Source organism: Marivita sp., assembly GCF_020055635.1.
GTDB lineage: Bacteria > Pseudomonadota > Alphaproteobacteria > Rhodobacterales > Rhodobacteraceae > Marivita.
In genome coordinates, this window is record NZ_JAIPUT010000016.1 from 1 (window position 1) to 82,075 (window position 82,075).

An 82,075-nucleotide genomic window follows, 5' to 3' on the forward strand; every position below is an offset into this window, starting at 1 on the left:
CCGTTGGACAGCAGCGCCACCAGTGCAAAGGCGGCAAAGGCTCCGGCAAAGGCGCCAAGCGACAGCGACAGGCTGCCCGCGCCGATGCCCAGCACGATCACGCAGACCGCCCCGGTCGACGCACCTGCAGAAACGCCCAGCACGAACGGCTCGGCCAGTGCGTTGCGCAACAGCGCCTGCAGGATCGCCCCGCAGATCGCCAGTCCGGCCCCGGCGAGTGCCGCCACAAGCGCCCGGCTCAGGCGCAGGTTCCAGACGACGCTCTGTTCGATCGGCGCGATTTCGGCGCCGGTCAGACCCAGTTCGTTGGTGACCGACAGGAACACCGTCCCCAAGCCGATGTTGTAATCGCCAATCGCTGTTGCGGCGGCGACGGCGAAGGCAAGGACGATCAGCGACAGGAACAGAAAGAGGGCAAGGCGACCCGCCCCGCCCTCAGAAGCATCAGTCGTCATCACGGAAGATCAAGCGCTTTCAGCTGTTCGGCCACCTGCTCGGCACCGTAAAGCGTGCGGATGCTCGGGTTCATGGCCGCGCCGCTCATGACCACGATGCGCCCGTTGCGAACCGCCTCCATCTGGCTGACGGTCGGATCGGATTGCAGGAATTCGATCTTGTTGTCCGCAGTGTCCAGGTCCCAGCGATTGCGGTCGACCTGTGCCGCAACAAAAACCGTCGGATTGGCGGCCATGATTCCCTCCCAGCCAACGGCCGGCCAGTCCGCCTCGGTGGTGATGGCGTTCGAGCCTCCAAGAATGTCCGCGATGTAACCCGATGGCCCGTTGCCGCCGCCCAAATAGGCGTCGTCGGCGGGCGACGGGCTGGAGAACCAGAACAGGAAGGTCAGGTCTTCGTTTTCGGCAAACTGGGCGCGCAGGGTTGCCTCACGGGCCTTGAAATCCTCGATCAGCGCGTCACCACGGTCGGCCACGTCAAAGATCCGCGACAGATCCTCGATCTCCTTGTAGAGCAGATCCATGCTCCACAGCGCGTCGCGCGAACCGTAGGCATCGCTTGCATCCAGCGTGGTCGAGCAGGCGCTCGGCGAAAGATATGTCGGGATCCCAAGATCCTCGAAATCCGACCGCTTGGCGACCTTGCTGTCGGGTCCAAGCAGCGTCGTCAGCATGGCGGCCACGAAATCGGGCTGCTTCGAAAGCACGGATTCCAGCGTCGGAAATTCGACGGTGAGAACCTCGACCTCGCTGTTGGCCTCCGACACTTCGGGCAGCACCGCATTGGGCCAGAAGGCGGTTGCGGCCATCTGGTCTTCGAGCCCGAGAAGCAACATGATTTCCGCGCTGTTCTGGCCCAGGGCCACGGCGTTCTGCGGGGCTTGTTCGAAAGTGACGGTCTGACCGCAGTTTTCGATCGTCAGGGGGTAGTTCGTTTCGGCATGGGCAGCCGCGCCGGAAAACGCCAGCGCAGCGCTTCCCAGTGCCAGGATCGACCTGATTGGCATCGATGGAATCCTATACTTGAGTGGTTCAGTCGGAAATCGGCTAAAGACATCTGAAACCAAGTTCAAGACTGTTTTTGTCAGGAATAGGGGAATGAGACGTTTGGTCAGGCACGTCGCACTCCGGAAACGAGTTCCGTTTACGGTGCGTCCTCATTTGTGCTTTTGGTCGCGGTCCATTTCAAAGCCCTTTTGGCGCCGGCCCGATCGACCGCAACCACCGGTATCCTCGCGCCGCCATTTACAGACCTGGAGCTTGGATGGTGCCGGTTCAGGCCACCGACAAGATCGCTGTCCCGGTAAGGCTCTCTCCAGGAGTCAGCAAGCGCGGGCCGGTATTGGTGCCGGCGTTTGCCCGCATTGCCTCAAAGGCGCCGGCAACATGCGATACGGGTTCAAGGCACAGGTAGTCGCTCTTGTGCAGGGCGGCGAGGCAGGTCAGTTCACGATCACCCATGAGCGTGATGTTGATGCCTTCGCCGATCGACGCTGTCGCCTGCGTCCAGCCGGAAAAATGCCGGGTCTCGCCATCGGGCAACGCGACCTTCGCGGTGGGACTGCCTTCGAGGTTCGTTTCCAATGGCCCGCCTTGGGCAAACGGCTCCAATTGCCGCACGGCTGCAAGGCCGATCTGTCCATCGAGAGAAGGTCTGAAATAAGGGTGCCAACCGATTCCACCAGGCATCACGGTGCGCCCTGTATTGGTCAGGGCAAGCCTGACCTTGACGCTGCTTCCATGCAGTTCGAACCTCTGCGTCGCCATGAAGTCGAAAGGCCAGTCTGTGTCGGCCCTGTATTCGAGTGCCATCTCGATGTATTCAGCCGCCTGATCGGAGACGTGCCATGGGCGCCGGTGTGCGGGGCCATGCATCACGTCCTTGCCGTTCGTCGTGTTGGGGTTCAGCTTGATCGTGCGCCCCTCGTGTCGAAAGGCCGCGTTCCGCAACCTGTTGTGAAACGGAAACAGCGGAAACGCACCAGCTTTCGGCCATCTGTCGAGATCAATGAACTCGTCGTCAAGCGGTACCAGCAGATCGCCATGATCCATGTGGCGCAGCCGCAGGAGGCGTCCTCCGGCCAGCGGCTGGAAAACCGCCTCTAAAGCGTCGTTGCAGATCACCTGGGGCCGGACGCGCGGGTCCTGCAAGGTTCCAGGGAGTGACGCTTCGAGAGGCGTCACCTCAGGCGACCCCGAAGCGTTCCGTCATGGTCGATGACGCAAAACCGCCCGCCTTGAAAAAATTCCGCGATATGTGGCAGGGGCGAAGGCCGCTCCTGTGCATTATCCGGGCCGGCCAGAGACTGAGCGCTGTCAGCCGGGATGTAACCCAGCGCCGCCGCCGTGCTGTTGTCCAGCCAGCCTGCTTCAACCTGGGATACGCCGAAAACGGTTGTGCAGGTGATGTCCGGATGCTCGAGCCCGATCAGGACCAATTGAGCAAGGTCCCGTGGGCTAACCCAAATCCTGAGCGCGCGCGCGTCCGTGGGCCGGTCCCCGGCATTGCCGATGCGGATGTTCAATGTGCGGATCCCGAACTTGTCGAAATAGAGACCAGCTTCCAGCTCGCCCCAGCATTTGCTCAGTCCGTAAAGCGTATCCGGGCGCATCGGGTCGGCATCGGACACGCGTGTCTCGCGCGGGTAAAAGCCGACCGCATGATTCGAAGAGCCGAAGACGACGCGATCGATTCCATTGCGCCGAGCGGCATCAAGCACGTTATGCGTGCCCAGGACGTTGACGCGCAGGATGTCTTCGATACCCCGTTCGTTCGGATAGCCGGCCAGATGCACGATGGCATCTACATCTGTCAGACACGCGGCCAGGGCCTCGCCTTCGGATATGTCGACCTGATCCCAGGTTTCATTGGCGGCGAGCGGTCCCGGATCCGCGGTATCCACGATCTTGATCGCCGCCACCTTTTCGGTGAGGATCCGGCGTAGTGCCGTTCCGACCCGACCGGATCCGCCGGTGAGCGCGATCCGCTTTCCCGTCCGATGGATGGCGTGGGACACCTTTTCCGACGGCTTGCGTGGGGATGGATTCGAATTCGTCATGAACCGGCGCCTTCGAAAGCATCCAGCCCGATGGCCGGGTCACGGTCGAACATCGTCAACACGGGCTTCTGTTCCGAAATAATGTACGATACGCTCTTTCGCATTCTGTGTGTTTCTACGCCGCTGACCATTCTCGTTTTTTCCACCATTTCTTGTAGTTCTGAGTTCCCTGACGGAGCGCGTCAGACAGGCTAACAATCTCGACCCTCAAAATAATGTACAATCTATATTGAAAAGTGTAAATGTCTGTAATACGGTTTTCATGGGCGCAGCGAGAAGGCGGGTGGAGCCGTCGGCTGAAGCAGCGCAAACAGGGAGGAAGAGAATGAGACAAGATACTGCATCTGATACGTTCACGCCAAAGGGGCGCGGATTGGCCCGCCTGATGCTGGGCGCGGCGATCCTGCCGTTGATGGCCTTTTCCACGGCGGCGCAGGACGCCACCGGCCAGGCACCGTCGCTTGCGGCAATGGTGGACGCGGGCAACCTGCCGCCGGTCGCCGAACGCGTTGGCGACGAGCCCGAGGTTGTGAATCCGCTGAACGAGGTCGGCGCCTATGGAGGTGATCTCCGGATCTATCTTCGCGGCAGCTCGGACCACAATCATATCCTGCGTGTCGTCGGCCCCCAGGGTCTGGTTCGCTGGGATCCGCAATATACCGAGATTGTGCCCAACGTGGCAGAGCGCGTCGAGGTCACCGAAGGTGGTCGCGTGTTCACGTTCCATCTGCGCGACGGGATGAAGTGGTCGGACGGCGCGCCGTTCACGGCCGATGACGTGATGTTCAACGTCGAAGACCTGGTGCTGAACGAAGAATTCGCGCCGACACCGCCGCGCTACACGTCGGGCGGCGAGCCGATGCAGGTCGAAAAGCTGGACGATTATACCGTGCGCTTCACCTTCAAGGAACCTTACGGCGACTTCCTTGCCGAGCTTGCCAGCCCGTTGGGGCAGCATCCGGTGCTGTATGCCAAGCATTACTGCTCGCAGTTCCTGCCCGCCTACAACAGTGACGGTCTGGCCGCGCTCATCGAAGAGAACGGTGCAACGGACTGGCAGAACCTGTTCCTGCAGAAATGTGGCGATCTGGAGATTCCTGCGCGTTGGGGCAACCCGGAGCGCCCGACGCTGGACCCCTGGGTCATCAGTGAACCCTATGTCGGCGGGGCCACCCGTGTCGTGATGACGCGCAACCCCTATTTCTGGCAGATCGACACCGAGGGCAACCAACTGCCCTATATCGATCAGGTCGTGGCGCCGATCGACCAGGATGTCGAAAGCCTGATACTTTCCGTGATGGGCGGCAATGTCGATTTCGGCCTGCGCCACATCGACCCGCCAGCGAACCGTCCGGTGCTGGCACAGAACCGCGAAAAGGGCGACTACGACTTCTTCGAAGCCAAGTCCACCGGCGGCACCGACATGTCCATCAGCCTCAACCTGACGCATAAAGACCCTGAAAAGCGGGCTTTGTTCAGGGAAAAGGATTTCCGGGTTGCGCTTTCTCTCGGCATGGACCGGCAGGAGATCATCGACACGGTCATGCTGGGTCAGGGCGAACCTTGGCAGCAGGGGCCGTTCGAGGATCATCCCTACCACCACGAGCAGATCGCAACTCAGTTCCTCGAACATGATCCCGAGCAGGCGAACGCGTTGCTGGACGGGCTTGGGCTGGAACGTGGCGAAGACGGTATCCGCAGGATGGCCAACGGCGATCCCGTGCGCTTCCAGGTTGACGTCATCCCGACATTCGATCCGACCTGGGTGGACTCGCTTCAGTTGATCGAGCAGCAATGGGCCGAGATCGGCGTCGACATGGAGATCAATCCCATGGAGCGGACGTTCTTCTACGAGCGGACCTCCAACAGCAACGATCATGACGCCGCGGTCTGGCGCGCCACGCAAAGCTGGGTTGCTGGCCAAATCCCGCAGATGCTGGTTCCGGTGCACCACGACAGCCGCTACGGCATCGCGTGGAAGGATTGGTACCTGAGCGGTGGTGAGAAGGGCGAAGAGCCGCCCGCGTCCATCAAGAAGCGTCTTGAGCTTTATGATGCGGCGCGGGGGATGACCGATGCCGAAGAGCGTCGCCAGGCCATGCTCGAGATTGCACAGATCGCGGCGGACGAGTTCGAAACGATCGGTGTGTCACAGGCGCTCCCGACCTACGGCATCGTCAAGAACGACCTGATGAACGTGCCCGAGAGCATGCCGAGCTCCTGGTACTACCCGACGCCTTCGCCGACCTTGCCACAGACGTGGTTCTGGAAAAGCGAATAACGTCGACCTGAGCGGTGCCGCCCCAAGGGTGGCACCGCTCCTCCCTCACCAGTTCAAGTATGCACGAGACAGGCTGCGTGAGCAGCAATGGCATGACTTTTCGAGTTGCTGCCGTGCCTTTCGTGCGCAACCAGTTTGCAGTGCCATTTTCCTTCCCCCTGCCATGCTTGGCAGGTGATCTGACAACGCTGGCTCAATCCGACCAAAGAGCAAGCAAACAGGGGTCTCTTGATGTTACTTGTCTACATCGCGCGTCGCATTCTCTGGGCAATCCCGCTCTTGTTCGCGGTGTCGCTCATCGCCTTCGCGCTGATCACCGCACCACCCGGCGATTACCTGACCACCTTCGCTGCCACGCTGGCGCAATCCGGTGACGTGGTTGACGAAGCCCGGCTGGACGCGCTTCGCGAACGCTACGGCTTCGACCAACCGTTCATCATCCAGTATTTCCGGTGGATCGGGGGCGTGCTTCAGGGCGACTTCGGGATTTCCTTCGAATGGCAGCAGCCGGTGAGCCAACTGATCTGGGAGCGCATGGCGCTGTCGGTCACGCTCGCGCTGGCGACACTGATGTTCACCTGGGCGATGGCCCTTCCGATCGGAATTTACTCGGCCGTCCGAAAGTATTCGATCGGGGATTATTTCTTCACCACCATCGGTTTCATCGGGCTGGCAACGCCGAACTTCCTGTTTGCGCTCGTGCTGATGTACGTTGCCGTGGTGCATTTCGGATCGGACGTCTCCGGGCTCTTCTCTGAACAATATCAGGATGCGCCGTGGTCCCTGGCCAAGATGGGTGACCTAGCCGCACATATCTGGATCCCGGTCATCATCCTTGGCACAAGCGCGACGGCGAGCCTCGTGCGCATCATGCGCGCCAACCTGCTGGATGAACTGCACCGCCCCTATGTGACGACCGCCCGCGCCAAGGGTCTGTCGGAATGGCGGCTGATCCTGAAATACCCGGTGCGCATCGCCATCAACCCCTTCATCTCGACCATTGGCTGGGCCTTCCCGCAGCTGATCTCCGGCGCCGTCATCACTGCCTTCGTGCTGTCGCTGCCGACCTCCGGTCCTCTGATGCTGCAAGCGCTGCTGGCGCAGGACATGTATCTCGCGGGGGCCTTCATCCTTCTGCTCTGCTGTCTGTCGATCGTGGGCATGCTCGTCTCCGACATCCTGCTCGCGGTGATCGACCCGCGCATCCGCTTCCGGTGATCCAAATGACCACGAAATCCGAAATAGACCCCCGTGCCCTCGAACAATCGCCCGAGGATTTTGCATCCCAGTGGCGGCTGATCTGGCTGGCCTTCCGCCGCCACAAGCTGGCCATGACAGGCGCGATCATCATCCTTTTGCTCTATGTCATCGGCCTTTTCGCCGAGTTCCTGGCACCCTTTGATCCAAACGCGACGTCGTCGTCCGACATCTTTCATCCCCCGCAGATGATCCGTTTCATCGACCGGGATGCCGAGGGCGGCTGGTCGTTCAGTCCCCATGTGATCGCCATGACGATGGAACGGGACTCCTTTACACTGGAGACCAGTTACGCGCTGGACCCGGACAAGAAGATCTATCTGGACTTTTTCGCCAAGGGCGATCCCTACGAACTCTGGGGCCTGTTCCCGATGGAGCGTCACTTGCTGACCACCGAAAACCCTGACGAGCATTTCTTTCTTTTCGGCGCGGATCGCCTGGGGCGCGACATGCTCAGCCGGACGATCTTCGGGACCCGCGTTTCCATGTCCATCGGCCTGATCGGTGTGAGCCTGAGCCTTGTCCTGGGTCTGATCCTGGGCGGCATCTCCGGGTTCTACGGCGGCAGGGTCGACATGTTCATCCAGCGGGTCGTCGAGCTTGTGATCTCCTTGCCGACGATTCCCATCTGGCTGGGCCTCAGCGCGGCATTGCCGCAGGACTGGTCGCCGCTGGCGCGTTATTTCGCGATCACCGTCATCCTGTCGCTTGTCGCGTGGACGGAACTTGCCCGGGTCGTCCGGGGCCGGTTCCTCGCGCTCAGGACCGAGGATTTCGTCACCGCTGCCCGGCTGGATGGAGGCTCGCGCAAGCGTGTGATCTTCCGGCACATGATGCCCTCGATGGTCAGCCACATCATCGCCTCGGTCACGCTGGCGATCCCGGTGATGATCATCGCCGAAACGTCGCTGTCCTTCCTTGGCCTCGGCCTGACCCCGCCGATCATCTCCTGGGGCGTATTGCTGAAAGAGGCGCAGAACATCCGCTCCATTTCCGAGGCGCCGTGGCTGTTCGTGCCGGGCGGTGCGGTTGTCATTGCGGTTCTGGCGCTGAACTTCCTGGGCGATGGCCTGCGCGACGCGGCTGACCCCTATTCGCAGGACAATCACTGATGAAACAGACAGCCATGAAACCCGACGCTGAAACGACGGTGCTGGAACTGAAGAACCTGACCACCGAATTCATCACCAAGAAGGGCGCTTTCCGCGCGGTGGATGACGTCTCGCTTGAACTGCACGCCGGCAAGACGCTCTGTGTCGTCGGGGAAAGCGGTTCCGGCAAGAGCGTGATGTCGCGCTCGATCCTGCAGATCGTCGATCCGCCCGGACAGGTAACCGGCGGAGAGGCGCTGCTGCATCGGCACCGCACGGCGCGCACCGGTGGCTTTGAGGAAACCATCGATCTGCTGCAGCTCGATCCCAAGTCCAAGGCCATCCGCAACCTGCGCGGTCGCGATATCGCCATGATCTTTCAGGAACCGATGAGTTCGCTGTCACCGGTCCACCGGATCGGCGATCAGGTCGGCGAGGCGATCCGCCTGCACGAGGCCGTTTCCAAAAAGGAGGCACGCGAACGAACCCTTGAACTGCTGCGCAAGGTGGAAATTCCGGATCCGGGCAAGGCCATCGACCAGTTTCCGTTCGAATTCTCCGGCGGCATGCGGCAGCGGGCGATGATCGCAATGGCGCTGTCGTGCAATCCGACGGTGCTGATCGCGGACGAACCGACGACGGCGCTGGATGTCACCATTCAGGCCGAGATCCTCGACCTGATCCGCTCGATCCAGGACGAGAGCGACATGGCGGTCATGTTCATCACGCACGACATGGGCGTTGTGGCGGAGATTGCAGACGAGATTGCCGTGATGCGGTTCGGAAAGGTCGTGGAGACGGGTGATGTCTACGAAATCTTCGAAAATCCGCAGCACCACTACACGCAGCGACTGCTCAATTCCGTTCGCGAACTCGATCACCCCTCGGAGCGGCGGCTGGCCATGCGCGAGACCCGTCCGGTCGGGGCGCCTATTCTCGTGTCAGACAAGGTCAGCAAGGTCTTTGGCGCGAGCAAGAAATGGTGGGGCAAGGAGAACCGTGGCCTGACGGCGGTCAACGAGGCCAAGCTGGAACTGCGCAAAGGCGAAAACCTCGGAATCGTGGGCGAAAGTGGCTCGGGCAAGACGACGCTGGGGCGGTGCCTGCAACGCGTTCACGAAGTGACCGACGGGCGGATCCTTTATACCAACGACACCGGGCAGGAACGTGACCTGGCCAGCCTGACCGAAGACCAGTTGGCGCAGCCGTGGCGCGACATCCGGACGGTGTTTCAGGATCCGTTCTCCTCGCTCAACCCGCGAATGACCATCGGCCAGATCATCGCCGAACCGCTGATTGTCGAAGGCAAGCTGACCGGTCCGCAGATCCGCGACCGGGTCCATGAACTGCTCGAACTCGTCGGTCTGCCGGTCACCGCCTACATGCGTTATCCGCACGCCTTTTCGGGCGGGCAGCGGCAGCGCGTGTCGATCGCCCGCGCGATTGCGCCGAACCCGCGCATCATCATCGCGGACGAGGCGACCTCGGCGCTGGACGTGAGCCTGCGGACGCAGATCCTCGACCTGCTTCTGGACCTTCAGGAACGGCTGGATCTCAGCTTCATCCTGATCAGCCACGACATCGCGGTGATCCGCTATTTCTGTGACCGCATCGCGGTGATGTATCGCGGGCAGATCGTCGAAACCGGCGACACCGAGACCGTCTGTCAAAACCCGCAACACGCCTACACGCAATCGCTGCTGTCCGCCGTGCCGGTAGCCGACCCGCGCGTGCGAGGCCAGAAACAACGCGTGCGCTACAGCGAGAGCAGCCAAAGGACCTGACATGAAAATAACAGACATCAAGACATTCCTGATGCAGGTCGGGTCGCGCCCGGGCATGCCTGCCGGTGCCGGGTCGTTCCGCGGTTCGCGCAACTGGCTGTTCCTCAAGATCGAGACCGATGAAGGTGTCTACGGCATCGGCGAATGTTCCGGCTGGCCGCGTGTCATTGAACGGGCGGTGCAGGATCTTTCCACGATCCTGATCGGCGAAGACCCGCGTGACATCGACCGCCTTTGGCAAAGGCTCTACGTCGGGATCATGGGGCATGGCATGACCGGCACCGTCGGTGGCGGTGCCCTGACCGGCCTCGAAATGGCGCTCTGGGATATCAAGGGCAAGGTGCTGGGCCAGCCGGTCTGGAACCTTCTGGGCGGCAAGTTTCGGGACACGATCCCCGTCTATGGCCATGCCAAGTCGACCGAGCGGGCACAGGAACTGATGGCCCGGGGCTACAGCGCGGTGAAGGTCGGCTTTACCGGCGCCGTGAACCTCGATCTCGTGGCGGCGATCCGTGACACGGTCGGACCGGACGTGGACGTGATGGTCGATGCGCACGGGCCGTCCTGGATGACCGCCGCAGACGCCATTGCCGTCGGGCGCGAACTGGAACAGCTGGACCTGCTGTTCTACGAGGATCCGGTCGCGCCGGAAAATCTCGACGCGCTGCAACGGGTGCGCGACGCGGTGGACATCCCGCTGGCGGCAGGCGAACGGGTCAGCACGATCTTTGGCATCCGTCCCTATATCGAGCGCGATCTTGTGGACGTCATCCAACCCGACACCGGGCGCGCCGGGGGCATCACCCAGATGCGCAAGATGGCGGCCATGGCCGAGTCCCACTACATCACCATGGCGCCACATTCTGGCTCGCTTGGACCGGTCGCGGAATTCGCGGCCCTGCATGTCATGGCGACGATCCCCAACATCCTGATGCTTGAACGCGTCGAGTTTGATTGGGAAGGCCGTTACGACGTGGTGACGCCGGTGCTGAAGTCCGAGAACGGCACCCTGCGGGTGCCCGACGCGCCGGGGCTGGGTGTGGAACTTGTCGAGGAAGAGATCGAAAAGTACCCCAGCAGCCGCAACGTGGCGGACATGCCCGAAAACGAAGGAGCCTACGAGCCGGGCACTTTTGGCGAATGCGTCTATTTTCAACCCCGCCTGCGCCGCGGCTCACGCCTCCGGCTCAAGCGGTCCGACCAGACGTAGGTTCAGATGGCGCAAGCAGACGACAGCGCAAGCGCGACGACGGGCGACCTCATGGTCGTCGCGCTTGCCGGCGAGGCGGCGCTGGCGCTTTGCGCGCTGGACCGGGAAACCGGCGCGCTCTCGATCCTTGACAAGCAGCCGCTTCCAGAAGCCGAGGGCGAGTGCCGCGGTGTGCCCATGGTTGCCAGTGCGGATGCAAGCCGGATCTACGTGGCTTGGCGCGGCGATGCCTTCCGGCTTTATAGCTTTGCTTTCGACCGAGATGCGTGCCGTTTGACCTGCCTTGGCCAAGCGAGCCTGCCGGCCAGCATGTGCTACGTGGCGATGTCGGCCGATGATCGACGGGTGCTGACCTCGTCCAACACCGGCAGCACCATAGCTGTCTCCCCGCTCGACAGCGCCGGGTGCGCCGACGATCCGATCCTGACCATAGACGCCCACAAGGCCCATTGCGTGGTCGCGGCGCCCAACGGCTTGACCTACGCGACCAGCCTGCGGGGCGACTTCGTGCAATGTTATGCGTACGACGTCGAAAGCGGGGGCCTCAGCCCGATCTCCCGGCTCGACCTGCCCGAAGGGTCGGGGCCGCGGCATATCCTTTTCACGGCAGACGGATCCCGGGCCTACCTGCTGTCGGAATTCGCAGGTACGCTGACCTGTCTCGATGTGGACGCGCACAGCGGTGCCCTGTCTGTCCGGGGCCGCGTTGATCTGTTGCCGGGCGCGGACAAGGCCTGTGCTGCCGAACTCCGCCTTGGATCGCGAGAGGACATCCTTTACGCGTCCGAGCGCAGCACCTCGCAGATATTTGCCTACCGCCTTGGTGCGTCGGGTGAGATCGATCTTATCGGTGCTGTTCCTGCGCCAGAGTGCCCGACCGCCTTTGACCTCAGCGCCGCGGGACGTTTCCTCGTCGCCCTCGGCGAGAAGAGCGGAGAGGCATGGACCTATCGCATAAAACCCGACGGGATGCCGGAGCTTGCCGACCGTGTCGATATCGGCGCAGTGCCCAGTTGGGTTCTGACGCTTTGATAAACCCTGACATATCAAGGATCTGACGATGAAAGAAAGCACCCGTGACAAATTTCAACATATGTCGGTCGCGACAATTGCCACGGCCCTCTACAAGCGCGGGCTGCGTCATCAGGTGATCCAAGGCGTGCACCCGGTGGGCTGGAAGGGGCGCAATATGGTCGGTCCCGCCTTTACTCTGCGCTACATGCCCGCCCGCGAGGACCGAAACGGGATCGAGGTCTTTCGTGACCCCGAGCACAAGCAGCGCGTTGCCATCGAAACCTGTCCCGAGGGCCATGTTCTGGTCATGGACAGCCGCAAGCAGGCCGATGCGGCCTCGGCTGGCGATATCCTCATCACCCGGCTGATGAAACGCGGCGCGGCAGGGGTGGTGACCGATGGCGGGTTCCGCGACGCGATGAATATCGCCAGACTCGACATGCCCGCCTACCACACGCGACCGTCGAGTCCGACCAACCTGACCACCAACGAAGCCATCGCCATCAACGAACCCATCGGATGCGGTGACGCCCCGGTCTTTCCGGGCGACATCATCGTCGGCGATGCGGATTGCGTGATCGTGGTTCCTGCTGAAATCGCCGACGAGCTTGCCGACGAGTGTATCGAGATGACGGCCTTCGAAGACTTCGTGGCCGAGCGGGTGGCGGCGGGGGATACCATCATCGGCCTCTATCCCTGCACGAAGGAAGAAAACCGGGCGGCTTACGAGACGTGGCTCGCGTCCAGGGACCGGACGTATTTCTATCACCGGATCAAGCAAGATGAGCAGTGATGCCGCCTCGCAGCCTGGCGGATCGATGCTTCATCATTTCCGCTGGGCCTTTATCGTAACGGCCATTGGTTTGCTCCTTGGGGCGGTCGTGGGTTGGAATTCAACCGGGACCGCCTCCGGCACGCTGTCGATCTTCTTCATTTGTGCCGTGCTCGCGGTGCTCGAGATCAGCCTGTCTTTCGACAATGCGATCGTGAACGCCAACAAGCTCAAGACCATGTCGCCCAAGTGGCAACGCCGTTTCCTCACCTGGGGTATTCTTATCGCGGTCTTTGGTATGCGGATCGTCTTTCCGCTCGCCATCGTTGCCATCGCCGCAAAGGTCGGGCCCTGGCAGGCGCTGGTGCTGGCCGTGGCGCAGCCGGGCGAATATGCCCGCATCATGCAAGATGCTCACTTGTCCATCGCGGCCTTCGGCGGCACCTTCCTGATGATGGTCGGCCTGTGCTTTTTCTTCGACAAGGAAAAAGACGAACATTGGGTGCGCTGGATCGAAACGAAGATGGCGCGTGCTGCCGGTATCCGCGGCTTCGAGATCATGCTGGTTCTGGTTTTGATCCTTGGCTTTTCCTCGTTGCAGGCGAATGCAGACGCTGCCGATGCGTTCTTTGGCGCAGCGATCTGGGGCCTGCTCACCTTTCTGGGCGTCGAAGCTCTCGGGGCCATGCTGGACAGTTCGCAGGAGGTGCTCGAAGGCGCAGCCAAGGGAGGGGTGGGGGCCTTTCTTTATCTCGAAGTCCTGGATGCGTCGTTTTCCTTCGACGGGGTGATCGGGGCCTTTGCCCTGTCACAGAACCTGCTGGTCATCGCGATCGGCCTGGGGATCGGGGCCATGTATGTGCGTTCGATGACGATCATGCTGGTCGAACGCGGCACCTTGAAACAGTATTGCTACCTAGAACACGGAGCGTTCTACGCGATCATAGTCCTGTCGATCATCATGTTCGCGCAGTCTGTTGTCCATATCCCCGAGGTCGTGACCGGTCTGGGGGGCGTGGCGATGATCGGACTTGCGCTGTGGTCTTCTATCCGCCGCAACAGTGCGGCAGCCATTTGATGGCACCTGCGCTTTTCGGGGAACTATATGTGTGAATATGTTCATGATACTATACTAGACCTATCTGCCGTGGGCAAAATTGGATCGCGAGGACCAACACGCCCCGACGGATCAGCGCAGCCCGCGGCCCCGGACAGTGTCAGGGCCACGCTTTGAAACGGTGAGTTTGCGGAACAGAGGAAGACCATGGATCAGATAGCCAAGAATTTGCAGCGCAACTCCACTGTCCGGCAGATCAACAAGAAAGCTCGTGAACCCGGATACAGCCGCATTGCGCATCTGATCCGGGAAGAGATATTTGACGGCCGGGTTACGGCCGGCGCCCGTTTGAAAGTGTCGGAGATTGCCAAGCGATACGGCACCAGCACAAATCCTGCCCGAGAGGCGCTTCAGATGCTCGAGGGCGAAGGTCTGGTCACCATCATGCCCAATCGCGGTGCCAGTGTGCGCAAGATCAACGAGGACATGCTGCAAAACGTCTTCGACCTGAAGATCGTTCTTTGGGCCTATATCGTCAAATCCTTCGTCCAGTCCGCCACTCCAGACGAAATCGCCGAATTGCGGCGGCGCCAGGAGGTTTGCGAGACCGCGGTGCAGAACGGCGATTATCCTGCCTATCACAAGGCCAACCTGGCGTTTCACGACTTCATCGTGGATCACCATTTCAACAGTGAAGCCGTCGCGATCATCCGGAAACACGACAGGTGGCTCCAGGCCCTGTCCAGGTCGGACCCGCTGAACCTTGCCCAGATGCGCCGCTCGATTGCCGAGCATTGGCGCATCGTCGAAGCGGTGGAAAACGGAGAGCCGGAAGAAGCCGCGAGCGCGATCGAGGAACATCTGTTGAATACCCAGACCGCCTTTCTCGACCGTCTGCGCAGGAAGCGTCTCAAGAAAGCCGACTAGAGGAACGATCCTGCGTTTCCCGGCCGGGGCGATGATTTGATCCGCTACTGCTCTGATCCAGGAGCCAAGGCCGGTGTCTGATAGGACGCCGCAGAAATTCCATAATCCATTGTAATTCAATGGCTTGGATGCAATTTACCTGATCGGGCGACTTGGTTTGTGCTTGATAGAAGCACATTATACGTAGTAGATAATGTGTGAAATATATCCACCGTCGGAAACGAAGCGCGCGCAACTCAGCGGCCTGGTTGACGGGCGGTTTCCTCGAAATAGCCGCATCCACTGGGCGCGGAGCAAGACAGGACAGCGCGGCAGATGACAGACACAGTAACCATTCTTTCCAGCGATCTTCCTTTCGACGCAGACCAATGGGCCCGACTGGAGGCGGCTTTGCCGCCGGGACGGATCATCAAGGTCGACACCAGTGACGATGCGGAAGTCGCCGCGGCGCTGGAGGTCGCGGAGATTGCAATTCTGAAAGGCGATCTGGACGCCCGTTTTGTAGCGGCACCGTGTCTGAAATGGGTCCATTGCGACCATGCCGGATTGACCAAGTCCGCGCGCCCCGAGGTCTTTGAGCGAGGCCTGATCGTGACCGGATCCGCGGGACGGTCCGGCCCGGCACTGGCGGAGCATGTCATGATGTTCTCGCTCCTTTTGTGTTCCGGCTACACGGATTTCTACGAGGCGCAAAAGCGGCACGAATGGCGGCGCGTGCCCGAAATGGCGAACCTGCGTGCGCTTTCGGGGCGCACGATGGGCATCATCGGGATGGGCCACACCGGCAAGGCGTTGGCCCTGCGGGCAAAGGCCTTTGACATGAAGGTTCTTGGCTACCGGCGCCGTGACGAACCGACGCCCGAAGGTGTGGACCGCATGTATGCCAGCGATCTTGGCGAAGGCATCGACGACATACTGAAACAGGCCGATATTGTCGCCCTCGTCATCAACCTGTCAGACGCCACGCATCACATGATCGGTGCCGAACAATTCGCGCAGATGAAACGGTCCGCCGTGCTTGTGAACCTGGCGCGCGGCCCCGTCGTCGATCAGGACGCACTGATCGCGGCCCTCAGGGAAGGTCGCATCGCGGGTGCCGGTCTGGACGTGACGACGCCGGAACCGCTGCCTGAAGATCATCCGTTGTGGGACACGCCCAATGTGTTGATCACCCCGCATTTCACTGCGTCGCTGCCGGATCGGTCCGAGAGATCCTTATCGATGATCATCGAAAACGTGCACCGTTTCCGGACTGGGCAGCCATTGCTCAACCAGATCAGCGAAGAGGACACTTGGTCGAAGACATGAGCAAACGGCCGTTTTGCGACTGTTGCGGACCCGACGTTGAATGGACAGCTTGCTTTGCTCACAACCCCGACAAACGGTTTTCGTCATCCACGACTTCCAGATGACAGCTATCGCCTGTCCACTGCCATAACACGATGTTGAAATCGGCCGCGGATGCGCCTTTTGCATAGCTTCGGATCAGAAGGCCCGCAAAGCCGTCAGCGATGAGGCTGGCAGCAAAAACCTGCGTCGGAACGGTTTGGCCATCGAGCATCTTTGCGCGCCAACTCGGATCTGCGAGAGCACGCTCCGACATACCGTAATGCTCAAGCTTTCTTGCATCCCGCGTGTCGAAGATCGGCCCCAGATCGGCCTTGTAGCAAACCAGGATCGTCGGTTGCAGGCTGCCCACCTGGTTGGCTTCACGCAACGCTCCCGTTGGGTCCAGCGCGGTGTAAAGCGTCGGCGTTCCCTTGGCGTTGAAGCGCCCGCCATAGAGGTCTGCACCGCGACCGGACAACGGCGTGCGTGCATAGACCGGGTTGAGGGCCCGGTAAAGCGACCCGACAAAGCGCCCGCCTGTCAGGGGCATCAGGTAAAGATGCCAGCGTCAACCGCGTCTATGTATTCGAGAACCTGCTGCGCCTTGCCTTCTTGCACAAGCTGCATCGCGGTCCGGCCATCAAAGCCGGGCAGGGGCTCTGAGCGGTACCACGCATAAGCCATCAGGTCCGACCCGAACCGCGGTTCGACCTTGTTCAGTACCTCGACCAGTTCGCGCAAACGACGCTGCGTCTTGTCCGAGCTGATCCGCGTCCGCCGCTGCAAGGCGTCCTTGCCAAGACCGACCGTCATTGCGATCTCCTCCGCCGAGGTACGCAGCGCGGTCGCGATCTTTCGCGGCTCAAACTGTCCGTCTTCAGCAAAGTTCGCGATGTGCATGACGTAGATCCATACGGTTATTGTGACGGTATATAGCGGCAATATCGCTGAATATCAAGTTGGGCTTTGGCCGCTGTGTGGCGGCTTTGGGCATCAGGTGGCGCTGGACGCATCCAACACATGTCCGATGACAACCACACGCACGAAAAGACGCGTGCTAAAAAGATGTCCCATCTGCCAGAGGAGACCTATGTCGAGCAAAGTTTGGTAAAGTTGCATGCAAGGTGTATACCATTTTGAATCACCGGCACTCAAAGGCGTCTCGCAACCGCTGATGATCTGAGCAAATCGAGGGGAATGGTCGTGACAGAGGTCACCGAAACATTGGGCGGTTCCGCCTTCAAGCGGCTCAAGGCCATGATTCTCGACGGCACGTTGGAGCCCGGTATGCGGTTGAGCGAAAAGAAATTCGCCGACCTGCTTGGTGTCTCCCGCACGCCCGTCCGCGAAGCGATCAGCCAGTTGATCAGCGAGGGCCTTGCCGTCCGGTCGCCCGGCGGCACGCCGGTCGTGAACCGGATTTCACTGAACGATCTCATGGAGATCCTGCATGTGCGCAGCCTTCTTGAATGCGAAGCAGCGCGCAAGGCGGCCTTGGCCGGGGACGTATCTGATGACGAATTAAAGGCCATTCGTCAGCGGGTTGAGCGGTTCCTGCAAGGCCAGAGGCCATCTGCCACCGAACATTCGGAATTGGACATCGACCTGCATAACCTGATCGCGCGCATGGGAGGCTCCAAGCTTCTGACCGAGTTGATCGACCGGCTCAAGCTCAAGACCCGCATGTACGATCAGGGCTCTATCCCGGACCGCTTTGTTCCGGGCTGTCACGAACATATCGCAATCATCGACGCCATTCTCGACCGCGATGCCGAGGCGGCGTCGGATGCGATGAAGCTGCATCTCAAGAACGTCCGCGAATCGATCATTTCGCACATTTACCACCCGTTTTAAGGGCACTGTGCTGCTGAGATCGACTTTTCTCAACGCGGGCGTTGACTCGGTATTTTTTCTGTATACCGTCTGAACACAAATCGGACAATCGAGGGCACCACATGACCTCCACACCCGCGCAGCGGCCCACTGATGGGTTCGTTCTTGCCATCACGTTTCAATACTATCGCGACCTTCCGGCAGCGATGCGCTTTTACGAAACGGTGCTGGGCCTGACCCTTGCCATCGATCAGGGCTGGTCGAAGATCTACAACATCGACGGCCAGGCGCATGTCGGTCTTGTTGAGGAATCGCGCGGCATGCAGAACTGGGCCGAAGCGAAGACAAGCCAGTTGTGCCTGCGCGTTCCGGATGTCGATGCGTGGTACGCGTGGGCCAAGGAGAATGACGTGGACGGCTTGTCCCAGATGTTCGACAGCGCGGAGCTGGGTATCCGCGCGTTCGTCATGAACGATCCCGAAGGTTACCAGATCGAGGTGCAGACCGCGAAACCCGGCCACTGACACTGACGCAGTGGACCGAACAACAATCCAGAGGGTCGGAAAACCGACCCCGACACCCCCAACACGGAGTTCCTTTCATGAAGCATACCCCCAAAGCCGCATTGCGCACCGGCGTGCTGAGCGCGACCGTTCTTGCCTTGACCGCCGGTCTGGCCGTCGCGCAGGAAAAATCGGTGACGATCGGCCTGACCGCTGATCCAAGCCATCTATACCCGCTGGCGGGCGAAGAACTGTCCTCGAACATCATGTATTACCACCTCTACGACCCGCTGGTAAAGCGCAGCCCCGATCTGACCTTCGGGCCTGGCCTTGCCGAAAGCTGGGAGAACGTCGACGAGACCACATGGCGTTTCAAACTGCGGGAAGGCGTGACCTTCCACAATGGCAACGCATTCACTGCTGATGATGTCGTGTTCACCGTCGAAAAGGCGCGTGAGTCGATCCGCCCTGATCTCGTGGCAAACATCGCGTCGATCACCGCTGTCGATGACCTGACGGTCGAGATCACCACGCCGGCGCCTTACGCGGTTCTGCCCAACGATCTGGCTGAACTGTTGATCCTCGACGAGGACTACACGACCGAGACCGGCGACGAGCAGATGGACCTTCAGCCGATGGGCACCGGACCTTACATGCTCGAAGAATGGATCAAGGAAGAGCGTCTGGTCCTGACCGCTTTCGACGATTACTGGGCCGGCGAGCCGACCATCGACCAGGTCACGTTTCGCCCGATCACCAACCCCGCGACCCGGACTGCGGCGTTGCTGACTGGCGAAGTGGACGTGATCCAGGATCTGTCGGTGCGCGATGTGGAGCGTGTGAAATCCGAAGAGGGCTTCAAGGTTCTGACCCGTCCCAGCCTTCTCAACGTCGTCTTGGCGATGGACACACGCGCGGAATCGCCGACCATCGAAGGCGAGAACCCGATGACCGACCAGCGTGTGCGTGAAGCCATTGCGCGGGCGATTGACGTCGATGCGATCAACCAGATCGTGATGAACGGGCTTGCGACCCCCAGCGACCAGTTCGTTCCGTCCTCGCATATCGGCTACGTCGACGGGATGAACTTCCGCGAGATGTATCCGCTCGATATCGAGAAGGCGCAGGAATTGATGGCCGAAGCAGGCTATGCCGACGGCTTCACCATGACGCTTGACGCCACCAATGACCGCTATGTCAACGATGCGCAGATCGCACAGGCGCTGGCGTCGATGCTGGCCAAGATCAACATCGACCTTCAATTGAACATCATGCCCAAGTCGAACTTCTGGGGCTACATCCGTGTGCCCACAGAACAGTCCAGCTTCATCATGAGCGGATGGGATGTGCCTGCGGGCGATGCCGGGTCGATGTATGGCGCGCTGTTCTACACCCGCGACAAGAAAGAGGGTTACGGTCAGGTGAACCGGGGATCGTATTCCAACCCCGAGGTCGATGCGCTTGTCGATCAGGCCGACGCGACGCCCAGCATCGAAGAGCGTGACCGCATTTTGCAGGAGGCCACCAGGTTGCTGCTGGCGGACATCCCGATGATCCCCGTGCATTACGAACAGGACATCTACGCCGCCCGCGAGGGTGTGAGCCTGACCCCGCGCGTGGACAAGTTCATCTGGGCCTATGACATGGATGTCGAATAAGCTCCGAAGCCTCGAAGTCCCCGGCGGTCTTGACCTGCCGGGGATCCCCTTTCTGACACCCTCCCGCGAAAGACCGTAGCCAGCCGATGCTTGGATACCTGCTCAAACGTCTGATCCAGATGACGCTGGTGCTCTGGGTCGTGTCGGTCATCGTGTTCCTCATGATGAGCTTTACAGGCGATCCGGTTTTCATGGTGGTGCCAATTGACGCCTCCGACGCCGAGATTGCACAGGCGCGGCGGCTTCTTGGCCTCGATGACTCGTTGCCGGTGCAATACTGGAAATTCCTGACCAGCCTGCTTCAAGGCGATTTCGGCCGGTCCTATGTGTTTCGCCAACCGGCGATGACGCTGATCCTTGAACGGATGCCCGCCACGGTGGAACTCGTGCTTGTGGCGATGGCGCTGGCGATTGCGGTTGCAATCCCGCTTGGTGTCTATGCCGGGGCCAACCCGCAGAGCCGGATAAGCCGGGTCATCATGGCGGGTTCGCTTCTGGGAATCTCCCTGCCGGGTTTCTGGATCGGCATGGTCCTGATCTACCTGTTCGCCGTACACTGGGGGATATTCCCGTCTTCGGGACGGGGCGACACGGTCGAGATATTCGGTATCCGCCTCAGTATCCTGACATGGGACGGCTGGACCCATATCGTCCTGCCTGCCGTCACCCTGTCGCTTGCCACAATGGCGATCATCCTGCGCATCACCCGTGCCGGCATGATGGAGGTCGGGCGTCAGGACTTCATGAAGTTCGCCCGTGCCAAGGGGGCGACGCGGGGCGACGTGCTTTACAAACACGGGCTGAAGAATGCGCTCATCCCGGTGGTCACGATCTTCGGCCTGCAACTGGGCGACCTGATCGCGTTCGCCACCATCACCGAGACGATTTTCTCTTGGCCCGGCATGGGCAAGCTCCTGATCGATAGCATCTATCGTGCCGACCGTCCGGTGATCGTGGTCTACCTGATGCTGGTCGCACTGATCTTCGTTGTCATCAATTTCCTCGTGGACGTGATCTATATGCTGATCGACCCACGCATCCGGCTGAAATGAGGGGCGTGTGATGACCGGTTTCCTGGCCTCCGAATTCTTTCACAACTACCGCCGCAGCGCGTCCGCGATCATCGGCAGCGCGCTGATGGCGGCCTTCGCCTTTGCCGTTCTCGCCGGGCCGTTCCTCGTGGCCCAGGACCCCTACGACATCGCCTCGCTGAACCTGATGGACAGCTACAAGCCGCCCGTCTGGCTGCCCGGCGGTGACCCGCAATTCTGGCTGGGTACGGACGGGCAGGGGCGCGATGTCTGGGCGTCGATCCTCTATGGCGCGCGCATCTCGCTGTTCATCGGTCTGGTGGCGATGGTCGCGTCCTGCACCATCGGCACGTTGCTGGGGCTGATCGCCGGGTTCTACGGCGGGATCGTGGATTCCGTGATCATGCGGATTGCGGACATTCAGCTGTCCTTTCCCTCCATCCTGATCGCGCTGTTCCTGATGTCGGCTGTCGGTACTGGCGTCGACAAGGTGCTGATCGCGCTGACGGCGGTGGGCTGGGTCGTCTATGCCCGCACGGTCCGTGGATCGACCCTGTCGGAGATCGAAAAGGAGTACGTGCAGGCGGCCAAGGTCGCGGGTCTTCCCAACCACAAGATCATCCGCAAGCACGTGCTGCCCAACGTGCTGACGCCGCTCATCGTGATCGCGACGATCCAGGTCGGCACCTTCGTTTTGATCGAAGCGTCGCTGAGTTTCCTCGGCGTCGGTGTGCCGATCACCCAGCCGTCGCTGGGGCTGCTGATCAAGAACGGCTTTGACGTGCTGTTCAGTGGCCTCTGGTGGACGTCGGTGTTCCCCGGCGTGGCGATCATGATGCTGGTCTTCGGCATCAACCTTTTCGGTGATTTTCTGCGCGACGAACTGAATCCGAGGCTGAAATGACCGATCAACCGCTTCTGGCCGTGCGTGACCTGCGCACCCATTTTCACACTTTTTCCGGAACGGTAAAGGCGGTGGACGGCGTGAGTTTCGAGATCGGGCAAGGCGAGGTGATGGGCCTCGTGGGCGAGTCCGGTGGCGGCAAGTCGGTGGTCGGATTTTCGATCCTCGGGCTGATCGACAGCCCGGGAAAGATCGAAGCAGGCGAAATCCTGCTCGATGGCAAGAACCTTGTCGCTGCCAGTGAAGCCGAGCTGCGCAAGGTGCGCGGGCGCGAAATTTCGATGGTGTTTCAGGACCCCATGACCTCGCTCAACCCGCTTCATTCCGTGGGTCGGCAGATGGACGAGGTGCTGCGCCTGCACACCGATCTGGACGCCAAGGCGCGGCAGGCGGCCTGTGTCGAAATGCTCGAAAGCGTCGGTATCAGCCGCGCGGCGGAGCGGCTCAAGGCCTATCCGCACCAGTTTTCCGGCGGCATGCGGCAGCGGGTGGTGATTGCGATTGCCTTGCTGGCGCGCCCCCGCCTGATCATCGCGGACGAGCCGACAACCGCTCTCGACGTGACGATCCAGAGCCAGATCCTGAAACTTATGCGCGCCCAGATCGCCGAGAAGGGCGCGTCGATGATCCTGATCACGCACGATCTGGCCGTGGTGTCGGAAATGGCGGACCACATCACGGTTCTCTACTGCGGCAAGGTGGTAGAGCGGGGCCGCACCCGCGACCTGATCAACGCGCCGTCGCACCCGTATACGCGCGGGTTGATCGACAGCATCCCGGACACGGTAAACCGGCATGACCGGCTGAGCCAGATCCCTGGCACGGTGCCGGATATCCGCAATCTGCCCAAGGGCTGCAATTTCCGCGACCGCTGCCCACGCGCCCAGGCGCTCTGCGCCGAGGTGGAGCCGCAGCTTGAGCCGCAGCACGGAACCCTGTCGTCCGCCTGCCATTTCCCCCTCAAGCCCGGAGAGGCCGCATGACCGACACACCCATGCTCGACGTGCGCGACCTCCAGATGCACTTTCCCATCGGTGGCGGCTTCCTTGACCGGCTGCGCGTCGGGGCTGGCGGCGTACGGCTCGACAACCCGGTGGTGCACGCCGTCAACGGCGTCAGCTTCAAGATCGCGCGTGGAGAGATCATGGCGCTCGTGGGCGAGTCCGGGTGTGGCAAGTCCACGGTCGCCAAGACCATTGCGCGCATCTACACCCCCACCGCCGGAGAAGTGCGCATCGAGGGCGAGGATATCGCAAGCTACGGGTTTGCCGAATTGCTGCCCGTGCGCGCCCGAATGCAGATGATCTTCCAGGATCCCTATGCCTCGCTCAACCCGCGCCAGAGGGTGCGTGATATCGTGGCCGAACCGCTGCTGGAACAGACCAAGGGCGCGGATGATCGGAAGGACGTGCCCCGCCGGATCACCGAGCTTTTGGCCAAGGTCGGGCTGAATGCCGAACACGCAAACCGCTATCCGCACCAGTTCTCGGGAGGACAGCGACAGCGGATCGGCATTGCGCGCGCCTTGTCGGTGACGCCGGGGCTGATCATCGCGGATGAGCCGGTCTCGGCCCTGGACGTGTCCATTCAGGCGCAGATCCTGAACCTTATGAAAGACCTGCGCGACGAATTCGGGCTGGCCTATTTGTTCATCAGCCATGACCTTTCGGTGGTGAACCACATCGCGGATCAGGTCGGTGTGATGTATCTGGGCTTTTTGGTCGAACACGCGCCGCGCGACGTTTTGTTTGCGCGGCCGCGCCATCCTTACACCCGCGCGTTGCTGTCGGCTGCCCCCAGCATCAAGGAAAAGCGCGAGACCGATGAGATCGTGCTCTCGGGCGAGGTGCCATCCGCGCTGGATCTGCCGTCTGGCTGCTGTTTCCGAACACGCTGTCCGTTCGCGTGGGAGCGGTGCGCCAGGGAACGTCCGGCGTTGCAGGATGTGGGCGACGGGCAGACGGTGGCCTGCCACCTGATCGACGAGCCGGAAAGGGACAGGCCATGACCATCATCGCACAGGCCCGGCTGGGCATTCACGATCCGCACGACTGCACCGATGCCAGCGACGAGCTACCAATCCTGCACGCGGTCTATGACACGCTGGTCCGACGCGTCGGGCAGGGCTTCGTGCCGCATCTGGCGCGGCGCTGGGAGGTGTCGGACGACGCGCGGGTCTGGACGTTTCACCTGAACCCCGATGTGCGGTTTCACGATGGCAGTCCCTGTGACGCGCGGTCAGTCAAGGCATCGCTCGAACGTATGGCGCGCGAGGACAAGGGGTATACGCTGGGAGCCCCGGCAGTCTGGCGGCAGTATCTTGGCGGAGCGCAGATAGACGTGATTGATGCGGTGACGCTGCGCGTGACACTGTCAGACCCGATGGCGGATTTGCTGGATGTCTTGGAGCAAGGCTTCATCGTTGCCCCCTCGGCCTTTGAAGCGCTGGATGCGGGCGACCTTACCGCACAGGTCGGATCGGGGCCGTATCGGATTACCACGATCGGTGAGACCGAGATCAGCGCGGCACGCGTGGACGGGCATTTCGCCGGTGAGCCTGCCAACGCAGAGATCACATGGCGGCTGGTTCCCGATCCCGCCGACAGGCTTGCGCTGCTCGAGAGTGGCGACGTTCAGGTGGCCAACGGACTCGATTTCGAGGCGTCGCGGAAGCTGGGGATCAAGCGTCACGAATACCTGTCTCCTGTGGCGATCATCTACCTTTTGAACGCCGCCAAGGGTCCGCTGGCCGATGCTCGGATCCGTCGCGCTCTGAGCGTCGCCGTGGATCGCGACGCGCTGGTCGACACCGTCATGCACGGCGCGGCGCGGCCTTTGCGTGGCTTCGTCAGCCCTAATCACTTTGGCGCGGGCGACGGGCAGGGCGCGCAATGCGACCGTGATCTTGCGCGGGCGCTTCTGGCCGAGGCCGGGTATGCGGATGGCCTGATGCTCGAGGTCGATTGCCCGACACGGTTGCCGGACGAGGCGGAGCGGTTGACCGCGGCCTTGGGTGAGCAACTGGCGGACGTGGGCATCAGGCTCAACGTGCATGTTCATCCGGAGCGCGAGGACTACGCGCACATGGTCCGGCGCAAGGAAATCCGGGATCTCTGCGTGTTCGATTCCAGCCCGATGAGCACCTATCGCGTGCTGTATGAAAAGATCGACTCGCGCCTCAAAGGGTCATGGTGGCAAGGCTATGCCAACCCCGAGGTCGAAGCGGTGATCGACCAAGGCCGCGTTACACCGGACCGCGCCGAGCGTGCCGCGATCTGGCGCGAGGCCTATGCGCTGTTGCAGGATGACCCGGCGTGGCTCACGCTCTACAACCCGATCCGGGTGATCGGGCTGGCGGGGGAGCATCCGGATTTCGCGATGCCCGCTGACGGCGTGATCGACGTGGCCCGCCTTCCGTATTTGCCGGAGGGTGGCGCATGAGGGCCGACACGCTTCTGACCGGCGGGTGCGTCGTCACGATGGATCCGGACCGCCAGGTGATCGACAATGGCGCGGTTGCCGTCGCTGACGGCAGGATCCTCGCCGTGGGTGCTGCGGACAGTCTCGACATACAGGCCGAACGCGTCATCGACACCACCGGCCATATCGTCTTTCCCGGCCTGATCGACGTGCACGCCCATGCCGGTCACGGGCTGGTCAAATCCATCGGAATGCATGAAGGCGACCGGTGGGAAGAGATTTGCGGCGAGGTCTACACTCAGGCCTCTCCACCCGGGTTCTGGTATGCCGAAGCGCGGCTGGCGGCGCTTGAACGTCTTCGGTTCGGGGTGACCACCGGTGTGTCCCTGCTGGGCGGTGGCGACACGATCATGCGCACCGACGATCCGGCTTATGCCGCCGCTCATTGCCGGGGTGTGGTCGAGGTCGGCACCCGCAGCGTTGTCGCCGTGGGTCCAACCCGCGCGCCGCATCCGCTGACCTATGCCGACTGGCAGGACGGTACACGAAACACATACCCCGTGTCGTTCGAACGGCAGATGCAGACGTTGCAGGATGTCGTTGCGGACTGGCACGACACGCACGAGGGTCGCATCCGCATCGCGGCGCTGTATCCGGTGCTGCGCGATGAGCATGAGCGCGATATGTCGCCCGAAGATTACCAAACGGCCTGCGGGCAAGCAAAAGTCGTGCGGGCATATGCCCGGGAAAAGGGGTTGATCTTCACGCAGGACGGCCACTGGCGCGGGTCGATCCGGCGGGCAGAGAAACTTGGCCTGCTGGGGCCGGACAGTCTCTTGTCACATTGCATCGACTTGCATGAGGACGAGATCGCGCTGCTGGCCGATACGCGCACCAAGGTCGCGCACAACCCCTCGGCAAACGCCTCGATTGCGGGCCGCTGCCCGGCGACCGAACTCATGGACGCGGGGGCCTGTGTCGCGCTTGGCTCGGACGCCACCGCGCCGGATCGGTCGGCAGATATGTTCCGGCACATGCAACAGGCCATGCACTATCACCGCCGCCATTTCCAGGATGCTTCGGTCCTGCCGATCGGCAAAGTTCTGGAGATGTGCACCATCGGCGGCGCGCGAGCGCTGGGGCTGGAGGACCGGATCGGGTCGCTGGAACCGGGCAAGCTGGCGGACATCGTCACGATGGACCTGCGCCGCCCGCATCTTTGCCCGCCGAACATGCCGCTGCATCGGCTTGTTTGCTTCGCCAATGGCAATGACGTGACCAACGTGATGGTCGGTGGCGAGATGGTGCTGGAGCAGCGAAGGTCTACCCGTGTGGAGGAAGCGGATGTCCTGTCCGATGCCGTGCGCCAGACGGGGGTGATGATCGACAGGATCGGTGGGGCGGCCGATCTTGAATTGCCTTCGGATTTCTGGGGCCACCAACGGCCGTGACGCTCTCTTCACCTCATCCGGACAGACCGCAACAAAGACGGAAAAGCGCTATGACACTCCTTACAACAGAAGCCGCAGGCGTTTACGTCATCGCCGTGACACCGTTCCATCCGGATGGACGGATCGACATGGACAGCTGTGACCGCATGGTGGATTTCTATCTCGACGCAGGCGCGACGGGTCTCACGGTGCTGGGCATGATGGGCGAGGCGCCCAAGCTGACGGTCGAGGAATCGCGGGACGTGGTCGCGCGGATCCTCGCGCGGGTCGATGGCCGGGTGCCCGTGGTCGTCGGCGTGTCTGCGCCGGGCTTTGCCCAGATCGATGCGCTGACGCGGATGGTGATGGATTTGGGAGCGGCCGGGGTGATGGTCGCGCCGCCGGGCAGCCTTCGTACGGATGATCAGATCGTGACGTACTATACGCAAGTGGCCGAAGTGCTGGGGGATGTGCCCTTCGTTCTGCAGGATTTTCCACTGGCCACCGGCGTCCAGATCGCGCCCAAGGTGATCGCGCGGATTTTCAACGATCTTCCGACCTGCGTGTGCCTCAAGCACGAGGATTGGCCGGGGCTTGAGAAGATCACCGCGCTGCGTGCGCCGGGAATGATTGACAGGCGCATCTCAATTCTCTGCGGCAATGGCGGGCTGTATTTGCCCGAGGAAATGGGCCGTGGGGCGGACGGTGCGATGACGGGTTTTGCCTATCCGGAGATGATGGTCAGCGTGGTTGACCTCATGACCAAGGGCGAGGTCGATCGTGCGCAGGATCTTTTTGATGCTTACTTGCCTCTCGCGCGTTTTGAACAGCAGCCAGGGCTCGGCCTTGCCATTCGCAAATACACGCTCGCCAAGCGGGGAATTATTGCGCATGACGCTTTGCGCAAACCCGGTGCGATGCTGAGCAACACGGCGCGTGCGGAGGTCGATCGCCTGATGACGCGACAGGAGCGGCGGCTGGGTGCGCTTTGAGACTTGGGAACGCCCCACCGCTTTTTGAATGATGACGTCAATAATATCTCAAGGCTGATCCTGGCCGAAATACCGGAATGACCGCTGTGAACCACATCGCGGGACCTCAGAGTTTTCATGGAATCGAGGTCGAATTAGCTTCTTTTCGCCACATTCACCGCCGATCATGCGCGTTAAGAACAAAATCGAGGAAATTCCCATGAACCGTTATATGGTTTCGGCAAGTGTTCTGGTGCTTGGTGTGGCTGGTGTGAAGACGGCGTTGATGGCAAGTCTGGTATTGCCCTCTGAAAACTTCAGTCTGGCGATGATTTCGGGTCTTTTCGCGCTCTTTACCGTTCTGACGGCAGGTGTGGCGTATATCGCCTACAAACGCATTTCGAGCTTTTTGGAAGGTCAGCGCAAGTCAAAGCTGGCGCCCGGGGGAGGAGATACGGCCTCGAAAGACACCGTGATGCATCACTACGCGGCAGAGTGGGGGTTGTCCAAAGCCGAGGCCGAAGTTGCTCTGTTTGCGGCCAAGGGATTTTCGAACAACGAAATTGCCGTAATGCGCGGCTCTTCGGTACCAACCGTGAAATCGCAATTGAGCAATATCTATCAGAAATCGAAACTGGATTCCCGCTACCAGTTGATCGCATTCGTCACGGACGAGGTCTGTGAGATGGCGACCGACGCGGCCGAACCGGCTGCTGATCTGGTACCCCAGCGGGACAATGTCACGCCCTTGGTCAAGAAAGCGTCCCGAGCGGTTTCTTCGACCAAAGAAAAGCCGTTCAAAACGGTCGCGGCAGGGCACTGATGTTTCACTGCACCAACCGAGCGCGTTCGCAATGCAGCGCGTTCACGGTGAGCTCACCTGTGCCCAGTTCAATTCCGAGCGAAGCGAAGGTCGAATCCAACAGCGCATCGACCGGGCCTGACAGCGATTGAGCAAGCTGCACAGGCAAATTGTTCAGCACTGTGTTCAACACCCCGGACGTGAGGCCTGAGAGCAGGTCGGTTTGACCCGGTTTGATCCGGATCTCGGTGGTGTCAGACGATAGCAGGTTGCTGACCCCCGATGTCAGCAGATTTTCAGAGCCGAAACTCTGGGTATTTCGGCCCTCGTTGATGTCCCTGCGGGTGAAGCGCAAACGCTCGGTGTTGGACCGGCCGATCGTCGCGAGCGACCGCACCTGTAGCTTGATTGGGCCGACGGTGAGATCCGGCAAGAGCGGAACCGGCACCGTGATTTGCAAGCTGAGGAAGTCGGCGAATCCCAAGTCAGATGGATTAACGGCCGCACCACCGGAGTTCGGCAGTTCGCCAAGGTAGATCGCCGCAACCGACGTGCCATTCGCGGGATGGAGCGGCGAGGGGCTGGTTATGAAATCCGCGGCAATTGCATTGGGGTCTTCTGAGCAGGACATCTGGTCGAGCGTCGCCGTGGCCCCTGCAAGCTCAAGATAAAGCGGCAGATGAAGGCGGGTTGCTGCAACGCCAGACACCAGCGGGTCCAGAAGGGTCGGCGACAGCTCGGTGTCAAGGTCAAGGCGGATGGCCGCGCGGTGCAGGGTCACGCCCGCTTCGCCCATGGCGACCCATCCTGACTGCGCTGGTCTTTCGCCTTGGACCAGCGACACGGTCTGTGCCAGCACCCCGGGAACCTGTGCTGCCAGGGCCAGCGCGACGGGTTGATCCGAAGCGGTTGACGTCGCAACGGACATCAAGACATCCATCGCGGAAATTTGCGCTTCATCCAGAAAATCGATCACGGTCAGGCCAAGGTCGGTATCTATCCCACCGACAATGCGGGAAATGGGGAAAGATGCGTTTCCGGTAGCGGACAGCAGCGACACAACATTTGCCATGTTGGGCGACGAGAGGCTCTGCAATGCAGCCAGAACCTGTTCCGGTGTGACACGTTCGTTCAGGATGTCCGCCGGATTGGCGCCGTCGAAACCGATCCGAGAGGCCAATGCCCGAACAAGGTCTCCGGCAGAAACGGAGGCTTCGGCAAGGACATGTACATCATTCGCATCAAGCGAGACGGAAGTGGAAAAAGCTGAATTCAGGACCTTCGCCAAGGCTGCGCCATCCAGCTGGGCAATTGCGCTGTTGAGCGAAAAACGCACTGCTCCGGTGCGAGCCGCCAGTGACCTGCCGTTGACTGTCACGTGGTCGTCTTCGGTGAAAATCTGGGCAAACGACAACGGCGCGTCGTCCCGCAACTGGACCTGCACGGCATTGATGCCGGTGGCTCCGTCCGGGAGCGGCGAAAACCGGGCTTCGGGCGGTATGGCGGGATTTCTCAGGTAACGACCTTTGGTTAGCCTGTCTGTCACGGCATTCGCAACACCGTTTTCTGCCTTCGCGGCGCTGACCCGGCTGTCTGCAGCGGCAGGTTCCGGCACGGCACTCAATGCCGCAAGATCGGTGATGGATTGAAGTTTGTGTTGCTCACGATAGAGCGACGCGACATCGACCCCGAGCGCGAGAAACCCCATCAGCATGACAAAGGTCAGGGCGACAATCACGGCTACCGCTCCATCGGTGTCTGAGCGAAACCGCGCCAGAAAGGTTCGATCAATACGCAAGATACGCTCCTGTTTCCAAAGACGTCAGATCAAGGTTCAGGAATCCGGTTGCCAGATCGAGCATCGAACCAGCCAAAGCGTAGTTCACCGTTACGGTGATCGACGAGGCGGCGCCTTCTGACACTGCGATCGTGCTGATGATCGCGGATGTGTCCAGTAACGGATACCGTGCGCTGGCCTGGGCAAGATGGGATTCGGCGAAGGCCTGACGTTCCTCGGTGGTGATTCCGGCAAGACTTGCGCGTGCGGTTGACGTGGCAAGGCCCTGTATGGAATGGCTCAGCGCCATGAAATATCCAAGGCAGACGATGCCGAACAGCATTGCAAACAGAAGCGGGGCCAGCAAAGCGAACTCAACCGCGACGGCCCCGTCCTCGGACCGTTTGAAACGGTCAAATCTGTCTCGGATGCGTGCGAACATGGGTCAGCCTCCTGCGATGATGTTGTCGAAAACGCTAAGCACCGCTGGTCCGACAAGGACGACGAACACCGCAGGCATGATGCAGAAAATCAGCGGTACTGTCATGATGACAGGCAAGCGTGCGGCCTTCTCTTCCACGCGCAACAAGCGGTCGGCGCGTTGATCGGTGATCAGGGTGCGCATCGCGCGCGAAAACGGCGTGCCATAGGTGTCCGATTGTTCCAGTGTCTGTGTGAAGACGGCGATTTCCGGCAAGGGCACTCGGATGTTCAGCCTCTCATAGGCTGCCCGGCGATTGTTCGTCATGCGCATTTCGGACACGAATTGCAGCGTTTCTTTCGCCAGTTCCGGATGCGCGGTTTGCAGTTCGTTTGCGACGCGGTGCAACGCGGGCTGAGGGCCAAGACCGGCTTCGCTGCTGATCACCAGCAGTTCCAGCATGTCGGGAAACGCGTTCCGGATGCGGGCCAACCGGGCTCGGCGTTTGGCATCGACCACGAAGTCGACCGCCTTCGAAATGGCGAGGGCAAGTGCAAGGACCATTGCCGAAGGGAGGATCATTCCAGTTCCGACAGGAACCGAGATAACCACCATGAGGACGCCCAAGATCAGCGTTGCGACGGGAAGAACCGTTTTCAGAAACGCATAGACAAGTAAGGCGTCCCGCCCCGAAAACCCGGCGCTGGAGAGTTCCTCCTGCGTCGCTTTTGCTTCGCCGCCCAGAATGACTGAAGCGCGATCCCCGGCTTTGACGACCGCGCCGCGAAGGGTCGTCGCCAGGTGCTTCAACCCGCCATGCGATGACGTTCTTTTGGCGGTTTTCACACCGGCCGCGCGCTGGATGCGGTACCGTGTCTGCATTGCGCTGCGTTCATGCAGCAGGACAGCCGCAAGCCCGACGAAAATCGCGGTCATGCCGATGAACAGGATCAAGGACATCTGGGTAAACGGATCAGACATTCAGCTTCCCCATCCGGATCATCAAGAAAATCCCGAGCAGGATGCATATCAGCGCGGCGACCGACATCACTTGCCCGCGCGGATCGGAATAAAGCGCGCTGAGGTAACTTGGGTTGAGGAAGGCAATTGCGACAGCCACGGTAAACGGCAAGGCAGCAAGGATGGCAGCGCTTGCGCGCGCTTCGGACGACAGGGCGCGCGCCTTTTTCTTGAGATTCCGACGGTCGCGCAGTTGAACGGCAAGGTTTTCCATCGTCTCGACGAGGTTTCCGCCGGTCTGGTTTTGCAAAGACGTGGCGACGCTGAAAAAGCGGACTTCAGCTGTCGGCATTCTTCGGCACAACCGTTCCAGGCTGTCCGAAAGGCTGGTGCCCAGGCGCAATTCGTCCTGGCATCGTGCGAATTCCGATTTGATGGGGTCGGCTGAATTTTCCACCACGACGGCAATGGACTCTGCCACCGGCCGACCCGCCTTCAATCCGCGTGCGAACACATCCAAAGCCTCTGGAAGTCCGTTGCTGAACGCCGCCACCCGGCGGGTTGTTGCGATCTTGAGTGCCAAGAAAGCGCATCCCAACGGTACGAGAACCGAGATGAGCGCGGTCGCGGCTGGAGACATCTTCAGGATGAGAATTCCGATCGCGTAGAAAGCGAACACCGAAATTGCGATCTGAACAATCAATTCGATCGGCGTGATCCGCAATCCGGCCCGCACGATACGACTTTCCAGCTTCTGGAATATTTTGTGCGTTTCTTGCTGTTGGCGGGGGCGGTTCGGCGCGGCTGGCACCTGTTCCTCGAAAGCGATGCCCTGCGCGCCCAGATTGCCAGAGCAAGCCCGTGAGAGCCGTGAGCGCCGACGGCGCGTTTCACGATCAACCTGTATCAAACCTATGAGCGCCACTACAGACAGGGTGAAGGCGACAAAGACGGCGATGAAGATAAATTCGGTCATCCCGCTACCCCTTGAGAACGTGGTTCAGTTCGGCCTCGAGCCCGTAATCGGCAGCGCGGCTCGTGAAGTTTGGGCGATACCCGGTCGAAACAAACCGCCCGCGCACATCAGACCGGGTGCTGCTGGGATCAACGTCAAAGCGAAAGATGTCCTGAAGCGTGATGGCATCACCGGCAAGGCCGGCGATTTCCGAGATCGCGTTGATCCGGCGGCGACCATCGCGCATGCGACTGACCTGAATGACGAGGTGCACCGCATCGACAAGCTGACGCCGGACAACGCCGACCCCCGGCACAAACCCAGCCAGGGCGGCCATGTTTTCAACGCGGGTCAAGGCTTCTCGTGTCGAGTTGGCGTGAAGTGTACTCATCGACCCGTCGTGACCCGTATTCATCGCCTGTAGCAGGTCGAGCACTTCGTCGCCCCGGATTTCACCGATGATAATTCGATCCGGCCGCATCCGAAGGGCATTGCGCATCAAGGTGCGCATGGTCACCTCGCCGGTGCCCTCGACATTCGGCGGGCGCGTCTCAAAGCGCACAACATGGGGCTGCTGAAAGCGCAGTTCCGCGGCGTCTTCGATGGTCACGATGCGTTCGGACTCCGGAATGAATTGCGACATCGCGTTCATCAAGGTTGTCTTGCCCGAACCCGTACCGCCGGACACAAGGACATTCAGCCGTAGCTCTGCCACAAGGCGCAGAAACGCTGCCATCTGCGCCGATAGGCTTCCGTTGTCGACCAAAGCATCCAATCTGACGGGCTTGGAGGGGAATTTCCGAATGGTGATGGTCGTCCCGTCAATCGCCAGCGGTGGGACGGCCACGTTCACGCGGCTTCCATCCTGCAGACGGGCGTCCACCATGGGTTGCGCTTCATCAATGCGCCGGCCGACGGCACCGACAATGCGGCTGGCAACGCCAAACACATGGTCGTTGTCGCGAAACCGGATATTGGTCTGCTCAAGCTTGCCGTTGCGTTCCACAAACACCTGATGCGGGCCGTTGACCATGATGTCCGTGACGGTTTCGTCCGCAAGGAGAGTTTCCAGCGGGCCAAGGCCAAGCATGTCAGCAAGGACCATACTCACGAGCGCCGCAACCTCTTGTCCATTCAGATGGAGTTTGCGCTGTGTCCCTATCTTCGAGATGCCTGCGCGGATGGTGGCCTGCTGATCTTCGCTCTCTTGCGCCGCCAGCTTTGTATAATCCAGAGTGTCCGTCAGGTCGCGAATGACGTCATTGGCAAGCGCCAGCATCGGTCCGACAGCCCCTTCGTTCACAGTGCTGCCTACTCCTGCCGTTCGAGGTGACGTTTCATGATGCTCGACGGATTTTGCAACCTTGGACAGCCGGTCTCGGCGAAGTTCAGGCGTCAGTGTCCCGGAGCTTTCGGGCGCGCGCGGCGTCTGCGAGTCCAGGCCTCGCGATTTCAGGAGTATGCTTTGCAAGGTCTGAGGGTGGGTTGGTTTGGGGGGCATGCCGGTCATTTGGCCACCTTCCGGAAAAGGCCTTTCCGAGACGTTTTCGAGCCGCGATCCGGTGCGATGGAGGACAGTATTTCTTGGCACGCCTTTGCGTAAGGGGCGCGCGGATAGAGTTCAGCCACCGTTTTGCCTTTGCGTTGGGCGCGCAAGACCTGCGTGTCACAGCGCGGCAGAACCGTGCTCAATTCCAGTCTGAGGGCCTGGGCAATGTCTTTGCATGACAGCTGTGCGTCCTTGCGCACTTCGCTCAGGGCAAGGCTCAGCTGTGTGTCGGGGGTGACCGATCTGATATATGCGACAAGCCGCACGGCAGCACTGACGCCTGCATAGCCAGCTGGAACAACAAGGATTGCCGCATCAAGGGCATGGAGCACCTTTGGGTCTTGCATGATCAGACTGCGAGGCAGATCGACGACCGTGGTGGCGAATTCCATTTTTGCCCGTTCGAGCATGGCGAGCCATCCCGACTGAACTTCGGCAGCGTCATTCTGCAAATCGGATGAGTGCGAGTAGATCGACAGTGTTTCGGTAACCTGATCCATCGTCGCCTGAAGGAATGTGCCATCGATCCGGTCCGGGGCCCTGAGGGCGTCAAGCAATCCCGGTGTCCCAAGCCGATCGAGATCGAGCGCGATCGTCCCGAATTGCAAATCGGCATCGATCAGTGCGGTCCGGCTTGCACCGTCGCTGCCCGAGGCCAAGAGATGCCCAAGGCTTGCCGCCAGCGCGCTTGCGCCGACCCCACCGTTCGTGCTGATCACCCCAATCGTACGGTGATGCGTCGTGACGGGTCTGGACAGGTTTGCAGGATCGGACGGGATGATTTCAGTAGACAGGATGTCCTGCGCCGTGACGGGCATGTGAAAGTATTCCAAAGCCCCGGCTTTGCGCAAAGCCCGATATGTGTTGATGTTCTGGTCCTGTCCAAAAACGATCACTTCTGCACCTCTCTTGCGCAGTTCTGAGACATTCTCGCAGGCGGCGTCGACTGGCAACTCACCGAGTTCGGTCAAGAGCATCTGGCCCCCGACGAGCCCTCCTGCCGCACGGGCCGCTCCGCTCAACCCGCCGCCCATCAATGACCCGCTCGGGGCGCCCGACGCTCCGATGACTTCACGCGCGAGCGCGGCTCCGGGCTCGGTGCAAACATAGGCTGAAAACGCGTGGGCATTCTGTGAATCCACTTGAGAAAGGGACATGGCGACTCTCCTGATGAATGATCGCGGGGATAAGGCGGGTCGCACGGCCCAGATCCAAAGAGCCGTGCGATCCAGGTCCGCGCATCACTCCGGCGCTTCGATACCTGCATCGGAAAGTGCGGTGCTGACAGTTGTGAACCCCGCGTTCGTCTGGCCGCCAAGGGTCACGACTGTTCCGACGATCACGGCGCCGATCAGCGCTGCGAAAAGGCCGTATTCGATTGCTGTGGCGCCACTCTCGTCTTTTCCAAAGCGGACGAGTTGGGGGGTGATTTTCTTGAGTGTGAAAGTCTTCATCGTTCAGGCTCCTTCGCCAGATATGTGTTCAAGCAAAGCTGGTCGAAGCGACCGCTCATGAAGCTCAATCTGACGAGGTCCGCATCTTAGCGATATCGGTCAACGGTATGATCGACACCCGTCTGGAACCGAGGTCGGACGGGCATCATACCGAAGTATGACAAGGGCCATCCAGTTTAAGTAATTGTTTTATCTTAATTATATGTGATTATTTGGGAATAACGTCGGTTTCCTGCTTTTCGGCAATGTTCCGAGAAAAGCTGAAACCAACTGAATTCTTTCGGACTTCCAAACGCTTGGCGAGGTGGTTTTCGAGGGCGATGCCATGCACGTCAGCCCGAGCGGCAAAGTGCTCGGACATGCGGAAATGGAACGCGTCGGACCAATGCGCCGGCAGGGCCTCTGCCGGCGCGGCGGATCAGAAACCTGTCGGGCGTAAGGGCAAGCCGGCCATCTCCCAAGCCTGAATGCCGCCGCGATACCAGTAGACATTGGTAAAACCGGCGGCCACCGCGCGCAGGGCGGCGTTATAGCTGAGCCAGCACATCGGGTCTGAGCAGTAAATCACGATGGGCATATTCCTGTTCGAGCCCGTGATCTGATTCAGCCACTGGCTGCCTTGTTGTTGAGTCCGATCGTCGAATGATCCCGGTGAGGAAAGAGGCGCTGCGACATAAGCATTGGGCAAGCCATAGCCCGAGCCCAACACATCGATAACGACCATCTGCATGCCGGAATTCATGGCCTGCAAAAGATTCGCTGTCGTGACCAGTTGCGCTCCTGGGACCGAGGTTGGCGTATGCGCGTGGAACTGATCTTGTCGAAGATGTTGCTGCGGCGGAACGCCGAAGTCACGTGTCTCGAACGCCGTTATCTGCGGGTCGATCTGCGGGCCCTGGTCGGGTGTCACGGGCGGATTAAACTCTGACTGGCCGCCATTGTTGTCCGGTGGTGGGGGCGTGGGTCTGGGTGGGGGTGGCGGAGGAGGGGGAACAAGCCCGCCGTTATTGTCGACCGGTGGGGGAGGGGGCGGCGTAACCCCCTCGTTGTTACTCGGTGGCGGAGGAGGTGGCACGACAGTGCCACCCTGGTTGTCAGTTGGAGGCGGCGGTGGCGCCAGCCCCGATCCGCCGCCTCCATTGCCTGGGCCGAACGACCCTTGGTCGACAAAACCATCGTTTGCTGCCGGTGGCGGCGGCGGTGCATCAGCCCCACCCTCCAGATCAGTGAAGCTGCCGGTTTCAAACCCTTGGCCCGTTGCAGCCAAAGGTGCCAGCGGGACAAGAGCCAGAGTGAAGGCCAGGTGTTTCAGTAAATATTGTGTCATGTCCCCAAACCTCAATTCGTACGAATGGTGTTGCCAATCCAGTCGAAGTAATTCGACACGCGCGTGTACACTCCGTACAACGATGGCAGTCCGCAGGCCGTCTGTGCACCCAAAGGCATCTTGCCCCAGCTCACGATACCGACCTGCATCCAGCCGCCGTCAGCACGCCGCACCATCAGCGGGCCGCCGCTGTCGCCATTGCAGCTGTCCTTGCCGCCCGACGGCACACCGGCGCAGATCATGTTGTCGGTCAGCGCGTCGCCTATGCTGGGCGAAATGAGCTCGAAGGCCTGAACAAGTCTGTCCTCTGGAATTTCGTGGGCGACCCCCATCGATAACAGGAAGCTGCCGATGTCGCGCCGCGTCTGTTCGGCAAATCCGTTGTTGCAGGCGTCATTCGGAACGATCTCGATTTCGACTTCCATGAGAACAGCGGGGACCGTGTTTTCCTCCATCAAGCCCCAGCCGATCGAGACTGCAGGCCCAGGTTGAAGCTGTGATCCATCCTGCAAGACCGGGATGGCGCCAACAGGACCCGAACTGCCAGAGACCGGTTCTGCCAGCTTGAGAAGCGCGATATCGTTATCGGTACGAACAGGATTGTAATCCGGGTGCGGGATCACGGCGCTGATCGGGCGAAAATCGCCTTGCCAAAGCGCGACATCTCCCGAGCGGATCAGGATTTCCTGAGGCGCCGAGACATTGCCGTCGAAATCCTCGACACAATGCGCTGCCGTCAACACCCATTGGCGCGCGATCAGCGAGCCGCCGCAGAACTGCGACAGGATCCGGCTGCGTTGATCATCGCCCACGTCCTCCGCCGTGTGCAGGCTGACCTGCCATGGCCAGGCACCCTGTTCCGCGGGACGACCGCCATAAATGCGGGTATCGGCGGCCTCTGTGACAAGCGTTCCGGCCTCCTTGGCGTCCCGCACGAAACTGCGGACGTCACCGGTGGCTGATGGCCGCAAAATGTCATCAAGTGTCGTCTGTGCGTCTGCCGACCCGCCAATAAAGGCTGTTGCCCCGGCGAGAGCAAATGCACCCCAGGAAATTTTTTTCGTCACGATGTTTTCCCCCTTGGAAATCAGTTTTGGCCAAAATTTGCGAGCGCGGCACTGCGTGGCAGGACGTCCCAGTTGTATTGTTCGACCCAGATCTTGGATATCCCGATGTTACCCATGCCCCCGCGCGTTGCGTCGCGTTCGGACAGCCCGCTCAGAAAACCACTCACGCTTTGGGCCGCACCAGAGCGCGTCGGCGTGCCCGGGGTCGCGCAATTGTCGATCGCGCCTTCAAGATTCAGCGCCTCACGGTTGTCTTCGGCCTCCGTGACGACGAAGAACATACGCTCTGCACCGGCTTTCTGGACAAAGCCGGACGCCTCGGGGCAGTCTGAGCAGACGGTCATCGGCTCCCCGATCAAAGCTGGACGCGCGATGCCCTCGATACGCTGATATTCGGCAGAAACGCAGAACTGGCTGTCTATATAGACACGGTTGACGTCACGGGCGGGGCCCTGAACGACTCCGCGCGCTTCGAAAACAAGATAATCGCACTGCTTCAGTTGCGCGCCAGTTCCAAAGTCCGGGACCGGTGCAGCAGACCCGAGAGCGGCCATGCATTCGGCAACCAGATCCGTGGGTGTGTTCTGGTTCAACTGACTTGCATCCGACGCAAGCTGCTTGACCTCGAATTCAACGGGGCTGGGGAAAAGTACGGATTGCGTCCCGGCGACGCTGCCCAGCATCTCCGCCACCTGCTCGGCTTTGACGATACGAAGAAGCAGTTGGTCCAGTGGGCCATCGCCGGGCCGCCAAGCCAGACCGACTGGACTGTCACCGATTGCAAGCCTTGCGCCGAACCAAAGAGCGTCATCCATGACGGCGCTCAGAACCGAGGAATCCGGTTCGAGGACAATATTCGTAGCTTGGTCTGCATTCGAAGTCGCCACAGCTGTGGTCAAAGCGGCATAGAGCGGGTGATCGGCCGGCAACACTTCGCCGGTTTCAAGATCCTGCGGCGGAGCGATCCGGATGCGATCATCGAGCGGCTGGGCCACAATGCGCGCAAACCTCGCATTTGCCGGCGTCGGACCGAGTTCGTCACAGGCCTTGGCAACACTGGCAACGCAACTTCCATTCACGGCCACAAACGTCGCGGATTGCGCACCGGTCTGGCGAAGCTGTGCGTAACCAAGAATATCATCTGCCGCAGCGGCGGCATCGGCCACAAGCGCCACGACCGTGTTATCGCGCAGGCCTTGAAGCTTGCCCGCGCGGATGCGCGCGCCGTCCACCGCAAATTGTCTAACGCCGATCACGTCACCGCCGCCAAATACCGGAGCGTCAATCAGATTGCCTTCCCAGAGCGGGGTCTGGAGCCGCGCGGCACCGGGAATGGCGCTGTCGTCGAGATCGCCGAGAAGTGCCTGAAAAAGCTGACGATAGCTTTGGTTTGCCCCCGTCTGAAGGCGGGCAGCAAGGCGCGAGGAAAAAAGGCCGTACCAGCTGTCGGGGTCTGCCTCGTCGATCTGGATTTCCCGTGCGACCTCCGACGATTGCGCAGCGTAGAAAGCGAGGTATTTGCCCGGTAGATTTTCGTCGCCGGCGGCATCGATTAGGGGTGATGCCACGGCAGTGGTGGCTGCTGGCAGGCTCACTCCCAGGGCAGCCGGGTCAACGAACCGCGTAGCGATCCGAGGCGAGCCCGCACGAAGACCCGAACCAGAGTGGCAGCTGTCCAGCACGAACCAGACATCGACGCCCTTGGTCCGCATCGCCAACACCCGCTCACCAAACTCTTCATCGACAATTGCGTTGGGAATAACCGTCGTGCCGGGCTCCGCTCGGGCCGTATCCCTCGGAAGGAACACTTCATCCATGCCGTCGGATTCGTCGCCGTTCAGGTCGCCCTGCTGGGTGCCATGACCGGAGAAATGGAGATAGACGAAATCACCCGGTTCCGATCTCTCCACAACGTCATCAAGCGCCGCCAGAATGTTCTCACGGGACGGGTCGATGCCGCCATCCACACCATCGGCCAGAATGCGGATGTCGAAGTCGCCGCGCGTCTCGAACACATCGCGCAGCAGCCGGACATCGTTTGCAGGTCCACGCAGATCCGAGAGGCCAATTCGTTCATCGTAGTCAGAAACGCCCACGAGGACAGCATAGGACGCAGCCATCGCAACAGGCGGAGCGGAAAAGAGGACCGTCAGAAAAAATAATACAAAGCGAAATTCTTTAGGCAAAAGAACATCCCCCAAAGCTTGGATGAAAGCCTACAGGAACTTGCTTCTGTGTCTAGTTGGCTGTTCAATACTTCCAAATCGTTTTTCTGGGAGTAGGCACGCATGCGGCTGCTCAAGGTCATTGTTTTGTGTATTGCCTGGGCCACTCCCGGCGCGTTGCCGGCGCAGGGCGAATTGAGCACGGCGCTTTTGACCGGGGAATTCGAAGCGGACGATCTGGATGCTCTGATCAGCGAGAATGCGAACGAACCGAAGATCGCTTTCGACCTCTTGGCACTCAAGGCGGAAAATTTGGCATCCGAAGGCGCTTTCGCCCTGGCAGCCGAGACCATGCTGACCATGGCGGCCTACGCGCAGCGCTTTCCAGAGCGGCTGGATGCGGATGTCCCATCGCTATACTGGGACGCTGCGGACCTTTATCTCCAGGGACAGGAACTCGAAAACGCGCGCCAGGCGTACTACGCGGCGCTTGACGCCTTGCGCGAACGGGCCCCCGGACCTGAATTGCTTTCGGCCTTGCTTCGGGACATCGCTAACGTGGAAGAGTCCTTGGGCGACACCGCAACCGCAGAGGCCCTGCGACGGCAGGCGGCAAACGCCCCCGAACCGGCAGATGCGCCGCCCGCGACGCGCAGCAACGACCCCGGCTTTGTCACCGTCGAAGTTCATTACGCCACCGACCGGGCGCGGACCGGCAGTGATCGCCCGGCGCGGTTTTACGGCGCAGACCGCGGGACCGGGCTGGAGTTGGGCATCGCCGAGGTCACGATCCCCCGCAACCATGTGCCCGGCACCATCGCGGCGCCCTCGATCTTCAAGCTTGAATTCGCCGAGGATCCTGCCCGGCATGTGGTGGTTCAGTCGATCACACCGCTGGAGTCACAAGCCTTTTTCGCCTCGATACGCGAGGGACTGACAGAGCGGTCTGCGGACGATCTGTTTGTCTTTGTCCACGGCTATAACGTCACGTTCGACGGGGCCGCCAAGCGCGCGGCGCAATTGGCCTATGACATGGATTTCAAAGGACTCCCGGTGCTCTATTCCTGGCCATCCAAGGGTGCGACAGTGGGCTATATCGCCGACAGCGCTGTCGTCCGCTTGAGCGGGCGGCGCCTGATGCTGTTTCTCGAAGACCTCGTCGCGCAATCGGACGCAAGGACGATCCACATCATTGCGCATTCCATGGGCAACCGCGCCTTGACGGATGCGCTGGAATTAATCGCGTTGCGCAATGCGCCGATAGAAGCGCCGCTTTTCGATCAGGTCATTTTTGCCGCACCCGATGTAGACCAAGGCCTGTTTGCGCATGTTCTGCCGACACTCCGGCCCTTGGCCGAGAGGCTCACGCTCTACGCATCGAACAAGGATTGGGCGCTGGTGGCGTCGCGCAAGCTGCATGGCAACGCGCCGCGCGCCGGGCAAGGCGGCGAAGACCTGATCGAGATCCCAGTGCTAGACACGATCGACATGAGCGAACTGGGCGAAGACATGCTTGCGCACAGCTATGTCGCCAACGATCAATCGGCGATCCTCGATATCGCAACGCTGTTCTGGCGCAATCCGGGACCGAACCAGCGCTGCGGAATGCAAGCCAACCCGGTGTTGGAGCGGGTCTGGCAATATGTGCGTGCCGAATGCGCCGGTCAAAGCATGCTCAACATTGTCGGCCATCTGCGAAACTCGGGAGCGCTGTCGAAACAGCAGGTCCAATCTGTACTGACCCGCGATTTCGCAGGAGAGCCGGGGGTCGCCGCATTCGAAAACATTCTTCTGGAGGCGGCAGCCGACTGATTTTATGCAGCCGCGAGGGCACCATGAAAAATTTGATTTTTTTGATCTTTTTCCTGTTTCCGTCGCTCCTATGGGCCGATCTTGATGAAGCTGTCTCGGCCTACAACAATGACGATTTCGATCGCGCCATTGCGCTGGCCGAGGATGCACTCGACTCGGATCTGGCGACCGGTGACACGATCCTCGCCCATGAACTGATCGCGCTTTCGGCGTATTACCAAGGGCGGCGCGGAACGGCTATCCTGGCCGAAATGCAGGCGTTGGACTCCGACCTCGAGGAGCTCTACGGGCGCGACGGGATCGCGCGACTGGACATTCTTTACGCTATCTCCGACCTCCAGGTCTCACTGGGCGACCTGGAAGCGGCGACCGAGACGAATGTGAAGATCGCACGGATCGCTCTCGCATCGCCGAAGGGCCAAGAGGACGCGCTGACCGCGCTCAGGAACACCGCCATCGTGTTCGAAGAAGCGGAACCACGCGAGGCCCTTTATTATGCGGCGTTGTTCGAATTCCACGCAATGGAGCTGCCGGAGATAGCCGATCCATGGGCGGTCGAAGCGACGGGAATGATGGCGCTGGCGCTTTTTCGAAACGGGCAAGAGGCCCGCGCAGCGCAGAGGTTCCTGCAATACACATTCGAGGACTGGGAATCCTTTGCCAGCATCGGCCCCGACGAGGAAGCGCTGGTGGACATGCTTTTTGACGCCTTCAACACGATGAATGTCCCTGACGAGGCGGCATGGCTGGCCATGATCGAGGCCGAAAACGCCCGTGTCGTCGAGGCGGATGCGCTCTTTTCGGAAGCATGGGATCTTCTTGCTTCGGGGCAACATCCGCTTGAACCGGAATTTCTGGACGTGTTCGACGCTTATCTCGCGTTAGCGTCGCCCGAGGACCCGCTCGCGGCGATCTACGCGACAATGGTGATGCGGAATTATCTCGATATCGGGGATTTTGACCGTGCGCGGCCATACCTGTCGCTGATCCTGTCCTATCCCGCGCCATTCATTGCTATTCTGGACCTGCCCATCGGATACAGCGCCGGGATAGTGGCGATGCAGGGCGGCGTCGAGGACGCGCTGTTCGCCGCGCTGGTGAGCAAGGCGCTGGACGTAGACTCCATCGTCCCGAGCGACGACCCGGAGCTTCTCTTCGATCTCTCTTTTTCGCTGGGAGGAATGCATGCGCGGCTCGGGCGCATGGAAGCCGCGTACGCGTCCTATTCTGCTGCGATTGACCTGGCGGATGAGCGCGGGCTCGGAGAGTACCATTACCTTGGCGCGGCGCTTCAGGGGGCTGCGTTGGCCTTGAGAGACCTCGGACGGTATGACGAAGCGCTGGCCGCCCTTGAGGACTTCCGCGCTTTTGGAGAGCGCACCGGCGACAGTGAAGCCGTGGTCTCTGCGATGGGCACGATTGCCTGGATCGCGCAGGCCACCGGAGATGAAGCCAAGGCGCTTTCCTTGGCCCGCCAACGCTTGAAGTTCGAGCAAGACCGCGCCGAGCCGGACGCGTCTGCCGTACAGTTGGCACTCTTCAACCTGGCGGCACTGATGTTGGAGCAATCCGACAGCATCAGCGACGACCTCGTTGAAGTCTTGACCGCAGCCCTTTCGGGCCCGGCCCTCGGCGATCTTGCCCAAGAGACACGGGAAAGCCTTTTGACCGTGGTGGCCGAGCGGCTCGATGCGACGCCCGACATCATACGAACACATCCAGCCTTCCAGGGCGCAGACGCTGCTCAGCGTGCCGGGTTGGTCACAATCCTGGGCGAGGCAGCGATAAGCCGCGGCGACCCGGTTGCTGCCAAGGACTGGGTAGATTTCGGGACGGGACTCACCGCCGAGGGATCGCAAGAGGCAATGCGGCTGGCTGAAGTTTCAGGGCGCGTTTCTCTGGCCGAAGGGGATATGGCAAACGCTCTTCGCCGGTTCCGAATGCTTTCGGATCACCGCTTGCGCCCCGCCGTGCGCACGCAGGACGGGGCAACGGATCATGTTCCCTATCACCTGGCCGCCGCCTTTGGGCTGAGCAGTGACCCAGCTTCCGGAGCGGATCTGCGGTTTCACAACGAGATGTTCGTGGTCGCGCAACTGTCGAATACGACAACGGCCGGCGATGCGCTCAACGCCGCGCTGGCTTGGGGCTGGGCCGACAATGCAGTCGCCGCCATGTTGCGTAAACGGGATCTTGTCGCGCGCGAGATCACACAGGTTGACGCAGCTGTTTCGCGTGCGCGGTATGACGGAAAGTCCCCCGACCGCATCCTCGCACGGCAGGAAGAGCTTGCCCGGGAACACCAGGCTCTCTCTGTCGAAATTGCGCAGCGGGCACCGGAATTTAACCGCATCGCCGGTGCCAATCCGTTTTCAGCGGCAGAGGTGTCGGCGCGGTTACGTGACGACGAGGTGCTTGTGCAGTTCGTGACAAGCGACGCGATGCTCGCCGATGGAAGCCTGGCCTCGTACCTCATCGCCCTGAGCAATGAGAGCATTCTGGTGGCTGAAATTCCGGCAAGATCGGTGCTGACGGGTCTCGCACGGGACCTGAGGTGTTCGGCAGCATTGACCGATCCCAATTGCGCAGAGGCAGGCAGCGCCGGAACGCGCGGGAGTTTTTCGCTTCAGCTGTTGCCAGAGACCTCGGGCCCGTCCTTTGACACGGAGGCGGCCTATCTGGCCTATCAGCTGTTGATCGAACCAATGGCCGATCTTCTGAAGGGCCGCGACCGATTGATCGTCGTGCCCGATCAGACACTCCTGTCGCTTCCGTTTCACCTGACATTGCAGAATCCGCATGCGCCCGGTCAGTCCCTTGGCAGGGCCAACTGGCTGATCCGCGACGTCTCGGTTGAAATCGCACCAAGCGTCCGGAGTTTCGTGGCTTTGCGCGATGATGCCCGCAAGGACGCACGGCAGAGCCGTTTCTTCGGCGTCGGCGACCCATTGATCGGAACCCAAAGGGACGGCCCGGTGCCCTTCGATTGCGGCGGAGCGGCGGAACTCGTTCTTGCTTCTGCAGCGCCATCCGAATTGCAACGCAGCAGCGGAGCGGCCCGCGTTGGTCTGATCGCCGATATGGCGGCGTTGCCTGATGCGCGGTGCGAGTTGCAGGAGATCGCGGCACGGTTCGAAGACAGCGTCGTCCTTTTGCACGGCGACGCCACGGAAACGGAAGTAAAACGCCTGAGCGCGACGGGGGAATTGCGCGATTTCGCCGTCCTGAGCTTTGCAACCCACGGGTTGGTCGCCGGCGAGATCGGCGTGAATGATTCCGGGCTGGTCCTTACGCCACCCCGCCTTCCAACGGCACAGGATGACGGCATCCTGACCACCGCGGAAATCGCCGGGCTGGACCTGGACGCCGATTTCGTCGTCCTGTCTGCCTGCAACACGGCCTCGGGCGACAGCCAGAGCGACGAGGGGCTTTCGGGCATGGCAAGCGCCTTCTTTTCGGCCGGTGCCGAGAGCCTTCTGGTGTCGCATTGGCCTGTCTACAGCGATGCGGCTGTGGCGCTTACGACCGGGACTGTCGATATCCTGCGGCGCGCGCCCGGCACGCCACGCGCCGAAGCGTTGCGGCAATCCATGCTGGCTGTTCTGGACGATCCCGCGTCGGACCCTCGCCAACTTCATCCCGCCTATTGGGGGGCGTTCATGATTGTCGGCGACGGGCTGGGCGCGGCTAGCCCGTAGGCAGGTTGTAGAACAACAGAAACAAGACCAGCAGCCATGCAATGGTCATGACCAGCGTCCACAACCCGGTTTTCATTCCGAGCCGTTGCGCCCGGAACCAATCATCGACGGCACCCAGTTTGTCAGGGAACCGCGACAGGTCTCGAAGGGCGCTTTGCATGGCACCGTAGCCGTCGCGCAGGGCAAAGAAGAAGACAAGCAGATTGACGGAATAGAAGGCGAAGACGACAATTCGCTGAAGCAATAGGAACTCTTCAGCCTCGCCGAAGAAGACAAGCACGCCGACCATCGCCGCGTGGAGGTAGATGATCCGGAACCACGTCATCTCGACCCGTCCGAGTTGCGCGTTATAGAACTGGACCAGCTCGGGATAGGTCATGTTGGACACCCGTGCGGGCTCTTCTGTCTCGGTCATGGACGGGTCTTTTGGGTTGCAGTCATGAGGATTGCCGACGGAAGTTTTCGCCCTTTTTGGAAAGCAAGTGATCGGGTCCAATGACCGTGAATTCGATCTTGTCGTCGATCGCTTTCGGCTTTTCTGGCTTGTCATTGGTCGTGATCTTGTTGGTGCCGATCAGGACAAGGTCGAAACGTGTGGCGTCGACCGGCTCAACCCAGTATTTGCCCGAGCCCGACATCGTGTACGTTACCGTGTTGTCAACCAGCTGCATGGGCGGGCGCACGGGAACCTGGCCTGGCTGGAGCGGGGGTGTGGGAACAGGCCGGAAGAATCTGTTGACCCACTGGGCATAGGCTTTGGACGTGTAGGTCTTATCGTTGTTGATCTGCATCTGAGCCCATCCAGGGATGAGGCTGCCGCCGCTTTGCGTTTCATCCCCCGCGATCAGCATTGCATCATTGATGATCCACCTGCCCAGGATCAGCGCTTCGAAATCCAAGGGCGTTTGCGCGGGCAACGACGCGATCAGCGCGGCCAGCGCCGGCACGTCGGTCGCCATCGCCCAATCCGCCATGCCCTGGTGCCAGACAAGCGTTCGGGCGGCCTCGGCCTGCGATTTGATGCGCTTGCGGATTTCCTGCTCGCTGAACGGGCCGGTGGCGAGGTCGCCGTCAGCGATATACACGCGCACATCCGATGCAAACGCCCGGCTGGGGACAAGCAGCGCCAGCCCACCCGCCGTGACCGCGCGACGGTCGAGCCGCATCAGTTCGCCTCGGGCACTCGGATGATGTCGATATTCTCGACGGTCTTGAACCCGTTGGGCCCCGTGGGTTTGAACGACAGCGTGTCGGTGTCCTGACCGCTGACAGTGATCTCGGTCCCGATCACGGTGCTGTAGGTGATGTTGCGCTCGAAATTGAAGTTGCCCTCGGCCGACTGAGACACGGCCCACGTGCCCTTCTCGTGATCAACGCGCATCGGGCGCTGGGGATCGTCCTTGTCCCACAGGATCGTCGCGCCTTCGAAACGCCCGTCCGGCAGAACCTTCATCTGGATGACGGCATCATAGGGCACATCGTTCTGGGTCCATTTGAACGCCTCGCTGATCCAGACGCCCAGCATGTAGGACTGGATATCCGTGACCCTGAACTGCTCGGGCGGCACGTCGGCCTGCCCGATCGCGGCAATGATGCCCTGCAATTGCGGGACGGTCGACGCAAGCTGCCAGGCCGACATGCCCGGCATCCACACGAGCGTCGAGAGAGCCGCCTGTGCGCTTCCCAGGTGGGCTTGGAAGCCGGCCGCATCCAGCGGCCCGATTTGCTGGCCGTCTTGGGTTATGTAAATCTGCATCGGGGGCGGGGAAAGCGCGGTATTGCGCGTGTCCCGGTCAAGGGTTCGTTGTCCCTCTTGGGCAAACGCGGGGGCGGACATCAGGATCAATATGGCGATGATACGGAACATGGCGACCTCCTAGTTTCCGATCCGGTAGCGGCGATGACCGTCCGGGCTGGCCACCGTGTTGCGATCGACCACCGTGAGCAGGATGGAATCGCTGGCAGTCTCGACCGTGGGCGGGCCGACGCGTGACGTACCTGTAATCGTGAGGGTCAAAGACAGGATATAGCTGTTCTCGGTTTTGGCCTGTACCTTCCAGGTGCCAGTCGACGACAGGTTCATGACGAAGGTTCCATAGGTCTGCTGGCTGCTGATCGAGCCGAACCCGGATACCGTACCGTCAGCCCGAAAGGTCATGTTCTCGGAGAACTGCGCCTGGCTACCGTCCGGCAGAGGGCCGGACCCGGTGCTTTCCCATGTGCCGACCTGAAAGCCTTGGGCATCGAAGGTCGCGGGCGGTGGTGCCGTAGCCAGAAGCGGTGCCACCGTAGGCACCGTGGCGGCGGCGGCCCAGTCCGTCATCCCTTCGATCCAGACCAGGGTCGTCCGGTTCAACTGGCCCGAGGCAATCTTGGCCTCCAGTTGCGCTTTGTTGAAGGGGCCATCGACCGTCCCGTTGGAGGTGATGAAGACCTTCATCTCGCGTTCGGTGATGGGGGGTGGGGGCGGCGGCGGCGTGGCCCCGGTCATCGGCGGAGGCGCGGGAGGCACGTGGCTTTCGGCCTGCGCGCCGCCATTCTGGATGATAAGATTAGCAAGAGCAGCAAATGCAAATATTTTAATAAAACGTATAGCGCCCATCGTAAAAACCTCCTGAGCCTGCAAAACTCTACGAAGGCGCGCGAAAAATTTCAACAACTCGTTGGAATGGCGGTGCTTGCCAGCTGCCATCATCCCGAACGTGCACATCGGGCGACCGCCCGGCTTATTCGGGCCATGGGGGTCGTCAGATCCCCCGACCTGGGATCAAACGACTAGTAGGGGTTGCGTGCGTCCCGGTCGTTGGAAAGCGAGTTCTGGCGGCGCTGCACGAGCAGTTCGATGGCGTCCGCCAGGTGTTCACGATCAATATGATGATCGCCCCTGGAGACGCGGACCCTGTGGGCCTCGATCATGACGTCGGCGTGGCGGCACCCTTCGGGCGGTTCGAAGCGGTAGGAGGCGAGTTCCAGCCGCAACCCCAGCGGGTCGCGAAAGTAGATGGAATCCATGAAGCCCCGGTCGACGGGACCAGAATGCTTGACACCGCGCGCATCCAGCCGCGCCGCGACCTGCCAGAAGGTTGCCTGACTGACATTGAGCGCAAGGTGATGAAGAGAACCGGTCGCTTCAGGGACAGGCTCGGCGTCCGGTTCCCGGCTTTCGTTGGTGAAGATGGTGATCAGCCGCCCGTCTCCCGGATCGAAGTAGAGATGGCCTTCGTTCGGGTCGTCGAGATTCGGCTGATCGAAGATGAACGGCATCCCCAGAACGCCTTCCCAGAAGTCGATCGTCGTTTTCCGGTCGGCACCGATGATTGTGATGTGATGCACGCCTTGCGTCTGGATCTTCCTGATTTCGTTCGCGTTATCCATTGCTTTCTCCTCCATGTTCCGCACGCACAATCGCCGCGCCATCGGCCATGGCCTTCATCTTTCCGAAGGCAACGTCGCGCGGAAGATATTTCAATCCGCAATCGGGCGCGACAACGACCTTGTCCGCATCGACATGGGGAAGGGCGCGGCGGATGCGGTCTGCTATGATCTCAGGTGTCTCGATCGTCATGTCGGACAGGTCGAGCACGCCGACCATGATCGTCTTGCCACGCAGCTCTTCCAGGACCGAAGTGTCAAGCTTTGCCTGCGCGGTCTCGATGCTGATCTGGTCGCAGGTGCAGGCCTTCATCTGGGGCAGGAAAGAATACCCCTCGGGTCGCTTTTTCGTCATCGCGGCATAGCCGAAACAGATATGAACGGCCGTCGTGCCCGCGGCTCCGCTCAGGGCCTTGTTGATGGCCTCGATGCCGTATTCTTCGGCAATGTCGGGTTTCGCCTGAAGCCACGGTTCGTCCAGTTGCACGATGTCGGCACCTGCTGCGAAGAGATCGGCGATTTCCTCCCGAACGGCCTCGGCATAATCCATCGCGGCATCGGCAGTGGACGCATAATGATCGTTCTGGGCTTGCAAGCTCATCGTGAACGGGCCGGGCAGGGTGATCTTCACCTTCCGGTCGGTATGGGCGCGCAGGAACTTGAGGTCCTCGACCTCCACTTGCCGCGCGCGGGAGATCGGGCCGATGATCCGCGGTACCGGCACGGGGCTGCCAGACCGGGTGAAGACGGTGCCGTAATTGTCGAGGTCCAGTCCGTCGAGCGCGGTTGCGAACCGGTTCGAGTAACTCTCGCGCCGGATTTCGCCATCGGTGATGATGTCGAGCCCGGCCTCTTCCTGTTCCCGGATCGCGACCCGCGTGGCATCGTCCTGCGCCTCTCTCAGAAACGGCTCAGGCACGCGCCAGAGTTCGCTTGCGCGGGTGCGCGGCGGGAACTGGCCTTTCAGTTTCTCGCGGTCGATCAGCCAGTCCGGCTGGCAGTAGCTTCCGACGAGTGTGGTGGGGAAAAGCATCTGTCCACTCCTGTTTCAGGCAAAGAGATCCTGCTCGACGCCGGCTTTCTCGAAGATGTAGTCACGGCTTGCCGCGAGTTCGCGTCCGAGCTTGTCCATGTCGTGACCCAGAAGCCGACCCTGCCATTTGCGTATCTTGCCCGCGACCATGACGGTGTCGACATTGGATCGGTCCATGAGCGTGACCACCGCACCCGCCGCATTGTTGAGCGGCGCGACATTGATCGCCTCCGCATCGAGGAGGATGATATCCGCATCCTTTCCCGGAGTCAGCGATCCCGTCTTCTTGTCGAGACGAAGACCTTTCGCGCCTTCGATGGTGGCATGACGTATCGCATCCGCGGTCCGCATCAGCGCAGGATGCCCTTCGTCGCCGGACAGCGCGCGCTCGTTCGCCCGCATCCGTTGCAACGTGATCAGCCCGCGCATCTGCGTAAAGAAATCCGCAGACATCGTGCATTCCACATCCGAGGACAGCGACACCGACATGCCGAGATCGAGCGCCTTCTGGATCGGCGGCTCGCCGTGGCGCATGTGCATCTCGATCGGGACGGAAAGCGAGACATGCGCGCCGGCATCCGCGGCTGCCTTCCACGCATCGTCTGTCATGCCGGTCATGTGGATGAAGATGTTGTCGGGGCCGAAAACGCCCTTCTTGGCCAGTGCATCGAATGTGGGCGTCATGCCGAAGGTGGTGACGACATGCAGGGCGATCTGCAGGTCAAGCTCGCGGCCGATGGCCCACATGTCCTCGTAGCCTTCGATGTAGATCTCGCCACCCATGACCATCGTGAGAAGCTGGTCCTCGGAAGAGAAGTACTGCTCGCGGATGCGGCGTGCGCCACCCGGGTGTTCCTTGCCGTCCCACCAGCCTTCGAAATATCCGAAGACCCCGCGCCGCCCGGCGTCGCGGAGGCCCTGGATCGCCGCGTCGGAATGTTCGGCGGAGTGGTGGATCTGACTGACGTCCATGACGGTCGTCACGCCTGCATCAAGTTGGGCGAGGCCGCCGTAAAGTTCGTTGATGTAGACGTCTTCCGGCCGGTAATGCTGGGAAAAACCAAGCAGCATCGCTTCGTAGTAGTTCCGCGCATTCTCGGGCTTGCCGTCGTTCACCACGATGGCATCTGCCAGCGCCGAACGCAGTCCGGTCTCGAACTGGTGGTGATGGGTGTCTATGAATCCCGGCATGACGATCTTGCCGGAGGCGTCGATCATGCGCGCGTCGCCCGCCTCGATATGCGCGGCGACCTCGACGATCTTGTCGCCCTCGATCAGCACGTCACCTTTCGCGAAGTTGCCGATCGCATCGTCCACCGACATCACCACACCGCCCTTGATGAGGATGCGCATTCCCTTTTCACCGGACATTTCCGGCAGAGATTCCGCGGAAATCGTCGTCCGTGCGGCTTGCGCGGCCTTCGCGCCGGAATTGCTGTCGGCCGGGGCGGACATGAAGGGCACGTTGCCGGGGCAAAACGACTTGGGTGTCGCGGGGCTGCAAAGTCTGCACATGGTCGGTCTCCTCCCAGAGCCTTGTTGTTTTCCTATCCGCCGAGCACCGCCCTGAGGGTCGGATAGCGGTTCAGTTGGTGTGAAATGTGGGACGCTGCCTCCCGCAGGGCGGGCAGGCGGTCGTTCACGAGCTGTTCCGGCGTCACCATTCCGGTGTAGCCCGAAGTGTTGAGCGCGGCGACGGTCTTGCCGTCGGCGTCGCGGATCGGCACGGCCAGCGCGGTGATCCCGTAGTCCAGCTGGTCGACCGTGGTGGCATAGCCGTCCCGGCGGGCAACCATGACCTCGGCCCGCAACGCCTTGGGATTGGTGCAGGTCTTCGAGGTCAGTTTCTTCGGAGCATATGTTTTCAGGTAGGCGTCGATCTTTTCGTTCGGCAGACCGGCCAGCAGGACCCGCCCCATCGAGGTGGCATAAGCCGGATATCGGGCACCGGCGACTGCCGCCGCCCGTCGTGCGCGCTGGACCGTGACATGCGCCACGTAGATCACGTTCTCGCCGTCCAGAGAGCCGACCGAAGACGCGTCGCCGAACCGGTCCACGATGGTGCGCAGGTCTTGCTGAAGCACCTCGTCGATCCGCGCCGTGAAATAGAACGCGGATCCGAGCGCCATCAGCTTGGGGCGCAGATGGAACCGCTTGTCCCGCCGCCCGATATACCCCAGCGTTTCCAGCGTCATCAGCGATCGGCGCGCCGCAGCGGGGGTCAGACCGACGCGCCGCGCCACCTCCGAGAGCGTCATCTCGGGGTTGGCGGCATCGAATGCCTCGAGGATGGCGATCCCTTTCGCCAGCGCCTCGACGAATTCCGCCGGTTTTTCGTTCGTTTCGGTCAAGATCAGCCTTCTGGTGCCAGAACGAAATCAAAGGTGCAGATGGCATCCGGCTTTTTCTCGAGCGCGTAGCCAAGCCCATCGGCATCCTTGGCCGGACCCACCTTGGCGATCAGCGACTTGCGCACCCCGAACACCGCATCGTTGTCGATATATTCCGCGTTCTCGAAGAAAACCTCGGTGGTGATCGAATTCATCCCCGGAGCGCGGACGATGTAATGCAGATGCGCGGGACGCCACGCATGCCGGTTCCCGGCGCGCAGCAGCTTGCCCACCGGTCCGTCATAGGGAACCGTATAGGGTTTCGGAAGGACGGTGGTGTAATAGAAACTGCCCGTTTCGTCCGCTTCGAAGATGCCGCGAAGATCGAACTTGTCCTGTCCCTGTTCCTGCTCCTGGATCGGGTAGGTGCCCGCCGCATCCGCCTGCCATGTATCGAGGATCGCGCCGGGCAGCGGGTTGTGGAGCGTATCCGTCACCTTGCCATGCACCAGAACGGTGACGCCGTCGCGGCCATCGGACAGGTCCGATCCCAATGTCTTGCGCGGCGCGTCGTCAAGATAGAACGGGCCAAGGTTCGACCCTTCGGTGGCGCCACCCTTGGTGTTGATCATGTCGACCAGTGCCGAAAACCCTACGACATCCGACAGCAGGATGAATTCATGCCGTTCCGGGGTCGATATCTGTCCGCAATCGTACAGAAAGTTGAGAACCCCCATCCACTCTTCATGCGTGACCTGATTTTCGCGTGTGAAGTCGTGCAGATGGTCAAGAAATCCGTGAAGAAGTTGCTCGAACCGGCTTCCGGGCTCTGTCTTGAACGTTTGTTTCACCGCCTCCGTGATGGTGAACTGGTTGATATCCCGCATGCATTTCCTCCCCTGGAACGATCGCCGCTCGAAGCGACCGATAATTCGACTTGACGGAAAGCTAGTCTGGTCCATACTTTTCGGCAAGAGCAAAAGTTTTCGCATTGCGAAAAAAGGAGAGCCATGCGTATTGGGAAGCAAGACCAGTCTTTCACCGCCATCGCGACATCGGACGCCGAAAGCGTCACCGTCCGGGGCCATGATTTGTGCGGCGACCTGATCGGCAAGATCAATTTCACCGACTATTTCTGGCTGCTCGTGCTTGGTGACAAACCGACCGAGGCGCAGCGCGACATGATGGATGCATGCCTCGTCGCGATTGCCGAACATGGTCTTGTACCCTCGGTGCAGGCGGCACGCATGACGCTGGCGGCCGGGCCGGACGCGTGGCAGGGCGCGATGTCGGCCGGCCTTCTGGGCATGGGCAGCGTTGTTGCAGGAAGCTCGGAATCTGCTGGGCGCTACCTTGCCGAGGTGCTTGCCAAGGCAGAACGCGATGGCACGGATATCGAAACGGCCGCCATCGCCAGCCTGAAGGATCACAAGGCCGAGCGCCGCAAGGTCGCTGGGCTTGGCCATCCGCAGCACAGTTCCGGCGATCCTCGGGCCGACAGGCTGCTGGAGATCGCAGACGATCTTGGGGTGTCGGGCAAGTATATCGAAACGCTCCGGATCCTTGGCAAACACGCCCCAGGCATCATCGAACGCCCGCTGCCGATCAATGTCTCGGGCGCGATCCCGGCCTGTATCCTGGACGCGGGCTGGCCCTTGGACGCGATCAAGGCGGTGCCGCTGCTGGCCCGCACTGCCGGGTTGTCGGCACATCTCTTTGAGGAAACGCAGCGGTCGATCGGATTCATCATGTCGCACGAGGCGGACCAGGCCATTGCCTATGACGGCAAGCCATCATCGAAATCATCCAGGGCGGCGGGATAATCCATGGTCAAGATTCTTCAGGATATCCGCGTAATCGAGCTTGGGACCTACATCACCGGCCCGGCAGCCGGGATGCATCTTGCCGATCTCGGAGCCGACGTCATCAAGGTCGAGCGCCCCGGCACGGGCGATCCGTTCCGGGCGTTCAAGGGGGGGCTCTATTCGCCGCACTACCAGACCTATAACCGCAACAAGCGGTCCATCGCGCTGGACACCAAGGATCCGGCGGACCTCGCCGTCCTGCATGACCTGATCGCGACCGCGGACGTGTTCATCCAGAATTTCCGCCCCGGTGTCGCCGAGAAACTGGGCGCCGGCGAAGATGAGCTGCGCAAGATCAAACCCGACCTGATCTATTGCGCGATCTCGGGTTTCGGCACGTCCGGCCCGTCGCGCGACCGGCCCGCGTATGACACCGTGGCCCAAGCGGCAAGCGGCTATCTGCGGCTTCTGACACCGCCGACAAATCCGCGCGTCATCGGTCCCGCCATCGCCGATGCCGTGACCGGCCAATATGCGGCCATGGGTATTCTTGCGGCGCTTCTGGAACGGTCGAAGTCCGGCAAGGGGAGGCGGCTCGACATCTCCATGCTGGAGGCGATGTGCCATTTCAACCTCGACAGCTTCACGCATTATTACTCGGTGAACGAAGTGATGGGCCCGCTGTCGCGCCCGGTCGTGTCGCAATCCTACACGTTCGAGTGCGCCGACGGGAAATGGGTCGCAATCCACATGTCGTCGCCGCCGAAATTCTGGCAAGGCCTGCTTGCCGCGACCGGGCAGGAGCATCTGAACGACGATCCCCGGTTTGCCGAACGGCTCGAGCGGATCAAGCATCAGGACGACCTGATCGCGCATTTCACACCGATCTTCGCAACAAGGCCGCGGGATGCGTGGTGTCAGCGTCTGCTTGAAAACGAAGTGCCGCACGCCCCTGCCTACGATGCGAGCGAAGCGCTGGAAGACCCGCAGGCGCAACATCTCAGGATCAAGGTCGATGCACCGTCCTCGGAACTTGGCACCTTCACGACCGTGCGCGCGCCTTACAGTTTCGACGGGACACCAGAACTCGATGTCCTGCCGCCGCCGGTTCTGGATGAACATGGTGACGAAATCCGGGCAGAGCTGTCCAAACGCTAGGACCGCAGTGCCGTCCATCAGGATCAATTATGCATGGGGAGGTGCAGAATGTCCGAAGAAAACCCGAAAATGGTACCCGCCGCAGCGGTGCTGGAGGCATCGAAAGAGATGCTCCAGCGCCAGCTTTACGCGATCTTCACGACCCCGACCGACGGGCTGGGTCCGGTCTTTGCGATCATCGAAAAGCATCTGGAATTCCAGGTCCAGCTTGAAAAGGACGGCATCCTCTATGCTGCCGGGCCGATGTGGACGGATGACGAGCAAAGCTGGGAAGGCGAAGGGCTTGTCGTGGTCAGGGCGGCCTCCCGCGAAGAGGCCATCACCATCGCCGAGCGCGACCCGATGCATGTCTCCGGCGCGCGGTCCTTCAAGGTGCGGCCATGGCTGATCAACGAAGGGTCGCTGACGATCACGTTCAACAATTCAAGCCAGACATTCACGATCAACTGACAACACTCAAGGGAGGACTTCATGAAACTTCTGCATAGCGCGCTCCTCGCGGGACTTCTGGCACTGCCGGTCCACGCGCAGGAAACCATCAACCTGACCGTGGCGTCCAGCCACCCGACCGTTGTTCCATGGGTCGGCATGATCAAGACCCACTTCATGGCCAGGACGGACGAGATCCTTGCCGAAACCGGCACCTACAAGATCGAATGGAACGAAGCCTTCGGCGGCCAGCTCTACAAGGCCAATGCGACCCTGACATCGGTCGAGGAAGGCATCACCGACATCGGCTGGGTCTTTTCGTTCCTCGAACAGGCCAAGCTGCCGCTCAGCCAGGCATCGTCGAACGCCCCGTTTTCGACCTCAAACCCGGCACTGCAACTTGAAGTGCACCAAGAGCTTCTGGAAACCAACGACGCGTTTCGAGAGGAATGGGAACAATACAACCTGAAGGTCCTCGGCCTGACCGGGACAGATCTCTACGACATCTACACCAAGGAACCGCTGACCGGTATCGACGACATCGACGGGATGAAGATCTCTGCTCCCGGGGTGCTGGGCAACTGGCTTCGCGGGACCGGGGCGAACGCCGTGGATGGCGCGCTGACGACCTATTACACCGATGTGCAGACAGGTGTGTCCGATGGCGCGCTGACGCTGGCGCTCGGAGCGCTGCCGATCAAGCTGCACGAAGTTGCGCCCTATATCAATCGCTTCGACGGGGGTGGTGCCTTCTCGGGCGCCGTGGCGATCAACCGGGACAGCTGGGACAGCCTGCCCGAAGAGGTCCAGAACGCGATGATCGAAGCGGGCAAGCACTACACCGAAGCACATGGCAAGGACCTTGTCGAACGTCACGAATTCGCGCTCGACAAGATGGTCGAAATGGGCGCGCAAATCGTTGAAATGCCGGAAGGGGAACTGGTCAAGTGGGTCAACAAGATGCCGGATGTCGCAAGCGACTGGGCAGCCCCGCTTGAAGAACGCGGCATCCCGGCCAACGCGTTCCTCTCCGCCTATCTGGACGGCCTTCGCGCCCGCGGAGAAACTCCGGCGCGCGACTGGGACAAGTAGGGCCGCGGCTTGAACACCGAAGACAATAACCGCCCCTCCTCCTTGCGGACGGAGGTGCCGGAGACCCGGCTTGAACGGGTCTGGCACAGGGTGGTGGAGACCTTCGCCGCCCTGGGCACCGTGCTGATCGGTGTCCTGATGGTCATCATCTGCGCCGATATCGTTGCCAGGAACACCATGGGGGCGTCCTTGCCGCTGGTCTCGGAAGGCGGCGGGCTTCTGGTGGTGGCGCTGGTCGCGCTGCAACTTGCCGCAACCGTGCGGGCAGGGCGACTGGCCAGGACAGAGGTGTTCATCCTTCCTTTCGCAGGCCGGTATCCGAGGGCTGGGGCGTTGCTGAACGGTCTGTTCGACCTGACGGGCGCGGTTGTTCTGGGCCTGATTGCCTGGGCCTCGATCCGCGTTGTGGAAAAGGATTTCAGCGCCGGCGAATTCATTGGCGTCCCCGGTCTTGCCACGCTGCAGACATGGCCCTTCCGCGTGCTGATCCTCGCGGGTTTCACGATTGCGGCCATTGAAAGCGCCATTCGCGTGATCGCCGCGCTCCGCCAGACGATGGGACCCCGCCGATGACGCCGTTCGAAATCGGAACCAGCGCGATTGCCGTTCTGGTGCTGCTTATCCTGATCGGGATGCCCATCGGGATAGGCATGCTTGCCACGTCGTTCGTCGGTGTCGCGCTGATCCGCAATGAGACAGTCGCGGTCCGGATGATGGCGCAGGTCGCCAATGACAGCCTCGAGGAATACCTGTTCGCGGTGGTCCCTCTCTTCGTGCTGATGGGGCTGCTGGTGACTGTCTCGGGTGTGGGCAAGGACACGTTCGACGTGTTCCAGAAACTGCTCAAACGGGTGACGGCGGGGCTTGGTGTCGCCACCGTCTTTGCCAACGCGGTGTTCGCGGCGATCACCGGCATCTCCATCGCCTCGGCTACGGTGTTCAGCCGGATCGCCGTGCCCGAGATGCGCCGCCACGGCTACACCAACACATTCGCCACCGGCGTGGTTGCCGGGTCGTCCGTTTTGGGCATGTTGATCCCGCCGTCGCTTCTGATGATCGTTTACGCGGTTCTTGCCGAACAATCCGTGGGGCGGATGTTCCTTGCGGGCATTGGGCCGGGGATATTGCTCGCGCTGGCTTTCACCGTGACGATCCTGATCCTTGCCACCACGCGGCGCGATTTCGTGTTCGAAGCCGGAGACGAGGCCGAGTACGACAATATCGGACTCTTCGACGTCGTCTTGAAATCCATCCCCATTTTGTCCCTGATGGTCCTGGTGCTGGGCGGGCTTTACGGCGGGTTCCTGAACCCGACAGAGGCTGGCGCGGCGGGTGCCTTCGGCGCGCTCGTCATCGCGCTTCTGCGCCGCTCGCTTGATCGCAGGGCCTTCTGGCGGCTTCTGGTCGAGACCGGGCAGATCACCGTTTCGGTCCTGTTCCTGATCCTCGCCGCGACCTTCTTCAGCCGGATGCTGGCGCTGTCCGGCGTGCCCCGCGAACTGTCCGAGTTCTTCCTTTCCGGCAATATCGGTCCCTATGGGTTCCTTCTGGCCTATATCCTGCTGATCGTCGCGCTTGGCTGCCTGATCGATTCCATCTCGATCATGCTGATCGTCCTGCCGATCGCGCTTCCTGTGGCGGATGCCGCCGGTCTTGACCTGATCTGGTTCGGTGTCATCACCGTCATCGCGGTCGAGATCGGGCTTCTGACCCCGCCTTTCGGGCTGTCGGTCTATACCATCAAGTCCGCGATGGACGACCCCGACCTCAAGGTGGGAGAAATCTTTCGCGGGGCCGCGCCCTTCATCCTGGCCATGCTGGTCACGCTGGCCATCATCATCCTTCTGCCATCCACCGCCACATGGCTGGCCCGTCTTTGAACAACGAGGAAACCAATGCCCGACATTCTCATCATTCCCGGAAGCCTGCGTCAGATGTCCTCATCCCGCGCCACCGCCCGCGCGCTTTCACAGCGCCTGGAGGCACAGGCCAATTGGTCCATTGCCGATATCGGCACCCTTCCGCATTACAACGCCGACGTGACCGACAACCCCGCTGTCGCGGCCTTCGTCGATCAGGTCGGCGCGGCCGATGGCATTGTTTTTGTGTCGCCGGAATACAATTACAGCGTTCCCGGCGTTCTCAAGAACGCCATCGACTGGGCGTCGCGCCCGGCGTTCGCCTCTGTCTTCCGTGACAAGCCCTGCTTCGTGGTCAGCGTGTCCGGCGGCGCCCTGGGCGGCGTCCGCGCGCAGGCGCACCTGAAGTACATCCTGAATGGCATGCTGGCGCGCGTCTTTGCCGCCAAGGAAGTCGTGGTTCCCAACGCCAATGCCAAGGTCGCGGACGGGCTCTTGAACGATCCCGATGTGCTGGCCTTCGCCGAGGCCGAGATCATGCCCTTTATCGACAGTCTCGCGTAGCCTGTCCGCACCCGCAATTTGCGCCGGTTCTTGTTCCGGCCTTGTCCGCCATTGCCAGTCCGGCCTGGCTGGGCAGGGCCATTCCGCAATCAGGCCAAGATGTCTCGCGCGGGTGTGTAGAGGACATCTGCGCCAAACTGGCGAGGTATCGCCGAGGCCGCGGCACCCCCGGAACGTTGCCGACACGCTCCCGTTGCCCCGACATGAAGAATGCGAACAGCACAATCCGCGGGTTCGACGGCATCCGGGCCTTGGCTATCATGGCGGTCATCCTGAGCCATACGAACGTGCTTGGTGCGTTGGTTGATCGCGGCTATCTCGCCGAAGGGATTGCCCGTTCCATCAACGGTTCGGCCGGCGTGCAAGCGTTCTTCGTCTTGTCGGGGTTCCTCATCACGCACCTTCTGGTGCACGAGCAGGACAGGAACGGCGAGGTGTCGCTGCGAAGCTTCTACATTCGCAGAGCCCTCCGGATCATGCCGATCTATTTTCTCGTGGTTACCGCGACGCTGGTGATGGAGGTCATGTTCGGACAGGTCGCAAGCCCGCAGTCCTTCGCGCATGCCTATACCTACACCTACAATTTCGTGCCAAAGGAGGAGTATTCGACCAATCTGGGTCATACCTGGTCGCTCGCCGTAGAGGAGCATTTCTATCTGGTCTGGCCGTTCATTTTCGCGGCCGCCGCCGCGACGTGGCGCCCGCTGCTCCTCGGGCTCCTCGTGTTCGTCCCCGTCGCCGCCATGCTTCACGTCTTCGCAAGCCAGACAGCGGCCACTGACCAGTTTTTCGTTTATCGCTGGTCCTTCTTCGCCGGCATCAACATCGCGCTCGGATGCCTTGGCGCGCTGCTTGCCAACCGCGAAGTCGGGCTTTGCTGGCCGTCGGCCCTCACCGGGCTTGGAGGCTTCGCGCTCGGGGTCGCTTTCTGGTTCATCGAGGCATTTCCCGGGGCATCGCAGCCGCCCCTCACATCCTATGTCCGAGCGGTGGGGTTCTTGATCCTGATCGTCTGGATCACCCGCAACCAGAACAGTGCCTTCGTCCGGCTGCTCGAACTGCCTCCAATCCGCTATGTCGGTGTGATCTCTTACGGCCTCTACATGTACCAGGGCTTCTACCTCAGCACCTCACCCTGGCGCGGCCCCGACCAGGTCTGGCCGCCGGACCGGTGGCTTGGGCTCATCCTCCTCGCGGTCACGGCGCCCCTATCCTATCATTTCATCGAAAGGCCCATTCTGAGGCTCAAGCGCCGTTGGGAATGGCATGGCCGCCGAACATGATCACTTTCCTGTCACCGTGCAGCAATGCGACGAACCTCCCGACAATGATCCAGCCTGTGTAAGTGACCGGCAGAGGGAAAAGCACTCCGATCAGCGCTGATTTATGTGACATTTTGGAAACGCAGGTTTTCTCCGGTCTTTCTTGCGACGGGCTTATCGGCTATTTGTGATTTGCGAAAACAATGGAATTGTCCTGAGACATGGCAAAGATACTCGTAGTCGATGACGACCCGGACGTGGGCGACACCGTCGTTGCGATGCTTGCTTGCGTTGAACATGACGTGACATTCGAAAGCCGATCCGCACGTTCCATAAGCCTGTTGGCGGAAACCGGGTTTGATCTTGTGATTTGCGATCTGTTCATGCCTGACTGTGACGGAATTGAGCTCATCCTTGAGATCAAGAGAATGAGCTCGCAAACCAGGATCATCATGATGACAGGAGGGGCGCGGCTTTTCCCGCCGGGTTCGAACGCTTTGAGCGATATCACGACCAGCGCGGAAATGCTTGGCGCGGACTCGACGATCCGCAAGCCTTTCAGACGACAGCAGTTGGTCGATGCGGTGTCGGAACTCGTTTAGGTCATATCTCGACACGGCGATGCCAGAGGCGAATGACGCGTGTTCTTCAGCTTGTTTACGAACCTTTAGGCACGATTGCGCAACGCACACCGCCAAGTCTCCACATACAGAAATGTGCCTCCCTCACGGATTGAGCTCACCACCGGCCAATGCAATACGAAGAACGCGAGCAAGATCGGTCGAACGGTAGGGCTTGGTCAGAAGCAGCGTCCCATCTTCGAGACGCCCGTCGTGGATCAGGCTTTGCTGGGTATAGCCTGACGTGAAGAGCACCTTCAGGTCCGGGCTGTGACTTCTTGCTTCGCGGGCAAGATCGGCGCCATTGATCAGGCCGGGCATCACGACGTCGGTGAACAGGAGATCAACGTCCGGCTCAGCCGCGAGAGCGGTCAGCGCCTCCTCGGCATTCGCCGCGCTCGACACGCGGTAGTTGAGCCGCGCGAGCTGTTCCTCGACATTCCTGCGCAGGGCTTCGTCGTCCTCGACCACCAGGACATGCTCGCCCTGGCCGTCCGGGTGCACGGTCTCCTCCGCTGCCGCTTTCTCCACTTTTTCCTCTGCCCCCGCTTCGGCAAGCGGAACATAGAGCCGCACGATCGTGCCGCTCCCGAGTTCCGAGTAGATCCGCGCATGGCCGCCGGATTGTTGCAGAAAACCGTAGACCGAACTCAGGCCGAGACCGCTCCCCTCGCCCTGCGGCTTGGTGGTGAAGAACGGCTCGAAGGCCCGGGCCGCTGTCTGGGACGTCATGCCGTGTCCATTGTCCGAGACCGAGATACAGACATAGTTTCCCGGTCTCGTATCGGGCTGACTCCTTGCCCATTCTTCGTCGATCTCGACGAGTTCGGTTTCCACGAGGATGCGTCCGCGTCCGCTGATCGCCTGGCTCGCGTTCAAGACGAGGTTGAGGAGCGAGGACTGGAGCCGGCCCGGATCGACCTTGCAGAGTGCGTTCTGCGCGCCGAGGTGGTACTCCATCTCGACGTCTCCCGGTACGCCCTGACGGAAAAGCATGGCAGAGCGTTCGATCAGCGTGTTGACCTTGGTGAGTTCGGGCCGAAGTGGCTGACGCCGTGAATAGGCAAGAAGACTGTCTGTCAATTCTGCACCGCGCTCCGCCGCATCGAGCACCGCGCTGGCCAGCCGTTGTGTCCGTTTGTCCGGCAAGGCTTCCACGAGGAGGTCGGCATTGCCAAGAATGATCGTCAGCAGGTTGTTGAAATCGTGCGCAATGCCGCCCGTCAGCTGGCCGATCGTATCGAGTTTTTGCGCCTCGAAGAGTTGCTGGTCGAGGGCGCGGAGCGTCGTGATGTCCTGAAAGGCGCCGTGAACTGCAACCGTTTCACCCGAAGCGTCCAATTCCGCCTCGCAGACGGAGCGGACGATGATCTCTCGACCTTTTGCCGTTATGAGCCGGTAGACCCCGTCGAAAGGTTCTCCCGTCTTCAGGCATGTGCGAAAATCGGCCTCGATTCTTGCGCGATCATCTTCGTGATAAAAGCGGATACCCTCCTCGACCGTGGGGGCGAAACCGGGTTCGAGATCATGGATGAGCGCGGTGCCTTCGGTCCATTCGAGTTTTGGCGCCCCGACGACGTAGCGCCAGCCACCGAACTGCGCCACCTCGGAGGCCATGCGCACAAGTGCGCTTGAACGTGCCAGATCGCGCTGCGATGCCTCGTGCCGGGCAACAAGGCTGTTGAACGCGCGGGCGACTTCGCCCAATTCATCCGTCCTCGTCTCGGGCATCCGGGCGTTCCTGTCGCCCGCATCAATCTTGCGGATCGTTTCGGCGACTGCCTGAAGCGGAAGGCCCACCCGGCGGTAGAGCAAAAGAAACCCGACAAAACTGGTGATGGCGAAGAGCGCCGAAAGGACGGCCATCAATGTGAAAAGGAAACGGGTCTCTTGCCCAATGGCGCGGCTGTGGCTTTCGACCGCGTCGCCAGCGGCCCTGTCGAGCACCATCCCATAGGTGGAAATCGCCGAGATCAGGCTCTGTACCGTCGGATCGATTTCCCGCAACCTCTCTAGTGGCGCGGCCTCGCCCTCCTCAGGGGCAGTGGTTGCGAGCATTTGCAGAATGATGTCGATTGCACGTGTGGCATTTCGGACATCAGGGTTGTCGGGCCCGAGCCGTTGAAGCGCTTGCTTTACCGACCGTCCTTCCGCAATCACGGTCGTCATCGTGGCCGGATCGGCAGGCGTTGTCAGAAGCATGTCACCCGCCACGGAGAACGCAGAAAGGCGCCGCTGCAAATCGAGAATGAACGCCATCTCATCATGCTGGTGCACGGCCTTGGTCAGCAGGCTTCCGGCGACGCCTGCAAGGAGTGCCGCGATGATGGCGATCGCCGCAAGCGCGGCCCGGGACGTTGCAACGATACTTGTCCTCATGGCACGCCGGCGACAATGTCGGGCCACGTTGCAATCGGCAGGAGGACTGATGAGGGCGAAAAGCTTGCGAGCGGCAGGGTCGAAACCGCTGTCACGAATGAGCCGTTTTCACTCCTGTTGGCATGGCCTTCTCGGGCAGCCCAGGCCGACTGCTCTCGGTAGCTTGCGTAGATTGACCAGTCCAACGTCACATCGAAGATCGGCAGCCGTTCTGCAGCGGCAGTGTAGAGCTGCGTGTTGAACCCCCAACGTTCGGCAAACAAGGTGAGCGCATCCTCGGGATTGCGCTCTATCCAGTCAGAGGCTTGCGCATAAGCCTTGAGGAGAGCGGCGATGTCGTCTGGACTCTGTTGAATCGCGTCGCGGGTTGTCACCACGAGCCAGTGCGTGGGCAGGATGAAATCGCTTGGGAAGGTGGTCAAGGGCAACTGCCACCTTTCCTCCAGTTCTTCCCAGGGCTCGAATATCACGGTCGCATCGACCCGACCGTCAACCAAGGCCTGTGGAATTTCGTCGAAGCGAAGATCGAAAAGGTCGACCGAACCTTCGATTCCGTGAAAAGCTGCGAACACGGACCAAAGGTAATCGGAAAACGTTCCGCGGGTCAGGCCCAGGCGTTTCCCGGCGAGGTCGCCCGGTTTTTCGACTCCAAGAGACCGCAGCACAGCGATCCTCGCGTCTGGAAGGCCGTGCAGGAGATTTGCGAGAATGACGGGATCGTCGCCTTCGCCGGGGGTGGAATCCTGAAGGCGGTCAATGACGAACGCGGTCATATCTGTCAGTACGACATCCGTGTCTCCGCGACGAAGGGCTGTCAGCCCGGCACTGGTGTCGAACGCATATTCCACCTCGGCATCAAGCTCGGCGGATTGAAAGAAGTCCCGTTCATCAGCGACAAGCGTCGGCAGATCACCCGTAAACCTTGCGCCGACGATCCGCAGCGTATCGCTTTGCGCCGTCGCACCGGCACAGGTGATATGGACCGCCACCAGGACGCCAAGACTCAAACGTTGCATTCGCCGCGGACCCCTTTGCAAATGGGCGGATACGATCTTTCACTTCACCCTGAACGCCCAAATTCAGGGATTGTACAACCGTTATATCCTCCCGCAGTTTTGCGAAAGTGGAAACGGCTAGTGGTCAAGGGAGATTCCGCCAAAGTTGTGCAGGAGAGCCACCGGAATCCCTTGGGCAGTTGTCGCTGATGCTGACGCCCGTTCACGAGTCGTCCGCGGAAGTCGCATTTCCAGGAGTGCCAACCGCAACCAGTTCGATGGTAATGCGCCGGTTCCGGGCATCGCTCGGGTCTTCCGAAATGAGCGGCGTGACCGCGGCGCGACCGCTGACCCGGGTAAATCGCTCTGGCGCGACGCCAAATGCTTCCAGGGCTCGACGCGCGGCGTTGGCGCGATCGGCCGAGAGTTCCCAATTGCCGTAGCCTCCGGTTCCGCGGAAGGGCGTGGAGTCGGTATGGCCGATGATCTTGACGTTCATAGGGACATCCGCGAGCACGATGGCCACTTCCTTCAGCACACTGCCAACGACCTCGGTCAGTTCGGCGCTGCCCGACTGGAACATGGGGCGCTCGCCAAGGTCTATGATTTCGACCACGACGCCGTCTGCAGATCTTGAGACCATCAGGTTTCCCGCAAGACTTTCAAGCGGGTTGCCCTTCGCCATCGTGTCCTTGAGCGCGGCGAGCGTGGCGTCGATCGAATCGCGTTCATTCTCTTCTTCGACGGGGTCTTCCGGCTCGGTCTCGGTGGTCTGCTCGAATGCCGACCAGGGATTGGCACCTGCTTCGTTCGCAATTCCCGAGGGAGATCCGGGCGACTCCTTGTCGGGCGTTGCCTGCCACAGCGGAGTTTCGTCCATAAGGAGTGCTTCGCGCGCGTCCCGCACCTTGGCAGCCGCCGGATCGTAGCCCGCAAGATCGACGAGCGGGATGCTTGCGGGCGTAAAATAGTCGGCGAGACCCTCGAGTTTCTCCGGTTCGCTGAGCGACAGGATCCAGAGCAAGAGGAAGAAAGCCATCATCGCAGTCATGAAGTCGGCATAGGCAACCTTCCAATTTCCGCCATGATGGCCCTTTATAACCTTCTTCGGGCGCTTGATGATCACCGTGGGTCGGGTGTTTGGAATGCTGGTCGGGTCTGCCATTTCGTGCTCTCCGCGGGTCGTTAGGTAAGTTCATGCATGTTCTGTCGACACAAATGAAGTGGATCGTGGTCACATTTGCGTCTCCCGGAACGTATTTGCGAAAAATGTTGTAATTACGATCTTAAGATGTCATGACCGGTCTCGTGGGAAGTGCGGAGACGACAGAGCGCGATGAAACAGCTGCGGCACGCTGCCCACGATGGCGCCAGTCCCGTAAACGGACCGTCTGCGCATGACGGGGCGGATCAACTCGAATGGATCGCCCAGTGGCAGTCGGACCGCGCGCCCGCCGCACTCGACAATTTGCTTCGGGCACATGCGTCCTTGATCCGGGCTATGGCGCGCGCATGGTCGACCGAGGCGCACCAGTGGGATGACCTTGTTTCCGAAGGCAACCTCGCCCTGATCTGCTGTATCGATGGCTTTGCACCGCGTGATGGTGTGCCGTTCTTTGCCTATGCGCGACCCTTCGTCCGGGCCGCCATGCGCAAAGAGATGCTCAGGAACATCGCGGTTGTCGCCATTCCTCCGCAACACCAACGTGCTGCCCGCGAAGGCCGGCTCGGGGACCGCGATCTCGCTGCTCTCCGGGGCGCCGCCAGACCGCAGCGGATCGACGATATCGATGGGTGGGATCTGTGCGCGCATGAAGAACCGGCGGAACTGGCGATGATCAGCGCAGAAGATGCCGATGCAAGACGGCGGATAGTCGATGCGGCCTTGTCGCGCCTCAGCAGTACGGAACGCCTCTTGATAGAACGGTGTCGGTGTGAAAGCGACCTGCCGCTCGCGACCGTCGCGGCCCGGGCCGGTATGAGTGTGGAGCGGATCCGCAAGATGGAAGCACGGGCTCTTGCGCGGATGAAGGCGCAGTTCATCCGTCATGGCGTTACTTCTGCACAGATCGGAGAAGAGTCGTGATGCAGGCGATGGGATCGGTTTCGGCAGGGGCGGGAACCCCGCCTTCGCGCGGCGCGGGCCCTGTGACGGCCGCGCAGGTTACGTTTGACGGATTGCTTGGGGGAGCCGGAATTCCAGCGGACTCTTTGCCCGGGGCAACGGCAGCACCAGACCCGTCGGAGCCTGAGGTCGCCGCCGTGTCAAGCGACGCCGAAGACGCTGGCAAAGGTGAGGAAGACGAACAGGCGCAAAGTGACCTGCCTCCCGAGGCTTTGCCGGACAGTGCGGTCGCTGGTGAGACCAAGGATCTTGCCGCGCATCCGCTCGACGCGACTCCGGCGCGTGGGAATGCGGGCATGGACGGCTTGATGCCGGGTGACAGTGAGGTGGAGCAGGACTCGAGCGTCGTCAACGCTGGCATGCCTGCGCCTCTGGTCGCGGGAGGCCGATCACCCGATACGTCTCTTGGCGACGGAGAGACTTCACCCGGCTCTGCGAAAAACGCTTCCCTTCAGCAAGGTCTTGGAGGGTCTTCGATTGGTGTCGCGGGTCAGAATGTGCGCTTGGACGGCGGGATGACCAGCGACAGTGAGGTGGGGCAGGTCCCAGGTGCGATTGCGACCCGCATGCCTGCGGCAGCCCCTGCAGCTCACGGAAAAGTTGATCATGCTGCTGATCCGGCCGGGGCCACTGGTCAAATTCCAACTGAACCTGCGAAAATCGTTCTGGCGCAAAAGGGGGCCGGAGAGCCATCGTCAAGCAACGCGATCAAGGGCGGCGATATGCGCCTTCCGCCATCGTCCGAAGCGCTGGATGGGCGGGCACATGGCACCGCATCCGCGCAGATAACGGCCGCGCCGGAGAGCTCCGAGACGTTCCGGGCCTTGGGGACTGGAACGCCAAACGCGAATGCGACTGCGGTGCCGGCAAATAGCGACCCGGTTCCGCCTGAAGCTGTCAGAACACAGGCCGCAGGTGTCTCTTTGGCGTCGGTGGAGGTCGTGCGCAACGATGCACCCCGCGTCGGTCCGGACGTTCCGGCCGCGCCGGATGGCGCGACAGGTCCGAGCCCCCTCGACCCGTCGACCACCGAGGCAGCCTCTCTTGCACCGCCGGGTCCGGACGTCGCCGTCGATCCGGTTGTCGAGACAGAGCAGCGTATCGCCATCGACCGGCCGACCGCCCCCGGCGCGATGGACGCCGAACTCCAGGCGCTGGAGGCGGCCGGAGACAGGCCGGCAGATCCGGTCCGACCACGTTCTGCCATCGTGCCGAACGTCGTGGACCGGATTGCCGCACTGCCCCGCGAGGTGGGAGAGACCATCGTTCACCTCAAGCCCCACGGGATGGGTCTTATCGAGGTCAGCATCCAGCAGGCGCGCGATGGCGGTCTGGATATCGTCCTGCGGATTCAGAACCCAATGGTGCTCGAAGCGATGCAATCCGAACGGCAAGCCGTCGCGCAGGCGCTTGCTTCTCAAGGCGGAGCGGCCTCCGGATCGCTGTCGATGGATCTTTTCCAGCCAGGGACCGGGCAGCGCAGCCCGCAGCGCGAGGGGTCTTCTACCGCGTCGGAGTCCGGTTCCGACGCTGGCGCCACAAAAGACTCGATCGAGGAAGCCGCCGGCCAGGCGGTGCCCCGTCAGATCGTCCATTCAGACCGCGTCAACATCATCACTTGAGGACCCCAAGCATGGACCTGAACCCGATCACCGCAGCAACCGCCGCACCGACTGTCGATGCGCCGTCTGCCCCCCCGAGCGACTACGAGAGCTTCCTCAATCTTCTTGTTGCGCAAGTCAGCCACCAGGATCCGCTGAAACCGATCGACGGGACAGAGTTCGTCTCGCAACTCGCCACGCTGACTGGGGTCGAGCAATCGGTGAAACTCAACGACCAGATGCAGTCGCTGCGCACGCAGCTTGCGCTCAGCGCGGCGCTTTCCGAGTCCTCGCTGATCGGGCGCACGGTCACGGTCCCATCCGAGCAGATAGAACTCGGACCGAGCGGTGCCCGGTTCAGCTACGAGCTTCAGAGCCCGGCTTCAAACGTGACGGCGATCATCCGGAATGCCGACGGAGTTACGGTCCGTGAACTTGCGGGACTTCCATCTTCGGAACAAGGATTGGTGGAGGTCGCGTGGGACGGGACGGATGACGGTGGCGTCCTGTTGCCCCCCGGTCGCTACGAGGTCGCCCTGGCCACGGCGGACACGACGGGCGGATACAACACGTATGCCAGCTTCGAGGTCCTCTCTCTCAGCTTTGAGAACGGCGAGCAGCGCCTTGACCTATCGGGTGGCGGTAGTGCCCTGAGTTCGCAGATTGTCCGCATCGAGTAAGGGGCGTTCGGACACATCCCAAGCGGTCCGGGACCCAGCCCCCTGCTGTGGTCCTGTGCCTTGCTGCCGCAGGCGATGACCTGTGCGAACGCCAGGTGGCCTGTTCGGCGTTCATTGTTCGGGAAGTTCTAGTTTAAGTCCCGCGAGCCAGGGAGCTGTTTCGGTGGCCATTGCCATTGTGGACCGTTCCAGCATCTTGAGCGTGTCGTCTGCATGCTGCACGAGGGGCAGAGCGGCCGCTTGAGTCAGAAGCCCGAGGACTGCATCGCGCAGTTGAGCGGGGTTTTGGGGGCTTCCGTCACCGCCATCCACCAGCACGATTGCGTCGACGAAGGTGATTTTGGAACCATTCACGGCGATTGCGAAGCGCCCTGCGGCGTGCGCTTGAGGGGCAAGGATCGCCGGTGAGTCTTGGGGCGCCGGAGCGAGGGTCATCACGCCCAAGCGCCCGAGTCCGAAGCCGGCTGCGGCCACGGCAATGATCACGGGCAGGAGGATACCGGGTCCAAGCCACCGTCGCGCAGGAGCAGGCTTTGCGACCGCTTCGGCACCGGTTTCCTCGTTTTCCAAGTCCATTTCCATCTCAGTAGGGCAGGATGATATCAAGAGCGTCCTGCCCGTAGCGGGGCTGCTGGACCTGTGAAATCTGTCCTATCCCGCCGTAGGAAATGCGGGCTTCCGCGATCTTGTCGTAGGGAATGGAGTTGGACATGTCGACATCCACCTGGCGGATGATTCCCGCGATGCGGAGCTCGCGCAGTTCGTTGTTGACCCGCACTTCCTGGCGCCCGGCGATGACGAGGTTGTCGCCCGGAAGCTCCTGAAGAACCATGGCGGCGACACGCAGGCTGATGCGTTCGTTCCGCCCGATGGAGCCGCTGCCGCCTGCGGCGCTGTTCGAGGACAGATCGATGAGGGAACTGGTTGGCAGGTCTTCGGCGCCAACGCCCGGAAGGAACCGGTCGAGTTTCGTTTCGTAGCCGAAGAAAGTCGGTTTTTCGATTTCGTTATTTGCGGTGCGCGACCGATTTGACTCGTTTGCAAGCTGCGCTTCGTCGTCGATTTCGATCACCACGGTGAGGATATCGCCGACCTGCGCGGCACGCGTGTCGCCGAAAAAGCTGGGCGAGCCGTTGCGCCACAGTGAAGCGGCCTCGGCGCGGACGGGCGGAACATGGGGCTGCGGTGCCCTTTGGGGCACGCGGACTGCCGAGGCTTCCGGCATGGTTCCGCGGTCAAGCACCATGCCCGTCAGCTGTGGATTTCGGTGCTCGTCAATCTGCGCGCAGCCAGTGAGAGCTGCGACCGCAAGGAGAACCGCGAGGCGGAAGGAGAAATGAGGCTTGTACATGGCTGTCTCGCTGATCACCGGACTTCGACAAGGCCGGCGCCGGCCACGGCAGCAGAGATGGTCCGGTTGGAAGATAGATTCACGACACGAACTTCGTCTCCCAACGCCCCGTCCTCGAGAGCGCGCCCTGCGGCAGAAAGGTCCAATCCGTTGTGGCTGTAGACGATCTCGACCTTTTCCCCGCGCCGGACGGCACGCGGTTCCTGTATCGAACCGCCGGGTACCGGACGGCCGGGGAGGAGGGTGCGGCGCACCTCCTTGCCGACGAGGTCTTCGGTGAGGCGCAGGGTCGATGTGGGCAGCGTGGCCAGGACGGCGCGGGCGGGTTCGAGGTCTGCTTCTGATATGATCTCGCCGGGGTGAAGCCGACGCGTCGGCACTTCCGCCGGCACGGTGACGCTTGCCTGACCCCGGAATCCCACCATCTGACCGTCAGCAAGAAGAAGGCGGGCGGCGAAGATACCTGCCCGCGGATCGAAGCTGAACGCCTCGACCGCGAGCGCGGTATCGGGAACGCCGGAGGGCAGGACGATCCGGATCTCTCCGTCGGCGGGAATGCTGAGCGCGGTATCCGACAACACCGCTTCCTCGATCAGAATGCGGCTCGGCACGCCTTCGCCTGCAAGTGCCTGAACGGAGGCGTAAACGGGAGTGACCAGAACGGCCAGAGCCGCGAGAAGGGAACGGAGCGGGCGTATCACCGGATCTGGTTCGCGGTCTGGAGCATCTGGTCTGCGGTGGTCAGCGTCTTCGAGTTCATCTCATAGGCGCGCTGCGCCGTGATGAGGTCGGTGATCTGCTTGATCACGTCGACGTTCGAACGTTCGAGATAGCCTTGGCGGAGGACCCCCATGCCTTCGACACCCGGTTCTACGTCAACCGGTGCTCCGGAGGCCGCGCTTTCGAGCATGAGATTGTCGCCGATGGGCTTCAGCCCGGCTTCATTGACGAAGGTGGCCAATTCGATCCGGCCAAGAAGCTGCGGCGCAATTTCGTTGCCGACATAAGCCATCACCTGACCGTCGACCGAGATCTCGACGCGGGTGGTATTCTCGGGGATGACCAACGGCGGCTCTAGGCGGTCACCCTGGAGCGACACGACTTCGCCCTCGGGCGAGAGGTTGAAAGCGCCGGAACGCGTATAGGCGGCCGAACCGTCGGGGCGGGTGACGACGAAATAGCCACGTCCGTCGATGGCGAGGTCGAGTTGGTTGCCGGTTTCGAGCAAACCGCCTTGCGTGTTCAGGCGGATGATCCCCGCAGTCTGCACGCCGAGCCCGATATCGACGCCCACGGGCCGTGCCGCCCCGTCTTCGCCGGTGAGCGCGCCTTCGCGCCTCTGGGTCTGGTAGATGAGGTCCTGGAACGCGGCCCGACCGGCCTTGAAACCGGTGGTATTGGCGTTTGCGATGTTGTGGGCGACCACGTCCACTTGAGTCTGTTGGGCGAGCATTCCGGTCGCGGCGATGCCGAGTGCGTTCATCTCATGGATTCCATTTCATTTTTCGCAGATTTGTCAGGCATTGGGACCAAGCCGGCTGAGCGTTTGTTTGCGCAGGTCGTCGCTGATGTTGGCCATGTTCATGGAGCGCTCGTAGGCGCGCTGCTGGCTGATCAGCAGGGTCATCTGCTCGATAGGATTGACGTTCGACTGTTCGAGGTGACCTTGCAGCAGTCTCGGCTCGAGCGCGGGCATCAGCGTGACGATCCCATCCCGGGGCACAAGGAGCGAGCCGCGCAGATGCTGCCACCCGGCGATTCCCGGTTGTTCGAAGATACCGATCTGGCCCAGCACAGCGCCGTCGTCGCCAGTGATGGTGCCATCCGGAGCAATGGTCAGGCTGGCCTCGTCGGGCGGAAGGGTGATGGGCGCGCCGCCGAGATCGAGCACGAGATCTCCGCCCGCATTGACGAGATCACCTTGGTCGGTCAGCGTGAGTTGCCCGTCGCGACCGAGCGCCGTCTGCCCTTCGGGCGTCAGGTAGGCAAGCCAGCCTTGGCCAGGCAAAGCGAGGTCGAGCGGGTTACCTGTGCGAAAAACGCCACCTGACGAAAGGTCGGATACTGTTGCGGTCTCGATCGAGTAGGCCATCGAGGTCAGGTCGCCATCCATGCCACCGCGCACCATCAGACTTTCGAAAAGCGGCGCGGCAGCGCGAAAGCCGATGGTATTGGCATTGGCAATGTTGTTCGCGGTCACGTCGGTTGCGCGTTCCAGCATTGCCGCCCGAGACAGCGCCACGTAAGCGGTATTCTCCATCGGCTGCCTCCATTTGAAATGAGCCGTTGATCCGTTCTGCGAAAATCATTATACGACAACTTAATTTTTCGCAAACTGAAAGCGAACGGAATGTCGATCGGGTGCAGCGAGGGTGGACAGGGGGCAAGAAGCGACCGCTTCCGAACGCACATGCCCGTGCGTCCCGCTTGGGCGCTGACCTTTGCATTGGCGCTGCTTGGTGCTCCGCCGCTGCCAGCTGCCGACCTTCCCGATGGCAATGTGCGGCCTGTCCTGCGGCCCCCAATTACGGCAGCCACATCATTCCATCTCGACAGCCGGGCGGCTGCCGAGCGCGCCCGTATCCTTCTCGAGGGCGGGCAATCGGCTGGTCTGGAGCGCGACCTGACGGCGTTTCGCATCCGGCCGAGCCTGCCGGCTACAGGAGCAACAGGCGCGTCTGGGCCCGAGGTCGCGGCGATCAAAACGTCCGAGCCGATTGCGCGGACCGCTGATCCGGACCCGGGGCCTCGCAACGGCGCGCCGCGTCTGGTGCCGCAGCAAGACTCTCCGCGACCGGACCCGGCGAAGTTTGGAGCCACCTCGCATTATCTCCGGCCCTTCGCCGAGGAACGCGAGGCCCTTCTTGCTGCGGTGGAAACCGCAGGTCCGCAGGAGGCGGCCGCGCGGCGGCTCGACTATGTCCAGTTCCTGACCGCTCACATGATGGTGCCCGAAGCACAAAGCATTCTTGGGGCGCTTCGGGACGGGCCCACCCTTGATCCCGCAAGCCAGGACCGGGCGCTTGGCTACGCGGCGATCCTCTCCCGACTCGCTGGTCAGTCACCGGCGGCCTCGCTGCCTCCGATCTGGCGCGATGATCCGCTCTGGTCCGTTCTGCTTGCCCCGCCGCCGGAAACCGGGGAGCCTGGCGGCGCGGACCTGCGCGCGGCGCTGAAGGCGCTGCCGCATCAGAGCCGACACGTCGCGACAGCCCTGCTGCCGGATCTGTTTGATCGCGCTCTTATGCGGGGTGAGGTGGGCGTAGCGGCCGAAATTCTCGCCGCCGCACCGGCCAGGACCGATCTCGAGGGGACGGCAGGTCTCGACCTCATGCGGGGTCGCCTCGCGCTTGCTCAGGGTGGCGAGGAGATGGCCTTCGACATCTTTGCCCGTCTGTCGGAAGGGCTGGGCCAAGCCGCGGCCAAGGCCCGGCTCGCGATGGCTGAGATGGCGCTGTCGCGGGACGACCCGGCGCTCCTTCCGGAAATCCGGGCGCTGCTTCTTGGCGGGCTCTCGGACTGGCGCGGTGACGCGGCGGCGCTGCGGCTGCGGGTGCAACTCGCCAGCGTGGCAGAGCAAATCGGCGACGTGCCGACCGCGATCGAGGTCATGGCACTCATCCTGCAAGAGCATCCCGACACGCCGGAGGCCGACCTCGCCGACGCGCGGCTTGGCGTCGTCCTTGGTCTTTTCGCCAACCAACTCCACTCTGGCGAGATGCCCCTTGACGCAGCGGTCGCGACAGTGCGGCGGCTCGACCCGCTGATGGTCGGGCGCGGTGACTGGATCGCAGTGCGTGCGCGCCTCGCGGAGCGTTTGATCGATGCGAACCTCCTGCAAGCGGCGCAGGCCGAATATGCGAATATCGCCGCATTGCCCCCGGCGACGCTTCGTCAGGCGGGGGCACATGTCCTTGATGCGGCCGCGTCCCGGCAGGCGCGCCTCCTCCTCGCGGAGGGTGATTCCAAGGGCGCGCTTGCCGCGCTCGACCGGCGCCTGGTTCCCCGCTCCGCAGACCTTCTGGTTCCGGTTGCCGGCCTGCGTGTTGCCGCAAGCGGCACGAGCGATTTTCCGAAACAGTTTCTTGCGGCGCTCGGCGTCGCGGATCCTGGCGACATCACGGATCCTGCCGTGCAGATCGGTCTTGCCAAGGCAGCGCGCGAAGCAGGGGACATCCCTGCGGCGCTTGCGGCCTACGACAGCGCCATCGGGATCGCGAGCGTGCCGGAGCGCCTCGAGGCTGCGCACCTTGCGGGCGAGGCCAGGGATCACGCCCGCGCGACACGGTATGTCGGGCTCCTTCCTGGCGAGCGGGGCCGCCGCCAAGGCGACGTGGTGGCGCGGCTGACAGCCATCGAACCGCTTTCCGGACCGCTTTCCGTCGATACCGCGGAAACAATCATCACCGGCGCAGAAGCGACCGGAACCGCCATCAACGCCCTTCTTGGGCAGGAGGACTGAGCATGGCGCGCAAGGTTCTCCGCACGTCAAGTTTCACCGACCATTTCCGAAGGGAAGCCTAAATGTCGATTCTCAACGCGATGCAATCCGGGGTCAGCGGCCTCAGGGCCAATGCCACGGCCGTCTCTCTGATCGGCGAGAACATCGCCAATACCGGCACCGTTGGCTTCAAGCGGTCTTTTGCGCAGATGGTCACGGTCAAGTCGGGTGATGCCGCAGGCGTGAGCGTGCAGCGCGGGTCCGAGATCGGCGCCGCCGGCACCAATGTCATGACAAGAAGCGTAACCGACCTGGCGATCGGCGGGCAGGGCTTCTTCGTGGTGTCGAAACAGCCCAACGATCCGGTCCTCGCCAACTACATGCTGACCCGGGCCGGATCGTTTTCGGTCAACGCCGAAGGCAACCTCGTGAACGCGGCAGGCTACCATCTTTCGGGCTTCAAATACGACGACACCGGCACGATCGGTGCGGTCGACCGCCGAAGCTATGGCTCGCTCGAGACGATCAACCTCGGCGAAGTCGAGCTTACGGCCGCAGCTTCTACCGCAGCCACGATCAGCGGGAACCTTCCGGCGGATGCGACGGGCACCGGCATCGCATCGGCGCCCTTTGTGTCGACGGTTGGCTACTACACCGAGCTTGGCGCGGAAGAGCAATTGACCATGACCTGGACACCCGATGTGGCTATGGAAAACGTCTGGAGCCTCGAGGTCGCCGGTGGGGGCATCGTCTACGGCACGGTTGCGGTGAAGTTCCACGATGCCGGTGCGACCCCGGCTGCGCCGCTGGAATACACCGGCCCGACCCCGGCCGGTCCGCCACTGGAAATAGACGAGACTACCGGAGAGATGACCATCACCATCGACAACGCGGCCGACCCTGCCAATGCCCAGGTCCTGACCATCGCGTTGGGCGCTCCCGGGACCTACGACGGGATCACCCAGTTCGCCGGGGATTACGAACCACAGAGGGTGACGATCGACGGCTCGGAGGTTTCGGGGATGGCGTCGACGGAAATCGACGAGAGCGGCATCGTCTGGGCGCTGTTCGAGAACGGTGTGCGAAAGGCGCTATACGAGATTCCCGTGGCCAATGTCACGAACGTCGAAGGGCTGGAGGCGGTCACCGGGAACGCCTACAGGCTCACCTCCCAGTCGGGCGACGTATTGCTCAACGTGGCGGGCAACCAGCCCGCGGGCAGCATCCTGTCAAGCACACTCGAGAATTCGAATGTCGACCTCGCCCAGGAAATGACCGACCTGATCATGGTCCAGCGTGCCTACCAGTCGAACTCCAAGATCGTGACCACCTCGGACGAGCTTCTCCAGGAAGCCAACAACCTCAAACGCTGAAGGTAGTTTCTCATGACGCTGACTTCAGCGCTCCACATCGCGTCCTCGGGGCTTGGCGCTGCGGCACTCAAGACCGGTGTCACCTCGCAGAATATCGCGAACGCGGATCGTCCTGGTTTTACGCGCAAGGCGGTCGGGACGGTCACCACGGCCTCGGGGCAGGTCAAGGCGGGCCGGATCGACCGCAGCGTCGATGCCATGCTCACGCGCCTCGACCGGACGGGCAAATCCCGGCTGGCGGCGCACACGACCGTCGCCGAAGGCATATCGGCCTACACCAACCATCTTGGCCAGCCGACGGATGCGACGTCGCCTGCGGCACATGTCGAAAAGCTCCGCTCGGCGCTCGTGACATTGTCGGGATTTCCTGACCAGGAGGCGGCGCAACTTCAGGTCGTGTCGATGGCCAAGGCCGCAGCGACGAATCTGCGCTCCCTTTCGGGGACGCTGGATACGGTCGCTCGCGAGGTGGACCTGAACCTGCGCTACGACGTGACCGCGGTGAATGGCGCAATGCAGGAACTCGCGCAGCTCAATCGTCGCGTCGGCATTCCTGCCGATCCGCTCGACGAGAACCGCCGCGCCGACCGGATGGCAGAGCTGGTGGATACCGTGGCGGAGTACATGGACATCCAGACCGTCACGACGGGAGAAGGGGTCGTGAACCTCTACACGGGCAGCGGCGTCGAGCTTGTCGTGCGCGATCGGGTGTTTGACGTCGCCTATGACGGTGCCGCCGGTACGCTTCGGGCCGGGGCGGTCGATATCACGCTAGGCTTGCCGGGGCGCGGGGTCACGGGCGGGACGCTGGCCGGTCTCCTGGAGTTGAACAATCGCGTCGTCCCGGGCTTTCGTGATCAGCTTGACGGGATGGCCGCCGCGCTGGTTCAGGGGTTCGAGACCGCCAATCCCATTGCCCCCGGCGGGACCGGACTCTTCACGGATGCAGGCGGGGTCTTCTCTGCCGCGCTGCAGCCGGGCCTTGCGGCGCGCATCGCGGTCAACGCGGCGCTCGACCCAGACCTCGGCGGTGATCCCGCGCTTCTCCAGTCGGGCGGCATGGCCGGGGTTCCGGCCAGCGATCCGACACGCATTGACGCAATGGTCCAGACCTTTTCTCAGGTCGTTAGCGTAGATACCGGCGGGCTGGGCACCACGTTGACGCTCGCCGATCTTGCGCCCACGCTTGTCGGCAGCCAGCAGGCGCTGCGCGCAAATGCCGACGGTGCCGCGATAACCTCGCGCACCGCGTCCGAAACGGTGTCCGCCGCGCGGGCGAACTTCGAAGGCGTGAATATTGACGACGAGATGCAGAAACTGCTTCTCGTCCAGCAGAGCTACGCGGCCAATGCCAAGGTGCTCACCACCGTCACCAACATGCTCGACACGCTGCTTGCAGCGGTCTGACCGGAGTCTTTCCCATGTCCACACTCATCAAGATCGCGACGCTGCAGCAGTCCATGGGCCTTCGACAGATCGTCGCGCGTCAGGCGGCCGAGGCCGAGAAGCTGACCCAGGAAGTGGCAACCGGCATGAAGAAGGACGTCTTCTCCGGCAGTGCCGTGGCTGGCACCCGGTCATTGTCGCTGCGGTCGCACCAGGCCGCCAACGGGGCCTACATGGAGGCCAACGAGGTGCTGCAGGGCCGACTTCAGTCGATGGCAGATGCGCTGACCGCGATTTCGGAGCAGGCACGCAGCTTCCAATCGCTGACCCTGTCGGACGCAATGCGCGGCAGCAGCCGAGAGATTTACCGCCTGCAGGCCGAGCACACGCTTGGGCAGATCGTGAACTTCACCAACACGACCCATGGCGGGGACCATGTCTTCTCGGGGCTGGGAACCGACCAGAAAGCTGTCGAAGTGACGGCTGCACCGCCCCCCGCCATGGCCGTCACCTACCTTGGCGGTCCGGGTACGCTGTCGGCACAGATCGATGACGGAACAAAAATGTCCTATGGGCTCAGCGCCACGGATCCCGCCTTCACCCGGATCTTCGACGCGCTTACCACGGTACTGAACACGGATCTTGCCGCGATGACGCCGGCCGCCTTCGACACGCTGCGGGAAAGCGTCGCAACGACTCTAGCCGACGGGCTGCAATCCCTCACCTCGCGGCAGGCGGCGCTTGGCAATCACCAACAGCAGCTGCAGGACAGGATCGACGCGCAATATGCCCTTGACCACCTCTACATGAAGACGGTCACCGGCATCGAAGGTGTCGACGTCGAGGAAGCGGCGGTGCGTCTGCAGTCGATGCAGGTGCAGTTGCGCGCAACCTATGAAGTGACGGCGCGGCTGGGCCGGATGACGCTGCTCGACTATCTCTGACCGCCGGCGCACGCGCGCTCGATCGACGCGCCGACACTGGAGCGCAGGGCATAGCCGCGCCTTGGGAACGTCTCGATGACATTGCTTGCCTCGGGCGCGACGCGTGCGAACTTGCTGCGGATCCGGCAGATGTGGATGTCGACCGCCTTGTCGAAGGGCTGGTAGTCCGACAGCCCGTAGAGCCGCTCGTAGATGGCCGTTCGCGGCAACACGCGGCCCTGGTTCGAGGCAAGCAGGCACAGCACCGCGTTCTCCTTGGCAGACAGTTTGACCGGAAGAGACAGGATTTCCGGATCGCGCCCATCAAGATACACGACAAGGTCGCCGATCGCGATGTCGTTGCGTGCCAGGTTGTTGCGCCGCCTGAGGGCCGTGCGCAGGCGGGCCGCGATCTCGCGGTCATGGAACGGTGCCGCGACCACGTCGCAGGCTCCGGCATCGAGAAGCGCGGCATCCCTGTCCGGCATGCGTCGGTCGACCAGGATGAGGATCGGGGTCTCGCATCCTGATCGGCGCAGCGCGGTGACGTGTTCAAGCGTGACGTCCTGCTGTCCGAGCACGAGCGGAATCGACCGCGATGCCTCTTCGCTCAGGCCCGCCAGCCCCCGGACGGCGGCAGGCGACGCGAGAACCTCCGGATCGATCGGGCCAACGGACACTGCGTCAAGAAACCTCTGCCGCCGCGCCGGGTCCGGGTCATGCACGAATATCTTCATCGGCGCTTCGTCTCCTGAAGCCATTTGCGAAAAATAATGTATTGAACTTATACAGCCGCAGAAGCCCAGAGCAACAGAGTGGATGCGCCCGAAGCAAAATGGTGTATGCGCGCGCTGCCCGCTCTTGCGAAAAAGATCGTTTCCTGCAATGAAGGAGAAACCAATTCAGGATCCAAAGCACATGTTCCGGCGGCTTCTCCTCGCGATCGTCCTTCTGCACAGCGCCGGCTTCGCCGCTGCGGAGGTGCGGATCAAGGACATCGTCACCTTCGAGGGCGTCCGCACCAACCAGCTGGTCGGCTATGGCCTTGTCGTCGGTCTGGACGGCTCGGGAGATTCGCTGCGCAACTCACCGTTTACCCGAAGTTCCATCGAAGGGATGCTTGGCCGCCTCGGCGTCGGAAACCTGTCGGACGAGGATATTCGCACAAGGAACACGGCCGCCGTGATGGTCACGGCGGACCTGCCGCCCTTCGCCCGTCGCGGCATGCCGATAGACATCATCGTCTCGTCGCTTGGCGATGCCACGTCGCTTCATGGCGGTGTCCTTATCGTGACGCCGCTGGTCGGCGCGGATGGCGAGGTCTACGCGGTGGGGCAGGGGCCGCTTGCGGTTGGTGGATTTGCGGTGGAAGGCGCTGCCGCGCAGGTCGTGTCCGGCGTGCCCACTGTCGCGCGGGTCGAAAACGGGGCGACCGTCGAGCGCGAGATCGACTTCGCCCTTTCCTCCCTCGCGACGATCCGCCTTGCGCTGCGCAATCCCGATCTCACCACCGCCTTCCGGATCGCAACCGTGATCAATGCCTCTTCCTTTGCGGCGTCGGCCGAGATGCTCGACCCGGGGACCGTGGAGATCGAGTTTCCGGAAAAATCGAACATGCCGGAGACGCTTGCCCAGATCGAGAACCTTCTGGTCAACCCCGCCTCGACCGCGCGTGTCGTGGTCGACTCGAAATCCGGCACCATCGTGATCGGTGCCGATGTGCGGATCGACGAGGTGGCGATCAGCCAGGGTGGGCTGACCGTCAGCGTCAGCGAAAGTGCAGCCGTCAGTCAGCCCGAACCGTTTTCCATCGGCGAGACAGTTGTCATTCCGCAAACCGATATCGCGGTCATGCAGCGCGAATCCGGTTTCGCTGTCGTCGGCGGGCAGGTCAGCCTGCAGGAGCTTGTCGACGGGCTGAACGCAATTGGCGTTGGCGCCCGCGAGATCATCTCGATCCTGCAGGCGATCAAGGCCGCCGGTGCTCTTCATGCAGACCTGAAGGTGATCTGATGGACCCGTTTCTCTCCTTGCCCAGGCCCGCTGTGCCGGGCTCTACGGGCGGTCCTGCCTCGGACGCACATATCGCCAAGGTCGCCGAGGAATTCGAAGCGGTCTTCATCGCAACCATGCTTGAGGGGATGCTCGAGGCCGCCCGGCCCAAGACGATGGGCGGTGGCATGGGCGAGCAGATGTTCACGAGCCTCATGAGCACGGAAATCGCGAAGGAAATCGCCAGAAGCGGCGGCGTGGGCCTCGCCCGGAGCGTCGAGGCGCAAATCGACGCCTACCGCAGATGACGCCGGTCAAGCCCCCTGCGATGCTGTCCCGTCTCGCGCTGCGCCTGCGGGAGCGGCGCCAGACCGAAGGCGGCGATCCGGCTTTGACGGCCGAGGATCGCGGCAATATCGAAAGCTTCGAGGCGCTTCTGTCGCAGACGCTGGCGCTCCTGTCCTCGGAGAACGAGGCGCTGGTGGTCGGCGACGTCGGCGCTGTCGCCGGGTTCTACGAGGAAAAGGCGCATCTGCTCAAATCGCTTGAACTGCGCCAGCCCGCGATCGAGCCCTTTCTGCGCGAGGGTCCCGACGTCACCGGCAACCTGCGGGACCTGATCCGCGAGCTGGCCGACCAGTTGCAGGTGAACGGGCGCCTGCTCCAGGGCATGGCCAAGGCGTCCGAGGCGATACTGGGAGAGATCGAGCGGACGCGGAGTCGCGAGGGCCTTCGGGGTCTTTACGACAAGTCCGGGCAACTGCGCGACGAGACCGGGCGCGAGTCGGCGCAGACCAAGAAGACGCTTTGAATACGCATTGCGAAAACTGGAACGTTTACCAACTGTCCGCGCATGTCGTCCGCTCCGCACAATCTTTGCCGTGTTGACGGCAAGACCCCGTGTCAAACCTTGAAACAAACGTCGGTGCAGGAACAGGGCCGGGACTGCACGCGGCGTTGCATGGGGTCTTCCGGGTACCGCCAAACTGTCGAAAACCACCCTGTGTGAACGAAAAAAGCTGTCCCGGTCGCTTTGTGTGAAAAATGAAACCTTCCTGAAACGTTTTTCGCGCTTTGTCTCTTCAGCGCGGCCCCGGCCGGGCTGGCCCGGAGAAACCGGGTTGAACCGAAGAACGAAGGAACTGATCCAATGACATCACTCATCACCAACTCCTCCGCCATGAACGCCCTGAGCGCACTGCGTCAGGTCAACAACAACCTTTCGCAGGTCCAGGGCCGTATCTCCTCGGGCCTGCAGATCACGTCGGCCAAGGACAACGCCGCCTATTTCCAGATCTCCGAGACCATGAAGGGCGATTCCGGCTCGATCTC

Annotated in this window: 77 protein-coding genes and 1 pseudogene; 44 read left to right on the plus strand and 34 right to left on the minus strand. The window is 61.6% G+C overall.

What is annotated here, in order from left to right; translation table 11 throughout:
* The 4 genes from LCF60_RS09800 to LCF60_RS09815 all read right to left on the minus strand — a co-directional run.
* On the minus strand, positions 1–455 hold a 455-nt coding region (locus tag LCF60_RS09800), incomplete at its 3' end, for an iron chelate uptake ABC transporter family permease subunit (protein ID WP_292291462.1).
* Positions 455–1,462: an ABC transporter substrate-binding protein gene (locus LCF60_RS09805; protein ID WP_292291463.1), complete on the minus strand. Its 1,008-nt coding sequence runs from the start codon at positions 1,460–1,462 to the stop codon at positions 455–457. The genes LCF60_RS09805 and LCF60_RS09800, both read right to left, overlap by 1 nt.
* A gap of 268 nt (positions 1,463–1,730) precedes the next feature.
* Entirely contained in the window at positions 1,731–2,579 is an 849-nt protein-coding gene (locus LCF60_RS09810) for a hypothetical protein (RefSeq protein WP_292291464.1), read from the minus strand.
* Positions 2,580–2,635: 56 nt separating this feature from the next.
* Complete coding sequence (locus LCF60_RS09815; protein WP_292291465.1) at positions 2,636–3,514, minus strand: NAD(P)-dependent oxidoreductase; 879 nt, start codon at positions 3,512–3,514, stop codon at positions 2,636–2,638.
* Between the two features lie 325 nt (positions 3,515–3,839).
* Here LCF60_RS09815 and LCF60_RS09820 point away from each other — a divergent pair, with 325 nt between their 5' ends.
* From LCF60_RS09820 to LCF60_RS09865, 10 genes are all read left to right on the plus strand, one after another.
* A complete protein-coding gene (locus tag LCF60_RS09820) occupies positions 3,840–5,795 on the plus strand; it encodes an ABC transporter substrate-binding protein (protein ID WP_292291467.1) in 1,956 nt (651 codons plus the stop codon).
* A gap of 231 nt (positions 5,796–6,026) precedes the next feature.
* On the plus strand, positions 6,027–7,013 hold the full coding sequence (locus LCF60_RS09825; protein WP_292291469.1) for an ABC transporter permease: 987 nt from the start codon (positions 6,027–6,029) through the stop codon (positions 7,011–7,013).
* Between the two features lie 5 nt (positions 7,014–7,018).
* A complete protein-coding gene (locus LCF60_RS09830; RefSeq protein WP_292291470.1) occupies positions 7,019–8,164 on the plus strand; it encodes an ABC transporter permease in 1,146 nt (381 codons plus the stop codon).
* A complete protein-coding gene (locus LCF60_RS09835; RefSeq protein WP_292291471.1) occupies positions 8,164–9,927 on the plus strand; it encodes an ABC transporter ATP-binding protein in 1,764 nt (587 codons plus the stop codon). The genes LCF60_RS09830 and LCF60_RS09835 overlap by 1 nt, the downstream gene beginning before the upstream one ends.
* A 1-nt stretch (position 9,928) precedes the next feature.
* Complete coding sequence (locus LCF60_RS09840; RefSeq protein WP_292291473.1) at positions 9,929–11,137, plus strand: mandelate racemase/muconate lactonizing enzyme family protein; 1,209 nt, start codon at positions 9,929–9,931, stop codon at positions 11,135–11,137.
* A gap of 6 nt (positions 11,138–11,143) precedes the next feature.
* A complete protein-coding gene (locus LCF60_RS09845; protein WP_292291474.1) occupies positions 11,144–12,169 on the plus strand; it encodes a beta-propeller fold lactonase family protein in 1,026 nt (341 codons plus the stop codon).
* 28 nt (positions 12,170–12,197) lie between these two features.
* Positions 12,198–12,944, plus strand: coding sequence for a ribonuclease activity regulator RraA (locus LCF60_RS09850; protein WP_292291475.1), 747 nt, complete (start codon positions 12,198–12,200; stop codon positions 12,942–12,944).
* Entirely contained in the window at positions 12,934–14,001 is a 1,068-nt protein-coding gene (locus LCF60_RS09855) for a DUF475 domain-containing protein (RefSeq protein WP_292291476.1), read from the plus strand. The genes LCF60_RS09850 and LCF60_RS09855 overlap by 11 nt, the downstream gene beginning before the upstream one ends.
* 186 nt (positions 14,002–14,187) lie before the next feature.
* Positions 14,188–14,907 carry a GntR family transcriptional regulator gene (locus LCF60_RS09860; protein WP_292291478.1) on the plus strand — a complete coding sequence of 240 codons (720 nt, stop codon included), beginning with the start codon at positions 14,188–14,190 and terminating at the stop codon, positions 14,905–14,907.
* Between the two features lie 315 nt (positions 14,908–15,222).
* Entirely contained in the window at positions 15,223–16,215 is a 993-nt protein-coding gene (locus tag LCF60_RS09865) for a D-2-hydroxyacid dehydrogenase (RefSeq protein WP_292291480.1), read from the plus strand.
* A 58-nt stretch (positions 16,216–16,273) separates the two neighbouring features.
* Here the strand turns inward: LCF60_RS09865 and LCF60_RS09870 are convergent, their stop codons facing one another.
* Complete coding sequence (locus tag LCF60_RS09870) at positions 16,274–16,786, minus strand: RES family NAD+ phosphorylase (protein ID WP_292291481.1); 513 nt, start codon at positions 16,784–16,786, stop codon at positions 16,274–16,276.
* The gene (locus tag LCF60_RS09875) at positions 16,786–17,136 is read right to left on the minus strand and encodes an MbcA/ParS/Xre antitoxin family protein (protein WP_292291483.1); all 351 of its coding nucleotides are present in this window, start codon (positions 17,134–17,136) and stop codon (positions 16,786–16,788) included. Before LCF60_RS09875 ends, LCF60_RS09870 begins: the two co-directional genes overlap by 1 nt.
* Before the next feature lie 297 nt (positions 17,137–17,433).
* Between LCF60_RS09875 and LCF60_RS09880 the strand changes: the two genes are divergently transcribed.
* The 11 genes from LCF60_RS09880 to LCF60_RS09930 all read left to right on the plus strand — a co-directional run bounded on the left by LCF60_RS09880 (position 17,434) and on the right by LCF60_RS09930 (position 28,809).
* A complete protein-coding gene (locus LCF60_RS09880) occupies positions 17,434–18,090 on the plus strand; it encodes a GntR family transcriptional regulator (protein WP_292291485.1) in 657 nt (218 codons plus the stop codon).
* 101 nt (positions 18,091–18,191) lie between these two features.
* Positions 18,192–18,593, plus strand: a complete 402-nt coding sequence (locus LCF60_RS09885; RefSeq protein WP_292291486.1) for a VOC family protein — start codon at positions 18,192–18,194, stop codon at positions 18,591–18,593.
* Between the two features lie 77 nt (positions 18,594–18,670).
* The gene (locus tag LCF60_RS09890; protein WP_292291487.1) at positions 18,671–20,230 is read left to right on the plus strand and encodes an ABC transporter substrate-binding protein; all 1,560 of its coding nucleotides are present in this window, start codon (positions 18,671–18,673) and stop codon (positions 20,228–20,230) included.
* 86 nt (positions 20,231–20,316) lie between these two features.
* Positions 20,317–21,282 carry an ABC transporter permease gene (locus LCF60_RS09895; RefSeq protein WP_292291488.1) on the plus strand — a complete coding sequence of 322 codons (966 nt, stop codon included), beginning with the start codon at positions 20,317–20,319 and terminating at the stop codon, positions 21,280–21,282.
* 10 nt (positions 21,283–21,292) lie between these two features.
* Complete coding sequence (locus tag LCF60_RS09900) at positions 21,293–22,165, plus strand: ABC transporter permease (RefSeq protein WP_292291490.1); 873 nt, start codon at positions 21,293–21,295, stop codon at positions 22,163–22,165.
* A complete protein-coding gene (locus LCF60_RS09905; protein ID WP_292291492.1) occupies positions 22,162–23,148 on the plus strand; it encodes an ABC transporter ATP-binding protein in 987 nt (328 codons plus the stop codon). The genes LCF60_RS09900 and LCF60_RS09905 overlap by 4 nt, the downstream gene beginning before the upstream one ends.
* The gene (locus tag LCF60_RS09910; protein ID WP_292291493.1) at positions 23,145–24,173 is read left to right on the plus strand and encodes a dipeptide ABC transporter ATP-binding protein; all 1,029 of its coding nucleotides are present in this window, start codon (positions 23,145–23,147) and stop codon (positions 24,171–24,173) included. The genes LCF60_RS09905 and LCF60_RS09910 overlap by 4 nt, the downstream gene beginning before the upstream one ends.
* Positions 24,170–25,606, plus strand: coding sequence for an ABC transporter substrate-binding protein (locus tag LCF60_RS09915; protein ID WP_292291494.1), 1,437 nt, complete (start codon positions 24,170–24,172; stop codon positions 25,604–25,606). The genes LCF60_RS09910 and LCF60_RS09915 overlap by 4 nt, the downstream gene beginning before the upstream one ends.
* Complete coding sequence (locus LCF60_RS09920) at positions 25,603–27,036, plus strand: amidohydrolase family protein (protein ID WP_292291495.1); 1,434 nt, start codon at positions 25,603–25,605, stop codon at positions 27,034–27,036. Before LCF60_RS09915 ends, LCF60_RS09920 begins: the two co-directional genes overlap by 4 nt.
* Before the next feature lie 50 nt (positions 27,037–27,086).
* Positions 27,087–28,007: a dihydrodipicolinate synthase family protein gene (locus LCF60_RS09925; RefSeq protein WP_292291496.1), complete on the plus strand. Its 921-nt coding sequence runs from the start codon at positions 27,087–27,089 to the stop codon at positions 28,005–28,007.
* Between the two features lie 199 nt (positions 28,008–28,206).
* Entirely contained in the window at positions 28,207–28,809 is a 603-nt protein-coding gene (locus LCF60_RS09930; protein WP_292291498.1) for a helix-turn-helix transcriptional regulator, read from the plus strand.
* 4 nt (positions 28,810–28,813) lie between these two features.
* On the opposite strand, the gene LCF60_RS09935 is transcribed toward LCF60_RS09930, so the two are convergent.
* From LCF60_RS09935 to LCF60_RS09980, 10 genes are all read right to left on the minus strand, one after another.
* Positions 28,814–30,586 (minus strand): pilus assembly protein TadG-related protein, encoded by a 1,773-nt coding sequence (locus LCF60_RS09935; RefSeq protein ID WP_292291500.1) that lies wholly within the window; start codon positions 30,584–30,586, stop codon positions 28,814–28,816.
* Complete coding sequence (locus LCF60_RS09940) at positions 30,576–31,007, minus strand: TadE/TadG family type IV pilus assembly protein (RefSeq protein WP_292291501.1); 432 nt, start codon at positions 31,005–31,007, stop codon at positions 30,576–30,578. Before LCF60_RS09940 ends, LCF60_RS09935 begins: the two co-directional genes overlap by 11 nt.
* A gap of 3 nt (positions 31,008–31,010) precedes the next feature.
* Positions 31,011–31,967 (minus strand): type II secretion system F family protein, encoded by a 957-nt coding sequence (locus tag LCF60_RS09945; protein WP_292291502.1) that lies wholly within the window; start codon positions 31,965–31,967, stop codon positions 31,011–31,013.
* Complete coding sequence (locus LCF60_RS09950; RefSeq protein ID WP_292291503.1) at positions 31,960–32,922, minus strand: type II secretion system F family protein; 963 nt, start codon at positions 32,920–32,922, stop codon at positions 31,960–31,962. The genes LCF60_RS09945 and LCF60_RS09950 overlap by 8 nt, the downstream gene beginning before the upstream one ends.
* A gap of 4 nt (positions 32,923–32,926) precedes the next feature.
* Positions 32,927–34,204, minus strand: a complete 1,278-nt coding sequence (locus tag LCF60_RS09955; RefSeq protein ID WP_292291504.1) for a CpaF family protein — start codon at positions 34,202–34,204, stop codon at positions 32,927–32,929.
* Positions 34,205–34,407: 203 nt separating this feature from the next.
* Positions 34,408–35,607, minus strand: a complete 1,200-nt coding sequence (locus tag LCF60_RS09960; RefSeq protein WP_292291505.1) for a hypothetical protein — start codon at positions 35,605–35,607, stop codon at positions 34,408–34,410.
* A gap of 84 nt (positions 35,608–35,691) precedes the next feature.
* Positions 35,692–35,904 (minus strand): Flp family type IVb pilin, encoded by a 213-nt coding sequence (locus LCF60_RS09965; protein ID WP_292291506.1) that lies wholly within the window; start codon positions 35,902–35,904, stop codon positions 35,692–35,694.
* A 418-nt stretch (positions 35,905–36,322) separates the two neighbouring features.
* A complete protein-coding gene (locus tag LCF60_RS09970) occupies positions 36,323–36,814 on the minus strand; it encodes a rhodanese-like domain-containing protein (RefSeq protein ID WP_292291507.1) in 492 nt (163 codons plus the stop codon).
* 428 nt (positions 36,815–37,242) lie between these two features.
* Positions 37,243–38,298: a serine protease gene (locus LCF60_RS09975; RefSeq protein WP_292291508.1), complete on the minus strand. Its 1,056-nt coding sequence runs from the start codon at positions 38,296–38,298 to the stop codon at positions 37,243–37,245.
* 20 nt (positions 38,299–38,318) lie between these two features.
* On the minus strand, positions 38,319–40,499 hold the full coding sequence (locus LCF60_RS09980; protein WP_292291509.1) for a caspase family protein: 2,181 nt from the start codon (positions 40,497–40,499) through the stop codon (positions 38,319–38,321).
* 87 nt (positions 40,500–40,586) lie between these two features.
* Here LCF60_RS09980 and LCF60_RS09985 point away from each other — a divergent pair, with 87 nt between their 5' ends.
* Positions 40,587–42,275 carry an alpha/beta hydrolase gene (locus tag LCF60_RS09985; RefSeq protein ID WP_292291510.1) on the plus strand — a complete coding sequence of 563 codons (1,689 nt, stop codon included), beginning with the start codon at positions 40,587–40,589 and terminating at the stop codon, positions 42,273–42,275.
* Between the two features lie 23 nt (positions 42,276–42,298).
* Positions 42,299–45,973 carry a CHAT domain-containing protein gene (locus LCF60_RS09990; RefSeq protein WP_292291511.1) on the plus strand — a complete coding sequence of 1,225 codons (3,675 nt, stop codon included), beginning with the start codon at positions 42,299–42,301 and terminating at the stop codon, positions 45,971–45,973.
* Here LCF60_RS09990 and LCF60_RS09995 read toward each other — a convergent pair.
* From LCF60_RS09995 to LCF60_RS10010, 4 genes are read right to left on the minus strand one after another with little or no spacing between them, the layout of a single operon-like run.
* The gene (locus tag LCF60_RS09995; protein WP_292291512.1) at positions 45,963–46,388 is read right to left on the minus strand and encodes a hypothetical protein; all 426 of its coding nucleotides are present in this window, start codon (positions 46,386–46,388) and stop codon (positions 45,963–45,965) included. The genes LCF60_RS09990 and LCF60_RS09995 overlap by 11 nt on opposite strands.
* A gap of 22 nt (positions 46,389–46,410) precedes the next feature.
* Complete coding sequence (locus LCF60_RS10000; RefSeq protein WP_292291513.1) at positions 46,411–47,139, minus strand: DUF4339 domain-containing protein; 729 nt, start codon at positions 47,137–47,139, stop codon at positions 46,411–46,413.
* Positions 47,139–47,840, minus strand: coding sequence for a DUF4339 domain-containing protein (locus LCF60_RS10005; RefSeq protein ID WP_292291514.1), 702 nt, complete (start codon positions 47,838–47,840; stop codon positions 47,139–47,141). The genes LCF60_RS10000 and LCF60_RS10005 overlap by 1 nt, the downstream gene beginning before the upstream one ends.
* Before the next feature lie 9 nt (positions 47,841–47,849).
* Positions 47,850–48,464, minus strand: a complete 615-nt coding sequence (locus tag LCF60_RS10010) for a GYF domain-containing protein (protein WP_292291515.1) — start codon at positions 48,462–48,464, stop codon at positions 47,850–47,852.
* Positions 48,465–48,485: 21 nt separating this feature from the next.
* Between LCF60_RS10010 and LCF60_RS10015 the strand changes: the two genes are divergently transcribed.
* On the plus strand, positions 48,486–48,752 hold the full coding sequence (locus LCF60_RS10015; RefSeq protein WP_292291516.1) for a hypothetical protein: 267 nt from the start codon (positions 48,486–48,488) through the stop codon (positions 48,750–48,752).
* On the opposite strand, the gene LCF60_RS10020 is transcribed toward LCF60_RS10015, so the two are convergent.
* The 5 genes from LCF60_RS10020 to LCF60_RS10040 are packed head-to-tail and all read right to left on the minus strand — an operon-like array spanning position 48,749 to position 53,595.
* Positions 48,749–49,330, minus strand: coding sequence for a VOC family protein (locus LCF60_RS10020; protein WP_292291562.1), 582 nt, complete (start codon positions 49,328–49,330; stop codon positions 48,749–48,751). The two genes, LCF60_RS10015 and LCF60_RS10020, sit on opposite strands and share 4 nt — an antisense overlap.
* A gap of 10 nt (positions 49,331–49,340) precedes the next feature.
* Positions 49,341–50,378: a uroporphyrinogen decarboxylase family protein gene (locus LCF60_RS10025; protein ID WP_292291517.1), complete on the minus strand. Its 1,038-nt coding sequence runs from the start codon at positions 50,376–50,378 to the stop codon at positions 49,341–49,343.
* Between the two features lie 15 nt (positions 50,379–50,393).
* The gene (locus LCF60_RS10030) at positions 50,394–51,893 is read right to left on the minus strand and encodes an amidohydrolase family protein (RefSeq protein WP_292291518.1); all 1,500 of its coding nucleotides are present in this window, start codon (positions 51,891–51,893) and stop codon (positions 50,394–50,396) included.
* 32 nt (positions 51,894–51,925) lie between these two features.
* Complete coding sequence (locus LCF60_RS10035) at positions 51,926–52,729, minus strand: IclR family transcriptional regulator C-terminal domain-containing protein (protein ID WP_292291519.1); 804 nt, start codon at positions 52,727–52,729, stop codon at positions 51,926–51,928.
* A gap of 2 nt (positions 52,730–52,731) precedes the next feature.
* Positions 52,732–53,595 (minus strand): dioxygenase, encoded by an 864-nt coding sequence (locus LCF60_RS10040; RefSeq protein ID WP_292291520.1) that lies wholly within the window; start codon positions 53,593–53,595, stop codon positions 52,732–52,734.
* Between the two features lie 123 nt (positions 53,596–53,718).
* Between LCF60_RS10040 and LCF60_RS10045 the strand changes: the two genes are divergently transcribed.
* The 9 genes from LCF60_RS10045 to LCF60_RS10085 all read left to right on the plus strand — a co-directional run bounded on the left by LCF60_RS10045 (position 53,719) and on the right by LCF60_RS10085 (position 61,479).
* Positions 53,719–54,531: a citryl-CoA lyase gene (locus LCF60_RS10045; protein WP_292291522.1), complete on the plus strand. Its 813-nt coding sequence runs from the start codon at positions 53,719–53,721 to the stop codon at positions 54,529–54,531.
* Between the two features lie 3 nt (positions 54,532–54,534).
* Complete coding sequence (locus tag LCF60_RS10050) at positions 54,535–55,671, plus strand: CoA transferase (protein WP_292291524.1); 1,137 nt, start codon at positions 54,535–54,537, stop codon at positions 55,669–55,671.
* Between the two features lie 48 nt (positions 55,672–55,719).
* Positions 55,720–56,121, plus strand: coding sequence for a YciI family protein (locus tag LCF60_RS10055; RefSeq protein ID WP_292291525.1), 402 nt, complete (start codon positions 55,720–55,722; stop codon positions 56,119–56,121).
* Positions 56,122–56,142: 21 nt separating this feature from the next.
* Positions 56,143–57,192, plus strand: a complete 1,050-nt coding sequence (locus tag LCF60_RS10060) for a C4-dicarboxylate TRAP transporter substrate-binding protein (protein ID WP_292291526.1) — start codon at positions 56,143–56,145, stop codon at positions 57,190–57,192.
* 42 nt (positions 57,193–57,234) lie between these two features.
* Positions 57,235–57,765: a TRAP transporter small permease subunit gene (locus LCF60_RS10065; protein ID WP_292291527.1), complete on the plus strand. Its 531-nt coding sequence runs from the start codon at positions 57,235–57,237 to the stop codon at positions 57,763–57,765.
* On the plus strand, positions 57,762–59,072 hold the full coding sequence (locus LCF60_RS10070) for a TRAP transporter large permease subunit (RefSeq protein WP_292291529.1): 1,311 nt from the start codon (positions 57,762–57,764) through the stop codon (positions 59,070–59,072). The genes LCF60_RS10065 and LCF60_RS10070 overlap by 4 nt, the downstream gene beginning before the upstream one ends.
* A gap of 15 nt (positions 59,073–59,087) precedes the next feature.
* Positions 59,088–59,615 (plus strand): NAD(P)H-dependent oxidoreductase, encoded by a 528-nt coding sequence (locus tag LCF60_RS10075; protein WP_292291530.1) that lies wholly within the window; start codon positions 59,088–59,090, stop codon positions 59,613–59,615.
* Positions 59,616–59,818: 203 nt separating this feature from the next.
* Complete coding sequence (locus LCF60_RS10080; protein WP_292291531.1) at positions 59,819–60,898, plus strand: acyltransferase; 1,080 nt, start codon at positions 59,819–59,821, stop codon at positions 60,896–60,898.
* Positions 60,899–61,098: 200 nt separating this feature from the next.
* Positions 61,099–61,479 (plus strand): response regulator, encoded by a 381-nt coding sequence (locus LCF60_RS10085; RefSeq protein WP_292291532.1) that lies wholly within the window; start codon positions 61,099–61,101, stop codon positions 61,477–61,479.
* 123 nt (positions 61,480–61,602) lie between these two features.
* Here the strand turns inward: LCF60_RS10085 and LCF60_RS10090 are convergent, their stop codons facing one another.
* The 3 genes from LCF60_RS10090 to LCF60_RS10100 form a co-directional block, all read right to left on the minus strand.
* The gene (locus tag LCF60_RS10090; protein ID WP_292291533.1) at positions 61,603–63,876 is read right to left on the minus strand and encodes an ATP-binding protein; all 2,274 of its coding nucleotides are present in this window, start codon (positions 63,874–63,876) and stop codon (positions 61,603–61,605) included.
* A complete protein-coding gene (locus LCF60_RS10095; RefSeq protein WP_292291534.1) occupies positions 63,873–64,892 on the minus strand; it encodes an ABC transporter substrate-binding protein in 1,020 nt (339 codons plus the stop codon). Before LCF60_RS10095 ends, LCF60_RS10090 begins: the two co-directional genes overlap by 4 nt.
* A gap of 202 nt (positions 64,893–65,094) precedes the next feature.
* Positions 65,095–66,036, minus strand: coding sequence for a flagellar motor protein MotB (locus LCF60_RS10100; protein WP_292291535.1), 942 nt, complete (start codon positions 66,034–66,036; stop codon positions 65,095–65,097).
* A gap of 336 nt (positions 66,037–66,372) precedes the next feature.
* Between LCF60_RS10100 and LCF60_RS24600 the strand changes: the two genes are divergently transcribed.
* From LCF60_RS24600 to LCF60_RS10115, 3 genes are all read left to right on the plus strand, one after another.
* A complete protein-coding gene (locus LCF60_RS24600) occupies positions 66,373–66,957 on the plus strand; it encodes a sigma-70 family RNA polymerase sigma factor (RefSeq protein WP_363318404.1) in 585 nt (194 codons plus the stop codon).
* Positions 66,958–67,718: 761 nt separating this feature from the next.
* Positions 67,719–68,618 (plus strand): hypothetical protein, encoded by a 900-nt coding sequence (locus LCF60_RS10110; RefSeq protein WP_292291537.1) that lies wholly within the window; start codon positions 67,719–67,721, stop codon positions 68,616–68,618.
* 11 nt (positions 68,619–68,629) lie between these two features.
* Complete coding sequence (locus LCF60_RS10115; protein ID WP_292291538.1) at positions 68,630–69,277, plus strand: flagellar hook assembly protein FlgD; 648 nt, start codon at positions 68,630–68,632, stop codon at positions 69,275–69,277.
* A gap of 111 nt (positions 69,278–69,388) precedes the next feature.
* On the opposite strand, the gene LCF60_RS10120 is transcribed toward LCF60_RS10115, so the two are convergent.
* The 5 genes from LCF60_RS10120 to LCF60_RS10140 are packed head-to-tail and all read right to left on the minus strand — an operon-like array spanning position 69,389 to position 72,888.
* Complete coding sequence (locus LCF60_RS10120) at positions 69,389–69,859, minus strand: hypothetical protein (protein WP_292291539.1); 471 nt, start codon at positions 69,857–69,859, stop codon at positions 69,389–69,391.
* Position 69,860: 1 nt separating this feature from the next.
* Positions 69,861–70,628: a flagellar basal body L-ring protein FlgH gene (flgH, locus tag LCF60_RS10125; RefSeq protein ID WP_292291540.1), complete on the minus strand. Its 768-nt coding sequence runs from the start codon at positions 70,626–70,628 to the stop codon at positions 69,861–69,863.
* A gap of 14 nt (positions 70,629–70,642) precedes the next feature.
* Positions 70,643–71,329, minus strand: coding sequence for a flagellar basal body P-ring formation chaperone FlgA (gene flgA, locus LCF60_RS10130; protein ID WP_292291541.1), 687 nt, complete (start codon positions 71,327–71,329; stop codon positions 70,643–70,645).
* Positions 71,326–72,111: a flagellar basal-body rod protein FlgG gene (gene flgG, locus LCF60_RS10135; RefSeq protein ID WP_292291543.1), complete on the minus strand. Its 786-nt coding sequence runs from the start codon at positions 72,109–72,111 to the stop codon at positions 71,326–71,328. The genes flgA and flgG overlap by 4 nt, the downstream gene beginning before the upstream one ends.
* Before the next feature lie 33 nt (positions 72,112–72,144).
* On the minus strand, positions 72,145–72,888 hold the full coding sequence (locus LCF60_RS10140; protein ID WP_292291545.1) for a flagellar hook-basal body complex protein: 744 nt from the start codon (positions 72,886–72,888) through the stop codon (positions 72,145–72,147).
* Positions 72,889–73,038: 150 nt separating this feature from the next.
* On the opposite strand from LCF60_RS10140, the gene LCF60_RS10145 reads away from it, so the two are divergent.
* The 4 genes from LCF60_RS10145 to LCF60_RS10160 all read left to right on the plus strand — a co-directional run bounded on the left by LCF60_RS10145 (position 73,039) and on the right by LCF60_RS10160 (position 78,772).
* Positions 73,039–75,090 carry a hypothetical protein gene (locus LCF60_RS10145; RefSeq protein ID WP_292291547.1) on the plus strand — a complete coding sequence of 684 codons (2,052 nt, stop codon included), beginning with the start codon at positions 73,039–73,041 and terminating at the stop codon, positions 75,088–75,090.
* A gap of 62 nt (positions 75,091–75,152) precedes the next feature.
* Positions 75,153–76,442, plus strand: coding sequence for a flagellar hook-basal body complex protein (locus LCF60_RS10150; RefSeq protein ID WP_292291549.1), 1,290 nt, complete (start codon positions 75,153–75,155; stop codon positions 76,440–76,442).
* Positions 76,443–76,454: 12 nt separating this feature from the next.
* Positions 76,455–77,849, plus strand: a complete 1,395-nt coding sequence (gene flgK, locus LCF60_RS10155; RefSeq protein ID WP_292291550.1) for a flagellar hook-associated protein FlgK — start codon at positions 76,455–76,457, stop codon at positions 77,847–77,849.
* A gap of 14 nt (positions 77,850–77,863) precedes the next feature.
* Positions 77,864–78,772, plus strand: coding sequence for a flagellin (locus LCF60_RS10160; RefSeq protein WP_292291552.1), 909 nt, complete (start codon positions 77,864–77,866; stop codon positions 78,770–78,772).
* Here LCF60_RS10160 and LCF60_RS10165 read toward each other — a convergent pair.
* Entirely contained in the window at positions 78,763–79,488 is a 726-nt protein-coding gene (locus LCF60_RS10165) for a winged helix-turn-helix domain-containing protein (protein ID WP_292291554.1), read from the minus strand. The genes LCF60_RS10160 and LCF60_RS10165 overlap by 10 nt on opposite strands.
* 181 nt (positions 79,489–79,669) lie before the next feature.
* Here LCF60_RS10165 and LCF60_RS10170 point away from each other — a divergent pair, with 181 nt between their 5' ends.
* From LCF60_RS10170 to LCF60_RS10185, 4 genes and pseudogenes are all read left to right on the plus strand, one after another.
* Positions 79,670–80,764: a flagellar basal body P-ring protein FlgI gene (locus tag LCF60_RS10170; RefSeq protein WP_292291556.1), complete on the plus strand. Its 1,095-nt coding sequence runs from the start codon at positions 79,670–79,672 to the stop codon at positions 80,762–80,764.
* Complete coding sequence (locus tag LCF60_RS10175) at positions 80,764–81,051, plus strand: rod-binding protein (RefSeq protein WP_292291558.1); 288 nt, start codon at positions 80,764–80,766, stop codon at positions 81,049–81,051. Before LCF60_RS10170 ends, LCF60_RS10175 begins: the two co-directional genes overlap by 1 nt.
* Positions 81,048–81,554 (plus strand): hypothetical protein, encoded by a 507-nt coding sequence (locus LCF60_RS10180; RefSeq protein ID WP_292291560.1) that lies wholly within the window; start codon positions 81,048–81,050, stop codon positions 81,552–81,554. Before LCF60_RS10175 ends, LCF60_RS10180 begins: the two co-directional genes overlap by 4 nt.
* Before the next feature lie 339 nt (positions 81,555–81,893).
* Positions 81,894–82,075: pseudogene (locus LCF60_RS10185) on the plus strand (flagellar protein); the annotation flags it as partial.

Coding starts and splice junctions, on each gene's coding strand:
- LCF60_RS09805 (WP_292291463.1), bottom strand. CDS start 1,462: ATGCCAATCAGGTCGATCCTGGCACTGGGAAGCGCTGCGCTGGCGTTT.
- LCF60_RS09815 (WP_292291465.1), bottom strand. CDS start 3,514: ATGACGAATTCGAATCCATCCCCACGCAAGCCGTCGGAAAAGGTGTCC.
- LCF60_RS09820 (WP_292291467.1), top strand. CDS start 3,840: ATGAGACAAGATACTGCATCTGATACGTTCACGCCAAAGGGGCGCGGA.
- LCF60_RS09825 (WP_292291469.1), top strand. CDS start 6,027: ATGTTACTTGTCTACATCGCGCGTCGCATTCTCTGGGCAATCCCGCTC.
- LCF60_RS09830 (WP_292291470.1), top strand. CDS start 7,019: ATGACCACGAAATCCGAAATAGACCCCCGTGCCCTCGAACAATCGCCC.
- LCF60_RS09835 (WP_292291471.1), top strand. CDS start 8,164: ATGAAACAGACAGCCATGAAACCCGACGCTGAAACGACGGTGCTGGAA.
- LCF60_RS09840 (WP_292291473.1), top strand. CDS start 9,929: ATGAAAATAACAGACATCAAGACATTCCTGATGCAGGTCGGGTCGCGC.
- LCF60_RS09845 (WP_292291474.1), top strand. CDS start 11,144: ATGGCGCAAGCAGACGACAGCGCAAGCGCGACGACGGGCGACCTCATG.
- LCF60_RS09850 (WP_292291475.1), top strand. CDS start 12,198: ATGAAAGAAAGCACCCGTGACAAATTTCAACATATGTCGGTCGCGACA.
- LCF60_RS09855 (WP_292291476.1), top strand. CDS start 12,934: ATGAGCAGTGATGCCGCCTCGCAGCCTGGCGGATCGATGCTTCATCAT.
- LCF60_RS09860 (WP_292291478.1), top strand. CDS start 14,188: ATGGATCAGATAGCCAAGAATTTGCAGCGCAACTCCACTGTCCGGCAG.
- LCF60_RS09865 (WP_292291480.1), top strand. CDS start 15,223: ATGACAGACACAGTAACCATTCTTTCCAGCGATCTTCCTTTCGACGCA.
- LCF60_RS09870 (WP_292291481.1), bottom strand. CDS start 16,786: ATGCCCCTGACAGGCGGGCGCTTTGTCGGGTCGCTTTACCGGGCCCTC.
- LCF60_RS09875 (WP_292291483.1), bottom strand. CDS start 17,136: ATGCACATCGCGAACTTTGCTGAAGACGGACAGTTTGAGCCGCGAAAG.
- LCF60_RS09880 (WP_292291485.1), top strand. CDS start 17,434: ATGGTCGTGACAGAGGTCACCGAAACATTGGGCGGTTCCGCCTTCAAG.
- LCF60_RS09885 (WP_292291486.1), top strand. CDS start 18,192: ATGACCTCCACACCCGCGCAGCGGCCCACTGATGGGTTCGTTCTTGCC.
- LCF60_RS09890 (WP_292291487.1), top strand. CDS start 18,671: ATGAAGCATACCCCCAAAGCCGCATTGCGCACCGGCGTGCTGAGCGCG.
- LCF60_RS09895 (WP_292291488.1), top strand. CDS start 20,317: ATGCTTGGATACCTGCTCAAACGTCTGATCCAGATGACGCTGGTGCTC.
- LCF60_RS09900 (WP_292291490.1), top strand. CDS start 21,293: ATGACCGGTTTCCTGGCCTCCGAATTCTTTCACAACTACCGCCGCAGC.
- LCF60_RS09905 (WP_292291492.1), top strand. CDS start 22,162: ATGACCGATCAACCGCTTCTGGCCGTGCGTGACCTGCGCACCCATTTT.
- LCF60_RS09910 (WP_292291493.1), top strand. CDS start 23,145: ATGACCGACACACCCATGCTCGACGTGCGCGACCTCCAGATGCACTTT.
- LCF60_RS09915 (WP_292291494.1), top strand. CDS start 24,170: ATGACCATCATCGCACAGGCCCGGCTGGGCATTCACGATCCGCACGAC.
- LCF60_RS09920 (WP_292291495.1), top strand. CDS start 25,603: ATGAGGGCCGACACGCTTCTGACCGGCGGGTGCGTCGTCACGATGGAT.
- LCF60_RS09925 (WP_292291496.1), top strand. CDS start 27,087: ATGACACTCCTTACAACAGAAGCCGCAGGCGTTTACGTCATCGCCGTG.
- LCF60_RS09930 (WP_292291498.1), top strand. CDS start 28,207: ATGAACCGTTATATGGTTTCGGCAAGTGTTCTGGTGCTTGGTGTGGCT.
- LCF60_RS09940 (WP_292291501.1), bottom strand. CDS start 31,007: ATGTTCGCACGCATCCGAGACAGATTTGACCGTTTCAAACGGTCCGAG.
- LCF60_RS09945 (WP_292291502.1), bottom strand. CDS start 31,967: ATGTCTGATCCGTTTACCCAGATGTCCTTGATCCTGTTCATCGGCATG.
- LCF60_RS09950 (WP_292291503.1), bottom strand. CDS start 32,922: ATGACCGAATTTATCTTCATCGCCGTCTTTGTCGCCTTCACCCTGTCT.
- LCF60_RS09960 (WP_292291505.1), bottom strand. CDS start 35,607: ATGTCCCTTTCTCAAGTGGATTCACAGAATGCCCACGCGTTTTCAGCC.
- LCF60_RS09965 (WP_292291506.1), bottom strand. CDS start 35,904: ATGAAGACTTTCACACTCAAGAAAATCACCCCCCAACTCGTCCGCTTT.
- LCF60_RS09985 (WP_292291510.1), top strand. CDS start 40,587: ATGCGGCTGCTCAAGGTCATTGTTTTGTGTATTGCCTGGGCCACTCCC.
- LCF60_RS09990 (WP_292291511.1), top strand. CDS start 42,299: ATGAAAAATTTGATTTTTTTGATCTTTTTCCTGTTTCCGTCGCTCCTA.
- LCF60_RS09995 (WP_292291512.1), bottom strand. CDS start 46,388: ATGACCGAGACAGAAGAGCCCGCACGGGTGTCCAACATGACCTATCCC.
- LCF60_RS10000 (WP_292291513.1), bottom strand. CDS start 47,139: ATGCGGCTCGACCGTCGCGCGGTCACGGCGGGTGGGCTGGCGCTGCTT.
- LCF60_RS10005 (WP_292291514.1), bottom strand. CDS start 47,840: ATGTTCCGTATCATCGCCATATTGATCCTGATGTCCGCCCCCGCGTTT.
- LCF60_RS10010 (WP_292291515.1), bottom strand. CDS start 48,464: ATGACCGGGGCCACGCCGCCGCCGCCCCCACCCCCCATCACCGAACGC.
- LCF60_RS10025 (WP_292291517.1), bottom strand. CDS start 50,378: ATGCTTTTCCCCACCACACTCGTCGGAAGCTACTGCCAGCCGGACTGG.
- LCF60_RS10030 (WP_292291518.1), bottom strand. CDS start 51,893: ATGTGCAGACTTTGCAGCCCCGCGACACCCAAGTCGTTTTGCCCCGGC.
- LCF60_RS10040 (WP_292291520.1), bottom strand. CDS start 53,595: ATGCGGGATATCAACCAGTTCACCATCACGGAGGCGGTGAAACAAACG.
- LCF60_RS10045 (WP_292291522.1), top strand. CDS start 53,719: ATGCGTATTGGGAAGCAAGACCAGTCTTTCACCGCCATCGCGACATCG.
- LCF60_RS10050 (WP_292291524.1), top strand. CDS start 54,535: ATGGTCAAGATTCTTCAGGATATCCGCGTAATCGAGCTTGGGACCTAC.
- LCF60_RS10055 (WP_292291525.1), top strand. CDS start 55,720: ATGTCCGAAGAAAACCCGAAAATGGTACCCGCCGCAGCGGTGCTGGAG.
- LCF60_RS10060 (WP_292291526.1), top strand. CDS start 56,143: ATGAAACTTCTGCATAGCGCGCTCCTCGCGGGACTTCTGGCACTGCCG.
- LCF60_RS10070 (WP_292291529.1), top strand. CDS start 57,762: ATGACGCCGTTCGAAATCGGAACCAGCGCGATTGCCGTTCTGGTGCTG.
- LCF60_RS10075 (WP_292291530.1), top strand. CDS start 59,088: ATGCCCGACATTCTCATCATTCCCGGAAGCCTGCGTCAGATGTCCTCA.
- LCF60_RS10080 (WP_292291531.1), top strand. CDS start 59,819: ATGAAGAATGCGAACAGCACAATCCGCGGGTTCGACGGCATCCGGGCC.
- LCF60_RS10085 (WP_292291532.1), top strand. CDS start 61,099: ATGGCAAAGATACTCGTAGTCGATGACGACCCGGACGTGGGCGACACC.
- LCF60_RS10090 (WP_292291533.1), bottom strand. CDS start 63,876: ATGAGGACAAGTATCGTTGCAACGTCCCGGGCCGCGCTTGCGGCGATC.
- LCF60_RS10095 (WP_292291534.1), bottom strand. CDS start 64,892: ATGCAACGTTTGAGTCTTGGCGTCCTGGTGGCGGTCCATATCACCTGT.
- LCF60_RS10100 (WP_292291535.1), bottom strand. CDS start 66,036: ATGGCAGACCCGACCAGCATTCCAAACACCCGACCCACGGTGATCATC.
- LCF60_RS24600 (WP_363318404.1), top strand. CDS start 66,373: ATGGCGCGCGCATGGTCGACCGAGGCGCACCAGTGGGATGACCTTGTT.
- LCF60_RS10110 (WP_292291537.1), top strand. CDS start 67,719: ATGCGCCTTCCGCCATCGTCCGAAGCGCTGGATGGGCGGGCACATGGC.
- LCF60_RS10115 (WP_292291538.1), top strand. CDS start 68,630: ATGGACCTGAACCCGATCACCGCAGCAACCGCCGCACCGACTGTCGAT.
- LCF60_RS10120 (WP_292291539.1), bottom strand. CDS start 69,859: ATGGAAATGGACTTGGAAAACGAGGAAACCGGTGCCGAAGCGGTCGCA.
- flgH (WP_292291540.1), bottom strand. CDS start 70,628: ATGTACAAGCCTCATTTCTCCTTCCGCCTCGCGGTTCTCCTTGCGGTC.
- flgG (WP_292291543.1), bottom strand. CDS start 72,111: ATGAACGCACTCGGCATCGCCGCGACCGGAATGCTCGCCCAACAGACT.
- LCF60_RS10140 (WP_292291545.1), bottom strand. CDS start 72,888: ATGGAGAATACCGCTTACGTGGCGCTGTCTCGGGCGGCAATGCTGGAA.
- LCF60_RS10145 (WP_292291547.1), top strand. CDS start 73,039: ATGCCCGTGCGTCCCGCTTGGGCGCTGACCTTTGCATTGGCGCTGCTT.
- LCF60_RS10150 (WP_292291549.1), top strand. CDS start 75,153: ATGTCGATTCTCAACGCGATGCAATCCGGGGTCAGCGGCCTCAGGGCC.
- flgK (WP_292291550.1), top strand. CDS start 76,455: ATGACGCTGACTTCAGCGCTCCACATCGCGTCCTCGGGGCTTGGCGCT.
- LCF60_RS10160 (WP_292291552.1), top strand. CDS start 77,864: ATGTCCACACTCATCAAGATCGCGACGCTGCAGCAGTCCATGGGCCTT.
- LCF60_RS10165 (WP_292291554.1), bottom strand. CDS start 79,488: ATGAAGATATTCGTGCATGACCCGGACCCGGCGCGGCGGCAGAGGTTT.
- LCF60_RS10170 (WP_292291556.1), top strand. CDS start 79,670: ATGTTCCGGCGGCTTCTCCTCGCGATCGTCCTTCTGCACAGCGCCGGC.
- LCF60_RS10175 (WP_292291558.1), top strand. CDS start 80,764: ATGGACCCGTTTCTCTCCTTGCCCAGGCCCGCTGTGCCGGGCTCTACG.
- LCF60_RS10180 (WP_292291560.1), top strand. CDS start 81,048: ATGACGCCGGTCAAGCCCCCTGCGATGCTGTCCCGTCTCGCGCTGCGC.